This is a genomic window from Micromonospora sp. GCM10011541, assembly GCF_042650725.1.
In the GTDB taxonomy this organism is placed as follows: domain Bacteria; phylum Actinomycetota; class Actinomycetes; order Mycobacteriales; family Micromonosporaceae; genus Micromonospora; species Micromonospora sicca.
On record NZ_JBHSBP010000035.1, the window covers coordinates 1 to 115,343 of the forward strand.

The 115,343-nt window shown below is 73.4% G+C and carries 88 protein-coding genes, 1 pseudogene and 1 riboswitch (1 of these 90 running past the window's edge); of the genes and pseudogenes, 48 read left to right on the forward strand and 41 right to left on the reverse strand.

Annotated features, from left to right (window positions below):
- Positions 1-57: 57 nt before the first annotated feature.
- From ACFOYX_RS14050 to ACFOYX_RS14075, 6 genes are read left to right on the forward strand one after another with little or no spacing between them, the layout of a single operon-like run.
- Positions 58-933 carry a carbohydrate ABC transporter permease gene (locus ACFOYX_RS14050; protein WP_201749484.1) on the forward strand — a complete coding sequence of 292 codons (876 nt, stop codon included), beginning with the start codon at positions 58-60 and terminating at the stop codon, positions 931-933.
- Positions 933-2,069, forward strand: a complete 1,137-nt coding sequence (locus tag ACFOYX_RS14055) for an ABC transporter ATP-binding protein (RefSeq protein ID WP_322438832.1) — start codon at positions 933-935, stop codon at positions 2,067-2,069. Before ACFOYX_RS14050 ends, ACFOYX_RS14055 begins: the two co-directional genes overlap by 1 nt.
- A 2-nt stretch (positions 2,070-2,071) precedes the next feature.
- Entirely contained in the window at positions 2,072-3,280 is a 1,209-nt protein-coding gene (locus ACFOYX_RS14060; protein ID WP_322438833.1) for a CehA/McbA family metallohydrolase, read from the forward strand.
- Entirely contained in the window at positions 3,271-4,182 is a 912-nt protein-coding gene (locus tag ACFOYX_RS14065; RefSeq protein ID WP_322438834.1) for a sugar phosphate isomerase/epimerase, read from the forward strand. The genes ACFOYX_RS14060 and ACFOYX_RS14065 overlap by 10 nt, the downstream gene beginning before the upstream one ends.
- Positions 4,179-5,315 (forward strand): Gfo/Idh/MocA family oxidoreductase, encoded by a 1,137-nt coding sequence (locus tag ACFOYX_RS14070; protein WP_322438835.1) that lies wholly within the window; start codon positions 4,179-4,181, stop codon positions 5,313-5,315. Before ACFOYX_RS14065 ends, ACFOYX_RS14070 begins: the two co-directional genes overlap by 4 nt.
- Positions 5,315-8,152: a glycoside hydrolase family 38 C-terminal domain-containing protein gene (locus ACFOYX_RS14075; RefSeq protein WP_322438836.1), complete on the forward strand. Its 2,838-nt coding sequence runs from the start codon at positions 5,315-5,317 to the stop codon at positions 8,150-8,152. The genes ACFOYX_RS14070 and ACFOYX_RS14075 overlap by 1 nt, the downstream gene beginning before the upstream one ends.
- A gap of 81 nt (positions 8,153-8,233) precedes the next feature.
- Here ACFOYX_RS14075 and ACFOYX_RS14080 read toward each other — a convergent pair whose 3' ends face one another.
- Entirely contained in the window at positions 8,234-8,371 is a 138-nt protein-coding gene (locus ACFOYX_RS14080) for a hypothetical protein (RefSeq protein WP_161557993.1), read from the reverse strand.
- Positions 8,372-8,642: 271 nt separating this feature from the next.
- On the opposite strand from ACFOYX_RS14080, the gene ACFOYX_RS14085 reads away from it, so the two are divergent.
- From ACFOYX_RS14085 to ACFOYX_RS14115, 7 genes are all read left to right on the forward strand, one after another.
- A complete protein-coding gene (locus ACFOYX_RS14085; RefSeq protein WP_322438837.1) occupies positions 8,643-9,764 on the forward strand; it encodes an ATP-binding protein in 1,122 nt (373 codons plus the stop codon).
- Positions 9,761-10,216 carry a roadblock/LC7 domain-containing protein gene (locus tag ACFOYX_RS14090; RefSeq protein ID WP_322438838.1) on the forward strand — a complete coding sequence of 152 codons (456 nt, stop codon included), beginning with the start codon at positions 9,761-9,763 and terminating at the stop codon, positions 10,214-10,216. Before ACFOYX_RS14085 ends, ACFOYX_RS14090 begins: the two co-directional genes overlap by 4 nt.
- A gap of 20 nt (positions 10,217-10,236) precedes the next feature.
- Entirely contained in the window at positions 10,237-10,578 is a 342-nt protein-coding gene (locus ACFOYX_RS14095) for a DUF742 domain-containing protein (protein ID WP_109803010.1), read from the forward strand.
- Positions 10,556-11,161: an ATP/GTP-binding protein gene (locus ACFOYX_RS14100; protein ID WP_201749745.1), complete on the forward strand. Its 606-nt coding sequence runs from the start codon at positions 10,556-10,558 to the stop codon at positions 11,159-11,161. The genes ACFOYX_RS14095 and ACFOYX_RS14100 overlap by 23 nt, the downstream gene beginning before the upstream one ends.
- A 19-nt stretch (positions 11,162-11,180) precedes the next feature.
- Positions 11,181-12,422 carry a styrene monooxygenase/indole monooxygenase family protein gene (locus ACFOYX_RS14105; protein ID WP_322438839.1) on the forward strand — a complete coding sequence of 414 codons (1,242 nt, stop codon included), beginning with the start codon at positions 11,181-11,183 and terminating at the stop codon, positions 12,420-12,422.
- A gap of 231 nt (positions 12,423-12,653) precedes the next feature.
- Positions 12,654-13,868: a cyanophycinase gene (locus ACFOYX_RS14110; protein WP_322438840.1), complete on the forward strand. Its 1,215-nt coding sequence runs from the start codon at positions 12,654-12,656 to the stop codon at positions 13,866-13,868.
- A 53-nt stretch (positions 13,869-13,921) separates the two neighbouring features.
- The gene (locus ACFOYX_RS14115) at positions 13,922-14,956 is read left to right on the forward strand and encodes a nitronate monooxygenase (protein ID WP_322438841.1); all 1,035 of its coding nucleotides are present in this window, start codon (positions 13,922-13,924) and stop codon (positions 14,954-14,956) included.
- 13 nt (positions 14,957-14,969) lie between these two features.
- On the opposite strand, the gene ACFOYX_RS14120 is transcribed toward ACFOYX_RS14115, so the two are convergent.
- Positions 14,970-17,765, reverse strand: a complete 2,796-nt coding sequence (locus ACFOYX_RS14120) for an FAD-binding and (Fe-S)-binding domain-containing protein (RefSeq protein WP_322438842.1) — start codon at positions 17,763-17,765, stop codon at positions 14,970-14,972.
- Between the two features lie 253 nt (positions 17,766-18,018).
- Between ACFOYX_RS14120 and ACFOYX_RS14125 the strand changes: the two genes are divergently transcribed.
- From ACFOYX_RS14125 to ACFOYX_RS14170, 10 genes are all read left to right on the forward strand, one after another.
- A complete protein-coding gene (locus ACFOYX_RS14125) occupies positions 18,019-18,885 on the forward strand; it encodes a S1 family peptidase (protein ID WP_322438843.1) in 867 nt (288 codons plus the stop codon).
- Positions 18,886-19,210: 325 nt separating this feature from the next.
- Entirely contained in the window at positions 19,211-23,578 is a 4,368-nt protein-coding gene (locus ACFOYX_RS14130) for a peptidoglycan-binding domain-containing protein (protein ID WP_322438844.1), read from the forward strand.
- Positions 23,579-23,618: 40 nt separating this feature from the next.
- Positions 23,619-27,200: a DUF6603 domain-containing protein gene (locus tag ACFOYX_RS14135; RefSeq protein ID WP_322438845.1), complete on the forward strand. Its 3,582-nt coding sequence runs from the start codon at positions 23,619-23,621 to the stop codon at positions 27,198-27,200.
- Between the two features lies 1 nt (position 27,201).
- The gene (locus tag ACFOYX_RS14140; protein ID WP_322438846.1) at positions 27,202-32,025 is read left to right on the forward strand and encodes a hypothetical protein; all 4,824 of its coding nucleotides are present in this window, start codon (positions 27,202-27,204) and stop codon (positions 32,023-32,025) included.
- Entirely contained in the window at positions 32,022-36,530 is a 4,509-nt protein-coding gene (locus tag ACFOYX_RS14145; protein ID WP_322438847.1) for a hypothetical protein, read from the forward strand. Before ACFOYX_RS14140 ends, ACFOYX_RS14145 begins: the two co-directional genes overlap by 4 nt.
- Positions 36,527-38,368 (forward strand): hypothetical protein, encoded by a 1,842-nt coding sequence (locus ACFOYX_RS14150; RefSeq protein WP_322438848.1) that lies wholly within the window; start codon positions 36,527-36,529, stop codon positions 38,366-38,368. Before ACFOYX_RS14145 ends, ACFOYX_RS14150 begins: the two co-directional genes overlap by 4 nt.
- Positions 38,369-38,406: 38 nt before the next feature.
- Positions 38,407-40,206, forward strand: coding sequence for a hypothetical protein (locus ACFOYX_RS14155; RefSeq protein WP_322438849.1), 1,800 nt, complete (start codon positions 38,407-38,409; stop codon positions 40,204-40,206).
- A gap of 41 nt (positions 40,207-40,247) precedes the next feature.
- Positions 40,248-41,819, forward strand: coding sequence for a hypothetical protein (locus tag ACFOYX_RS14160; protein ID WP_322438850.1), 1,572 nt, complete (start codon positions 40,248-40,250; stop codon positions 41,817-41,819).
- A gap of 468 nt (positions 41,820-42,287) precedes the next feature.
- Positions 42,288-43,145 (forward strand): peptidoglycan-binding protein, encoded by an 858-nt coding sequence (locus tag ACFOYX_RS14165; protein ID WP_109799902.1) that lies wholly within the window; start codon positions 42,288-42,290, stop codon positions 43,143-43,145.
- 17 nt (positions 43,146-43,162) lie between these two features.
- Positions 43,163-44,674, forward strand: coding sequence for a hypothetical protein (locus tag ACFOYX_RS14170; RefSeq protein WP_322438851.1), 1,512 nt, complete (start codon positions 43,163-43,165; stop codon positions 44,672-44,674).
- A 5-nt stretch (positions 44,675-44,679) separates the two neighbouring features.
- On the opposite strand, the gene ACFOYX_RS14175 is transcribed toward ACFOYX_RS14170, so the two are convergent.
- The 3 genes from ACFOYX_RS14175 to ACFOYX_RS14185 all read right to left on the reverse strand — a co-directional run bounded on the left by ACFOYX_RS14175 (position 44,680) and on the right by ACFOYX_RS14185 (position 47,630).
- A complete protein-coding gene (locus tag ACFOYX_RS14175) occupies positions 44,680-45,780 on the reverse strand; it encodes a hypothetical protein (protein ID WP_322475063.1) in 1,101 nt (366 codons plus the stop codon).
- A 54-nt stretch (positions 45,781-45,834) separates the two neighbouring features.
- A complete protein-coding gene (locus tag ACFOYX_RS14180) occupies positions 45,835-46,608 on the reverse strand; it encodes a nucleotidyltransferase domain-containing protein (protein ID WP_322438853.1) in 774 nt (257 codons plus the stop codon).
- An 83-nt stretch (positions 46,609-46,691) separates the two neighbouring features.
- Entirely contained in the window at positions 46,692-47,630 is a 939-nt protein-coding gene (locus ACFOYX_RS14185) for a diacylglycerol/lipid kinase family protein (RefSeq protein WP_377534039.1), read from the reverse strand.
- A gap of 153 nt (positions 47,631-47,783) precedes the next feature.
- Here ACFOYX_RS14185 and ACFOYX_RS14190 point away from each other — a divergent pair, with 153 nt between their 5' ends.
- Positions 47,784-48,965, forward strand: a complete 1,182-nt coding sequence (locus ACFOYX_RS14190) for a hypothetical protein (protein ID WP_322438855.1) — start codon at positions 47,784-47,786, stop codon at positions 48,963-48,965.
- Positions 48,966-49,123: 158 nt separating this feature from the next.
- Complete coding sequence (locus ACFOYX_RS14195) at positions 49,124-49,810, forward strand: hypothetical protein (RefSeq protein WP_236647241.1); 687 nt, start codon at positions 49,124-49,126, stop codon at positions 49,808-49,810.
- A 125-nt stretch (positions 49,811-49,935) separates the two neighbouring features.
- Here ACFOYX_RS14195 and ACFOYX_RS14200 read toward each other — a convergent pair whose 3' ends face one another.
- On the reverse strand, positions 49,936-50,883 hold the full coding sequence (locus ACFOYX_RS14200; protein WP_322438856.1) for an acetyltransferase: 948 nt from the start codon (positions 50,881-50,883) through the stop codon (positions 49,936-49,938).
- 349 nt (positions 50,884-51,232) lie between these two features.
- On the opposite strand from ACFOYX_RS14200, the gene ACFOYX_RS14205 reads away from it, so the two are divergent.
- Positions 51,233-53,488 carry a transglycosylase domain-containing protein gene (locus tag ACFOYX_RS14205; protein ID WP_236647239.1) on the forward strand — a complete coding sequence of 752 codons (2,256 nt, stop codon included), beginning with the start codon at positions 51,233-51,235 and terminating at the stop codon, positions 53,486-53,488.
- A gap of 37 nt (positions 53,489-53,525) precedes the next feature.
- Here ACFOYX_RS14205 and ACFOYX_RS14210 read toward each other — a convergent pair whose 3' ends face one another.
- Both ACFOYX_RS14210 and ACFOYX_RS14215 read right to left on the reverse strand, forming a co-directional pair.
- Positions 53,526-54,530, reverse strand: a complete 1,005-nt coding sequence (locus ACFOYX_RS14210) for a hypothetical protein (protein WP_322438857.1) — start codon at positions 54,528-54,530, stop codon at positions 53,526-53,528.
- Between the two features lie 58 nt (positions 54,531-54,588).
- Positions 54,589-54,726: a hypothetical protein gene (locus ACFOYX_RS14215; protein WP_322438858.1), complete on the reverse strand. Its 138-nt coding sequence runs from the start codon at positions 54,724-54,726 to the stop codon at positions 54,589-54,591.
- A gap of 27 nt (positions 54,727-54,753) precedes the next feature.
- Here ACFOYX_RS14215 and ACFOYX_RS14220 point away from each other — a divergent pair, with 27 nt between their 5' ends.
- Together ACFOYX_RS14220 and ACFOYX_RS14225 are read left to right on the forward strand one after the other, a co-directional pair.
- Positions 54,754-54,966: a hypothetical protein gene (locus ACFOYX_RS14220; protein WP_322438859.1), complete on the forward strand. Its 213-nt coding sequence runs from the start codon at positions 54,754-54,756 to the stop codon at positions 54,964-54,966.
- A gap of 9 nt (positions 54,967-54,975) precedes the next feature.
- Positions 54,976-55,119 (forward strand): helix-turn-helix domain-containing protein, encoded by a 144-nt coding sequence (locus ACFOYX_RS14225; protein ID WP_322438997.1) that lies wholly within the window; start codon positions 54,976-54,978, stop codon positions 55,117-55,119.
- Between the two features lie 69 nt (positions 55,120-55,188).
- Here ACFOYX_RS14225 and ACFOYX_RS14230 read toward each other — a convergent pair whose 3' ends face one another.
- From ACFOYX_RS14230 to ACFOYX_RS14250, 5 genes are all read right to left on the reverse strand, one after another.
- The gene (locus tag ACFOYX_RS14230) at positions 55,189-57,105 is read right to left on the reverse strand and encodes a Xaa-Pro dipeptidyl-peptidase (protein WP_322438860.1); all 1,917 of its coding nucleotides are present in this window, start codon (positions 57,103-57,105) and stop codon (positions 55,189-55,191) included.
- A 259-nt stretch (positions 57,106-57,364) separates the two neighbouring features.
- The gene (locus ACFOYX_RS14235; RefSeq protein WP_322438861.1) at positions 57,365-61,426 is read right to left on the reverse strand and encodes a ThuA domain-containing protein; all 4,062 of its coding nucleotides are present in this window, start codon (positions 61,424-61,426) and stop codon (positions 57,365-57,367) included.
- Between the two features lie 135 nt (positions 61,427-61,561).
- Positions 61,562-62,770 carry a multicopper oxidase domain-containing protein gene (locus ACFOYX_RS14240; protein WP_109801699.1) on the reverse strand — a complete coding sequence of 403 codons (1,209 nt, stop codon included), beginning with the start codon at positions 62,768-62,770 and terminating at the stop codon, positions 61,562-61,564.
- Complete coding sequence (locus ACFOYX_RS14245) at positions 62,767-63,735, reverse strand: sugar phosphate isomerase/epimerase (RefSeq protein WP_109801705.1); 969 nt, start codon at positions 63,733-63,735, stop codon at positions 62,767-62,769. The genes ACFOYX_RS14240 and ACFOYX_RS14245 overlap by 4 nt, the downstream gene beginning before the upstream one ends.
- A 20-nt stretch (positions 63,736-63,755) precedes the next feature.
- Positions 63,756-66,911, reverse strand: coding sequence for an OmpL47-type beta-barrel domain-containing protein (locus ACFOYX_RS14250; RefSeq protein WP_377534014.1), 3,156 nt, complete (start codon positions 66,909-66,911; stop codon positions 63,756-63,758).
- Between the two features lie 491 nt (positions 66,912-67,402).
- On the opposite strand from ACFOYX_RS14250, the gene ACFOYX_RS14255 reads away from it, so the two are divergent.
- Complete coding sequence (locus tag ACFOYX_RS14255) at positions 67,403-67,609, forward strand: hypothetical protein (RefSeq protein ID WP_109801698.1); 207 nt, start codon at positions 67,403-67,405, stop codon at positions 67,607-67,609.
- A 94-nt stretch (positions 67,610-67,703) separates the two neighbouring features.
- A pseudogene (locus ACFOYX_RS14260) lies at positions 67,704-67,820 on the forward strand (ATP-grasp domain-containing protein); the annotation flags it as partial.
- 76 nt (positions 67,821-67,896) lie between these two features.
- Here the strand turns inward: ACFOYX_RS14260 and ACFOYX_RS14265 are convergent.
- Positions 67,897-68,133 carry a hypothetical protein gene (locus tag ACFOYX_RS14265; protein ID WP_109801697.1) on the reverse strand — a complete coding sequence of 79 codons (237 nt, stop codon included), beginning with the start codon at positions 68,131-68,133 and terminating at the stop codon, positions 67,897-67,899.
- Positions 68,134-68,260: 127 nt separating this feature from the next.
- The gene (locus ACFOYX_RS14270) at positions 68,261-68,779 is read right to left on the reverse strand and encodes a DinB family protein (RefSeq protein WP_322438863.1); all 519 of its coding nucleotides are present in this window, start codon (positions 68,777-68,779) and stop codon (positions 68,261-68,263) included.
- A gap of 523 nt (positions 68,780-69,302) precedes the next feature.
- On the opposite strand from ACFOYX_RS14270, the gene ACFOYX_RS14275 reads away from it, so the two are divergent.
- Positions 69,303-71,336 carry a M4 family metallopeptidase gene (locus ACFOYX_RS14275; protein WP_322438864.1) on the forward strand — a complete coding sequence of 678 codons (2,034 nt, stop codon included), beginning with the start codon at positions 69,303-69,305 and terminating at the stop codon, positions 71,334-71,336.
- Here ACFOYX_RS14275 and ACFOYX_RS14280 read toward each other — a convergent pair.
- The 4 genes from ACFOYX_RS14280 to ACFOYX_RS14295 all read right to left on the reverse strand — a co-directional run bounded on the left by ACFOYX_RS14280 (position 71,323) and on the right by ACFOYX_RS14295 (position 75,131).
- Complete coding sequence (locus ACFOYX_RS14280; RefSeq protein WP_322438865.1) at positions 71,323-71,598, reverse strand: DUF899 family protein; 276 nt, start codon at positions 71,596-71,598, stop codon at positions 71,323-71,325. The genes ACFOYX_RS14275 and ACFOYX_RS14280 overlap by 14 nt on opposite strands.
- Positions 71,599-71,664: 66 nt before the next feature.
- Positions 71,665-72,102, reverse strand: coding sequence for a YbaB/EbfC family nucleoid-associated protein (locus ACFOYX_RS14285; RefSeq protein WP_109801693.1), 438 nt, complete (start codon positions 72,100-72,102; stop codon positions 71,665-71,667).
- A 177-nt stretch (positions 72,103-72,279) separates the two neighbouring features.
- The gene (locus tag ACFOYX_RS14290) at positions 72,280-72,948 is read right to left on the reverse strand and encodes a transglycosylase family protein (RefSeq protein WP_322438866.1); all 669 of its coding nucleotides are present in this window, start codon (positions 72,946-72,948) and stop codon (positions 72,280-72,282) included.
- A riboswitch (cyclic di-AMP (ydaO/yuaA leader) is annotated at positions 72,946-73,119 on the reverse strand. Its footprint overlaps the gene before it by 3 nt.
- Positions 73,120-73,295: 176 nt before the next feature.
- On the reverse strand, positions 73,296-75,131 hold the full coding sequence (locus ACFOYX_RS14295) for a glycoside hydrolase family 3 protein (protein WP_322438867.1): 1,836 nt from the start codon (positions 75,129-75,131) through the stop codon (positions 73,296-73,298).
- Positions 75,132-75,381: 250 nt separating this feature from the next.
- On the opposite strand from ACFOYX_RS14295, the gene ACFOYX_RS14300 reads away from it, so the two are divergent.
- From ACFOYX_RS14300 to ACFOYX_RS14315, 4 genes are all read left to right on the forward strand, one after another.
- Positions 75,382-76,950 (forward strand): LLM class flavin-dependent oxidoreductase, encoded by a 1,569-nt coding sequence (locus tag ACFOYX_RS14300; RefSeq protein ID WP_322438868.1) that lies wholly within the window; start codon positions 75,382-75,384, stop codon positions 76,948-76,950.
- A gap of 105 nt (positions 76,951-77,055) precedes the next feature.
- Positions 77,056-77,532 carry a helix-turn-helix domain-containing protein gene (locus tag ACFOYX_RS14305; protein WP_322438869.1) on the forward strand — a complete coding sequence of 159 codons (477 nt, stop codon included), beginning with the start codon at positions 77,056-77,058 and terminating at the stop codon, positions 77,530-77,532.
- Between the two features lie 46 nt (positions 77,533-77,578).
- Complete coding sequence (locus ACFOYX_RS14310) at positions 77,579-78,277, forward strand: SDR family oxidoreductase (protein WP_322438870.1); 699 nt, start codon at positions 77,579-77,581, stop codon at positions 78,275-78,277.
- 68 nt (positions 78,278-78,345) lie between these two features.
- Positions 78,346-78,705, forward strand: a complete 360-nt coding sequence (locus tag ACFOYX_RS14315; RefSeq protein ID WP_322438871.1) for a hypothetical protein — start codon at positions 78,346-78,348, stop codon at positions 78,703-78,705.
- A 52-nt stretch (positions 78,706-78,757) separates the two neighbouring features.
- Here ACFOYX_RS14315 and htpG read toward each other — a convergent pair whose 3' ends face one another.
- The gene (htpG, locus tag ACFOYX_RS14320) at positions 78,758-80,650 is read right to left on the reverse strand and encodes a molecular chaperone HtpG (RefSeq protein WP_322438872.1); all 1,893 of its coding nucleotides are present in this window, start codon (positions 80,648-80,650) and stop codon (positions 78,758-78,760) included.
- Positions 80,651-80,787: 137 nt separating this feature from the next.
- Between htpG and ACFOYX_RS14325 the strand changes: the two genes are divergently transcribed.
- The 4 genes from ACFOYX_RS14325 to smpB are packed head-to-tail and all read left to right on the forward strand — an operon-like array spanning position 80,788 to position 83,546.
- A complete protein-coding gene (locus tag ACFOYX_RS14325) occupies positions 80,788-81,513 on the forward strand; it encodes a GntR family transcriptional regulator (RefSeq protein WP_322438873.1) in 726 nt (241 codons plus the stop codon).
- Complete coding sequence (locus tag ACFOYX_RS14330; RefSeq protein ID WP_109801684.1) at positions 81,510-82,337, forward strand: sterol desaturase family protein; 828 nt, start codon at positions 81,510-81,512, stop codon at positions 82,335-82,337. Before ACFOYX_RS14325 ends, ACFOYX_RS14330 begins: the two co-directional genes overlap by 4 nt.
- Positions 82,334-82,993 carry a lysoplasmalogenase gene (locus ACFOYX_RS14335; protein ID WP_109801683.1) on the forward strand — a complete coding sequence of 220 codons (660 nt, stop codon included), beginning with the start codon at positions 82,334-82,336 and terminating at the stop codon, positions 82,991-82,993. Before ACFOYX_RS14330 ends, ACFOYX_RS14335 begins: the two co-directional genes overlap by 4 nt.
- A 58-nt stretch (positions 82,994-83,051) precedes the next feature.
- On the forward strand, positions 83,052-83,546 hold the full coding sequence (gene smpB, locus ACFOYX_RS14340; RefSeq protein ID WP_322438874.1) for an SsrA-binding protein SmpB: 495 nt from the start codon (positions 83,052-83,054) through the stop codon (positions 83,544-83,546).
- A 65-nt stretch (positions 83,547-83,611) separates the two neighbouring features.
- On the opposite strand, the gene ACFOYX_RS14345 is transcribed toward smpB, so the two are convergent.
- The 4 genes from ACFOYX_RS14345 to ACFOYX_RS14360 all read right to left on the reverse strand — a co-directional run bounded on the left by ACFOYX_RS14345 (position 83,612) and on the right by ACFOYX_RS14360 (position 94,228).
- The gene (locus tag ACFOYX_RS14345; RefSeq protein ID WP_322438875.1) at positions 83,612-84,469 is read right to left on the reverse strand and encodes a hypothetical protein; all 858 of its coding nucleotides are present in this window, start codon (positions 84,467-84,469) and stop codon (positions 83,612-83,614) included.
- Between the two features lie 57 nt (positions 84,470-84,526).
- A complete protein-coding gene (locus ACFOYX_RS14350) occupies positions 84,527-87,172 on the reverse strand; it encodes a glycoside hydrolase family 3 N-terminal domain-containing protein (RefSeq protein ID WP_322438876.1) in 2,646 nt (881 codons plus the stop codon).
- A 218-nt stretch (positions 87,173-87,390) separates the two neighbouring features.
- On the reverse strand, positions 87,391-88,257 hold the full coding sequence (locus tag ACFOYX_RS14355; RefSeq protein WP_322438877.1) for an alpha/beta hydrolase: 867 nt from the start codon (positions 88,255-88,257) through the stop codon (positions 87,391-87,393).
- Between the two features lie 166 nt (positions 88,258-88,423).
- Positions 88,424-94,228: a TIR domain-containing protein gene (locus ACFOYX_RS14360; protein WP_322438878.1), complete on the reverse strand. Its 5,805-nt coding sequence runs from the start codon at positions 94,226-94,228 to the stop codon at positions 88,424-88,426.
- Between the two features lie 96 nt (positions 94,229-94,324).
- Here ACFOYX_RS14360 and ACFOYX_RS14365 point away from each other — a divergent pair, with 96 nt between their 5' ends.
- On the forward strand, positions 94,325-95,551 hold the full coding sequence (locus tag ACFOYX_RS14365) for an SLC13 family permease (RefSeq protein WP_322438879.1): 1,227 nt from the start codon (positions 94,325-94,327) through the stop codon (positions 95,549-95,551).
- Here the strand turns inward: ACFOYX_RS14365 and ACFOYX_RS14370 are convergent.
- The 6 genes from ACFOYX_RS14370 to ACFOYX_RS14395 all read right to left on the reverse strand — a co-directional run bounded on the left by ACFOYX_RS14370 (position 95,541) and on the right by ACFOYX_RS14395 (position 98,583).
- Entirely contained in the window at positions 95,541-95,945 is a 405-nt protein-coding gene (locus ACFOYX_RS14370; RefSeq protein WP_322438880.1) for a hypothetical protein, read from the reverse strand. The two genes, ACFOYX_RS14365 and ACFOYX_RS14370, sit on opposite strands and share 11 nt — an antisense overlap.
- A 45-nt stretch (positions 95,946-95,990) precedes the next feature.
- Complete coding sequence (locus ACFOYX_RS14375) at positions 95,991-96,176, reverse strand: hypothetical protein (RefSeq protein WP_377534016.1); 186 nt, start codon at positions 96,174-96,176, stop codon at positions 95,991-95,993.
- An 87-nt stretch (positions 96,177-96,263) separates the two neighbouring features.
- Complete coding sequence (locus tag ACFOYX_RS14380) at positions 96,264-96,401, reverse strand: hypothetical protein (RefSeq protein ID WP_322438882.1); 138 nt, start codon at positions 96,399-96,401, stop codon at positions 96,264-96,266.
- A gap of 43 nt (positions 96,402-96,444) precedes the next feature.
- Positions 96,445-96,798 carry a hypothetical protein gene (locus ACFOYX_RS14385; protein ID WP_322438883.1) on the reverse strand — a complete coding sequence of 118 codons (354 nt, stop codon included), beginning with the start codon at positions 96,796-96,798 and terminating at the stop codon, positions 96,445-96,447.
- Between the two features lie 826 nt (positions 96,799-97,624).
- A complete protein-coding gene (locus ACFOYX_RS14390) occupies positions 97,625-97,957 on the reverse strand; it encodes a nuclear transport factor 2 family protein (RefSeq protein WP_322438884.1) in 333 nt (110 codons plus the stop codon).
- 38 nt (positions 97,958-97,995) lie between these two features.
- Entirely contained in the window at positions 97,996-98,583 is a 588-nt protein-coding gene (locus ACFOYX_RS14395; RefSeq protein ID WP_322438885.1) for an SDR family oxidoreductase, read from the reverse strand.
- Positions 98,584-98,660: 77 nt separating this feature from the next.
- Between ACFOYX_RS14395 and ACFOYX_RS14400 the strand changes: the two genes are divergently transcribed.
- The 3 genes from ACFOYX_RS14400 to ACFOYX_RS14410 all read left to right on the forward strand — a co-directional run bounded on the left by ACFOYX_RS14400 (position 98,661) and on the right by ACFOYX_RS14410 (position 101,125).
- On the forward strand, positions 98,661-99,233 hold the full coding sequence (locus ACFOYX_RS14400; protein WP_322438886.1) for a hypothetical protein: 573 nt from the start codon (positions 98,661-98,663) through the stop codon (positions 99,231-99,233).
- Positions 99,234-99,236: 3 nt separating this feature from the next.
- Positions 99,237-99,557: a hypothetical protein gene (locus tag ACFOYX_RS14405; RefSeq protein ID WP_322438887.1), complete on the forward strand. Its 321-nt coding sequence runs from the start codon at positions 99,237-99,239 to the stop codon at positions 99,555-99,557.
- Positions 99,558-100,405: 848 nt separating this feature from the next.
- Positions 100,406-101,125 carry a hypothetical protein gene (locus tag ACFOYX_RS14410; RefSeq protein WP_322438888.1) on the forward strand — a complete coding sequence of 240 codons (720 nt, stop codon included), beginning with the start codon at positions 100,406-100,408 and terminating at the stop codon, positions 101,123-101,125.
- A gap of 239 nt (positions 101,126-101,364) precedes the next feature.
- On the opposite strand, the gene ACFOYX_RS14415 is transcribed toward ACFOYX_RS14410, so the two are convergent.
- Complete coding sequence (locus ACFOYX_RS14415; protein WP_109801669.1) at positions 101,365-101,709, reverse strand: VOC family protein; 345 nt, start codon at positions 101,707-101,709, stop codon at positions 101,365-101,367.
- A gap of 365 nt (positions 101,710-102,074) precedes the next feature.
- Positions 102,075-102,914: a helix-turn-helix transcriptional regulator gene (locus ACFOYX_RS14420; protein WP_322438889.1), complete on the reverse strand. Its 840-nt coding sequence runs from the start codon at positions 102,912-102,914 to the stop codon at positions 102,075-102,077.
- Between the two features lie 133 nt (positions 102,915-103,047).
- On the opposite strand from ACFOYX_RS14420, the gene ACFOYX_RS14425 reads away from it, so the two are divergent.
- Entirely contained in the window at positions 103,048-103,461 is a 414-nt protein-coding gene (locus ACFOYX_RS14425; protein WP_322438890.1) for an NAD(P)H-dependent oxidoreductase, read from the forward strand.
- 352 nt (positions 103,462-103,813) lie between these two features.
- Here the strand turns inward: ACFOYX_RS14425 and ACFOYX_RS14430 are convergent, their stop codons facing one another.
- Positions 103,814-104,320 carry an Rrf2 family transcriptional regulator gene (locus ACFOYX_RS14430; protein WP_109801667.1) on the reverse strand — a complete coding sequence of 169 codons (507 nt, stop codon included), beginning with the start codon at positions 104,318-104,320 and terminating at the stop codon, positions 103,814-103,816.
- Between the two features lie 126 nt (positions 104,321-104,446).
- Here ACFOYX_RS14430 and ACFOYX_RS14435 point away from each other — a divergent pair, with 126 nt between their 5' ends.
- Complete coding sequence (locus ACFOYX_RS14435; protein WP_322438891.1) at positions 104,447-105,187, forward strand: NAD(P)H-binding protein; 741 nt, start codon at positions 104,447-104,449, stop codon at positions 105,185-105,187.
- Positions 105,188-105,441: 254 nt separating this feature from the next.
- Here ACFOYX_RS14435 and ACFOYX_RS14440 read toward each other — a convergent pair whose 3' ends face one another.
- The 3 genes from ACFOYX_RS14440 to ACFOYX_RS14450 are packed head-to-tail and all read right to left on the reverse strand — an operon-like array spanning position 105,442 to position 108,095.
- Complete coding sequence (locus tag ACFOYX_RS14440; RefSeq protein ID WP_322438892.1) at positions 105,442-106,386, reverse strand: hypothetical protein; 945 nt, start codon at positions 106,384-106,386, stop codon at positions 105,442-105,444.
- On the reverse strand, positions 106,383-106,874 hold the full coding sequence (locus ACFOYX_RS14445) for a hypothetical protein (RefSeq protein ID WP_322438893.1): 492 nt from the start codon (positions 106,872-106,874) through the stop codon (positions 106,383-106,385). Before ACFOYX_RS14445 ends, ACFOYX_RS14440 begins: the two co-directional genes overlap by 4 nt.
- Before the next feature lie 3 nt (positions 106,875-106,877).
- Complete coding sequence (locus ACFOYX_RS14450; RefSeq protein ID WP_322438894.1) at positions 106,878-108,095, reverse strand: macrolide family glycosyltransferase; 1,218 nt, start codon at positions 108,093-108,095, stop codon at positions 106,878-106,880.
- A gap of 195 nt (positions 108,096-108,290) precedes the next feature.
- Here ACFOYX_RS14450 and ACFOYX_RS14455 point away from each other — a divergent pair, with 195 nt between their 5' ends.
- A complete protein-coding gene (locus tag ACFOYX_RS14455) occupies positions 108,291-108,461 on the forward strand; it encodes a hypothetical protein (RefSeq protein ID WP_322438895.1) in 171 nt (56 codons plus the stop codon).
- Between the two features lie 699 nt (positions 108,462-109,160).
- On the opposite strand, the gene ACFOYX_RS14460 is transcribed toward ACFOYX_RS14455, so the two are convergent.
- The 5 genes from ACFOYX_RS14460 to ACFOYX_RS14480 all read right to left on the reverse strand — a co-directional run bounded on the left by ACFOYX_RS14460 (position 109,161) and on the right by ACFOYX_RS14480 (position 113,676).
- Positions 109,161-110,063, reverse strand: coding sequence for an inositol monophosphatase family protein (locus ACFOYX_RS14460; protein WP_109800704.1), 903 nt, complete (start codon positions 110,061-110,063; stop codon positions 109,161-109,163).
- Between the two features lie 16 nt (positions 110,064-110,079).
- A complete protein-coding gene (locus ACFOYX_RS14465; RefSeq protein WP_322438896.1) occupies positions 110,080-110,733 on the reverse strand; it encodes a hypothetical protein in 654 nt (217 codons plus the stop codon).
- Positions 110,730-111,731 carry a hypothetical protein gene (locus ACFOYX_RS14470; RefSeq protein WP_109800702.1) on the reverse strand — a complete coding sequence of 334 codons (1,002 nt, stop codon included), beginning with the start codon at positions 111,729-111,731 and terminating at the stop codon, positions 110,730-110,732. Before ACFOYX_RS14470 ends, ACFOYX_RS14465 begins: the two co-directional genes overlap by 4 nt.
- Before the next feature lie 55 nt (positions 111,732-111,786).
- Positions 111,787-112,578, reverse strand: a complete 792-nt coding sequence (locus tag ACFOYX_RS14475) for a class I SAM-dependent methyltransferase (RefSeq protein ID WP_109800701.1) — start codon at positions 112,576-112,578, stop codon at positions 111,787-111,789.
- Between the two features lie 144 nt (positions 112,579-112,722).
- Positions 112,723-113,676, reverse strand: coding sequence for an LpqB family beta-propeller domain-containing protein (locus ACFOYX_RS14480; protein WP_322438897.1), 954 nt, complete (start codon positions 113,674-113,676; stop codon positions 112,723-112,725).
- 201 nt (positions 113,677-113,877) lie between these two features.
- Here ACFOYX_RS14480 and ACFOYX_RS14485 point away from each other — a divergent pair, with 201 nt between their 5' ends.
- On the forward strand, positions 113,878-114,744 hold the full coding sequence (locus ACFOYX_RS14485) for an alpha/beta fold hydrolase (RefSeq protein ID WP_322438898.1): 867 nt from the start codon (positions 113,878-113,880) through the stop codon (positions 114,742-114,744).
- Positions 114,741-115,343, forward strand: partial view of a condensation domain-containing protein gene (locus ACFOYX_RS14490; RefSeq protein ID WP_322438899.1) — the beginning only. The gene runs 6,048 nt beyond the window's last position; 603 of the gene's 6,651 nt are visible here — the first part of the coding sequence; it begins with the start codon at positions 114,741-114,743; the stop codon falls past the right edge of the window. The genes ACFOYX_RS14485 and ACFOYX_RS14490 overlap by 4 nt, the downstream gene beginning before the upstream one ends.

A 115,343-nucleotide genomic window follows, 5' to 3' on the forward strand; every position in this document is an offset into this window, starting at 1 on the left:
GAGCGCGAGGAGTGAGCCGGTCCTGCGAGCCCCGCAGTCGCGAACTCAGGAGGCGCCGTGAGTACCGTGACGACGACGACGGACGGCACCGGAACCGCCGACCGGTCGAGGGCCGCCGTACGGCACATGCTGGCCCGGATCGGCCGGTACGTCTTCCTCTGCCTGGTGCTCGCCTTCTTCGCGCTGCCGCTGCTCTGGCTGGCCACCGCGCCGTTCGACGACACGCCGACGATCGGCACCTCGCTGCCGGACTTCACCCTGGACAACTTCCGCGCCCTGCTGGACAACCCGTACGCGCTGACCTCGCTGGTCAACTCGGTCTGGCTGGCCGGCGGCACCGCCCTGCTGGTGGTGACCTTCGCCGCGCTGGCCGCGTACGCGCTGAGCCGGGTCCGGGTGCCGGGGCGCGACGCGTTGCTCTACGGACTGCTGCTGCTGTCGTCGATCGTCACCGGCACGGCCACCATGGTGCCGCTGTTCGAGCTGGCGTTCCGGCTCCACCTGATCGACTCCCGGCTCGGCGTCATCCTGATCCTCACCGGCGGCCTGCTGCCCGCGGCGATCTTCATCCTCAAGGACTTCATGGACGCCACGCCCACCTCGTACGAGGAGTCGGCGCGGGTGTTCGGCGCCAGCCCGTTGCAGATCATGCGGCACATCGTGGTGCCGGTCGTCCGGCCGGGGCTGGCCACCGTCGGGGTGTGGGCGGTGGCGAACGTGTGGGGCAACTTCCTGGTGCCGTTCCTGCTGCTGCGCGGCCCGGACAAGGCGCCCGCCGCGGTGATCATGTACACGCTCTACACCGAGGGCGGCCAGGCCGACCTGCGACTGCTCTCCACCTTCTCACTGCTCTACTCGCTGCCGGTGGCGCTGATGTTCGTCTTCGTCAGCAGCAGGTACGGATTCCGCTTCCACGGAGGGATCAAGCGCTGATGTCCGCCATCACCCTGCGCGAACTGACCAAGGTCTACCCCAACGGGGTACGCGCCCTGGACGCCCTCGACCTGGAGATCGCCGACGGCGAGTTCTTCGCCCTGCTCGGCCCGTCCGGCTGCGGCAAGACCACCCTGCTGCGCACCATCGCCGGGCTGGAGGTCGCCTCCGGCGGCACCGTGCGGATCGGCGAGCGGGCCGTGACGAACCTGCCGCCCGGTCAGCGGGACGTGGCGATGGTCTTCCAGGACTACGCGCTCTTCCCGCACATGACCGTGCGGGACAACATCGCGTACCCGCTGCGGATCAAGAAGGTCGGCAAGGCCGCCCGGCAGGACAAGGCCGCGGCCACCGCCGACGAGCTGGGGCTGTCGGCGCTGCTGGACCGCCGGCCCGGCCAGCTCTCCGGCGGCCAGCAACAGCGGGTCGCGCTCGCCCGGGCGATGGCCTGCCACCCGCAGGTGTTCCTGCTGGACGAGCCGCTGTCCAACCTGGACGCCCGGCTGCGCCTGGAGGCGCGGACGTTCCTCAAGCGGCTGCAACGCGAGCTGGGCGTCACCACCGTCTTCGTCACCCACGACCAGGCCGAGGCGCTGGCCCTGGCCGACCGGATCGCGGTGATGGAGGGCGGCCGGATCCGGCAGGTCGGCACCCCCACCGAGGTGTTCCGCCGCCCGGCCAACACCTTCGTCGCCGGGTTCATCGGCTCGACGCCGATGAACCTGGTCCCGGCCCGGGTCGACGGCGACGCCCTGGCCGTCGCCGGGGTGCGCCTGCCGGTGCCCGAGGAGGCCCGGGGAGAGGTGACCGACGGGGAGCACCTGGTCTACGGCGTCCGCCCCGAATACCTCGACTACTCCCCCGACCCGGTCACCGACGCGCTGACCGGTCAGGTCGTCGTGGTGGAGAACCTCGGCAGCTTCTCCCTGGTGTCGCTGGACGTGCCCGCCGAGGACGGCACGGCGACCAGCGTGCAGGTCGTGGTGCCGGAGGGACGGGAGCCGGAGCCGGGCGACACCGGCTGGGTGGCGCCGCGACCCGGGCGCTCGCTGGTCTACCGGGACGGGGAGCTGGTCGGGAGCGCGGCGGCGCCACCGGTGCCGGCGCCGCGTACCGGCGTCGGGGCGGACGCCTGACCATGGTCACCCACCGGGGCAGGTGGACGCTGCGGGACCGCGCGGAGGACGTGCTGCGGGCCGTGCCGGTCACCGTCGCGCCGGGCACCGCGGCGCTCACCGTCCGGCTGGACTACCTCCGCGACGCGGGGGTGCTGGACCTCGGCTGCGTCGGGCCGGCCGGCTTCCGCGGCTGGTCCGGCGGCGCCCGCGACGGGTACACGATCACCGCGGACTGGGCCACCCCCGGCTACCTGCCCGGCGAGCTGGAGCCCGGCGAGTGGCAGGTGCTGCTCCGGCTGCACCGCGTCCCGCCGGAAGGCCTCGACTTCGAGGTCACCGCCACCACCAGCAGCACCCCGGCGACGCCACCCCCCGCACCCGACGCGCCGCCGCGGCCGGAACGCCCGCCCCGCCCGGCGGTCCCCGACGTCGACGGCCGCCGGTGGCTCGCGGGCGACCTGCACACGCACACCGTGCACAGCGACGGCGCGCAGACCATCGACGAGCTGGCCGCCCTCGCCGTCTCCCGGGGCCTGGACTTCCTCGCCGTCACCGACCACAACACCGTCAGCCACCACCCCTGGCTGCCCGGGTCGGCCCGCCGGTACGGGATCACGCTGGTGCCCGGCCAGGAGGTGACCACCGACCGGGGACACGCCAACGTGTTCGGCCCGGTGGGCTGGATCGACTTCCGCCGGCCCGCCGACGAGTGGCTCGGCGCGGCCGAGCGCGCGGGCGGGCTGCTGTCGATCAACCACCCGCTGGGCGGGGACTGCGCCTGGCGGCAACCGGTGACCGTCCGCACCCCACTGGTCGAGGTGTGGCACTCCGGCTGGTGGGACCGCTCCTGGGGAGCGCCGCTGGCCTGGGCGCAGGCGTGGCGGCCGGACGTCGTACCCGTCGGGGGCAGCGACTTCCACCGGCCCGGCGCGGACGCGCTGCCCGGAGCGCCGACCACCTGGGTGCTCGTCGACGGCGACCCGACCGACGACGGGGCGGTCCGGCACGGGCTGGCCGCCGGCCGCACCGCCGTCTCCGCCGGCCCGGACGCGCCCCTGCTGCTGCGCCTCGGTGACGAACTGCTCGCCCTCGACGCGGACGGCGCGCTGCTCGGCTACCCCGACGGCCGCCACCGGGTGGTCCGGGGTGACCGGTGCCTGCTGCCCGCCGCCGACGGGCTGCACGTCCTGGAGTCCCACCGCATGGAGGTGATCGCACTGTGCCGCTGACCGCACGGACCAGGGTGGCCGGAGCCCCCTGCAACTACGGCATCTACCAGGCGGACGACCCGTTCGTCGGAGCGGACGAGCTGCTCGCGTCGCTGGCCGCGGACGGTTACACCGGAGTGGACTCCGGGCCGATCGGCTACCTCGGGACCGGGGAGGCGCTGGCCCGGCGGCTGGCCGCAAGCGGTGTCGGGCTCGCCGGCGGCTGGGTGGACCTGCGCTTCGCCGACCCCGACGGGTTCGCCGAGGATCTCGCCCAGCTCGACGCGGCGCTGGACGTGTTCGCCGCCGCGCCGGTCGACGATGCCCGGTTCACGCCCCGGCCCACCCTCGCCTGCGCCGCCAACCCGGCCCGGATGGCCCGCCCGGGCACGCCGCCGGACCTGGCCGCCGCCCTGCCGGCCGCCGCCTGGCCGGGCTTCGCCGACCGGGTGCAGCGGGCCGTCGACCGGTGCCGGGGCCGGGGCCTCGAACCGGTGTTCCACTACCACCTGGGCACCGACGTGGAGACCGAGGCGGAGGCCGACCGGCTGCTGGAACTCACCGACGTGGCGGTCTGCCTGGACACCGGGCACCTGACGCTGGCCGGCGGGGACCCGGCCACCGCGCTGCGCAAGTGGGCCGGCCGGATCGGTCAGGTCCACCTCAAGGACGCCGACCTGGCCGCGCACCGCCGGGTCCGCGAGGCCGGCGGCGGGCTCACCGAGGTGGTCGCCGCGGGCGGCTTCTGCGCCCTGGGCACCGGCGACGTCGACTTCGCCGGGGTGCTGCGCGGTCTCGACGAGATCGGCTACACCGGCTGGCTGGTGATCGAGCAGGACGCGCCGGCGCAGGGACAGGACCTGGACCGGATCCGCGCCGACCAGCGCGGCAACCGGCGGTGGTTGGAGGAGACGCTGCCATGACCGAGGCGGGCAAGCGGATCAGGATCGCGGTGGCCGGACTGGGCGTCATCGCCCGTACCGTGCACCTGCCCCTGCTGCAACGACGGGCCGACCTGTTCGACGTCGTCGCGCTCAGCGACCTGTCCCCGTCGCGGCTGGCCGAACTCGGCGACCGGTACGGCGTCGAACCGGCCCGGCGGTACCCGGACGCGGAGGCGATGCTGGCCGGCGGCGGCTGCGACGCGGTGCTGCTCGCCACGTCCGGATCGCACGGCGAGCTGGCCGGCGCGGCGCTGCGCCGGGGGCTGCCGGTGCTCTGCGAGAAGCCACTCGCCTACACGCTCGCCGAGGCCGACCGGCTGGCCGACGCCGGCGCGGCGCTGATGGTCGGCTACATGAAGCAGTACGACCCGGCGGTTGCCGAGGCCGCCCGGCTGCTCGACGAGATCGGCGGCCCGGCGGCGGTGCACGCGGTCGAGGTGACCGTCCTGCACGCCGCCGGGGAGCAGCAGCTGACGTTCGCCAACCTGCCGCCCGCGCCACGGGACGTGCCGGCCGCGGAACTGGCCCGGCTGCGGAACGCCGACGAGCGGCTGCTCGACGCGGCGGTCGGCGGGGACGCCGGAGCGCGCGCCCTCTACCAGATCCTGATCAACAGCGTCTCGCACGACCTGTCGCTGCTGCGGCTGTTCACCGGGGCGCCGGCCACGGTGGACCACGTCGCGACCTGGCCGCTGGCGCCCGACGGGCCGGCGGAGCCGTCGGTGGAGCTCTCCGGCCGGCTGCCCGCCGGCGGCCGGTACGGCATCCGCTGGCTCAACCTGCCGGACTGCCCCGCCTACCGGGAGACGGTGACGCTGCACCACGCCCGGGGCGCGCTGGAGCTGGTCTTCCCGTCGCCGTACCTGCTCAACGCGCCGACCACGCTGACCGCGGTGGACCGGCACGGCGGCGGCGAGCGGCGGGCGGTGTTCCGGTCGGTGACCGAGGCGTTCGAGCAGGAACTGGTCGCCTTCCACGCGATGGTGACCGCGGGCGCGCGCCCACTGACCGGCATCGTCGAGGGCGCGGCCGACGTACGGACCGGCCAGCAGGTGGTACGCCGCTACGGTGAGCTGACCGGGGCGGCGATCGGCGGAGAGGCGGCGAGCTGATGGACCGACCGACCGAGATCATCGTAGTGCCGCACACCCACTGGGACCGCGAGTGGTACGAGCCGTTCCAGCGGTTCCGGCTGCGACTGGTGGCCCTGCTCGACGAGGTGTTCGACCGGATGGCGCACGACGAGCGCCAGCGGTTCACCCTGGACGGGCAGCTCGCCGCGGTCGACGACTACCTGGAGGTCCGGCCCGAGCGCCGGGACCAGGTGATCGCGCTGGTGCGGGCCGGGCGGCTGGCCGTCGGGCCGTGGCAGATCCTGCTCGACGAGTTCCTGTGCTCCGGGGAGAACATCGTCCGCAACCTGGAGCGCGGGCTGGCCCGCAGCGCGGCGCTGGGCGGGGCGATGCCGGTCGGCTACCTGCCCGACATGTTCGGCCACATCGCGCAGATGCCGCAGCTCCTGGCCGGGGCCGGGCTGGCCCACGCCTGCGTGTTCCGGGGCGTACCGGACCGGGTCCGGTCGCACGCGTTCGCCTGGCAGGCCCCGGACGGCACCACGATCCGCGCCGAGTACCTGCCCGGCGGCTACGGCAACGCCGCCGGCCTGATGGACGACCCGCGCCTGGTCACCCGCCGGGCGACCGACCTGGCCGACCGGCTGCGCGGCTGGCGGCCCGCCGGCGACGACACCCCGATCCTGGCGATGTACGGCACCGACCACGCCGCGCCCGCGCCGGACGCCCCCGACCTGCTGGCCGCCGCCGACGTCGACGGGGTACGCCTGCGGCTCGGCACCCTCGCCGAGTACTTCGCCACCCAACCGACCACGGTGGACGGCCTGCCCGTCGTGGCGGGCGAACTGCGCTCACACGCCCGGGCCAACATCCTGCCCGGCGTGATCTCCGTACGCGCCCACCTGAAGCAGGCGATGGGCCGCGCCGAGCGGCGGGTCGAGCGGTACGCCGAACCCCTCGCCGCGCTCTACCACGACCCGTCCGTGCAGCGCTTCCTCGACATGGCCTGGACCCGGCTGATCGACGCGAGCTGCCACGACTCGGTGACCGGGTGCGGCTGCGACGAGACCGCCGAGCAGGTGGCCGCCCGGCTCGCCGAGGCGGACCAGCTCGGCCGGGCGGTATGCGACCTGGTGGGGGCGCGACTGGCCGGCACGGCGCCGCGCGACGGGCACCTGCTGTTCAACCCCACCCCGGCGGCCCGGACCGCACTGGTCCGCCTGGACGTCCAGGCGCCGGCCGACGGATCCGTCGGCCTGCTCGGCGCGGACGGCGCGGTCGCGCCCGCCCAGATCCTCGACCGGGCCCGGACGCTGCTCGCCGACGACCTGGTGCCGGCGGCCGAGCTGCCGGCGGTGCTCACCCGGGTGCACGGGCGGGAGCTGTACGGACAGGAGATCACGGCCTGGTCGGTGTCGCCCGACGACGCCACCCTCACCTTCGCGGTGGCCCGGCACGGCGACCCGGCCTTCGACGTCGAGGACGTCCGGCTGGCGCTCGCCGCCGCGAGCGGCCCGGACCGGTGGCGGGTGCGGATCGAGGCCGCCCCGCGGCTGACCGTCGCCGCGCTGGTCGAGGTGCCGGCGCTCGGTCTCGCCGCGGTACGCCCGGTGGCCCTGGCCGCGGACGGCCCGGCCACGCGGGCGAACGGCGGCGCGCCGGAGCAGGCCGAGGCGTGGACGAGAGGCGCCGCGCCGAGGCCGGACGGGGCAGGGCCGCCGTCGGCGGGTCCGGCGCCCGTGACGGTGGTCGACCGGGCCGTCGACAACGGCCTGCTCCGCGTCGAGGTGGCCGAGGACGGCACGCTGCGGCTGTCCACGCCGGACGGGCTGAGCGTGGACGGGGTGGCGCGGATCGTCGACGGCGGCGACGTGGGCGACAGCTACAACTACGCCCCGCCGGCCGCGGACGAGCTGGTCGACAAGCCGCGCGCGGTGCGGACCGTGGTGGTGCACGACGGCCCGGTGGTCGCCGTCCTCGACGTGGTCCGCGAGTACCGCTGGCCGGTCGGCGCCGACGTGGACGCGGGCTCGCGCCGGGTCGACCGGGAGCCGGTCACCGTGACCACCCGGGTGGAGGTGCGGGCCGGAGAGCCGTTCGCCCGGCTGCGGCTGAGCTTCGACAACCGCTGCGACGACCACCGGGTCCGGCTGCACCTGCCGCTGCCGGCGCCGGTCCGTTCGTCGTACGCGGAGGGTCAGTTCGCCGTTGTCGAGCGCGGGTTGACCGCCGAGGGCGGCGGCGGTGAGGTGCCGCTGCCGACGTTCCCCGCCTCCGGGTTCGTCGCCGCCGGGGGTGCCGAGGGGTCGCTCGCCGTCCTGCTGACCCAGCCGACCGAGTACGAGCTGACCGACGCCGGCCGGGAACTGGCGATCACCGTGCTGCGCGCGATCGGGATGCTGTCCCGCAACCGGCACGCCCTGCGGGACGAACCCGCCGGCCCGCAGCTGCCCACCCCGTTGGCCGAGTGCCGGGGTGAACGCTGCGTGGAGCTGGCGGTGCTGCCGTTCCGGGGCGACTGGGACTCCGCCGGCGTTCTCGGGGCGGCCGAGGCGTACCGGCACGAGCTGCTGGTCTTCCCGGGCAGCGGCGAGCCCTCCGCCGGGCTGCCGGCGCCGGTCACCGGGCTGACGGTGGACGGGGACGGCGTCGCGCTGACCAGTGTCCGGGATCGGGACGGCCGGGTCGAGCTGCGGGTGGTCGCCGCGCGGGACACCAGCGCCGTCATCGGGGCCGGCCGCGGCGTACGCGGCGCCTGGCGGGCCGACCTGATCGGCCGAGCGGGCGAGCCGCTGCCGGTCGACGGCGACGGGCGGGTCCGGCTGCCGGTGCGGGCGTGGGAGATAGCGACGATCCAGCTCGACCTGGCCGGCTGAGGCTTCTCCTGGTCGGGCGGCCACGGCGACCGCCCGACCCTCAGGTCGCCGGGGTCACGGCCGGTACCCGGGCCGGCGGGATCAGCCCGGCCGTCCGGTCGCCGGGGTGACCGCCCGCAGCCGGGCCTGGGCGATCAGCGCGTGGCCAAACCGCTCGCGTCCACCGTCAGCGATGCTGTCCCCGATGAAGTCCACGCGTACCGGCGGGCCGGCTCCCACCCGGAGGATCAGAAAGTTTCTCCGTCCGGCTGTTGCGTTTCGCCGAGCCGACCCGATGAAGCATTCGTGGCAGCACGGCGAGCTGGGTGTGAAAACCTCCCTAAGTTGACCTTGCCCGTTGCTATCGGCACACAACGGTGGTTGACTGCTGCACCATGCCAGAGCCGATGATCACGGACAGGCCGGTAATTTCGTGAGACGCACCGATATCACCCCAGTGTCGTCGGCGGGTCGACGCAGGGCGACATGGCGGCAGCGGGCGGCGCGCTGGTTGGATCCGACCGTCGCCCAGTGGGCCGTCGCACCACAGGAGACACCCCCGCCACCGCCGCCACCCGCCGAGGAACCCCCGAATCCGTGGCCGGCGATCTGCGAGCAGTTCGCGATGCGGATCATGGCCTCGGCGTACCAGATGGGCTCCCACCTGGAGGCCGTGGAGGCCGACGAGCAGGACCCGGACCGGCTGGAGCGGCTCTACCGCATCGACCACGCGAACACCCGGATCCGGCGGCACGCGGAGAACCTGCAGGTGCTGCTGGGCCGCCGGGTCGAGGACGCCAACCCGCAGACCGTCACCCTGGTCGACGTCGTCCGGGCCGCGACCTCCGCCGTCGAGTACTACCCACGCATCCGGGTCGGGCACGTCGTGGACCTGGCCGTGGTCGAGTTCGCCGCCGACGACGTGATCCGGGTGCTCACCGAGCTGCTGGACAACGCCACCCGGTTCTCGCCGCCCACCGCGCCGGTGATCGTGTCGGCGTTCATCACCGAGGACGGCAGCGTCCTGCTGCGGATCGAGGACGCCGGCGTGGGCCTCCAGCCCGACCGTCTGTCGCAGCTCAACGCCCTGCTCAGCGGCCGGCTGGTCACCCCGGCCACGCTCGACCCCGCCGCCCACCTCGGGCTCGCCGTCGTGGCCCACCTGGCCGTCGCCCACCAGCTGCGGGTCACCCTCACCAACCGGCCCTCCGGCGGCGCCACGGCCACGGTGCTCGTCCCCGGCGCGCTGCTCTGCGAGATTCCCACCGCGGGCGCGCCGGCCGGCGCAGCCGCCCCGCCGGCCTGGCCGTCCCCGTCCGCCGGGATCCCCTCCCCGTCCCCCGGGGGCGGGACCCACCCCTGGAGTACGCCGATGGCCGCGCCCCATGACAGCACCAACTCGCCGACCGTGCCGTTGAGCACGCTCGCCGGGCCGGCCACCGCGCAGCAGCCGTCCGGCAGCCTGCCCCAGCGGGTGCCGACGAGTGTCCGTGACCAGTCCGCGGCGACCACCCGACCCCCGGCCGACCCCGGCGCCGGATCCCCACCCGAGGCGTGGCCGGACGAGACGGCGGCCTTCGCCGCCGGGGTCAGCGACGCCCGGACCACCAGCGACGAAGGACAGCAGCGATGACCCACGCACACGGCAACGGCACGGCGACCACCGGCCAGGGACTGCCGGACTGCGCCTGGCTGATCCGTCAGTTCGCCGAGGACGTACCCGGGGTCACCCACGCGATGCTGGTGTCGTTGGACGGCCTCCAGCTCGCCGCCTCCCGCGGCGTGCACCGCGACCTCGGCGACCAGCTCTCCGCGCTGACCGCCGGCCTGCTCAGCATGGCCGACCGCAGCGCGGCCCTGCTGGACCTCGGCTCGTCCGAGTACCTCACCGTACGGCTGCCGCGGGGGCACCTGCTGTTCATGCGGGTCGGCGAGTCGGCGGGCCTGGCGGTAGCCGCGGCCCCCGGCTGCGACCTGCGGGTCGTCTCCTACCGGATGACCCAGTTCGTCGGCGCGGTGTGGCACGCCCTCACCCCGCAGGTCCGCCACGAGCTGCACCGGATGACCGCCAGTCAGCCCCGCTGACGGGCCGAAGGAGCTAGATCATGCCGATGACGTACTGGAAGGTGCGGCCGTACGTGCTGACCGCCGGACGCACCCGCACCCGACGGCCACTGCTCGTCCACACCCTGGTGTCGGTGCCGTACTACGACGCCGTCTTCGCCTCGGGTCTGCTGCCCGAGACCCGGACGCTGTACGAGCAGGCCCGCGGGTCGGCGCGCTCGGTGGCCGAACTCTCCGCGGTCTGCGGGATGTCGCTGGGTGTCACTCGGGTGGTCGTCGACGACCTGGCCGCCACCGACCGGCTGCTGATCCACACCGACCACGACAATGTCGACTTCCGCCTCCTGGAGAGACTGCGCGATGGCCTCCGCAAGCTTGCCTGACACGCCGCCGCTGACCTCGGCGAAGATCGTCATCGCGGGCGGCTTCGGCGTCGGCAAGACCACCTGCGTCGGGTCCATTTCGGAGATCGCGCCGATCAACACCGAGGCGTGGATGACCGCGGCCAGCGAAACCGTCGACCGGATGGACCCGGGGATCGACAAGAAGACCACGACCGTGGCGATGGACTTCGGCCGGCTGACCATCGGCCCCGACCTCGTGCTGTACCTGTTCGGCACGCCGGGCCAGCCCCGGTTCTGGCCGATGTGGGACGACCTGTGCCGGGGCGCGGTCGGTGCGCTGGTGCTCGCCGACACGCGGAACCTGGCCGCCTCGTTCCCGGCGATCAACTACTTCGAGCAGGACAGCGACCTGCCGTTCGTGGTCTGCGTGAACCTGTTCGACGGGGTGCTGCACCACCCGCTCGAGGAGGTTCGCGAAGCGCTCTCGGTCCCCGCCAGCGTGCCCCTGATCGCCTGCGACGCCCGCGACCCGTCGTCGGTGGCGCGGGCGCTGCTGGTGGTCGTGGAACACACCATGTCCCGCACCGCCCGGCCCACCGCGGGCGCGCTCGCGGCACGGTAGCTCAACCTGGAGGAGACAAATGCGCAAGATCCTTGTCGTCGGGGCCGGACAGTCCGGGCTCCAGCTCGCCCTGAGCCTGCTCGCCGAGGGCTACGACGTGACCGTCATGTCCGCCCGTACGCCGGACGAGATCCGCCGCGGCTGGGTGATGAGCACCCAGGCGATGTTCGGCAACGCGCTGGGAACCGAACGCCGGTACGGGCTGGACCTGTGGCAGGACCGGGCACCCCAGATCGAGGGGCTGCACGTCTCGCTGTCCGCCCCGCCCGGCGAGCGGGCGCTGCGGATCCCGTGCCCGCTGGACGAGCCGGCGCAGAGCGTCGACCAGCGGGTGAAGATGGCGGCCTGGCTGGAACTGTTCGAACAGCGCGGCGGGACCGTGCTCTACCAGACGGTGACCACCGCCGACCTGGACGGGCTGACCCGGCTCGGCCGGTACGACCTGACCGTCGTCGCCGCCGGCAAGGGCGACCTGGTGGGCGTCTTCGACCGGGACCCGCAGCGGTCGGTGTACGACGCGCCGCAGCGGGGGCTGGCCGTGGCGTACGTGCATGGCATGGCCCCGGATCCGCTGTGGCCGGTGCCGCACGTGAGCTTCAACGCCGTGCCGGGGCTGGGTGAGTTGTTCGTCATCCCGGGGCTGACCCACTCCGGCCCCTGCGAGATCCTGTTCTGGGAGGCGGTGCCCGGCGGGCCGCTGGACCTGTGGGCCGAGCGGCGCGACCCGGCCGAGCACCTCAAGCTGACCCTCGACCTGGCCCGCCGGTACACGCCGTGGATCTACGAGCGGTGCGCCGACGTGGAGTTGACCGACGGCCGGGCCACCCTCTCCGGCCGGTACACGCCGACGGTGCGCCGCCCGGTGGCCGAACTGCCCTCGGGCGGGGTCGTGCTGGGCATGGCCGACGTGGTGGTGGCCAACGACCCGATCACCGGTCAGGGCAGCAACACCGCCGCCAAGTGCGCCCACTCCTACCTGGGGTCCATCCTGGAGCGCGGGGATCGGCCGTTCGACCGGGAGTGGATGGGGCAGACCTTCGAGCGGTTCTGGTCCGACGCCGGCCAGGCGGTCACCGGCTGGACCAACGCGATGTTGCAGCCGCTGCCACCGCACGTGCAGCAGATCCTGGGGGCCGCCGCGGGCAACCCGACGATCGCCCGCCGGTTCGCCAACGGCTTCAGCGACCCGAACGACTTCCAGGAGTGGTTCATGACGCCGGACGCCGCCGAGCGCTACCTGGCCGCGACCACCGCCGGCTGAGATCCGCCGGGTCCCGGTGGGCCGACATCCGGTCAGCGACCTGGCCGGATGTCGGCCCATTGCTGAAGGTTTCTTACGCCGTGATACGGCCGATCGGAACCTGTTGACATGACGGTCCGCCGGGGTGCGAGGGTGACCACTGAGCCACCCCCGAACGGAGGTCCCATGCCCCGATCAAGAGCCCATCGACCGTCCTTGACGCCTCGGGAGGGGATGTCTAGCGTCGGGGCCATGACGCGTCCCCGGAGGCTCCTGCGGCTGTTCACCGCGCTCGTCCTCGCCGCCGGCACGGTGGCGGCACCCGCCTCCGCCGCCGCCCGGTCCATCGAGGACGACGCCGGTCCGGGCGCGGTGCTGCTGGTCGGCGGCGCGCTGGCCGAGGACAACAGCGCCGTCTACGGCGAGTTCGTCCGCCGGGCCGGCGGCGCCCAGGCGCGCATCGGCGTGCTGAGCGCCTCCTCGGCGGTGCCCCACTCGAGCGCCAACGCGGTCGCCAAGGTGCTGAAGCGGTACGGCGCCGCCGAGGCCACCTGGATCCCGGTGACCACCAAGCGGGACGGCAGCGGCGACGACCCGTCGTACGCGGCGCTGGCCGAGTCGATGACCGGGTTCTTCTTCACCGGCGGCGACCAGTTCCGCTACGTCCAGTCGATGATCCACTCCGATGGCTCGGACGGCGCGGTCCTGCACGCGATCCGGCAGCGCTTCCTCGCCGGCGCGCCGGTGGCCGGCACGAGCGCGGGGATGCAGATCCTCGCCGGCCCGGACATGATCACCGGCGGGCTGAGCTACTACGGCGTCCGCGACGGCTCCCGGGCGGGCTACTACGACGACGAACAGATCCTCGGCTACTGGCCGGCCGGCGGGTTCGGCTTCGTCGGCTCCGGCCTGGTCGACACCCACTTCGACGCCCGCGGCCGGGCCGGCCGGTCGATCCGGCTCGCCGCCGACACCGGCCACGACCGGGTGTACGGGGTCGGCGAGGACAGCGCTCTGCTGGTCACCGGGGCCGGCACCGCCGGCGAGACCGCCCGGGTCCTCGGCACGAACGGGGTGTCGATCCTCGACCTTCGTGCGGCCGGTGTCGGGCAGGTCGGCGGCCACTGGTCGATCAGCGGCGTGCGCTGGAGCTACCTCACCGACGGCGACACCTACGACCCCGGCCGGTGGCGGGTCGGCAAGAGCCCGGCCAGCACCCCGGTGGTCCCGGCCGACCGTGCCGCGGCGCCGCCCACCGCCGACGTGTTCGGCTCGTACGCCCTGCGCGACGCGGCTTTCGACCTGGCCGGCGCCGCCCGCTCGACCTCGACGACGGGCACCACCGCGGAGACCGCGCCGCGCTTCGTGGTCGGCCTGACCAAGGACGCCGCCTTCACCGCGTACGGCGTCGGCGGTTCGGGCCCGACGTCGTTCACCGGCCTGGCCCTCTCGATCCAGGCCGGGTGAACCGGCCCCGACCCGGCGGGCCCCCAGCGCCGGGGCAGGGCAGACTGGGGTCCGTGGACACGGAGCGGAGCGCACTCCTCGGGGTGGACCTGCCGGTGGTCGCCGCGCCGATGGCGGGCGGACCCACCACCCCCCGGCTGGTGACGGCCGTCGGCTCGTGCGGCGCGTTCGCCTTTTTGGCGGCCGGCTACCGGGCGCCGGAGGCGGTGGCAGAGGAAATCGCCGCGGCGCGGGCCGACGGCCGGCCGTTCGGCGTGAACGTGTTCGTGCCGACCCCGGTTCCGGTCGACGAGGCGGAGTTCCGCCGCTACGCCGCGCGGATCGCCGACGAGGGCCGGCCGTACGGGCTCGACCTGGCGGCGGCCCCGCGGACCGAGGACGACGACCACTGGGCGGACAAGATCGCGCTGCTGGTCGACGACCCCGTGCCGGTGGTCAGCTTCACCTTCGGGCTGCCGCCCGCGGCCGTGGTCCGCGACCTGCGGCGGGCCGGCAGCCGGGTGCTGATGACGGTCACCGACCCGGCGGAGGCCGCGGCCGCGGCGGACCTCGGGGTGGACGGGCTGGTCGCCCAGAGCGGCCACGCCGGAGGCCACTACGGCACCTTCACCCCGCACTCCCCCACGCCCGTCCGGCCGCTCGCCGAACTCGTCGGCCTGGTCGGCGCCCGCACCGGCCTGCCCGTCCTCGCCGCGGGCGGCGTGGGCGGGGCCGAGGATGTCCGGGCGGCGCTCACCGCCGGCGCCACCGCCGTGCTGGTCGGCACGCTCCTGCTGCGCGCCGACGAGAGCGGCGCGAGCCGTAGCCACGGCGAGGCGCTGGCCGACCCGCGCCGCGACCGGACCGTGGTCACCCGGGCGTTCACCGGACGACCGGCGCGCGGGCTGCGCAACGACTTCATCGACCGGTACGAGGCGGACGCACCGCTGGGCTATCCGGCGCTGCACCACCTGACCCGGCCGCTGCGCAAGGCCGCGGCCGAGGCCGGTGACGCCGACCGGCTGCACCTGTGGGCCGGCACCGGCTGGCGGGGCGCCCGGGCCGCCCCGGCGGCGGACATCCTCGCGGAGCTCACCCGGCCGCTCTAGCCGGCGACGCCCGTCAGCGGGTCGCCTCCTCGAGGAGTTCGAGCAGGTGACGGTACGGCTGGCCGGTCGCCCGGGCCATCCCGATCTCGCAGGTGCGGTTGACCGAGGCGTACCCGTCGAAGTGCCGCTCCGACACCGCACGGGTCTCCGCGCGGGTCGCGGCGGCGGTCAGCTCGGGGTGCAGCAGGCCCCGGTCGCCGGCGAAGCCGCAGCACTGCCAGCCGTCGGGCACCACCACCTCGTCGGCGACCGCCCGGGCCACGGCGAGCAGCGCCTCGTCGAGCCCCAGCCGGGTCGACGAGCAGGTCGGGTGCAGGGCGAGGGAGCCGAGCCGGCGCCGGACGGTCAACCGGGGCAGCAGCGCGGTTGCGGCGTACGCGACGGCGTCGACCACGCCCACCGCGTCGCCGCCGTCGGCGACCAGCTTCGCGAAGCCCTCCGTGCAGGACGCGGCGTCGCTGACCACGGGTAGCGTGCCGTCGCGGCTGGCCGCCCGCAGCGCGGGCGACACCCGGTCGCGGACGGCCTGGTAGCCGGCGGTGAGGCCCTTGGAGGACCAGGGCGTGCCGCAGCAGACGGCGGCGATGCCGTCGGGGACGAGCAGGCGGACCCCGGCGCGCTCGGCGAGGGTGAGCAGCGCGGCGGCCACGCCCGGGCCGCCCTCGGCCGGCGCGAACAGGGTGCCCAGGCAGGACGGGACGAACACCGCGTCCGGGTCGTCGACCGGGTTGGGGCGTCGGACCTCGCCGCCCCGGGGCAGGTCCCGCCGCCACTGCGGGACCCGCTCGGCGCCGAGGACGGCCCGGGCGGCCCGGGTGGCCGACTCGGGCAGCGCCGGCGGCAGGCTGCCGGCCAGGTCCAGGCCCCGGGCCATGCCGCGGGTGGCGGCGCCCCAGCGGGTGGCGGCGCCCCGCCAGCCGGCCTGGGCGAGGCCGCCGTTGCGCTCGGCGCGCAGCCGCTTCACCAGGTCACCCGTGTTGATCAGGACCGGGCAGGCGGTGGCGCACATGCCGTCGACCGCACAGGTGTCGACCGCGTCGTAGTCGTAGTCGTCCTGGAGTTCGCGGGCCAGCCGTTCGTCGCCGTCGGCCTGCGCGGCGGCGATCTCCCGGCGCAGCACGATCCGCTGCCGGGGCGTGGTGGTGAGGTCCCGGCTGGGGCAGACCGGCTCGCAGTAGCCGCACTCGACGCAACGGTCCACCTCCGGCTCGACGGTCGGCACGGTCTTCAGGTGCCGCAGGTGGACGTCGGGGTCGTCGCTGAGCAGCACGCCGGGGTTGAGCACGCCGTCGGGGTCGCAGAGCGTCTTCAGCTCGCGCATCACCGCGTAGAGCTCGTCGCCGAACTGCCGGCGGACGTACGGCGCCATCACCCGGCCGGTGCCGTGCTCGGCCTTCAGCGTGCCGCCGTGGGCCAGGACGGCGTCCACCATCTCCTCGGTGAACGCGGCGTAGCGCTCCGGCGCCTCGCCGCCGGAGAACCGCTCGTTGAGCATGAAGTGCAGGTTGCCGTCCTTGGCGTGCCCGAAGATGACGCTCTCCTCGTAGCGGTGCCGGGCGAAGAGGTCGGCGAGTTCGGCGCAGGTCTCGGCGAGGGCGTCCACCGGCACGGCGATGTCCTCCAGCAGGGCGGTGGTGCCGGACGGCCGGGCTCCGGCGACGGCCGCGTACAGGCCCTTGCGGATGTGCCAGAGGGCGGCCCGGGCCGCCGCCTCGCCGCTGAGCCGGGCCGGGGCGGACAGCGGCAGGTCGGCGAGCACCGGCCGGGCCGCGTCAACCCGGTCGGCGAGCGCGTCGGGGTCGGCCTCCTGCCACTCGACCAGCAGCGCGGCGTGCTCCCGGACGGCCAGGCCGCGCAGCGCGGCGTCCGCCTGCGGGTCGAGCTGGGCGACCCGCAGCGCGGCGGCGTCGAGCAGCTCGACCGCCGCCGGGCCGGCGGCGACCAGCGCCGGCATCGCGGCCATCGCCCGGGCCAGGTCGTCGAAGACGAGCAGGCCGGTCGCGGCGTGCCGGTGCACCGGTACGGTGCGGAAGGTCGCCGCCGCGACGAAGGCGAGGGTACCCTCGCTGCCCACCACCAGCCGGGTCAGCAGCTCGCTGGGCGAGTCGTGGTCGAGGAAGGCGTTCACCCCGTAGCCCATGGTGTTCTTCATGGCGTACTGGGCCCGCACCCGGCGGACCGAGTCGGGGTTGCCGCGGACCCGGTCGCGCAACCGCAGCAGGCCGGCGTGCAGCTCCGGCTCGGCGGCCCGCAGCCGCTCGTCGGCGTCCGGGGCGCCGGTGTCCAGGACGGTCCCGCTGGGCAGCACCAGCAGCAGCGACTCCAGCGTCCGGTAGGTGTTGAACTCGGTGCCGCAGGTCATCCCGCTGGAGTTGTTGGCGACGACGCCGCCGATGGTGCAGGCGGACTCGCTGGCCGGGTCGGGGCCGAGCTTGCGGCCGTACGGGGCGAGCCGGTTGTTGACCTGGCGCAGCACGACGCCGGGCTGCACCCGGACCCGCCGGCCGTCGTCGAGGACGGTCAGCTCGCGGAAGTGCCGGCGGGTGTCGACGAGGAGCTGGTCGGTGACGGCCTGCCCGCTGAGGCTGGTCCCGCCGGAACGGAAGGTCAACGGCGTACCGCTGCGACGGCTGTGCCGCAGCAGGGCCGCGACCTGGTCGGCGTCGGCCGGGGTGACCACCGCTCGCGGGTGCAGCAGGTAGTGCGACGCGTCGTGGGCCAGCCGCAGCCGGTCCGCCGCCCGGGTCGCGACGGCGCCGGGAAGCGCCGCGACCAGCGCGGCGAGGTGGGGGTCGGCGGTCCGGCTCACCGGAGGCCCCCGTCGGTGGCGCGGACGGGTGGGCGCGCGGCCCCGGTCATCTGCAACGTCATGGCGTATACCTCCCCGCGGACACCCTAGTCGCGGACCGGCCACCGCCGGTGGGCCCCTTGCGGATGAATCGACGCTGGTAGATACTCGCGGCTACCACGTTCGCCGAGGTCAACACCCCGAGCCGAGACCACCGCGACGCCTCGTGGGCCCCGCCCGCACCGGTCGCCCGCCGCCCTCCGAGGAGGAGACCGTGAGAATCCGACACACCCCCGGCCGGCTCACCCCACTGCTCGCCGCCGCCGTCGGCCTGGTCGCCGTCGGCGCGTTCACCGTGCCGGGCGCCGCCTCGGCCGCCCCGCAGAGCTGGAGCGCCAGCCAGCTCGCCCAGGCCGACACCGCCGTGCAGGCGTCCGGTGTCGAGGGCATCGCCTGGCGCGTCGACGCGGCCTCCGGCCGCGTGGTGGTGACCGCGGACGACTCGGTGTCCGCCGCCGAACTCGCCACCATCAGGAAGAGCGCCGGCGGCAACGCCGGGGCGATCCGGGTCGAGCGGGCCCGTGGCGTCTTCCGCCCGATGCTGTCCGCCGGCAACGCCATCTACGGCGGCGGCTACCGCTGCTCGCTGGGCTTCAACGTGGTCAAGTCCGGCATCTACTACTTCCTGACCGCCGGGCACTGCGGCGACGTCGCCAACACGTGGTACACCGACTCCGGGCAGAGGACGCTGATCGGCCCGACGATCAGCTCCAGCTTCCCGGGCAACGACTACGCCCTCGTCCGCTACGACAACACCTCGCTGACCCACCCCGGCGGCTACACCGCCGCCAACGCGTTCGTCGGCGAGGCGGTCAAGCGCACCGGGTCCACCACCGGCACCCACAGCGGCACGGTGACCGCCCTCAACGTCACGGTCCGCTACGTGGGCAGCGGCACCGTCAAGGGCATGATCCAGACCACCGTCTGCGCCGAGCCCGGTGACTCCGGCGGCCCGCTCTACGACGGCACCAAGGCGCTCGGCATCACCTCCGGCGGCAGCGGCGACTGCCGGTCCGGCGGTACGACGTTCTTCCAGCCGGTCACCGAGGCGGCCGGCGCGTACGGCGTGACCGTCTACTGACCCGTCCCGGCCCGCAGACCGAACCTCCGAAGACCCGCACCGAGCCATCTCGGTGCGGGTCTTCGCGTTGTCGCGCGGTCACCGCTGTCGAAGGGCTCTACCGCGAGGCGGTTGGCCGGGGCAAGTGGCGCGTCGGGTCCCCGTCACCGGAAAAGCCTGAGTAGACGTTCAGCCCGCCCGGTCGGATCGGGCCACTCGTCGTCGATCCGATGGTTGTCACCCGGCAAGGCCGAACGTTCGCGCTGTTGCGCCGGTAGTCGGCGCGCGGCGCAGTGATTTCAATCGAGGTCTACAACGGTCGTCGCCGAGGGCGAAGGGACACCACATGACCGCTCCGACCGGCCTACCGCTCGTCCTCTGCGGTCCGATCGTGCGCCGCGTCGACCCGACCAGCGTCACGGTGTTCGTCGCCCTCCGCGCCGAGTGCACCGTGACGCTGACCGTCTTCGCGCTCGGCCCGGCCCCCGGATTCGCCCGCGCCGCGAGCGTCGGCACCGGCAGCCGGACGACGGTACGGCTCGCCGACCGCCTCCACGTCGTCGCGGTGACCGCCACCGGGATCACCCTCGCCCCCGGCACCCTCTACGGCTACGACCTGGCCTTCTCCGGCGGGGCGAGCGCGGGCAGCCTCTTCGACGCCGACGTGGTGGCCGCCGACGCGGCGGCCGCCCGGGCCGCGCTGACCTACCAGGGGCACCCACAGGCGCCGGCCGCCGTCCCCGCCGTGCCAACCTTCGTCACCCCGCCGACCGACCCCAACCAGCTGCGCATCTTCCACGGGTCGTGCCGCAAGCCGCACGGCGAGGGCCCGGATGCCTTCCCCATCCTCGACCCGATCATCGCCGCCGCCGGCGGGGACCCGGTGCACCGTCCCCACCAGCTCGTCCTCGGCGGCGACCAGATCTACGCCGACGACGTGGCCGACCCGCTGCTCGGCCTGGTCCACGGCCACGACGCCCTGCCCGCCACCGGCAGCGACCCCGCGGTGCCCGCGTACCAGGGGGTGGCCGCCCGGCTCGGCCTCCCACCCGAGGCGATGCCGGTCGGCACCAGCTCGCCGCCGACCGACGCGACGTACCTGCCCGGGAAGCGGGCCACCACGATGGAGCGGGACGCGAAGTTCACCTCCGGCGCGGCCGACAGCCACCTGATGTCCCTGCGCGAGTACCTGTGCGTGTACCTGATGGCCTGGTCGGATGTGCTGTGGCCGCAGAGCTGGCCGACCTTCGAGCACGTCCTCGCCGCCGACACCCGGATCCTCAAGGACCCGCAGGACCGCCGGCCCGGCGAGACGGTGTACGACCTGATGCTGGCCGGGCGGGCCTACACGCCGAGCGCGCAGCAGAAGGAGATCATCGAGCGGTACGAGCGCTGGCAGCAGCAGGCGATCGCGCTGCGCACGTTCCGCCTCGGGCTGGCCGCGGTGCGCCGGCAACTGGCCAACGTGGCGACGTACATGGTGCCCGACGACCACGAGGTCACCGACGACTGGAACATGACCCGGACCTGGGTCGACGACGCGGTGGTCAAGTCCCCGCTCGGCCGACGGATCGTCCGCAACGCGATGGCCGCCTTCGTGGTCTTCCAGGCCTGGGGGAACACCCCGGACCGGTACGCCGAGACCGGCTCGGCAGGGGAGCCCGGGCGGACGGCGCTGGCGGCCCTGCGCGGCTGGTCGGCCGGCGCGAACGACGCGGACGACCTGACGCTGCGCACCCGGCTCGGCCTGCCGACGGCGGTCACCAACGAGGGGCGGCTGACCCGGCCGGCGGGAGCCCTGACCTACCACTACACCGTCACCTGGCCTCGCTACCAGCTGGTCGCGCTGGACACCCGCACCTGGCGGCAGTACCCGGCCGGGCCCGAACACCCCGGCGGCCTGCTCCTGGACGACCCGCCGCTCAACGAGATGCTCACCGGCGGCGGGGTGCTCGGCGACGACGCGGTCACGGTGATCGCCCAACCCGTCGCCCTGTTCGGCGTGCCGGTGCTGGAACAGCTCGCCCAGCCGATCGCCAACGCGACCGCCGGGCGGTGGACCGCCGACGCAGAGGACGCCTGGGTGGCCAGCGACGCCGCCGTACACAAGATCCTGGCCCGGCTCTTCGCCGCGGCGCCCCCGGGGCCCGACGGCGTGCGGCGCCGGCGACTGGTGCTGCTCGGCGGCGACATCCACTTCGGATCCGCCGAACGTATCCGCTACTCGGCCACCCTCCCCTACGCCTGCGGGCCCGACCCGGCGAAACCCTACGAGGGGGTCAACCGCACCGAGGGCGTGCTCGCCGGCTTCGTGGCCAGCGCGTTCCGCAACGAGGACTTCAAGACCCGGCTGCTGCACGACGTCGGCTACGTGCCGCTGCTCGACGTGACCGGCCGGATCGACCTGGTCGGCTGGGCCAACGAGCTGCCCGACAAGGAGGGGCAGCGGATGCAGGCCGGAGTGCAGGTGGCCGTCGCCGCCGACGACGTGACCGGCTGGTGGGTCTCGGGTCGCCCGGCGGTCAGCGACTACGACGCGCTCAAGGTGCTCGGCAGGCAGCCCGAGTGGAACGTGTACGTGCAGTTCCTCCGGCACGACGAGGCCGACCCGACGGTGCGCCGCGACGGGACGCCGGAGTCGGTGCTGGACCCCGCCGGCCTGCCCCGCGACCAGGCCCTCGCCCAGTACCTGGCGGCGGCCCGGAACCTGGACCACTACAAGGGATCGTGGGGCAACGGCAAGGAGATCGTCGGGCGCAACAACCTCGGCGAGATCACCTTCGACTGGCCCGCCGGGGAGTGCAAGTCCGCCACCCAGCGGCTCTGGTGGCAGCTGCCCGGGGAGCAACGCGCCGCCGCGCTGACCACGTACACCGTCGACCTCTCCTTCGGCTGCTCGCTGACCACCGTCGCCCCGTACGGCGGTTTCGTGCTGCGGCCCGACGACCACGACGCCACGGCCACCGCCAAGGCCCGGTACGACGGGGTGGACCGCCCGGCGACCCTGGTCACCGACCGGTGGGTGAGCCGGCTCCAGCACGACCTGGCGACGCTGGGCTTCCTCACCCCCGAGGAGACCGACGGCGAGTACGGCATCCTCACCTACTGGGCGGTGCGCGAGTTCCAGGCGTACGCCCGGCGGGAGCGGACCGCCGTCGAGCCCGCCGGCGCCACCGCCCCCCGGTACTCCGACCGGCTGCAACCGGTCGACGTGCCGGAGTCCGAGCGCTACCTCGGGCCGATCAGCGGGGTGGCGGATCTCGCCACCCAGGTGGCGGTCAAGCACTGGCTGGACAAGCGGTGGCGCTGCCCGGTGGTGGTCGAGTCGTGGCAGGTCGCCGGGGACAGCCCGCAGCGGCTGGACCAACCCAACGTCTGGATCTTCGACCAGGTCACCGCCGCCGACCAGCGGCTCTACTCACGGGTGGTCACCGGCCGGCCGGCCGGCGCGGGAAGCGCCCCCGCCGGGCACCCGGAGCTGATCCGGCTGGGTGCGTACCGGGCGCACGCCGTCGACGCCGAGTGGAGCGGGCCGGTCCTCGACGCCGAGTCGGAACTGCTGCCGGAGGCGGTCCTGCCCCGGGCGCAGGGGCACGTCACCGGCCCCACGCTGACCGACCTGGCCACCGCCATCGCCGGTGGTGGGGACGCCGGCGCCCGGGCCGCCCGGCAGCTCTCCACCTTCAAGGTCCTCCGGGCGGCCGCCGAGAACCACGTGCCCGAGGCCGCGGGAGGCTGGCTGGACGCCGTCGCGGCCGACGATCCGGCGGTGCTCCGGCTCGGCCCCTTCGGCTGGCGGGCGCACGGGCCGCAGGTCGCCCCGACCACCCTGCCACCGCGGCCGGACATCAACGCCGAACCGGGCGAGCTCTGGGCGTACCTGGCCTACCTGCGGGCCACCGACCGGGACGCGTACGACGCGCTCGGCGCGCAGGGCGGGGTGAACGCCGTCCCCGGCTGGGGGCACGACGGGGCGGGCCTGCTCTTCGCCGACCTGCGGGTGCTGCGCGCCCGACCCGCGCAGACCGACTCCACCGGCGCGGCCCGCGACGGCATCGGCACCACCCTGGAACTGCTCGGGCTGCGCTCCTGGCACTGGATGCACCGGTACGCGCTGGCCCTGCGCGCCCACGACGGCGTTCGGCGGGGGATGTGGGCGTTCGCCCGCCAGCGGCTGCACGACCTCCTCGTGACCGACTGGGACTCGCCGGACCCGGCGATCACGCCCGGCGTACCGGACGTGCCGGGCGCCGACGGCAAACCCCGCCGGGCCCGGATCGGGGACGTGTTCACCTCGGAGCGATCGGCGGCGCTGCTCGCCTGCTGGCAGCAGTACCGGGCGCACCAGCTCGTCGCGGTCGGGCCGCCCACCTCCCGCGCGGAGACGGCGGAGTTCCGCAGCCGGCCGCGGGCCGCCACCGAGCTGCACCTGGTGCTGAGCAAGGCGAAGGCGCTCGGCCCGGACTTCGGCGGGCCACCCACCGGCTGGACCGACGCGCACGAGGCCGCCCTGGTCACCGCCATCCGGCAGGTCGTGGCGGCCGACGCCCCGGTGGCCACCGCCCTCGGCTCGACCGTCGGCTGGCCGACCTGGCCGGCCGGGCACCGTTACACGCTGCCCGTGGCGACCCTGCCGGCGGCCGAGCGGACCCTCTCCGCCGCCCGCGGCTCGCTGCGGCTGGACCTGAGCGACCTGCCGCGGGTGACCGCGTGACCGGCGGACGGCCGGGCGGCACGGAAGGACGGGATGTGCGATGACCGACGGCAAGAACGCACTCGCGCTGCTGTGGGACGAGGTCCGGCTGCTCGCCGAGCCAGTGCTGGCCGCGTACGACCCGTGGCGGCGGGCCCGGTTGATGCGCGCCCTCGGCTGGGACCTGGAGGCGGTCAGCGGCTTCGACGCCGCCCGCTTCGAGGAGTGGGCGGCCACCGTCGGGGAGGCGCTGGCCGCGGTGGCGGTGGTCCGCAACGATGCGAAGCTGGACAGCCTCGACGGGCTGCGCACCCTCGGCGAGGCGATCGGGAAGGTGTTCGGGCAGATCGGCGCGCTGCCGAGCGTGCAGAACGGGCTGCCGGACGTGCCCGGCCTGCCCGCGGAACTCGCCGACGACCTGGTCGACCTGCTGGTGCTGACCTACCTGCTGCGCCGGGCACCCTGGTCGATCCCGGTGCTCGACCTGCTCGGCCTGGTCGACCCGGCGGCCGCCAGCCAGCCCAGCGCGCCGATGCCGCCCGGGGACGCGCCGATCCGGCTTCCCCGCCGCCGCGACGAGCTGCACCTGGAACGCGTGGTCGACCTGGTCCGCGACCCCGGCGGCTACTTCCGCGAGCGCTACGCCCCGGCCGGCTGGGAGACGCCGGAGGGCGTCGCCGAGCTGTCCGCGCGGCTGCTGCCCCGGCTGGCCCGGGCGCTGCGGGCCCTGGGCCTCGACGCCGACCAGGGCGTACGCCCCGGCGTCGGCCCGGACCAGGGCGAGGTGGGCCGCCGGCTCGCCGACAGCCTGCTGCGGCTGCGCTTCAGCGGCCTGCGCACCCCGGGCGGGGCGGCGCCGCCCGGCGCCGGCCTGGCACCGTGGACGCCGACCTTCGGCGTCGGCGTCACCCTGGGCCTGGCCAGTTGGGACGGCCGGCTCACGGTGATCCTCGCGCCCACCGGCGAGGCCCACCTGGAGGGCTCGATCGGAGCGTGGAACGTCGCCACCGACCTCAGCGGCGCCGGGCCGGCCATCGCGGTCAACAGCGCGGGCGTGACGTTCAGCGGCGACGCGGCGGTGGTGAAGTGGGCGGCGGAGGTCGCCCGGATCGCCCCGGCCGGTCAGCCCGGCTGGATCTTCGGCTCCCCGAACGGCACCCACCTCGCCATCGGGCAGCTCGTCCTCGGCGGGAAGGCCAGCCTGGGCGCCGGCCGCGACGACGTGGAGCTGACCGTCCAGGCCGGCCGGGCCGAGCTGGTGGTCCGCCCCGGCGACGGCGACGGGCTGCTCGGCAAGCTGCTGCCCGCCGACGGGCTGCGGATCGGCCTCGACCTCGGCCTGGCCTGGTCGATGCGGGGCGGCCTGCACCTGTCGGGCGCGGCGGCGCTGGCCGCCGAGTACCCGGTGCACCTGTCCTGGCACGGCCTCGGCGTGCAGGGGCTGCGGATCGCGCTGACGGCGTCCACCAGCACCCGGGCGCTCAGCCTGGTGATCAGCACCACCGTCCACGCCACGCTGGGTCCGCTGCACGCCGTGGTGGAGAACATCGGCGTCAGCGCCGACCTGACCTTCCCGCCGGCCCTGCCGGCCGGATCCGGCGCGCAGGCCAGCGCCGGCAACCTCGGCGCGGCCGACCTGCGACCGAAGTTCAAGGGCCCGGACGGGGTCGGGCTGCGGATGGACAACGGCATCGTCTCCGGCGGTGGCTACCTCTTCGTCGACGAGCCCCGCGGCATGTACGCCGGCGTGCTCCAGCTCGGCATGACCTCCACCACGCCGCTGGCCCCGATGAAGGGGTTCCGGCTCCAGGCCACCGCCATCCTCAACACCCGCAACCCGGACGGCAGCCGGCTCGCCGAGGCCGACGGCACGCACACCTTCTCCCTGCTGCTGGCCGGCACGTACGAGTGGTTCCCCGGGCTGATGCTCTTCTGGGGCATCTCCATCACCGGGCTCGGACTGGTGGTCGGCTGGAACCGGCGGACCAACCCGGAGGAGGTGCGCAACGCCGCCCGCGCCGGCACCCTGGACGCCCTGCTCTTCCCGCAGGACCCGGTCGGCAACGCGCCCGCCGTGATCGCCACCCTCAGCCGGATCTTCCCGGTGGACACCACCGGCACCGTCCTCGGGGCGATGGTGCGGCTGAACTTCCTCGGCGGGCAGGTCGTCGCCGACCTCGCGGTGCTGGTGGAGTTCCCCGACCCGGTGCGCATCCTGCTGCTGGGCAAGCTGGTCATCGACTTCAAGGAGGCCGGGAAGTTCCGGCTCGACTCGGCGGGGGTCGTGGACTTCGCCCGCCGGGAGATCAGCGTCGACGCCGCGCTGATCGACTCCAAGCTGTTCGGTCGCCCGGTCTCCGGCGAGATGGCGCTGCGCGCCCGGTGGGGCGAGGGCCGCACCTTCGCCGTCTCGATCGGCGGCTTCCACCCCCGTTACCCGGCACCGCCGGGGTTCCCGCCCGTCAAGCGGTTCGCCATCGCGCTGCAGAAGTCCGGCAAGGGCCTCGGCCTCACGGCGTACCTCGCCGTCACCAGCAACACCGCGCAGTTCGGGGCGGAGCTGAAGCTGCACTTCGAGGGCGGCGGGTTCGTCATCGACGGCCGGGCCTGGCTGGACGTGATGTTCCAGTTCAAGCCGTTCTGGTTCACCGCCGAGATCGGCGCGACGGTGTCGCTGAAGTACAAGGACAAGGAGCTGCTGGCGATCAATCTGATCGTCGGGGTGAGCGGGCCCGGGCCCTGGCGGGCCTGGGGCGAGGCCCGGATCAAGTTCCTGTTCTGGGAGGTGTCGGCGAAGTTCTCCTGGACCGACGGGAAGACCGCCGCCGAGGACGAGCCGACGTACGTCGACGCCGGCGAGGCGCTGCGCGCGGCGCTGTCCACCCCGGACGCCTGGGAGGTCCGCCCGGCGCTCACCGCCGGCGAGCCGGTGACGCTGCGGGACCTGGCCGGCTGGACCGGACCGGTGCTGCTGCAGCCCGGGGCGCTGCTGGCGGTCCGGGAGAACGTGCTGCCGCTGGACACCGACCTGTCCCGGATGGGCACCTCCCGGATCAGCGGGCCGAACCGGTTCACGCTGACCACCGTGGACGTCGGGGCGGGCGACGAGAAGCTGGCCGGCCGGCTCGGCGACGTCGTCGAGGACGACTTCGCGCCCGGTCAGTTCCGGGACCTGTCGCCGGAGGAGCAGCTCACCACCCCCGGGTTCGTCCGGCTGGCGGCCGGGCGGACGGTCGCGCTGCCCGCGGACACCACGCTGCCCGCGGCCGACCTGACCACCTTCGCCGGCCTGGCCGACGACTCGGCGTACGACCGGATCGTCATCGACGACCCGGACGCCGCCGGACGACCGCTGCCGGCACAGCGAAGCCTGCTGGCCGGCGGGGGCGACCTGCTCGCCCGGTTCGCGGCCACCTCGCCGGCCGCGTTCGCCGGCAGCCGCCGGGCCGGCCCGGCCCGGTTCACCGGACCCGCGCTGGGCCTCGCCGACGCCGGGCCGGCGAGCGCCGGCTTCGCCACCGTTCCCGCGCCGCGCCGCGGGGCCGACGACACCGCGCGGACGGACGGCCGGCGCAGCGGGACGCTGCGCCGGGTGACCGTCCCGCGCCCCCGGATCACCGCCGTCGACCTGGAGGTCCGCTGACATGGGTGGCCTGCGTTTCCTGCCCTGGGTACGCGACGGCGTGGCCCGGGTCGTCCCCGACACCGACCCCCTCACCGGCGCCCTGCCGCGCGCCCGCGCGGCGGTGAGCCTCACCGTCACCGCGCTGGGCACCGAGACCGCGAACGGCAAGACCCGGCAGATCACCGGGGCCTCCACGGCGCTGCTGCACGGCCCCGGCGACGTGGTCGGCATCGACCCGCAGGAGATCATCCGCAGTTACCCGGCAGCGGGCGCGGAGAACGTCGAGGTGTCGCTGCTCGCCGCCGTCGAGTTCGACCGCCCCGACCTGCCCTGGCTGTACACCCCGGCCCGGCCCGACCCCCGGGGCGCGCTACGCCCGTGGTTGGTGCTGGTCGTGGTGCCCGTCGACGGGGGCGGGGAGCTGCGCACCGAGCCGGGCCAGGCGCTGCCCCGGCTCGCCACCACCGTGCGGCAGCTGCCCGCGCTGGCCGAGTCGTGGGCCTGGGCGCACGCCCAGGTGCTGGTCACCGCCGAGAGCGAGGACGTGGCGACGGTCATCGCGACCGCGCCCGAACGCACCCTGTCCCGGCTGCTCTGCCCACGCCGGCTCGCCCCCGGCACGGACTACCTGGCCGCGGTGGTGCCGGCGTTCGAGGCCGGGGTCCGGGCCGGCCTCGGCGAGCCGGTCGACGACGCCGGGCCGCTCGCCCCGGCCTGGGGGCCGGCGTCGGCGCACCCCGGGCCGGACGACCAGGTGCTGCTGCCCGCCTACCACCACTGGACCTTCCGCACCGGACCGGACGGCGACTTCGAGTCGCTGGCCCGGCGGCTGCGGGCGCGGACCCTCCCCGACGACGTCGGCCGGCAGCCGGTCGACATCGCCGCCCCCGGCGGCGGCCTGCCGCAGCTCGCCGACGAGGGCGTCGAGGGCCGGTCCGTGCTGGGCTTCGAGGGGGCCCTCGCCGCTCCCGGGATGACCCCGACGGTCTGGGCCGACGACGTGCGCCAGGCGTGGCAGACCGCCCTGACCGGGCTGCTGAAGCACGCCCAGGACCGGCTCACCCCGCCGCTGTACGGCGACCTTCACAGCCAGGAGACCCGGCTGCCCGCACCCGGCGTGGAGCCGCGCTGGCTGGCCGGGCTGAACCTCGACCCCCGCTACCGGGCGGCCGCGGCCCTCGGCACCCAGGTGGTGCAGCGCCACCAGGAGGACCTGGCGGCGGCAGCCTGGCAGCGGGCCGCCGAGATCCGGGAGGCCAACGAGCAGCTGCGCCGGGGGCAGGCCGCCCGGGACACCGCCACCGCCCTGTACGCCCGCCGCGTCGACCCCGGCTCCCCCGGCGCCGCGGTCGGCGACGACCGCCTCGTCGCGCTGACCCAGCCGGTGCACGACCTGGTCGAGGTGCCGGACGCCGGCCGTGGACTGCTCGCCGACGGCGGTGACCCGCTGGACCGGCGGCTGGACGCCAACCCGGGAGCGAAGGCGGCCACCTCGGCGCCGGTACGCCGGTTGCTGCGACCCCGCGGGCCGCTGGCCCGCCGGGTCGACGCCGACGCCGCGACGGTGGCGCTGGGCCGGCTCGCCGACGGCGCCAGCCCGGTGCCCGCGGCGCGGGTCCCGGCCGGCGGCGCCGTGCTGGACGCCCTGGTCAGCGACGGGCGCGGGGTGGGCGACCTGACCCGGGCGGTCATCGAGCAGGCGGCCGCGAACCCGTGGTGGAAGACCGGCGCCACGAGCCTGCGGGCCGCCGCCGGACCGACCGCCGCGCCGGCCGCCGACGACCCGGTGACCCGCGTGGTCACCAACGGCGGTGACCTGCTCAACGGGGACCGGTTCTTCGTCGGCGCGGCCGACGGCCGGCTGTTCGAGCGACGCCGCCTCGGCGGCGTCTGGGTCTGGCGGGACCACGGCACCCCGCCGAACACCGCCGTGGCGACCTCCGGCGCCGTCGTGCCACCCGACCGGGTGTACGTCCGCACCCGGGACAGCCGGCTCTTCGAGCGGCGCTGGGACGGCGACCGGTGGGTGTGGAACGACTGCGGCGCACCACCGACCGGCGTGCACAGCCGGCCGGTGGTCGGGAACGGCCTGATCCACCTGCTCGGCGGCGACGGCGCGCTGTGGCGCTTCGACCCGGGCACCCGGGGCTGGACGTCGCTGGGCGCGCCGGCGCTCGGCGCCTCGGAACGGCTGTGGGGATCGCCGCGGCCGTCCCTGCTCGGCGTCCTGGTCGCCACCACCGGCAACCGCCTGTTCGGCCACGACGGGCAGTGGCGGCAGATCGGCAGCGGGTCGCCCCCGGTCTGGGGTTCCCCCGCCGCCCAGCACCCGTACCAGGATCCGGCGGGCCGGGTCGGCATCTCGTACGTCACGCCCGACGGGCGGCTGGTGTCGCTGTTCGGCGACGGCTCGACGTACCTGCACGACCCGGCGCCGGACGGCCGACGGGTGGTCTCGCTGGCGCAGCACGCCGCGCCGCTGGGCAACGAGGAGGAGCTGGCGATCGTCACCCTCGCCGCGTCCACCACCAACCCCGCCGACGTCCGGCTGATGCGGCGCTTCCAGTGGTACCACGACGTGCACGAGCGCTACTACTGGGCGTGGGACTCGGTGACCACCGCCGTCCCGGCCGGCGGGCTCGGCCAGCACCGCCCCGGCCCACTGCTCGGCGACTCCCGCGACGGGGAACTCTTCGCCGTCACCGCCGACGGGCGGCTCACCTCGTTCCGCTGGGCATACCCGGCGATCGGCTGGATCGACCACGGCACCCCCCTCGACCCGCGCGGCGGAGGCCCGGTCGACGCGCCCGCGCCGGCGCACGTACGGTTCGCGCCGAAGGTCGGGCTGCTCGCCTCGCTGGTCTTCACCCACACCGTCACCCAGGGCACCGGCAGCCGGGCCCGGATGCAGGTCGGGCACCACATCGGCGACGACGGGGCGGTGCGGGAGGCCGCGCTGACCCCGACCGCGGACGGGCCCGCGATCCCGGTCGTCGCCCGGGCCACCGCCACCACCCTGGGCACCGTCCTCCCCACCGGCCGCCCCACCCTGGTCACCGCCGCCCTGCTGCCGGGGACCACGGCGGGCACCTGCCGGATCGCCTACTGGGTCGGGCGGGACGCGGACGCGAACAGCGCGGCGGCCGGCGGCTGGAGCGGACCGTACGAGCTGCCCGAACCGGTCAGCGGGGACGCCACCGGGCTGGACGTGGCCCTGGCCGACCTGGACGGTGACGGCCGCCCCGAGCTGGTCGTCGCGTACGCGGTGAGCCGGACCGGCGGCACCGACAACCGGCTCCACTACCGGATCGGCTGGCGGCTGGACGACAGCGGCCGGGTCAACGACGGGTGGACCGACTCGCTGCCCACCCCGATGCAGCTGGACCGGATCGGCGCGGTGGGCGTCGAGGTGGTCGACATGACCGGCGACCAGGTGCCCGACCTGTTGGTGTTCGCCACCGGCACGCTCGGCGGGACGCCGGTGGCCCGGTACCTCACCGGGCGTGCCCTCAACCGGCGCGGCCGGGTGGTCGGCGGCTGGACCGCACCCCGGGCGGTGCCGGACGAGGCGGCGACCGCCGGCGCGGACGGGGCCGGCGTGGCGGTGGCCGACGTGACCGGCACCCGCCGTCCCGACCTGGTGGTGGCCCGCCGCAACGGCGGCACCGTCACCTACCGGACCGGCTTCGACCTCGACCCGAACGGCGTCCCGGTGAGCTGGAGCGAGGCGGTGACCGCGACCGGCGGCGCCGACGCGGGCGCCGCCCGCGGCTGCTCCGTCGCGGTGGCCGACCTGCGCGCCGACCTGGTCGCCGACCGGGCGAAGATGGGCGACGACTTCATGGCCGCCGCCGCCCGCCACCAGGACCGGCTGGCCCCCGCGCAGGGCCTGGCCCGCGACCACCGCCCGGCCCCGGTCGACCTGGCCACCGCCGCGGCGGCGGTCCGCGAGACGGTACGCCCCGAGACCGCCGTCGCCGGTGAGGTGCTGGCCGGGATCACCCTCGGCGGCGGCGACCTGGTCGACGCCCTGCCAGACAGCGGCGACCCGCTGCGCCGGCTGCTCGCCGGCGTCACCTTCGACGTGCCCGCCTACGAGCTGCTGCGCGGGCTGTCCCAGGAACACGTGGTGCCGAACCTGCCGGCGGTCGCCCCGGAGACGATGACCGCGCTGGCCGCCAACCCGCGCTTCATCGAGGCGTTCCTGGTCGGGCTCAACCACGAGATGAGCCGGGAGATGCTCTGGCGGGAGTTCCCCGCCGACCCGCGGCAGACCTGGTTCCGGCAGTTCTGGGACGTCCGCGGCGCCGTGTCCGCCGGGGCCCCGCTCACCGACATCCCGCCACTGACCGACCCGGCCTGGCGCAACGGGCCGCTGGGCAGCCACCTGACCGCCGTCGGCGCTCCCGGCGAGCAGTCGCTGGTGCTGGTCATCCGCGGCGAGCTGCTGCGCCGGTACCCGTCCACGATCGTCACCATGCGGGCCGCCACCTGGACCGGACCGGAGGAACGGACCCCGACCGGGCCGGACGTCCTGCCGATCTTCAACGCCTGGCTCTCCCCCGACCTGCTGCTGTTCGGCTTCCCGTGCACCGCCGAAACGGCCCGCGGCGCCGCCCGGCAGGCCGACGGGCCCCCCGGCTGGTTCTTCCTGCTCCGGGAGCAGCCCGCCGCGCCCCGCTTCGGCGTGGACCTCACCGGCGACCCGCCGGCGCCGGACGCGGTGGTCTTCGCCGCCCGCCAGGGCCGCAACGCCGCCGACACCGCGTCGGCCGTCCTGCAACGCCCCGTCCTCCTGGCCCGCCACGCCAGCGACCTGCTACCGACGCCGGAGAGCCGATGAGCACCTCGTCGTACGCCGCCGACCGGCCGCCGCTGTCCGGCGCGCTGACCCAGACCCCGTGGACGCTGACCGCCGCCGCCCCGGCGGTCATGCTGCCGGTACGCCTGGAGACCCGGTTCGCCGGCGCGGCCCTGAAGATCCGGGTCTACCCCGACCAGCTCCACGTCGACGACCACGAACCGGGGCTGACCGCCGAGGAGATCGCCGCCGGGCGCGCGTACTGGGGTGAGGGGCAACCGGGCGGACCGGGCGGCACGCCCGACGAGGCCGCCTGGAGCGACCTGGTCCGCCGCTTCGGCGCGCCCCGCGCCGCCTGGATCGCCCGGGTGCTGGAGCCGGTCGCCGGCGTCTTCCCCGACCCGCTGACCCGCCCCGGCCCGTGGTGCGAACCGGCCCGGGCCCGGCTGCTGCCCACCCAGTGGTACGCGGTCGGCCGCACCGCCAGCGGCAAGCTCTTCACCGGCGGGTCGGGCACCGTCACCCCGGACCTGCCGGTCGGGCCGACCCCGCTGGCCGCCGACGCCGCCGGGACCTTCGGCGGGGACGAGGCACCCCCGGTCGACGCGGGGATGCGGTGGACCGTCGACTTCGCCACCGCAGTGGCCGCCGGCATGGCGTTCACCGTCACCGTTCCCGTCGACGCCAAGGGCCAGCCGGAGCCGGTGGAACGGCTGCTCGTCTTCGGACTCGACACCAGAACCGGACCGGCCGGGACCGCCCGGGCGCTGAGCCGCCTGCTGGAGGCGCACGCCGCCACCGACGGGCTCGCCTTCCTCGCCCCCGACGAACCGACCAACAACACCGGGAGCGCCACCCCGGCGGCCACCCCCACGGCGTCCCCGGTGACGACCGGTGACAGCGCCACGGCCGCCGCCGCGCCGGAAGCCGCCGCCGCCCTGGTCGCCGCCGCGCTGGGCGTGCCGCTGACCAGCGGGCCCGACGACGCGGTCTCGGCCGCCCGGCGGCAACCCGCCCGGGCCGGGGCGCCGACCGCGCTGGCCCGGGGCACCGGCGCCACCGGCATCGACCGGCCCACCGGACGGTTGGTCCGCCGCCTGCTCTGGCCGGCCAGCTTCGGCAGCCTGCTGCCTCACCTGCTCCCGGTGGCCACCCCGGCCGAGCGGGCCGCGGTGCGGGACCACTTCGTCGCCCACGTGCACGCGGAGGGGCCGCTGCCGACGCTGCGGGTGGGCCGCCAGCCGTACGGGCTGCTGCCGGTGGCCAGCCTGCGCGACTGGCACCCCGCCGGGCCGGGCGAGGCGAAGGCGGTCACGCTGCTGCACAACCTGTGGCGGGGGGTCTGGCTCCCGTCGCCCGTGCCGCGGATCGTCCCCGGGCTGGCCGACCCGGAGGGCACCCTGCTGGAGATCCTGGCCACCGACGCCCGGGTGCTGGAGGTACGGGCCCGGAGCATGCTCGGCAACGAGTACGTGAGCTGGCTGTGGCGCTTCGCCCGGCTGGGCCTCGGGCCGGACTGGCGGGAGCAGGTGGTCGAGCCGGCCCGGGACCTGCTCACCGCGCTCGGCCTGGGCGGCCCGACCGATCCCCGGCTGTCCCTGGCGGTCTTCGCCAAGCAGGCGTACGCGCTGGGCACGCCGCTGCTGGACGGGCCGGGCGAGCCCCGGGCCGACCGGGTGCGGGCGTACCTGGACGCCCTGGCCGCCGTCGGACTGCGCGGCGACGCGGTGCCGGTCAGCCCCGGCGACGGGCCGGTGCCGCTGTTCCACCGGCTGCTGCGGGCCGCCCTGATCGCCGAGCACTCGGCCGCCGCGGACGCGTTCGCCGCCGAGGCGGCCCTGCCGGCGGCGGCGGAGATCCCCGAGCCGGAACTGGTCGACATCCGGCCGCACGAGGTCACCCGGGTGCTGCGCCGGCGGCTCGCCGTACCCGTCCCGGGCACCACCGAGACGGTCGGCGGCTGGCTCACCGGCGCCCGCGACGACCCCCGGCAGGTCCGGGCCACCGCAGACCTGCGGGCGTTCCGGGCCGCGCTGGCCGGTCTGCGCGACGCCCTGGACGCCGGACTGTCCACCGCGGACCTGCACCGGCACGTGGCCGGCACGCTCGGGCTGGCCGCGCACCGGCTGGACGCCTGGATCACCTCGCTGGCGACCCGGCGGCTGGCCCAGCTCACCGCCGGTCCGCCGGCCGGTGTGCACCTGGGCGGGTACGGCTGGCTGGTCGACCTCAAGCCCGCGACGCCTCCCCAGCTGGTGGACCGGCCCGCCGACGTGCCGCCGGAGGTGGCCCCGCCCAAGCTCCCGGTCGCCCCGGCCGGGGCGGGCCACGTGCACGCGCCCTCACCGGCCCAGGCGGTCACCGCGGCGGTGCTGCGCAGCGCCTGGCGTTCGCACGGCGGCGACGACGCCCTCGCCGTCGAGCTCTCCTCCCGCCGGGTCCGCCTCGCCGAGCAACTGCTCGACGGGGTCCGGGCCGGGCAGAGCCTCGGCGCGCTGCTCGGTTACCGCTTCGAGCGCGGCCTGCACGACCACCCGGCCGGCCCGTGGGATCAGTACCTGCCGCTGTTCCGTGGGCTGGCCCCGGTCCGCGCGCACCGGGTCGACCCGCGCGAGGACGGCACCGCCACGGTCACCGCCACCGTCGAGTCGACGGCCGGGGTGGACGGCCTGGAGCTGCACCGGCTGCATCGGGCCGGTGCGCTCGACGCCCGGCTCGCCGCCCTGCCGGCGACCGCCCGCGCCGCCGTCGGGCAGGTGCTCGCCGACCTGGCCGAGGCCACCGACGCGGTGGCCGACACGCTGCTCGCCGAGAGCGTGCACCAGCTGGCGCTGGGCGACCTGAACCGGGCGGCGGCGGCCGTCGACGCCGCCTCCGGCGCGGCCACCAACCCGCCGGAGCTGCACGTCACCCGCACCCCGGTCACCGGAGCGACGGTCACCCACCGGGTGCTGCTGCTGGTGAACGTCGACGACCGGTTCGCCCGGCTGCGCCAGGACTGGCCGGCCGCCCGCGGCCACCACCCGCGCATCGTCGGGGCCGCCGCGGACGCCCTCACCGCGGTGCTGCTGCCGCCGTCCTGGCGGGTGTTCTGGCGGCTGCGCTGGCACGCCCCGGACGGGGTCACCGCCACGCCGTGGCAGCCGGCGAGCCTGGACCGGATGCAGAGCGCGGCGATCGACCTGCTGGCCGCGCCGCCGCACCCCGGCCGCCCGGACGACGCCGAGTTGGACCGGCGGATCGCCCTGGACGCCTGGGGACCGCTGTGCCCGGCCGGTGTCGGTCCGGACTGGACGCTGCAGCTGGACTACGACCGGGACCCGGGCTGGCCGGCCGAGCGGATCAGCCTCGCCGAGTTCCTGCACGCGGTGAACGTGCTGCGCGACCTGTACGGCCGGTCCCGCCCGGTGGTCGCCGCCGACCTCGGCCCCGACCCGGACGTACCGCCGCAGGTCGACGAGAGCGCCAAGGCGCAGGCCGACGAGACGTGGCAGACGACCCGGCAAACGCGCACCGCGCTGGCCGCGCTGCCCGAGCCCGACGCCGCCGGCTGGGACGAGGACGTCGCCCGGCAACTCCTCGACGCCGCCGCCGGCCTGGGCGTCGTCGGGGCCGTCCCGCCACCCCCACGTCCCGACGGCCCGCGGGCGGTCACCGACACCGCCGCCATCGCGCGGGGCGAACTGGACCGCCGGCTCGTCGCGCACTGCCGGGTGATCGCCGAGCTCCAGGACCGGACGCCGTGCCCGCCCGGGGCGTGCCGGTGCGACCCGGCCACCGATTTCGACCGGCCCGCGGCGCCGCCCGCGCGGCGGCGGGAGGCACAGATCGCCCGGATCCGGGCGCTGCTCGGCCCGGACATGCCGGTGTTCCCGCGGGCCACCGCGCCGCAGCCGGCGCAGCTGGCCACCGCGCTGGCCGCCAGCGACGCGCTGCAGGGCGGCTCACCCCATCCGGTACGCCGGTGGCTGTCCCGCTACGGCCGGGTCCGCCCCGCCGTCGGCCGGTTGCAGGAGGTGCTGACCAGCGCCGACGCGCTGGGGGCCGGGGGTGTGGTGCAGCTGCCCGCCACCGTCCGGGTGGCACAGCTGCCGTACGCCCCGGGCGACCGCTGGGTCGGCGAGGCGCCGCCGAGCGCCGGCACCCAGCCGCTGTCGCTGGTGGTCGTCGCACCCGGCGGGATCGACCCGACCCGCCCGGTGCAGGGCGTGGTGGTGGACGAGTGGACCGAGGTGGTGCCCGCCGGGCGGGCGCAGACCGGTCTCACCTTCGAGTACGACGCCCCGGGCGCCGCCGCGCCGCAGGCGGTGCTGCTGGGTCTCGCGCCGGAGGGGGCGGCGAGCTGGCAACCCGGCACCCTCGCCCAGGTGCTGGAGGAGGCGCTGGACCTGGCCGTGGCCCGGGCCGTCGACGTCGACTCCGTCGGCGCCGCCGGGCAGTTCCTGCCCGCCCTCTACTTCCCGACCAACGTCAACGAGAGCACCACCACCACGGACTTCGTGCCGGACGCGACGCTGACGCCGCAGGGCGGCAAGGAGGGGCTGTGACCACCGTCGAAGAGAAACTGACCGCCACCGACACCCCGTCGGTCACCACCTGGACCCGGCTGGAGCCGCGGACCCGCCGGGCCGACCTCGCGCCGGCGGTGGACGCCCGGGTCGCCGACCCGCTGTGGCTGCTGGCCCGGCAGTGGCAGCTCGGCGAGTTCACCGGGGAGGACGCCGGCTCGCCGGTGAGCGCCCGGGTGCATGCGCGGGCGGCCCGGTTCACCCGCTACCAGCCCGGCCCGTACGCCGGGGCGGTGCGGCTGCCCACCGGCGTGCCGTGGGAGGCGGTGGTGGAACGCGAACCGGCGGCCACGGCTGGTGACCTGCGCTTCGCCGTGGAGAGCGGCCAGCAGCTGCTGCGGCTGCTCGCCGCGGCCGGGGCCGGTGAGCTGGCCCCGCGGCTGTGCGACCGGTACCCGGTGCCGGCCACCCCGCCGGACGCCGCCTCGGCGGCCGACCCGGAGACCGTCGGCTACCTGCGCATCGCCGCCGGCCGGGTGCCGCACGGGGACCTGGCGCTGCGCGCCTGCGCGGAGGGCCGGTTCGTCACCGAGGCGCAGGTGCCCGCGGCCCTGCTGACCGCGGTCAACGGGGCGATCACCGAGTGGCTGACCTGGCTGGGCGTCCCGCCCCGGCCGGCCGGCCCACCGCCGGGCTACCTCCTGCAACTGCCGGCGGTGCTGGCGCCCGGCGCGTCCCGGCCCGCCGCGCCGCCGTGGCCGCCGGCCGACTTCACCCCGCTGTTCAGCACCCCCGGCCTGGAGGGGTCGGCGTGGCGGCGGGAGCGGATGGAGCATGACTTCGCCGTCGGCGCGCACGACGGCGAGGACGAGCTGGTGCTCACCGCCCACGAGTACGACGGTGACCGGCTGGACTGGTACCACTTCGACCACGAGCCGGGCAGCACGCTGGAGGCCCGGGCGGGGTTCGAGGACGTGGTGAAGGTGCTGCTGCCCACCCCGGTCGCGTACGCCGGCATGCCGTCCACCCGGTTCTGGGAGCTGGAGGACGCCCGGGTCAACCTGGCGGGCATCGGGGCCGGTGTCGGCGACCTGGCCCGGATGTTCCTGGTCGAGTACGGCCTGGTCTACGCCAACGATCACTTCCTGGTGCCGTTGGAGCTGCCGGTCGGCTCGGCCACCCGGATCCGCTCGCTGATCGTCACCGACACCTTCGGCGTACAGACGGTGGTGCCGGCCGCGGCGGAGAGCACCGCCCTGTTCCGGCCCGCCGGCGCGGTCGTCGGCGGCCGGGCCGACGTGCTGGTGCTGCCGGCCACCGCCGCCGTCACCCTGGACTCGGCCCCGGTGGAGGAGGTCCGCCTCGGCCGCGACGAGACGGCCAACCTGGCCTGGGCGGTGGAGCGCACCGTGACCGGCGCGACCGGCCGCCCCATCGACCGGAACGCCCAGGTCGGCCGGGCGGCGGTGCCGGACCGCCCGCCGGTCCCCACCGACGCCGACGTACCCGACCTGTCGTACGCGTTCGCCACCACGGTCCCGGAGAACTGGGTGCCGCTGCTGCCCGGGCCGACGGAGGACCGGCCGGACGTGGTGCGGCTGCGCCGGGTGCCGTTGCAGCAGCCGTCCCGCGACGGGGAGCCGGTCGCGGTGACCGGGCACAGCCGGCTGCTCGACTGGCGGGAACGGGACGGGCGGCTGGTGGAGCTGGCCTTCCCCGAGGAGGAGGTGCCGCGGGCCGGGAGCCGGGTGCTGCGCCGGTGGCAGCTCGCCCGCTGGGCCGACGGCTCGGTGCACCTCTGGCTCGGCCGCAGCCGGCAGGTCGGCGCGGGCGAGCTCTCCAGCGGCCTGCGCTACGACACCGTCCAACCGCGCTGACCATCCACCCGCGCCCGACACGATCAGCGGAGACCCTGATGACGATCACCTGGAAGAGGAACCTGCCGTTGCCGATGGCGCGGCCCCGGTACTACGACTACGAGTACCTGCGCGCCGACGACCTGACCCAGGCGCTGGACTATCTGCTGGCCCGGCAGAACCTGGCCGCCCGGCTGCTGCGCCCGACGGGTGTGGTGAGCGGCCTGGAGCTGACCCCGACCGGCAGCGACGTGACGGTCGGGCAGGGCGTGGCGATCGACGGCGACGGCCTGGTCGTCGTGCTGCCGGAGAACCGGCGGACCACGCTGCCCGGGGACGGCACGTTCGTCGTCTGGGTGGAGTACCACGAGTACCTGTCCGACCCGCGCGACGAGGGCGGGCTGGCCGCGGAGACCCGGTGGACCGAGGAGGGCCTGGTCAAGGTCAGCGCCACCCCGCCCACCGACCCCGCGCACGCGGTGGTGCTGGGCAAGGTGACCCGGGCCGGCGGCACGGTGACGGTGCAGCCCACCGGGCGGCAGGTCGCCGGGCTGCGGGTGCCGGTCGGCGCGATCGTGCCGGCCGTCGGCGCCGGTCCGCAGGCCGGCATCACCTTCCCCACCGACCCGGGCGGCGGCTCCGGCGACGAGGCGTACATCCGGTACTGGCCGTACGGCGGGGAGAACACGATCCTGCGGATCGCCAACAACAACGACCCCGACGACCTCATCGCGTTCACCCAGTACGGCGCGGACCGGCTGCGCATCGGCGGCGGCATGCTGCACCTGGGCAGCATGGAGGGCGCGGCGGTGACCGCCGGGCAGGTGGTCACCGCGCTCGGCTTCTGGGGACCGGGCGTGCAGCACGCGCAGCTGTCCTTCCGCGCCGGCCGGGGTTTCGAGCTGATCGACCGCAGCGCCGACGGCCCGGCGCTGGGCTACACCGAGGGCAGCAAGCCGTACGCCGACCTGGCGGTGAAGGAGCTGCGGGCGGCGAGCCTGCGCGGACGCGGCGGGCTGTCGCTGACCGCGGAGGGCGCCTACTCCGTCCGGGCCACCGGCGGGGTGACGGTGGTCAAGGACGCCACCGGCAACGGCGACCTGAGCGTGCAGGGCAACATGTCGGTGGCCGGGCACCTGACGCTGCCGAACTGGAGCTGGATCAACGGCGGCACCCGGCTGCACATCGGCGGCCCGGAGCGGCTGCACCTGCTCAACGCCGCCGGCGTGTACGTCGGCTTCGGCGGCGTCGCCGGCGCGGACAGCGGCAGCCTCTTCGTGGAGAACCGAAGCTCGTTCGGTGGCGACATGAGGGTGACCGGCAAGATGGTGGTCGGCCCGGCGACGCCCCCCCTGGCCTCCTGGAGCGGCGGCGGCATCAGCACCTTCGACCTGTTCGCCTCGGGCGCCATCTACCTCGGCGCCAGCGAGTCCAGTGGCTACACCATCAGCCTGAACGCCGGCAGCGGCGTGATCAAGGGCAAGTCGAAGCAGTTCGCCATCGACCACCCGCTGGACGCCCCGGACGCCACCGAGCGCCGGCAGCTCATCCACGCCGCGCTGGAGGGACCGGAGAACGGCGTCTACTACCGGGGCGAGGGGCGCCTCGAGGGCGGCGCCGCGACGGTCGAGCTGCCCGCGTACTTCGAGGCGCTGACCCGGCAGGACGGGCGCACCGTCCAGCTCACCCCGGTCTTCGACGACGACGAGCCGGTGTCCGCGCTGGCCGCGGGCCGGGTCCGGGACGGGGCGTTCCGGGTCCGCACGGTGGACGGTTCCCCGGCCTCGCACGCCTTCTACTGGGAGGTCAAGGCCGTCCGCGCCGACCTGGAACCGCTGGCCGTGGAGGTTCCGGCATGATGCCCACCGGTTGGTGCCCGGGTACCCGATCGGTGCCCGGCATGCTCGCCACGTACCCGCGGACGAGCTGCGTACGGATCTTCTTCGGACCGGGCGACGGGCTGCCCCCGACCGCCTGGAGCGACCAGCGGCAGCGGCTGGCGCAGGTGCCGACGGACGCCGACGTGATCGTCTCCCACAAGGACCCGGAGGTGGACGCCGCCGCGTTCGTGGCCGCCTGGCAGGCGACCGGGCGGACCGGGCGGCTCATCCTGGTCCCGCACCACGAGCCGGAGCAGCAGGCCGGCGGCGACCCCACCCCGGCGGCCTTCCGCCGGTCCTGGACCCGCACCCGGAGCCAGGTCGGCGACCACCCCGCCCGGCACGACGGCCGGTTGCGGCTCGCGGTCTGCTGGACCCTGCAGTGGGTACGCCGGGTCGACGCCGCCGGGCGGCGGGTCAACGACTGGCGTACCTGGTGGCCGGAGCACGAGTCGGACGCGGTCGACCTGGTCCTCGCCGACTGGTACCCCTACGACCCGAAGGCCCGCAATCCGTTCCGCCCGGCCGGCTACGAGGACCCGGCCGCCGCCCTGGCGATCATGGTGGAGCTCTCCGCCGCCACGGGCAGGCCGTGGGGCATCGCCGAGATCAACCATCCACGGATCACCCGGGCCGGCGACTTTCCGGCGGACCTGGATCCCGACGGCAGCCGCTGCGCGGACTGGTACCGGCGGATGCACGCCTGGGCGAAGGCGAACGGGTGCCAGGTGTGGTCGCACTACCACCGCGACGAGGGCGACCTCACCGACCGGACGGTGGAGCAGCACGCGCTGCGGGAGCTGATCGCGCAGGAGGCCACCGCGCCCCGCCGGCTCGCCCCGGCGCTGGAGACGCTGCGCGGCGAGATCGCCCGGCGCTGGCCGGGCGCCGACCGGACGGTCGTCGACGCCACCCACCACGTCGACCACCGGCCCAACACCCGCGGCAGCGTCGACGCGATCGACGTGAACGTCACCGGAGTCGACACGGACGTGCTCCTCACCGCGTTCCAACGCCACCCCGCCGCCGCGCTGTGGATCCACGCGGGCACGGCCGCCCGGGCCGACGACGGCTGGACCCGGCGGGCGTACGCCGGCACCGATCCCGGGGCGGGACGGCTGCACCTGGGCATCCGGCCGGCCGAGGCGGCGGAGCGGGACCCGCGGCCCTGGGGACTGACGGAGGAGAACGGGATGGACGCGAAACAGCTTCTCGCACTGCTGAACGACCCGGCGGTGGCCAGGCAGCTGCGGGCCCTGCCGTGGCAGTACATCGGCGGCGGCATCCCGCGCGGCATGTCCACCCTCGGGGTGCTCAACGAACTGGTGGTCACGGTCCGCGCGATCGGCGAGGTCGTCGCCAAGCAGAGCGCCGACCCGGCGGCCGTACGGGCGCTGCTGCCGGCGCAGCGCGCGGACGCCGAGGTCATGGCCGCGCCGACGAACGGGTCCGGCGGGGCGGTCGACCTGGACGCCCTCGCCGACGCGGTCGCGGCGCGGGTGATCGCGGCGCTGCCCCCGGACCCCGCCGGGCTGTCCCGGGCGGACCTGACGGCGGCCCTGCGGGACGCGCTGACCGGCCTGCCGGGCTGACCGGCCTGCCGGGCTGACCGGCCTGCCGGGCTGACCGGCCGACCCGAACCGGTGGGCTGATCGTCCGATCAGCCGGGCGGATCGCCGGCCGGTGGAACGCCCGAGGTCCACCGATCCGCCGGGCGATCCCGCCGGTCGGCGAACGGGCTTCTCGATCGGCGGCGCGCGGCGGCCGGCCGGGTCGCCGCGCCGCCGATAGCCGACTCATCCCTTGCCGCCGTGAGCTGCGGTTTCGACAGTGGACGCAGGTACCCCGCCGCGTACCGCCGCCAGGCGCGAGGACGCGGCACGCCGGCGCGGACGCCGCCGCGAGGCGCCGGCCCGAGCAGAGACCGGAGGCGACGGTGATGGACACCGCCAGCGTCGACAGTGACTACCAGGTGACCGTCTTCGAGGAGGACGACGACCCGGAGGCCCTCATCGGAGACGCGGTCGAGTACGACCTTTCCACGGACGAGGAGCAGTGACGTGAGCGTGCACCTGGCACCCACCCTGCGGGTGCTGCGCGAGGAGATCAACACCCGGTGGCCGCACCGGGACCGCAGCTCGGACGGCTGGATCGGCGACGCCGACCACCAGGCCCGCCGGTCGGACCACAACCCGGACGGCGACGACCGCTCGGTCAACGCGATCGACGTGGACGTCGACGGCATCGACCCGCTGCTCGTGGTCCGGCACTGCATCGGCCACCCGTCCTGCCAGTACGTCATCTACAACCGGGTGATCTGGAGCCGCACCCGCGGCTTCACGGCCGCCCGCTACAGCGGCGCCAACCCGCACAACAAGCACCTGCACGTCAGCGTCAGCCACCAGCGTTCGCTGGAGGACAGCCAGCGGCCGTGGGGCATCGCCGCGTCACCGGCCACCCGGCTGGGCGACCGGGTGCTGCGGGACCGCTGCCGGGGCAGCGACGTGCGGGAGCTGCAGACCCTGGCCAACCGGCTCGGCGCGCGCCTCACCGTCGACGGGGACTTCGGCCCCCGCACCGCCGCCTGGGTACGGGCGTTCCAGAAGTCCCGGGCGCTGGCGGCCGACGCGGTCGTCGGCCCGGCCACCCTCGCCGCGCTGCGGCAGGCCACCAAGCCTCCGGCGCCGCCCACCGGCCAGGTGCCGGGCTGCCGGACCGTCCGGCGGGGCAGCAGCGGCGCGGACGTGGCGTTCGTCAAGCGGTTCGTCGGCGCGCGCCGCTGCGGCCCGCCGGGCACCGAGTTCGACGAGCTCACCGAGGCGGGCGTCCGCTGGTACCAGCGGATGCGCGGCCTCACCGACGACGGCGTCGTCGGCCGGCTCACCTGGACGCAGATGGGCGTCCGGGTCACCTACTGAGGTACGGGAGAGTTCTCATGAGGGTGTCCTTTCGGCCGTCCCGGGACGGCTTCGCCTTCCGCAACGCCTTCGTCAACCACATCAAGATCGCCGGCTTGCCGATCACCGACACCAGGGGCCGCTGCGGCGGGATGGCCTTCGCGGCGCTGGACCACTGGCACCACCGGCTGCCGGTCCCCGGCGCCAGCGCCCTGCCGCCGGACGGCAACCCCGTCGCCGACTACGTCTACGACCGGCTGATCACCAGCATCGTCGACAACTGGCCGATGTACTTCCAGTTCATGCGGACGCCGGACCACCCGACCACGCTCAACGGGATCGGCGTGGCCCGGATGACCCGGGAGGAGCAGCTCCCGCAGCTCAAGCAGCTCCTCGACCAGGGGTTGCCGCAGCCGCTCGGCCTGGTGCAGTCCCGCGACCCGGGCGCGTTCGGCAACGACCACCAGGTGGTGGCGTACGGCTACGAGCAGGACGACGCGCGGACCCGGGTGTTCATCTGGGACAACCGGTACCCGGGCCGGGAGCACACGCTGGAGTTCAAGACCGCGTACGACCCGGCGGACCGGGCGGTGCGGGAGAGCAACGGCGACGAGTGGCGTGGCTTCTTCGTGGAGCGGTACGCGCCGCGGCTGCCCTGGTATCTCGCCGACGGGAAGCTGCTCAGCGACCGCTCCGACGCCCGCATCTACGTGGTGCACGGCGGGGCGAAGTTCTGGGTGACCAGCCCGCCGGAGTTCGACCGGCTCGGGCTGCGCTGGAACGAGGTGGTGGAGCTGCCGGACGGGTCGACGGGGTACGTCGCCGACGTGCCCGGGGACCACGTCCTGCTCCGGGAGATCGACCGCCCGGAGGTGTACGTCACCTACGGCGGGCACGGCTTCCACATCCCCGATCCGGACACCCTGGTCCGCCTCGGGTTCAGCTGGTCCGACGTCCGGGTGCTGCCGCGCGACTCGCTGCGGGCGCTGCGCCCGGTGCCGGTGGACGGCACGGTGCTGCGCGAGGAGCACCGGGATCCGGTCTACCTGGTGGTCGACGGGGTGCTGCGGCACGTGCCCGATCCGGTCACCTTCACCGCGCTCGGGCTGCGCTGGGACCGGGTCGGGGTGGTGCCGGACGACGCGCTGGCCGCCCTGCCGAAGGGTGCCCCGATGCCCGCCTCCCACCTGCCGACCTGGTCGGAGCGGTCGGCGGGGCAGCTGATCACCCGCGACCACGACGCGGTCGACTACCGGATCGAGGCCGGGGCGAAGCCGGCGGACGAGGTGGAGTTCGTGCTGAACCTGGGCACCGGCCTGACCTGGCGCAAGGAGCTGGGCCTGCACGCGAAGGACGGTGACTGGACCATCGCGGTGCAGGACGCCAAGCGCAGCGACGCCAACGGGCTGTACCGTTACCAGCTTCCCGACGGGCAGCTCCGGCTGCGCAAGGCGAAGCTGTTCGGCGCGGTCACCGGCGTGCTGGAGCTGAACGACCTGGACCGGCTGCCGGCCGGCGCCCGGGTCACCTTCACCTGGATACGGGACTGACCCGGTCAGCTCTGGCGCAGGGCGGGCATCGGCACCGGGACGGACAGCGCGCTCGCCCCGGCGCCGGTCCCGCCCTCGCAGGTGTTCGGCGGCACCGTGCCGATGCCCCGCGTCGAGGGGCGTTCGGCCGCCCAGAACATGAACCCCAGCATGCCGGCGGTGGCGCCCGCGCCGTGCGGGGCGACGGTCTGCACGTACGGCGCGGCGGCACGCTGCACCGAGGTGGCGTAGTCGACGCACTCCGGCAGCGGCTTGCCGCCGTAGGCGATGTAGACGCCGCCGGTGAACTTGGCCGGGGCCAGCGGGGGCACGGGCGGGCTGTACTGCGGCTTGCCGTCGACGTGCTCCTGCCAGCTCGCCTGGGAGGTGCTGGCCGAAGCGGGCCGGGCGGACACCATGGCGTTGGCGTAGTCGAGGACCGGAACGTCGGTACGCAGCCAGTCCCCGGTCGCCTTCCGGTTGAGGTCGATCAGCCACCGGTCACCGGCGGCCACGTCGATCGTGAGCCGCGCCTCGGGCCGCGCGCCGCTGGCGTCGTACGGGTGGACGGCCCGGTAGGCGTCGATGAAGGACTGCAGGCCGGCGAGGTTCGGGCCGGTGTTCTGCTCGTAGTCGATCTCGATGCCGACGCCGAGCCGGCTGGCGACCGCGGCGGCCCGCTGACCGAGCAGGGTGGCGTTCTCGGCGAGCGCGGCGTCCCAGTCGTCGGTGTAGGTGATGCCGCCGACGGAGAGCATCACCCGCACGCCGCGGGCGGTGAAGTAGTTGACGATCTCCGGGGTCATGCCGCGCGGCACGCCGTCGAGGGTGGTGGCGTCGGTGGTCTGGCGCAGCAGCGCGAGCGGGTTGACGAAGCTGAGCACCACCAGGTTGACCGAGGGCCGGCCGTCGCCGCGGTCGACCAGCCAGTGGTTCTGGCTGTCGAACTCGGTGACGGCGCGGACGGTTCCCCAGGTGCAGTAGTCGTTGCCGCAGTGCCAGGCGCCGTAGACCTGGACCGGCGTGGCGGCGAGCGCCGCCGGGGCCGGGTGGGGCGGCGCGGCGGCGGCCGGCGCGGTCGTGGCGAGCGTGAGCAGGAGCGTCGACAGCAGTACCGAACGTCGCATGGGCCCTCCCCGATCGATCAGTACGCCTTGTTTACAGTGCGATGCTGATCCGCGTCAATGCGTCGGGGCAACCTCGGCCAGCACGCGTCGCTGGAAGGCCCGCGCCTCGGGCCCGCTGGGCGGCGGACCGCCCCGGCGGGCGGCGATCGACCGTCCGATCAGGTCGGCGTCCTCCCCCCGGTCCAGCAGCCGGCGTCCGGCGTCCGCCTTGGACAGCCAGACGCCCTCGCGGGCCTTCACCAACGAACGGCACGCACCCAGCACCGCGTCCTCCGCGCCGGGTGCCGGGCCGTCGCCGGGCGGGGTCGGCAGCGCCAACCACCAGGCCAGCGCCTCGGCCAGCAGCCGCCGCAGGTCGCCCGGGGCGAGGTCGCCGAACACCTCGGCGGCGGGCGGGCCGAGCAGGGTCAGCCCGGACTGGTGCAGGATGCTGCGGTCCAGGGCGTACCAGAAGCGCCCGTCGGCGGTGGGCCGGTCGGACGGGGCGTAGGTGGCCCGGAACGGCATCCCCGCGCCGGTGTTCAGCTCCACCTCGAAGCCGGGGTCGGCGGTGCCGGAGCCGGCCACCTCGCGGCGGTAGACGACCAGCTCCAGGCCACGGGCCGGGCAGGGCAGGGCCTCGTGCCGCAGCCGGTCCACCAGCGTGCGCTTCGTCGGCCCGCCGAGCGGTCGCGCCACCACCAGCGCCACGTCCACGTCGCTACGCCCCGGCTGGTACGCGTCCAGGCCCACCGAGCCGGCCGCGTACGCGCCGACCAGATCGTCGCCGAGGACGCCCCGCGCCCGGTCGACCAGCTCGGCCAGATAGCCGCGTACCTCGTCGTCCATGCCGGCCATCCTGCCCACCCGCCGACGCGGGACGCGGTCGGGGCCCGGCGGCCCGGCCGACAGCGCCGACCGGACGCGGCGGCTCAGGCCGGGCGGTCCGGGCAGCAGACCGTCAGGGCGCCCGGCACGACCTTCACCTTCAGCCGCTTCGCCGTGGTCCGGGCCCCGCCGTCGAGCTCGTACGTCTTCGGGGCGGCGAAGCGGACGGTGACCTTGCGGCCGCGGGTGATCCGCACGAACGGCGAGTCCTCGGCGCGCCCGGCGGCCATCCGGCCCAGGGTGCGGGCCCAGTCGACGGCGCCGCTGGCGGTGGAGACCCCGATCTCCAGCGCGCCGTCGTCGGGGCGGGCGTCGTCGAAGGCCGGGACGCCACCGGTGATCGTGCCGACGTTGCCGAAGAGCACGCAGCTCGCGTCGCCGTCGAACCAGTCGGCGCCGTCGACCCGGATACGGGTGCGCACCAACTCGCCGCGGACGTGCCGCCGCCCGGTCCAGACGTACGCGGCCCGGCCGAGCCGGCCCTTGAGCTTGCGGTCGGCCTCCCGGATCAGCTCCCCGTCGAAGCCGGCGCCCGCCATCACCGCGAAGTGCTCGCCGTTGAGCCGGCCGAGGTCCAGCGTGCGGCGCCGGCCGTGCAGCGCGATCCGGACCGCTTCCGGCAGGTCGGCCGGGATGCCGAGGTTGGTGGCGAAGAGGTTGGCCGTGCCGGCGGGCAGGATGCCCATCGGCACGTCCGTGTCGGCCAGGGCGTCGGCACAGCGCTGCACCATGCCGTCGCCGCCCCAGACGAGGAGCAGGTCGGCGCCCTGCTTCAGCGCCTTGCGCACCCGCTTCGGCGCCTTCCGGCTCTTCGGCACCTCGTACCACAGCAGCCGCCCGACGCCGGCCGCGACCAGGCTGGCGCGCAGCTCGTCCAGGCCACCGCCGAGGGTCTTCTTCCGGTGGGCGACGACCGCGACGGTGCCCAGCGACCGGGCGTCGGCCGGGTCGGTGGCGGGGCTGTCGACCGCGCTCGTGCTCATGGCCGCCGAGGTACCCAGGGCGGCCCGATTCCACTCCTGGTCGAGCGCGACGCGCCCGATCCTGATCAGCCGCACACTGTGATCGGACGAATGCCTTCGGTAGAGTACGGGCGTTGACCCCGATGCTGACCGGGGCTCAGAGAGGTGCCGGGGATGACTCGACGCGGCGAGCGGCTGACGCGGGTCGCGCTGCGGTTGGGCCTGCTGGTCGCCGGGGTGACCGGCGCCTGGTGTGCCTCCGACGCGGTCGCCGGCGACGCCGCGTACGCCGCCGACCCGGCACCCGCCGGCACGGTCACCGGCGCGGTCGACGATCTCCTCCGGGATCTCCTGTCCCCCGTCCTGGCGACGCCCCCGGCGGACCCGTCCGGTGCCGCCGTGCCGTCGACCGGGACCGGCGGGGCGGCCCCGGGCCCGCCACCACCGGCCGCCTCGACCCGGCCCGCTCCGGCCCAACCGGAACGCACCGCGCGCGGTGCGCCGCCGCGGCGCCGCCCGGCGGCCACGCCGGCCCGCCCCGCCCCGCCACGCGACCACGCGACGAGGCCCTCGTCCCCGAAGGGCGAGCCGATCCGGAGCAGGCCCGCGGACCCGGTGGCCGCCGCCGGCGTGGTCCAGCCCGTGGCCGCCGCGCTGCGTCCGATCACCGCGCCGGTCACCGCGGGCGTGGTCGAGCCGGTGGCCGCCGCGCTCCGCCCGATCACCGCGCCGGTCACCGCGGGCGTGGTCGAGCCGGTGGCCGCTGGCCTCGGTCCGATCACCGCGCCGGTCGTCGGTCCGCTGAGCCCCGTCCTCGACCCGGTGCTGCGGGGCCTGCGACCCGTGGTCCGGCCGCTGGACCCGGTGCTCGAGCCCCTCGATCCGGTGCTGGGCCTCCTGGACCCGCCGGCCGGACCGCCGGATCCGCCTGGAACGCCGGGGGCGCCGGGCGACGAACCACCGGACCAGGCCGGCGCCCCGGCCGACGACCCGACAGGTCCACCGCCCGGTCGGGTGACGCCGGCCGGCCCGAAGCCGAAAGACGCCGACCGCGTGCCGAGCACCGACGTCGGCACGCCCCGGGCGAACAGCGCCGTGGGCCAGGGGTCACCGCCGGCAGCGGGCGGCAGCCTCCGCCGCCCCGCGCCGCCGCTCCCGCCGGACGTCGACCACCTGCCCGCCGGGTCGGCTCCAGGCTCGAGCAGCGCCGGTTCGTCCGGGGCCTCGCACGGCGCCGCCGCCGACGCGTCGGCGGCGGCTTGGACGCCGCCCGCCGTACTGGGACAGCGGGTCCGCCCGGCCCGCCCGGGCGACCTCTTCTCACGATCGCCCCGGCCCGGGAACAGACCCGCCTGAGCAGCGGCCGCCGGAGTGCGCCTGGTGGCCGCTCCGGCCGGTCGTGCGGATCAGCGCCCCGAGGCCTCAGCGGCCCCCCCGTGGCCGACCCGTGGACCGCCGCGCCGGGTGCGCGGCACCGGGTCGGCAACACCTCCGATCGTGAGCAGGAGCTTTACATGACCGTACGAACATCCGTCGTACGCGCCCGATGGCGCGACATCGACCGGGTCGTCGATCTCATCACCGACACCCTCGCCCCGACCGCCCTGGGCGCCTGGCTCGTCCCGGACCCGCCGTGCCGAGCCGGTGTGCTGGCCGCCGTGGCCCGCATCTGGACCGAGCACGCGCTGCTCTTCGGCGACGCGTTCCTCCTCCAGGACGGCACCGCCGCCACCGTCTGGTTCCACCGCTACCGGCCGATCCCGCCGCCGGTGCGGTACGAAGGCCGCCTGGCAGCGGCGTGCGGCGCCCACCGCGACCGCTTTCTCCTCCTCGGCCGTGCCCTCAGCGCACGCCGTCCGGCCGAAGCCCACAACCATCTGGCGTTCCTAGCGGCGCCCGGCCCCCACGGAGCGAACCGGGCCGCCGCCGTCCTCGCCGGCAGTCAACGGTGGATGGACACCCTGAGCCTGCCGACCTACACGGAGGTCCTCACCCCGGCCGAGCGGGACCTCCACCTGCGGCACGGGTACACCAGCAGCGACGACTTCCCGCTGCCGTGCGGGGGGACCGCCCACCCGATGTGGCGGTTCTCCCCGTTCTGGGCCGGCCGGATGAGCGCCAACACCGTCACGCGGTGGCCCGCCCGCCACCCGTCCGTCCGGGTGCGCAACGACCGCGTGAGCGGGTACGTCCACCGGTGACGGTGGACCGCCGACCCGGCTGAGGGACCCGGCCGGGGACGGACCGGGGCGGCCCCCCCCACGAGGGACCGCCCCGGTCGAGCGCCGCCCAGGACCGACCGGGCGCCTGGGCGCACCTGGACGAACTAGCCCTGACCGGCCCGGTCGGCCCCGTGCGCGGCAGCCACCGCGGAGCCGGACGGCGGACCGGCGGCGGGTTCGAAGACAACCCGGGACCGCAACTGCCGGAACCCGGTCCGTTCCAGTTCCGCCACCACCGCCACCCGGTGGGCGTCCACGTCGGCGACCACCTCCCGGGCGCCGCCGGCGGTCAGCACCCCGACCGCCTCGGCCAGCAGCTCACCCCGGACGGCCTGGTCGAGCAGGCCGAGGTAGGCGATCAGGGGGTAGCAGGCCTGCCCGGCCGTGCCGACCAGGCCGACCGGCCTCCCGGCGTCCAGCGCGATACGCCAGTCCCCAGCCGGGCCGGTCAGCCAGGCCAGCGGGTCGGTGGCCAGGTCCACCCCACCGACCGCCCGCGCCACCTCCACGCCGGTCAGCACGTCCGGCTCGGCGATCCGGGCGACCATCGCGTTGATCTCCGCCACGTCGGCGGCCGGGCGGAACGTGTACCGCCCGGAGGCCGCGGGCAGCGGGGTGCCGGTCCAGGAGCACCTCAGCCGCTCCCCCCGCTCGACCAACCCGGCGAGCCGGGCCGCCGCCATCGGCGCCCGCACCACGGCCAGCACCTCCGGGCGGCGCCGCCAGTGCGCCGGCATCGCGGCGTAGTACCGGGTGGGACCGCCCAACGCCTGGTGGGCGGCGCGCAGCAGCGCGGCGCCCACCTCCGGCTCGGCGGCCAGGTCGAACCGCTCCAGCCAGGGGGCGCCGACGGCACCCGGCGGCAGGACCCAGGCGGCCCGGCCGACCACCCGGCCGGCGCGGAGGGCGATCCAGGTGTTCTCGGGTCGGTAACCACCGCCGGCGAGCCCGTCGGCGTACCCGACCTGGCGCAGTTGCGGCAGCGGGTCGGGCATGGACTCGAACAGATTCTCCTCGCCCGCGACGAGCGGACGGATGACCAGATCGGTCATGGGCTGATCCTCCGGAAAGCGAGCGCCCCGGATCAGATCCGCGCGGACGCCGGAGCGCGGAGGGAGCGCAGAACATCGGACATTGTTCTGACCTCCTCCCAGCTCGACGGCGTGCGTGGAAAACTACTCGACGGGCTCGCCCGCCGCAACACGTGGGCCGGCAGGAGAACCGCGCAGCTCGGATAGCCTGGCACCCCGAGCAAGCTCACGATTCGGCCGACCAGTCGGAGGGTATCGGGTGCGGGTGCTTCCAACCGGTGACAACGACAACGCCGCTGACGGTTCCGGAGCGCGGGTCGCCCCCGCGGGACGGACGCGTCGGCGCCATCGCATTCTGATCTTCCTGGCCGTGTTCGCCCTGCTCGCCGGCTCCGGCCTGGTGGCCGGCGGCTACTACTTCGACAGCGTGCCCACCCCCACCGACCTCAAACTGCCCGAGTCGACCACGGTCTACTACGCCGACGGCCGGACCAAGATGGCGACCCTGGGCGCGGAGAACCGGACCATCGTGCCGTACGACCAGATGAACGACTCCGCCAAGCAGGCGATCGTGGCGGCCGAGGACCGCAGCTTCTGGACCAACCGGGGCATCGACTTCTCCGGTGTGCTCCGCGCCGCCTGGTCGAACGTGACCGGCGGCCAGCGGCAGGGCGCGTCGACCATCACCCAGCAGTACGCGCGGGTGGCCGCCGACCTCAACGGCGTCACCTATTCCCGCAAGCTCCGCGAGGCGGTCATCGCCTGGAAGCTCGACGACAAGTACTCCAAGGAGGAGATCCTCGGCTTCTACCTGAACACGGTGCCGTTCGGCCGCGGCGCGTACGGCATCGAGGCGGCCGCGCAGACGTACTTCGGCAAGACGGTGCGCCGGGACGCGCCGGCGGCCAACCAGCTGACCCCGGCGGAGGCGATGGTGCTCTGCGCGATGGTGAAGCAACCGGAGGCCGACCCGAACGACCCCGAGGGCTCGCCCGGCTACGACCCGCGGCGCAACGCGCAGGCGAGGCAGAACTCGATCGACCGGTGGAACTACATCCGGGACGGCATGGTGAAGCTCGGGTACCTGTCGGCGGAGGACGCGGCGAACCTGGCGTATCCCGACGACGTGAAGCCGATCGACCCGAACGCGGGACGGTCCGGCCTGGACCGGCCGACCGGTCTGGTGGTCAACCACGTGCTCAGCGAGCTGCGGCAGACCGACGAGTTCAAGGGCAAGCCGGCCGACTTCATCCGCAACGGCGGCTTCCGGATCGTCACCACCATCGACAAGCGGGTCCAGGACGCGGCCGAGGCGGCCGCCGACATCCGGCGCGACAGCGCGCCGGAGGCGGTCCGCGGGCAGCCGAAGAACTGGCAAGCCGCGCTGGTGGCGGTGGAACCGGGCACCGGCCGGGTGCTGGGCTACTACGGCGGCAACGACGGCGCCGGCGCCGACTACGCCGGCTGGTACTACGACGAGAACGGACAGGCCCGCGGCTTCGGCCAGCACCCCCCGGGCTCGTCGTTCAAGGTGTACGACCTGGCCGCCGCCGTCCGGGACAAGATCTCGGTGAAGCAGCGCTTCGACTCGCCGGAGACCAAGGAGTTCCCGGAGTCGGGCCGGACCAAGGGCAGCCCCGCCGGGCCGATCCGCAACGCCGAGCACGCGGCATGCCAGCCGGACTGCGCGTTGTGGGAGGCCACCGTGGCCTCGCTCAACGTCACCTACTTCGAGCTGACCGAGAAGCTCGGCACGGCGAAGGTGATCGACATGGCCACCCGGGCCGGCGTGGACTCGATGTGGGCGACCGAGAAGGGCAACCCGCGGCCGCAGCGGGTCGAGCTGCGCGGCCAGCCGGCCGAGGAGGTGGCGGGACGCTTCTCCACCGAGGTCGGCATCGGCCAGTACGGCATCGCCGTGCAGGACCACGCCAACGGGATGGCGACCTTCGCCGCCGGCGGGAAGCGGGCCGAGGAACACTTCGTCCGGTCGGTCACCAAGGGTGACGAGCGCCTGTTCTCCGAGCGGCTGGTGCAGAATGACGTCGGGCTCGACAAGGAGGCGGTGAACCAGCTCGACTGGACGTTGAGCCGGGTCAAGGCCGCCAAGCTGGACAACGGGTGGGACTCGGCCGGCAAGACCGGGACCTGGCAGGCCGGCCAGAGCACCACGCAGAACGTGCACACCTGGATGGTCGGCTACACCGGGGCGCTGGCCGCCGCGGTCTGGCTCGGCACCACCGACGGCAAGCCGCTGAAGACGAAGGACGGCAGCTACGAGGTGTACGGGTCCAGCGGTCCCGGGCCGATCTGGCGGCAGTTCATGGAGCAGGCCACCGCCGCGCTGAAGCTCGACCCGGAGAAGTACCGGTTCGGCACCCCGGAGTTCCCGGACGACGCCCCGGATTCCACCGCCGCTCCGGCCAGCCCCAAGCCGACCACCGCCTCCCCGACGCCGACGGTCCGACCCACGCCGAGCGCGGTCCGGCCGACCTGCGACCCGGCGGTCTGCGGCAGCGCCAGCCCGCGCCCGAGCCTGAGCCTGCCGACCGTGCTGCCCTCGCGGTCGCCGTCGACGGGCCCCTCGCCGAGCGTGTCGCCGTCGCGCAGCAGGAAGCCGCAGTGACGGCGACCGCCGGGGCGCCGGGCGCCGGGCGTCGGTGTCAGCGGACCCGGTTGGCCCACCGCCAGTTCGACAGGAAGCCGTGCTTGCGGCCTCCGAAGAAGTAGGACCAGGCGGGGCTCGCGACGTACGGGCCGATCTCGTCGAAGACCGCCTTCGCCTCCGCCCGGCGGTCGGAGAGGGCGTAGGCGACGGCGATCCAGTTGCGGCACACCATCGCGTCGGCGTGGGTGGGCGACCCGGCCGCCCGCCACTTCGCGACGCACGCGTCGAGTTCCCGCTGCACCTCAGGGCGCTGGAAGTACCGGCGGCAGGCGAGCAGCCCCTTCGGGGTCGGCGTGCCCCAGTTGAACTCGCGCATCGCGTACTCGAAGTGGGCGAAGACCGGGAGCAGGGTCACGCCGGCGCCGGGCGGCGCGGCGGCGGCGGTCGCCCGCGCCAGCCCGAACATGGCGTCGTGCGAGCCGAACCACTTCTCGCAGTGGAAGCTCACCGCCGCCAAGTGGGCGGCGAAGTTGAACCGGTCGCGGCGCCGGACCTCGGCGAGCGCGTCGGCGAACTCCTGCTGTCGGCCGCGGCCGCCGGCGAACATGGCCCACAACACGTCCACCCGGGGCACCGGGTCGTGCGGCGCCAGCGCGATCGCCTGCCGTCCCGCGGCGGCCGCCTGGGCCGACAGCTCGGTGAAGCCGACGAACTGTTCCCGGGAGGTGTCGGCCGCCGGCGCCGCGCCGCGCGCGCGGCCGGCCCGTTCCGCGAGGGTCGACGCCCAGATCGCCGCCGCCGCCGGGTCGTCCGGGATTTCCGCGCGCCAGGCGTCGAGCCAGGCTCCGTCGTCCGCGGCCGCCACGCCCAGCGCCGACACCCGGCGCCCGCGTCGTTCCCAGTCGGAGCCGGCGGCCTCGACGACGTCGCGGGCGGCCTGCCAGTCGCCGGTGAGCGCCTTGTCGCGGGCGGCCCGCAGGTCGTGGTCGTCGAGGGCCGGGTCGAGGTCGGCGGCCGGCTCGACGGGCTCCGGACCACGGTTGAAGAGATTTCGGAACACGGCGGGAGCATAACGACCGCGGCGGACGTGCACGGCCCGGAACGGGCTGGACGTCGCGTCAGAGCGCCAGCACCAGTTCGCGCAGCTTGCCGTCGAGGGTCGGCGCGTCGACACCGCCCGGCCAGCCCCGCAGCAGCAGGCCAACCGGCCGGCGCTGATCGAAGACCGACGTCAGCGTGTCGTCGATCCTCGGCAAGCGTGCACACCCTTCCAGGCGGCCCGGGTGGGCACCCACCTGCCCGCTCTCGGTCCAGTCGTCTACTGGCCCGAGCTGGGAATCTACCGCCTGTTGTCCGGCGTGGACGCCCGGCACCTGGACGTCGCGCGGGTGCACCCGGGACTGGGCCGGCTGCTGGGCGACGAAGCCCACCAGGTGCTGTTGGAGACGTTGGAGACCTACCTCGACCTGGCTGGCAACCGCTCATGCCACGGCTGAACGGCTGCGCTGCACCGCACCACACTGTACTACCGGCTGCAACGGGTGGAGTCGCTCGCCGACACGGATCTGAAGGATGGCAACGAACGGCTCTGCCTGCACCTGGCCTTGAAGCTCGGCCGCCTGACCGGCCGGTACCAGCTCGGTCCCTGATCGTCGGCGGGCCGGCGCGGCGGGCCCGGGAGCGGGGCGTGCGGTGCGCGACGCCCCGCTCCCGGATACCTACAGACCGGCCGCCACGGCCGCCGTCCGGCCACCCACGACGGGCAACTGGATCCGGCTGCGGTCGAAGTGGATGGTGATGTCGGCCCGGTTCTGCTTCGCCCGGCTGCTGTAACCGGAGTATGAACCCAGCAGGACCACGCCGATCTGGTGGCCGGCGTCGAAGACGTAGTCCTCGGGCAGCAGGGACAGGTCGACGGCGTTCTTCTGACCGGGCACGAGCGGGGTGGACTCGGTACGCGAATCGATGTTGAGGCCGTCGATGATGCCCTTGGTCACGAGTTCCTGCGGGTTCGCGGCGACGGTCTTCTCCACCTTGCGATAGCAGGCGTCCTCGGCGAAGCCGCCCCAGTCGGCCTCCGCACCCCAGCAGTCCTCCTCGGTCAGGGTCCGGATGCCATCGCCCGCGGTACTGAAGCGCTGACGGGTCCCGTAGTCGACCAGCAGTCCGGCGAAGCTGGTGTCCTCGCCGTCGACCGAAGCGTTGATCTTGACGATCGGTGTGCCCGAGATGTGCAGGGAGCCCGTCAACGGTGGGGACAGGAACACCAGCCGGTTCTGGGTGTTCGCCAGCGGGTCGGACGGATGCCGGATGGCATTGGTCTGGCTCATCGTGGGCGTGTCCTGGAAGGTAGCCGACCTGTTCCCGGGGCCCGGACGGACCGACAGTCCGCCCGCGCCATCGCCGACCGGCGCCTGCAGGAACACCTGGGTCGGCTGGGTGTCGGGCAGCGGCCAGGTGCGCGCCGTCTCCCAGACGTCCGGCAGCCGCTCGATGTCGACGGTCGGTTCCCGCATGATCCCGTTGTCGATGCCCTGCAACCAGAAGTCGAACCAGCGGTGCAGGGTGTCGACCCATTCGGCTCGGCGGAAGTCGAACGGGTCGACGTGCCCGGTGCCGGTCAGCCAGAGCTTGCGGGGCACGTCCCGCTCGCCCAGGGCGGCCCACCACCTGCTGAAGTGGTCCGGGCGGACGTTGTCGTCGTTGATGCCGTGCACCACGAAGACGCTCGCCCTGACCCGGTCGGCGTGCGGCACGTAGTCCCGCTCCGCCCAGAAGTCGTTGTAGTCCCCGGTGACGTCGTCACCCCCCTGCCCGAGCGTGGCACGCACCGGCGCGCAGTACGCCCGGCGGGCCGGGTTGGTGACGGTGTTGGCGAGGCTGCCCGAATAGTTGTTGGCCCGGGTGACCAGACCGTTGCTGCGCGAGTAGTCGTACCAGCTGGAGATGGCCGAGATCGGCACGATCGTGGTCAGGCCGTCCACCCCGCTCGCCGCGGCGGCGTTGGCGAGCGTGCCGTCGTACGACTTGCCGATCATGCCCGTCCGGCCGTTGTGCCAGTCGGCGACGACCTCTCTGCCGGCGGCGTCGAACCCGCGTCGCCGCCCGTTGAGCCAGTCGATCGCCGTCGGCGCGCTGAAGTTGTCGGCCCGGCCGCCCGTGACCGGGCATCCCGTCGAATTGTTGGTACCGATCATGTCGAGGAGGATCAACGCGTAACCGCGCGGCACGAAGTAGTTGTCGTAGAAGAGCGGCCATCTGTCGTTCAGCCCGTCGCCGTCGACGTCGCCCTTGCACTCACTCTCGTTGCCCCGGCACACCGTCGAGTAGTACGGGCTGGCGTCCATCACCACCGGGACCCGGAGCCCGTTCTCACTGGCCCTGGGCCGCATGACGTCCATGGCCACCACGTCGAGCGCGCCGTCCCCGTCGGTGTCGACGTCGGAGGTGACGAAGATTCTCTCCCGGACCGCGTCGCTGTAGGCGAACGCCGGTTGGGTGACGCCGTTCTCGACGACCAGCCCGGGCCGCTCGTCGGCCCCCGGCTGCGCCATCGCGCTCGTCGCCGGCAGGGCGGCCGCCGCGGTGACCGCGGCCACCACCAGCGCCCGCCAGGCAATCCTCGGACTCTGCATTCGCGTGCTCCCCCTCCCCGCGCCGACCGTCGACGGCCCGCGCCCGTCCCCGACCGGCCGGGCGCGGGTGACACCGCAACGATCGAAATGAAACTAGAAATTCGGCCGTGATCGGTCTTCGGACACGTGTGGAAGATGCGCGGCATCCGCTCCTACGCCTGTCGTACGGTCGACGGCAACGGCGGCCGGCGGCGGCGCCCACCTGGGACGGACGAGGTGCCGGGTACGGAGGCACATCCCCGTACCCGGCACCGGATCGCTACAGCTCGCGTACCCGCACGTCGCGGAACTCGATCAGGTCGTTCGTGCCGTGGTTCTGCAACCCGACGAAGCCGCTGAGGAACTGGCGCAGGTCGGTCGGCGGGTCGCCCTGGCGGGACGACGCCTTGCCCGGCGTGTTGTCGAACTCGTTGATCACCGCGCCGTTGCGGATGATCGTGTAGTGCTGCCCGACCACCCGGATCTCGTAGTCGTTCCACTGGCCCTTCGGGGTCACCCCGGCCTGGTCCAGGCCGACCGGGTCGAAGTTGTAAATCGAGCCGGTCTTCTGCGGCTCACCCGTGGTCCCGTCGTAGATCTGGATCTCCTGGCCGCAGTAGATCGCCACCCAGGCCTGGGAGGTCCGGGCCGACCCGACGGTGCCGCAACTGCCGGCGGGACGCTGGTCCAGCGGGATCCGCGGGTCCGGGAACCGGGTGAAGGCGCCGCTGTTGGCGTTGACGCCGTCGGCGGAGACGTCCCGGAACTTCATCCGCAGGGAGAAGTCGGCGAACTCGTCCTTGGCGTACCAGAGCATGCCGAGCCCACCGGAGCTGCGGATCGACCCGTCCGGCCGCAGCGCGAACGACCCGCCGGGCGCCTGCCGCCAGTCGGCCAGCGACTCCGCGGTGCCGTCGAACAGCGCCCGGTACCCGGCGACCTTGCCGATCTCGGACTGGGCCGCCGCGGTGTTGATCTTCGTCGCCTCCCGGTTGTCCAGCACGCCGTCGGCGCGCAGGTCGTTGACCACACCGGCGACGTGGCTGACGAACTGGCCGTGGTTCGTCCAGTTGCGCTCGTCGTCGATCAGGTCGTTGACCGTGCAGTTGCCGCCGGCCTGGCGGTTGGCCACGCCGGTGTCCTTGTCGAGCAGCTGCACCGTCTTACGGGCGTCCGGCGCGGTGCAGCCCGCGACGGCCTCGATCTTGGCGGTGGCCACCTCGCCGTCGGCGTAGGTCACCTTGAGCGTGGCCTGGTAGGTGCCGTAGTCGGCGTAGGTGTGCGTCGGGTTGGCCTGGTGCGAGGGCGCGCTGCCGTCGCCGAAGTTCCACTCCCAGGCGACGCCGCCGGCCCGGGCGCTGGAGAACGCGATCGTCTTCGGGCTGCTCTGCGCCACGGCCCGGGCGATGGCGTCGCTCGGTCGCGGCGTCGCCGGGCCGCCCTGGTAGGCGACGCGGATCAGCTTCTGGTTCGGGTGCAGGCTGAAGAAGCCGCCCGCGTAGTCCAGCATGTAGAGCGCCCCGTCCGGGCCGAACTTGGCGTCCATCCAGGACTGCAGCTGGTTGGCGCCGTTGCCGGACCGGATGATCTGGCGCAGGTCCTCGGCGAATGCCGGCGGGCCGTGGTCGGGCACCTTGTCCGGGTCCACCGTGACGGCGACCCGGTTGTTGGCGTTGGACTGGTCACCGATGAACCACTTGTCGTCCCAGTACGCCGGCCAGGCGACCCCGCTGTCGGTGTCGACCTTCTCCCGCTGGTAGGTCGGGCCGTCCATGATGGCCTGCCCGCCGCCCTTGAGGTACGGCTGGGTGAACTTCTCCTCGCCCGCCACGTACGTCGGCAGCCCGCTGCCGTCGGCGCGCTTCGGGTAGACCGGCCCGCCGCCCTGCGGCGAGTACCAGATCATGTTGTCCCGGGCCGGCGGGATGTTGACCAGACCGGTGTTGCGCGGCGACTCGTTCTTCAGGTTGTCGCAGTCGTACCAGCCGGTCAGCACGTTCGCGTCGGTGGTGCTGCGGTCCCGGTAGGGCTGCCGGTTGCCCATGCAGTACGGCCAGCCCTGGTTGCCCGCCGAGGTGATGATCGTGGCGGTCTCGTACTTCGCCGGTCCGAGGTCCGGGCTGGGGCCGCCGGCGTCCGGGCCGACCCAGGCGGCGGTCAGCCAGTGGTTGACCGGGTCCCAGGCGATCCGGGCGATGTTGCGTACGCCCATCACGTAGATCTCCGGGCGGGTCTTGCCGCCGCCCTCCTCCTTGCCGGTGAACAGGTTGCCCTGCGGGATCGTGTAGGTGCCGTCGGCCTCGGGGTGGATGCGCAGGATCTTGCCGTTGAGGTCGTTGGTGTTGCCGGCGGTACGCCGGGCGTCCTGGAACGAGGTGCCCTTGTAGTCCTGGGTCCAGTTGTTGCCGGCGTAGCCGTTGGACCCGCCGGAGGAGTTGCTGTCGCCGGAGCCGATGTAGAGGTTGCCGCTCTCGTCGAAGGTCATCCCGCCGCCGGCGTGGCAGCAGCTGTGGATCTGCGTGTCCCAGTGCAGCAGATCCTTGCGGGTGCCCTGGTCGATGGTCTGCTTCGCGGCGTCGTAGGTGAACCGGGACACGGTCCGCTGGCCGATCCGCCGGTCCCGGTCGATGGACTCGTGCGGCATCCAGTAGACGTAGACCCAGCCGTTCTGCGCGAACTTCGGGTCGAGGGTGATGCCGACCAGGCCCTCCTCGTTCTTGACCAGTTCGCTGCCGCTGCCCCGGTTGCCCATCACGGGCAGCGTGGTGAGCAGCTTGACCTGCTTGGTCTTCGGGTCCCAGCGGTGGATCGTGCCGCAGCCGAGGCCGACCTTCGGGTCGTCCCAGCTGGCGACCGGCCCGGTCGGGCAGGCCGCCTTGCCGATGTAGTAGACCGCGCCGTCGGGCGCGATGGTCAGGCCGTGCGGCTCACCGATCTGGTCGAGCTGGCCGGCCTGGTTGGCGGCGGTGAGCCGCTCGATCCGGTAGTTCGCGGCGATGGTCGCCTGGCAGTCGCCGCGCACCATGCCGGTCGTCCACTTGATGGCCCCGGCCAGGTGGCCCTGGAACTGCTTGTCCCCGGTCCAACTGTCTGCGGTGCGCCCCATGCCGGTATAGAACGACCGGCCGCCGTCGTAGTCCTGGCACCAGGAGATCGGGTGGAACGCCCCGTTGCCGCTCAGCCCCGCGTTGTAGGTGCCCTCCTCGACCTGGGCGATCGTGTGGACCTTGCCGACCGGGCTCGGGTCCCAGTTGATCCACTGGTCGGAGCGGGTCCAGGTCAGCGGCAGGCCCTTGTTGGCCGGGTGCTGCCGGTCGGTGACGTCGACGACCGCCCGCTGCACCGTGCTGTCCGGGGCGGGGCCGGCGTCGGGTCCGATCAGCCACAGCTCGGCCAGCTGGATCAGCGGCTCCCCGCTGTTCGCGGTGATGTTCAGCCGGTAGTGCTGGTACGCCGTGCTGTTGTCGAAGCTGAACTGCCGGGTCTGGAACCGCTGCGGGAAGGTCTCCCCGGTCCGGGTGTCCAGGTCGGTCCAGGTGGCGCCGTCCTGGGAGCCCTGCAGGGTCCAGTTCTTCGGGTCCCGGCCGGGGAAGTCGTTGGCCGAGGTCAGCGCGTAGCGGGACACCACGACCGGCTTGGCCAGCTTGGCGGCGAGCCACCCGGTCGGGGAGAACGTCAGCCACTTGGTGCCCGTCGACCCGTCGATCGCCTTCGCCGCGGTCTCGTTCGGCGGGTTCTCGGCGCTCGCCGTGGCCGAGACCGGCTTCTCCGCGTTGGGCAGGCCGGCGGCCGGGCGGGTGCCGATCAGACCGGTGAACCAGGAGGATTCCGGCTGGGCGCGCGCGGCGTCGTGGACGCCGACGAAACCGCCGCCGGCCTTGACGTACGCCTGGAAGGCCGCTTCCTGGGCGTCGTTGAGCGTCACCCCGTTGGCGGACAGGAACACCACCGAGCGGTACCGGGCCAGGTTGCCGAAGGTGAACACCGCCGGGTCGGCGGAGTCGTCGACGGTGAAGCCGTGTTGCTCGCCCAGCTGCCGGATGGTGGCGGTGGCCTTGGCGACCGGGTCGTCCTGCTTGTCCGTCGGCCCGTGGAAGACCAGCACCTTCACCGCCGCCGCGGCCTCGGCGGCGGCGGCCGGGGTGGGGCTGACGGCCTGGGCGGGCAGGGCCAACACGCCGAGCGCCAGCGCGGCGCTCGACGCCAGGGCGCCGACGCGGCGCGGCGCGGGGACGCGACGCGGAGTGGTGAGGGTGGGCGTGGTGGGTGTGATGGGACCCGTCGAGTCGGCGCGAAGGCGTCCGACCCAGCGGGAGAACCGGAAATGGCGTCTGTGAGCCATCTCGACTCCTCCTGATTGAGGGACAGGATCTTCCGGGTCGTTCCGCTGCCGGTGGGGTGTGGCGCTCACCGGAGCAGGTTGGGACCAGCAGCCACCCGGTCCGCGGGCGTCGGTGACCGCGGACCGGACCGCTGGTCAGTTGTGCTGGTGTGCGGTGCCGGCGGTGGCCGGCGCGGAGGTGATGCCGGCGGTGGCCGGCGCGGAGGTGGTGCCGGCGGTGGCCGGCGCGGCTGCCGGGTGCTGGTGGTCCATCCCCGGGGGCATCTGCCCGTTCTCGTCGAGGACGTGCAGCATCGTCGACATGCCGGCGTCGGAGTGGAACTGCATGTGGCAGTGCAGCATCCAGTGCCCCGGTCCGACCGAGTCACCGGCCACCACCTGGACGCCGAAGGAGTCGCCGGGGCCGAGCGTCTTGTTGTCGATGATCGGTACGGAGTCGGCGAACGGCTGCCCGTTGCTCACCACCCCCGTCCGGGTGTCCGCCCAGGAGTGGCCGTGCAGGTGGAAGGTGTGCATGTCGTTGCCGATGCCGATGACGACGAACTCGACCCGCTCCCCCTTCCTGGCGACCAGGCAGGTCGGGCCGGGCTGCGGATTCACCGTGTCGCAGGTGTCGGTGGCCTCGCCGCGACGCAGGTTGATGCTCTGCCGGTCACCGAAGGCCGTCACGTACGTCCGGTCCGGCTTCGGGTCGCTCGGCCGGCGGACGACCAGCCCGCCGAAGAGCCCAGCGGAGAGGCCCTGGGTGCCGTGCGGCCCGCCCACCACGTGGTCGTGGTACCACCAGTAGCCGGCGGTGCCCTGCGCGCCGGTCCGGTTGTTGCGGGGCTGGGCGTACCAGGTGTAGGTGCGCGACTCACCCGGCGGGACATACGACGCGCTCTGCACCGTGCCGTCGGACTGCTGGGTGTACTTCACCCCGTGCACGTGCAGCGAGACGCCGAGCGGGTGGGCCGGGTTGGTGCGCAGCGCCGCCAGCGTCTCGGCGGAGACCTGGTTGTGCAGGGTGATGGCGAGGCACTCCCCCTCCATCATCTCCATGGTCGGGCCCGGGTAGGAGGCCGTCTCCGGGGTGAGGCCGTAGCCGAGCCGGATCTGCGTGCCGTCCTTCGGCAGTTCCACCGCGTACAACTGGAGGCTGCGGTCCGGCTTGGCGCAGCCCTCGGGCCGTTCGGCGGAGAACACCCCGGTGCCGGCGGCCGCGAAGCTGCCGGCGCCGACCAGGGTCAGCAGCACCACCGCCGCGACGACCAGCAGTCGCCGCGCCCCGGAGCGGGAACGGTCGGGCCGGGCCGCGTCCGGCTCCGGAAGCGGACCGGTCTCCGTCAGTCGCCAGGCGCTCACCGGGCACCCCGCAGTTCCACCATGCGCTGGTAGCTCCGCTCGGCGGCGCCCAAGGACCCGGGCGGGTTGGGCTGGGCGTTCGGACCGGAGTCCTGCTCCCACAGGTACTCGAAGCGGCCCCCACCCGTCAGCTCGCCGAAGAAGTCGGCGAACGGGATGACCCCGGCGCCGAACTCGACGTCCAGGTAGGAGTTGCCCTGCTGGGGGTCGGGCAGCGGGACGCCGTCCTTGACGTGGAACAGCGGGTAGCGGTGCGGCTGGGCGTTGACGTAGTCGACCGGGCGGAAGCCGGGGTACTTGCGGGCCCCGCCGTACGCCCAGAGGATGTCCATCTCCAGGTACACGTACCGCGGGTCGGTGAGTTCGAGGAACAGGTCGTACAGCCGTACGTCGGGGCGGTCGACCGCGAAGCTGAACTCGATGGTGTGGTTGTGCTGGTAGAGCTTGATGCCCCGGGCAGCGGCGGCGGCGCCCCACGCGTTGAACTCCGCGGCGGCCGCCTGGTAGCCGGCGATCGTGCGGTCGCCGGTGGGTGCCTGGGCGGTGCCGACGGCCGGCATGCCCAGCGTCTCGGCGACGTCGAGCTCCCACTCCAGGTTGGTCCGGAAGTCGTTCAGCCCGCGGTGGCTGCCCGCCGCCTTCAGCCCGTTGTCGTCCAGCAGTTGCCGGATCTGGGCCGGGGTGATCGCGCCGACGGCGCCCTGGGTGTAGCCGGCGAACTCCACCTCGCGGTAGCCGATGCGGCCGAGTTCCTCGAAGACCGCCGCGAAGCCGACCTGTGCGATCTTGTCCCGAACGCTGTAGAGCTGGATGCCCAGGTGGCCGCGCGGGATCAGCCGACCGTTCGAGTCGCCGCTCGACGCGCAGGCCGGCGCGGCCCCGGCGAGGCCGGCCGCGCTGACCGCCACCGTGGACCCGGCGAGCCCGCGTAACAGCGTACGGCGATCGATCCTGTTCTTTGCCATGGTTGGTTCCCTTCGCTCGATCAGCAGCAGGTGGTCGAGTTGGCGGCGGAGGAGGCCGACCCGTTGGGGCAGCACGGGTTCAGCGGCGCGATCCGCACGTCGCGGAAGCTGATGAGGTCGGCGGTGCCGTGGTTCTGCAGGCCGAGGTATCCGCGCGCGCTCTGCCGTCCGGCCCCACCGGGGTCGTCGGACCGAGGCGGGCTGAAGACAGCGTCCGGGCTGTTCACGTAGTCGTTGATCAGCTCCCCGTTGCGGAAGACGGAGTAGTGCTGGCCGACCACCCGGATCTCGTAGTCGTTCCAGGTGCCCTTCGGGGCGGCGTGGGCGCCGGCCAGGTCGACCCGGTCGAAGCCGTACACCGATCCGCTCTTGTACTGGTCACCGTCGGGCCGGTCGAAGATCTGGAGTTCGTGGCCGTACTTGATGGCCACCCACTCCGGGCGGGACTCGGCGGGGTGCTGGCGCACGTCCGGGAAGCGGACGAAGACTCCGCTGTTGGCCCGGCCGTCCCCTGGGGCGTCGTCCCGCCACTGCAGCTTCAGCGAGAAGTCGCCGTACGCGCTCACCGGGAACCAGAGCATGCCGAGCCCCGGCTCGGGCCGGCTGCTGATCGACCCGTCGGCGTTGCGGGTGAAGCCACCCGCGCCGACGTGCTGCCAGCGGGCGAACGACGACGCGGAGCCGTCGAGCAGCGGCTGGTAGCCGTTCTTGTCGTCCGGCCTGCCGACGCCGGAGCGGCCGGCGGCGCTCACCAGGCGTCCGTGCTCCTGATGGGTGATGACGCCCAGGTGGTGCAGGTGCTCGGCGATCACCGTGACATGGCTGACGAACTGGCCGTGGTTGGGCCATGCCCGCTCGTCGGCGATGACGTTGTTGATCGTGCAGTCACCCTCGACGACCCGGTTGGGTACGCCGCTGTCCACGGTGCCGAGCCACACGGTCGGGCGGGTGTCCTTGACCGGGCAGTCGGGCCCGGGGCCGCTCGCCACCACGGTGAAGGTGACCGACGCGGTCCCCGAGGTGTTGCCGGCCTTGTCGGTGGCCCGGTAGCTGAGGGTGTGCTGACCCGGCTGGTTGACGGTGACCGGCGCCGCGTACCGGCTGTAGGGCTGGCCGTCGAGGGAGTACTCGATCCGGTCCACCCCGGAGCCGGCGTCGGCGGCCGACAGGGTCACCGTGGCGCTGCCCAGGTAGGCGCCGTTGTCGTCGAGCTGGCCGGAGACGGCGGCGGTCGCGGTGGGCGGGGTGGTGTCGGCGGGCGGCGTCTGCACGACGGTGAACGACACCGACTGCGCCGACGACGTGTTGCCCGCCTTGTCCGTCGCCCGGTAGCTGACCGTGTGCTGACCCGGCTGGTTCACCGTCACCGGCGCCGAGTAGCCGGCGTAGGGCTGCCCGTCCAGGGAGAACTCGATCCGGTCCACGCCGGAGCCGCTGTCCGTCGCCGACACGGTGACCGTGGCGCTGCCCACGTACGCGCCGTTGGCGTCCTTCTGCCCGGCCACCACAGCGGACGCGGTGGGCGGCGTGGTGTCGGCGGGCGGCGTCTGCACCACCGTGAACGACACCGACTGCGCCGACGAGGTGTTGCCCGCCTTGTCGGTGGCGCGGTAGCTGACCGTGTGCTGACCCGGCTGGTTCACCGTCACCGGCGCCGAGTAGGCGGCGTAGGCGCCCCCGTCCAGGGAGTACTCGATCCGGTCGACACCCGAGCCGGTGTCCGTCGCCGAGAGGGTCACGGTGGCGCTGCCCACGTACGCGCCGTTGGCGTCCTTCTGGCCGGTCACCGCGGCGGTCACCGTCGGGGGCGTGGTGTCGGCCGGCGGCGTCTGCACCACCGTGAACGACACCGACTGCGCCGACGAGGTGTTACCCGCCTTGTCCGTCGCCCGGTACGACACCGTGTGCTGACCCGGCTGGTTCACCGTCACCGGCGCCGAGTAGCCGGCGTAGGGCTGCCCGTCCAGGGAGAACTCGATCCGGTCCACGCCGGAGCCGCTGTCCGTCGCCGACAGGGTCACCGTCGCGCTGCCCACGTACGCGCCGGTCGCATCCTTCTCCCCGGTCACCGCGGCCATCACGGTCGGGGGCGTGGTGTCGGCCGGCGGCGTCTGCACCACCGTGAACGACACCGACTGCGCCGACGACGTGTTACCCGCCTTGTCCGTCGCCCGGTACGACACCGTGTGCTGACCCGGCTGGTTCACCGTCACCGGCGCCGAGTAGGCGGCGTAGGCGCCCCCGTCCAGGGAGTACTCGATCCGGTCGACACCCGAGCCGGTGTCCGTCGCCGACACGGTCACCGTCGCGCTGCCCACGTACGCGCCGTTGGCGTCCTTCTGGCCGGTCACCGCGGCCGTCACCGTCGGCGGCGTGGTGTCGGCCGGCGGCGTCTGCACCACGGTGAACGACACCGACTGCGCCGAGGACGTGTTACCCGCCTTGTCCGTCGCCCGGTACGACACCGTGTGCTGACCCGGTTGGTTCACCGTCACCGGCGCCGCATAGGTGCCGTACGTGCCCCCGTCCAGGGAGTACTCGACGCGGGACACCCCGGACCCGGTGTCCGTCGCGGACAGGGTCACCGTCGCGCTGCCCACGTACGCGCCGGTCGCGTCCTTCTCCCCGGTCACCGCGGCCGTCACGGTCGGCGGTGTGGTGTCCGACCCGCCGTCGCTGACCACCAGGAGCCCGGTCATGCCGCCGTGGCCGGGGATCGAGCAGAAGTAGCGGTAGGTGCCGGGCGTGAGCACCACGTCGACCGTCCACCGGCCCCCGTTGGCATCCGATGGGTCGGCCAGGATGTTCACGTCGACATCGCTGTTGTACGACGGGTTCCCGGTCTCGAAGGTGAGGGTGTGCTGCATGCCGGTGGTGTTGCCGGTGGCCGCGCTGTTCTCGAAGACGAGGGTGGCCGGTCCGGCCGTGGCGGTCGTCGGCGCGGACCGGTACGACAGGAAGTTGTCGCCGGCGGTCCAGGTGAGGACCTGGGCCTGCAGTTGCCGCGACGGCGCGGTCGCGCCCGCCGTGGCCGGCCGTTCCAGATCGGTCGGACGCGCACTCGCCGGGGACGCAGCCACGGCGGCGGTCAGCAGGAGGACCATCGTGGCGATGGTCGCCATCGGTCTCCTGAGCCGGCTCAGGGCGAGCCGGCCGCGCGGTGGATGTGAGTTCATGGATGCCTCTTTCACGGTCCGGGGGGAACACCGGGCGGAGCGTGCGTCGGCCCGTCGATGTCAGGAATTGGCAGAGCTGCCCGGCGGCCCCTCCCTGGCCGCACGGGATCCGCGGCCGTGGCGGTTTGCCACGGTCGTCCTGTATGGAGTGATGGTCCGAGGTCGGCGGCGAGCCGGATCGCACGCGGCATCGGACGCGGTTCCGCGTCGGAGCTGACTGGGGTGTCGTCGGGTACGGACGGACATCGGTCGACCCGCGGCGCGTGCCCGCGCCGGGTCGCCGTGGTGCGGCGTTGACCCGGGGACGGCCATCCCTGGCCGGTCGTGGCCTCCGGACGTGTTGCGCCGCCTGAGGGCCACAGTGGAGAGCTACCGTGCCGGTAGTTCATCTCGACGAAACATATTGACAGTGACCGACCCTACTAACTTCCTCTCAGGCTGTCCATAGCTTTCGTTCGTGTGGCAGATACTTTTCTCTTGCGGAGACGAAAGTGCCGGACAGTCACGCCACAAGGGACGGACAATCCGCTGCTCCCCGCGCCGCCTGGACGACCAACTTCGCCGCGGAGGCCGAGGCCGCCCTGCTGCCGGCGTCCCCGGTCGCCCTGGTCGATCACCACCTGCTCGCTTCCGGTCAGGATCGGGCCCGCGCGATGGCGGCCGTACGGACCTGCCGGGTCGCGGTCGACCAGGGCTGAATGCTGGCCGGCGGGCGCTCGGCGGTGGGCCGGCGGTCATGCGGGACCGGTCGAAATCGGCCAAGCGCGACCGGCATGAGCCGGCGCTCACGCCGACGGACGGTGGCGGGTGGTCGAGCTCGGCGACGGCCAGGTCAGCGACCGCTCGGCCGCCGTCGATCCGGCTGCGCTGGTCACCGCGCTGAGCCGGGCCCGCCCGGACGTGGCCTGACCGGACGTCGGCGGGGCCCGGTCAGGCCGGCGCGGCGAGCACCGCGTCGATCGACCGACCCGGGGCCGATCTGCCGCTACGCACGCCGTCCATCGAGCCGGATCGTCCACGGCTCCACCCTGTCGACCCGCAGATGCGTCCCGCTCCATGGATCGCGGGCGAGGGTGGTGCGGACGAGGTCCTCAGACTCGGCGTCGACGGCGAGTACCACCCGGTGCTCGTCCGCCAGCGGCCCGCCCAGGACGACGAACCCCGCACTCACCAGGTCGTCCATGAACGCCGCGTGCGCGGGCCAGTCGGACTGCTCCTGCATGGGCCGTGCCGGGTCCCACCGAGGGCCGGATCGACGAAGCAGGACGAGGAACATGGCCACGAACGGACATTACTGCATCGTGCGACCTCGCCGGGCCGGTGGAAGTCAGCCCCCGGCACCCGGGGCGTCAGACGCCCTTCGCCCCGTCGATGGCTTGTCGCAGCAGGTCGGCGTGCCCGTTGTGGCGGGCGTACTCACCGATCATCTGTAGATACACGTAGCGCAGCGACGCCACGTCCTCGTCCGGGAAGGTGAAGGTGTCGTCCATCGAGGCCGCAGCCACGGCCTCACGGGCAAAGCCTGTCTCCTCGACCAGAAGCGCGTAGTCGGCTGGGGCGCTCGCCGGATCGGCGCCCTCGAAGTCGGCGTCGCGCCATTCCGGCGTGGAGTAGAGCGTTTCCAGCGTTTCGCCGCGGAAGAGCGTGCGAAACCAGCTGCGCTCCACTTTGGCCATGTGCCGCAGCAGGCCGAGGAGTGACAGGTTCGAGGAGGCCAGTGGCGCCCGCTCCAGCTGGTCGGCGTTGAGACCGGCGCATTTGTGCAGCAGCGTGGCGCGATGCCAGTCGAGAAGGTTCCGAAGCTGGTCGGCCTCCGGTGCGACGAGAAGGTCACTGGGACGGCGCACATCGGGGGCGGTCCACGTCATCCCGCCATGATGGCACGCGCCGGGACGCCAGCGGCATGCTCACTCGCCCGCAATCCCGTCGCCCGAACGGCGGGCCCGTGGCGGCGGTACGGCGGATGATCACGGTCCGTTCGGCAGGGTTCGGGCGACCCGTGCGGCCCGGAGCGGTGGGGACCTCGGAGGAGTGCGAAGAGGCGCCATCAGCGTACAGCGGCATTAGCCCTGATTCGGACACGCCCTCGTTCGTGGCCGGAAACGTAAGGGCTGATCAGGGGCTATTGAAGATCATGGCTTCCTCAATCAACGAGGTCGGCGAGGCGACCGGAAGGAGACGGTTGCCCCTGTCACCCATTGATCTGCACCGCTGCCCGTGTGATCGTGCTGCCACGAGTCACCGACCCCCGGTGGCTCGGGATGGCCGGTCCGTCGATCCGGGGCAACGCCGGCAGCCCCGGGAGACCCACCATCGCCCGCCTTGCAGCTTGACCGCGGCGCGCGCCCCCACCGGGCTCCGCGCGCCGCCTAGGAACAGGAGCACACCCCCTTGAAGCTCTCATCCCGCCTCGTCGCGCTCTCCGGCGCGGCCGCGGCCGGTCTGGTCGCCGCCGGCGCCGCAGCGGCCGTACAGGCCGCGCCCCCCAGTCCCGCCCCCGACGCGGCCGAGGCCCGCACGCTCGCCGCCAACTCGGCCAGCGCGCTCGTCGCCGCCCGCCCGCAGTACCTGCACGCGAGCTCCGACGACGCCTTCGTCCAGAAGCCCGTCATCACCTCCGAGGGCACCCAGTACGTGCCCTACGAGCGCACCTACAAGGGCCTGCCGGTGACCGGTGGCGACTTCGTCCTGGCGACCGACTCCGCCGGCAACCTGAAGTACGCCTCCGTCGCCCAGCAGCAGAGCATCGGCAGCCTCGCCACGACGCCGAAGCTCAAGGCCGCGGCCGCGGAGAAGACCGCCCGCGCCCAGCTGAAGAGCGTCGCCGGCGTCGAGGGCACCACGCTCGTCGTCTACACCCTCGACAGCAAGCCGACCCTGGCCTGGGAGACCACCGTCCGGGGCACCTCCGCGGACGGCCCGAGCCGACTCACCGTGGACGTCGACGCCCTGACCGGCGAGGTGCTGCGCAAGCAGGAGCACGTCGTGCACGGCAGCGGCACCGGCGCGTGGAACGGGCCGAGCCCGCTGACCCTCAACACCACGCTGTCGGGCAGCACGTACTCGATGAAGGACCCGGGCGTCACCAACCAGAGCTGCCAGGACGCCGCGACCAACACGACGTTCTCCGGCTCGGACGACGTCTGGGGCAACGGCACGGCCACCAACAAGGAGACCGGCTGCGTCGACGCGCTGTTCGGCGCCCAGACGGAGCACAAGATGCTCGCCCAGTGGCTCGGCCGCAACGGCGCGGACGGCAGCGGTGGCGCCTGGCCGATCCGGGTGGGCCTGATCGACCAGAACGCCTACTACGACGGCACCCAGGTCCAGATCGGCAAGAACACCTCCGGTCAGTGGATCGGTTCGATCGACGTGATCGCCCACGAGATCGGCCACGGCATCGACGACCACACCCCGGGTGGCATCTCCGGCAACGGCACCCAGGAGTTCGTCGCCGACACCTTCGGCGCGGCGACCGAGTGGTTCGCCAACGAGCCCGCCAGCTACGACGCTCCGGACTTCCTGGTCGGCGAGAAGATCAACCTGGTCGGCAGCGGCCCGATCCGCAACATGTACAACCCGTCGGCGCTGGGTGACCCCAACTGCTACTCCAGCAGCATCCCCAGCACCGAGGTGCACGCGGCGGCCGGACCCGGCAACCACTGGTTCTACCTGCTGGCCAACGGCAGCAGCCCGACCAACGGTCAGCCGGCCAGCTCGACCTGCAACGGCAGCAGCGTGACCGGCCTGGGCATCCAGCAGGCCATGAAGATCATGTACAACGCGATGCTGCTGAAGACGACGTCCTCGTCGTACCTGAAGTACCGCACCTGGACGCTGCAGGCGGCGAAGAACCTCTACCCGACCGGCTGCACCGAGTTCAACACGGTCAAGGCCGCGTGGGACGCGGTCAGCGTGCCCGCGCAGGCCGGTGACCCGACCTGCAGCGGCAGCACCACCCCGCCGCCCACTGGCGGCTGCTCCGGTCAGAAGCTGGCCAACCCCGGCTTCGAGTCCGGTGCGGTGGGCTGGAGCGCCACCTCGGGGGTCATCACCAACTCGACCGGGCAGGCCGCGCGCAGCGGTTCGTACAAGGCGTGGCTCGACGGGTACGGCTCGACCCACACCGACACCCTGTCGCAGTCGGTGAGCATCCCGGCCGGATGCCGGGCCACGCTCTCCTTCTACCTGCACATCGACACGGCCGAGTCGGGCAGCACCGTCTACGACAGGCTGACCGTCAAGGCCGGCAGCACCACCCTGGCGACGTACTCCAACGTGAACGCCGCCGCCGGCTACGTCCTGAAGTCCTTCGACGTCTCGTCGCTGGCCGGCACCACCGCGACCATCTCGTTCAGCGGTGTGGAGGACAGCTCGCTGCAGACGTCCTTCGTGATCGACGACACCGCGCTCAACCTGAGCTGATCATCAAGGGAAGCGGTCGGTCGTCGTCCTCCCGGCGACCGACCGCTTCGCCGAGCTGTCGCCGCCCCTCGAAGAGGTCGAGCAGCCTCTTCCTGCCGGTCGGCGACTCGAACGCGTACCCGTGGTCGAACTTGACCATCGGGAGGCGACGACGCCGCGCGGCCAGCGCGTCCAGCGCCCGGGTGGCTTCCTTCTCGGCCTTGAGCAGCTCGTCGCGCTCCCGCTGGCACTCCTCGGCCGTCACGATCCGCGGTTTCTCCATGCCGGGATCCTGAACCGGGCACCGACATTCTGCCGGCCCGGGCGCGCCTCGGTCGGCCGGCGCGGGTCAGTCCGGCCGGCCGCCGCCCAGCCGGGCCGCGGCGTGTTCCATCGCCTGGCTGAACATCTCCATCTGCCGCCTGGACTGCTCTCGCAGGCCGCCGAGCCGCGCGGCCAGGGCGTCCGCGTCGGCCCGTGCCGAGGCGCTGACCTGGGCTTCGAGGTCGGCGAGGGCGGCGTTGACGGCCACCACGATGTGCCCGCAGACGGCCTCGACGCCCGCCGCCGACAGCCGCGGGTCGACGGTGACGGACTCCAGCCGTCCACCCTGGACGACCACGGCTCGCACCAGCCCGTCGGCCGCCGTGCCGTCGGCGCGCAGCAGTTCCTCCGCATCGCCGTCGGGGTGCTCGACGGGCCGGGAGCGCATCGCCGACAACGCCTGCTGGGTCCGGGTCAGCAGTTCATCCAGGCTCGCGGCCGCGGAGAACGGTTCGTTGGTCATACCCGCGCTTTCTTCACGTCCTTTCCGAGCACCGTGACGATAGCAATCCGCCACCCGGCCCGCCCGCCACCTCGGCGTCCCCTCCACCATTCCGGACGGCGAACGCCCGGCCGGTGCTCCGGCCGGGCGTTCGTCCGCTGCGCCGGCTCCGGCCCGTGGGCCGGAGCCGGTGGTACGTCAGCGCAGGCGCAGCCGCTGACCCGGGAAGATCAGGCCCGGATCGTCGCCGACCACGCGCTTGTTGCGCTCGTACAGCGCGTGCCAGCCGCCGGCCAGGTCCCGCGCGTCGGCGATCATCGACAGCGTGTCGCCCGGCTTGACCACGTAGGTGCCCGAGCCGCCCGAGGCCGGCGCGGTACGCCGGTGGCTGCGGGTGGCCGGCCGCTCGCTCCGCGAGGAGCGCTTCTTCGCCTTGGACTTGCTGCCGGAGTCCGAACGGGACGCCGACCCGGAGTCCCTGGTGGAGTAGCGCTTGGTCGAGCCGCCCTTTTTGCCGCAGACCGGCCAGGCACCGATGCCCTGCCCGTCGAGGACCTTCTCGGCGATCGCGATCTGCTCGCCGCGGCTGGCCAGATCGGCCCGGCTGGCGTACTTCTGGCCGCCGTAGCCGTTCCAGGTGCCCTTGGAGAACTGCAGGCCACCGTAGTAGCCGTTGCCGGTGTTGATGTGCCAGTTGCCGCCGGACTCGCACTGGGCGATGGCGTCCCAGTTCACGCTGGCCGCGCTGGCCGGCGCGGCCGGGCCGAGGATCGCGGCGGCACCGGTGGCCGCGCCGACGACGAGCGCCCCGACGGCGACCCGACGGCGGCCGGTCCGGCGGTGACGTGCGCTGTGTTCAGTTGCCATGGATTTCCTCCACGCCGACGAGGTGAGCTGTCGGGTTCGGGCCGAGGAGCCCGGCCGCCGGTCGGCGGCTTCACCCCGAGGTGTCGAGCACCGAGGAACGTGTGGGTCCCCCGCTCCCGCCTGAGGTCCAGGTACCACGGGGCCGGCGGCGGAATTAGGCGTTACCGGTCCGTGGTGTCCGCGATCGCGAACGGATACGACGTTAGGAATGATTTCGGACGATCGCCCACTTCTTGTGAAGTTCTTCACCCGGCCGAGCGAAGGCGGGGATTTCCGAGTTGCGACGCTCCCGAACATGCAATAGGGAGGCCGCCGGGTCGACTGCCCGACGGCCTCCGCGGACCCGTTCAGTACGTCAGGCCGTAGCCTTGGGCGAAGAGCGGAACCTGCCCGTCACCGGCGTTTATGGGCTGCTGGCTGACCGAGTTCATCCAGGTCATCGGCAGTTTCCCGGTGGGCGCGGCGCCGAAGAGGACGTCGGCCACGCCGGCACCCTCGGTGCCCGGCAGCCAGGACGCCAGCAGCGCGTCCCATCTGGGCAGCTCGGTGGCGATGTCCATCGGCCGGCCGGACACCAGCACCACGATCACCGGCACGCCGGCGTTGCGCAGGGTGGCGATGGTGCGCAGGTCCTCCCGGTCCAGGCTCATGCTGCCGGTCCGGTCGCCCTGGCCCTCGGCGTACGGCGTCTCGCCGACGACGGCGATCGCGGCCCGGTAGCTGCCGTCGATACCGGTGCCGCGCTGGTTGTAGGTGACCGTCGTGGTCGGACCGACCGCGGCCCGGATGCCCTGCAGGATCGTGGTGCCCGGCGTGATGTTGCCGGAGGAACCCTGCCAGGAGATGGTCCAGCCACCACTCTGGTTGCCGATGTTGTCCGCGTTCCGGCCAGCCACGAAGATCTTGTTGTCGGCCCGGGCCAGCGGCAGCACGCTGCCGGTGTTCTTCAGCAGCACCTGCGACTCGCGGACGGCCTGCCGGGCGAGCGCGCGGTGGCTGACGCTGCCGACCGTGGGGGTCCAGCTCCGATCCGTGTACGGCCGCTCGAAGAGGCCCAGCTCGAACTTCTTGGTCAGGATCCGCCGGTTCGCGTCGTCGATCCGGCTCAGCGGCACGTGGCCGTTCTGCACCTCGGCACGCAGGGTGCTGATGAAGGTCTTCCAGGCGGCGGGCACCATCACCATGTCGATGCCGGCGTTGACCGCGGCGGTGACCTCGGCGGCGGTGAAGCCGGCGGCGCCGTCGATCTGGTCGATGCCGTTCCAGTCGGAGACGACGAAGCCGGTGAAGCCGAGCTCACCCTTGAGGACGGTGGTGATCAGGTACCGGTTGCCGTGCATCTTCACGCCGTTCCAGCTGCTGTAGGAGATCATCACCGACCCGACGCCGCGCTGCACCGCGGCCTGGAACGGTGGTAGGTGGACGGTCCGCAACTCGGCCTCGGTCAGCCGGGTGTCGCCCTGGTCGTCGCCGCCCGCGGTGCCCCCGTCGCCGAGGTAGTGCTTGGCGGTGGCCAGCACTGACGTGGGCCCGCCGAGTGACGGGCCCTGGAGCCCGGTGATCAGCGTGGTCATGTCGGAGGGGAGGTCCGGCGTCTCGCCGAACGATTCGTAGGTGCGGCCCCAGCGGTCGTCGCGGGCCACGCAGAGGCACGGCGCGAAGTCCCAGTCGACACCGGTGCCGGAGACCTCCTCGGCCACCGCCTGGCCGATCTGCTGGACCAGGGCCGGGTCGCGGGTCGCCCCGAGGCCGATGTTGTGCGGGAAGATGGTCGCGCCGACCACGTTGTTGTGCCCGTGCACCGCGTCCACCCCGTAGATCATCGGAATGGCGAGCGGAGTAGCGAGGGCGCCCCGCTGGAAGCCGTCGTACATGTCGGCCCAGCTGGTGGCGGTGTTGGGCGAGGGCGCGGAGCCGCCACCGGAAAGGATCGAGCCCAGCCGGTAGGTGGTCAGGTCGGCGGCGGTCACCGAGCCCCGCTCGGCCTGGGTCATCTGGCCGATCTTCTCGTCCAGGGTCATCCGGGCGAGCAGGTCGGCGACGCGGGTGGCGACGGGCAGGGTCGGGTCCTGGTACGGGTAGGTGGCGGCGTTGGCCGGGCGCGCGGGCACGGCCAGGGCGGTCACGGCGACGAGGAGCAGGGCGAGGCTGAACGGACGGCGGACACGGTGGTGGCGGGTCACAGGTCACTCCTCCCGGAGGAACGGTCATGCCGTTGTCCGGCACCATATGCCACCCGGACATCGACGGACACCGCTGAACGACCCGAGCTGTGAACAATCCTGCCGATTCCTCCGGTCCCGTGAGCACCGGCTGCCGGCCAGGGCTCGTGAGCACCGGCTGCCGGCCAGGGCTACGGTGGCGGGGTCCGCCGGCACGACGCAGCCGACGACCCACCGGCGGCGCGGATCGGGGCGAGGTGGCGGAGCGGACATGACCGACTACGGGCACGAGCTGATCTTCGGCGGCTTCCTCACGCCCGCCGCCGCCGACCCGGCGCGGGTGGTCGCCCTCGCCAAGCTCTGTGAGCAGGTCGGCCTGGACCTCGCCACCTTCCAGGACCACCCGTACCAGCCGAATCTCCTCGACACCTGGACGCTGATGTCGTACCTGGCGGCGGCGACCAGCCGGATCCGCCTCGCCGGCAACGTGCTGAACCTGCCGCTGCGCCAGCCGGTGGTGCTGGCCCGCAGCGTGGCCAGTCTGGACCTGCTCACCGGCGGCCGGGTCGAGCTGGGCCTCGGCGCGGGCGCCTTCTGGGAGGCGATCGAGGCCGCCGGGGGACGTCGCCGCACGCCCGGCCAGGCGGTGGACGCGCTGGACGAGGCGATCCGGGTCGTCCGGGAGGTCTGGGCCACCGACCGGCGGGGCATGGTCCGGGTCGACGGGGAGCACTACCGGGTGGTCGGCGCGAAACGCGGGCCCGCGCCGGCGCACGAGGTGGGGATCTGGGTCGGCGCGTACAAGCCGCGGATGCTGCGGCTGGTCGGCCGGGCGGCGGACGGCTGGCTGCCGTCGCTGGCGTACCTGCCCAAGGGGCCGGCCGAGCTGGCCGAGCTCAACGCGCTGGTCGATGACGGCGCCGAGGCGGCGGGGCGGGATCCCCGGTCGGTACGGCGGCTGCTCAACGTCTCCGGGCGGTTCACCCCGTCCCGCTCCGGCTTCCTCGTCGGGCCGCCGGAGCAGTGGGTGGAGGAGCTGGCCGGCCTCGCCCTCGACCACGGCACGTCCGGGTTCGTCCTCGCCGCCGACGACCCCACCGCCATCCAGCTCTTCGCGCAGGAGGTGGCGCCCGCCGTACGCGAGCTGGTCGCCGCCGAGCGCGCCGAGCCCGGCAGCCGCGCCGAGGCCGTCGAGGAGCAGCGCGAGGCGGTCCAGGCCGGCGGCCCCACCACGCTCGCCGTCACCGCCACCCCGGATCCGGGGGTACGGCTGACCGACCATCAACTGTGGGACGAGTCCACCCGCCCGGCCGCCCCGCCGCCGCCGGCCGGGCACGTCTACACCCCGCACGCCCAGGCCGTCGGCGCACACCTGGTCGACGTGCACGACCACCTGCGCCAGGAACTCGGGCAGGTGCGTGACCTGCTCGAGCAGGTCCGGCGCGGGGTGGTCTCCGCCGGTGCGGCACGGGCCGTGCTCAACGAGATGACCATGCGGCAGAACAACTGGACGCTGGGGGCGTACTGCGCCGCGTACTGCACGGCGGTGACCCAGCACCACGGGCTGGAGGACAACATGATCTTCCCGCACCTGCGCCGTTCGGACCCAGGGCTGGGCCCCGTGCTCGACCGCCTGGCGGCGGAGCATGTGGTGATCCACGACGTGGTGGAGGGCGTGGACCGGGCCCTGGTGGACCTGATCCAAAACCCGGGCGACTTCACCGAGCTCCAGAAGGCGGTGGACGTCCTCACCGACACCCTGCGGTCGCACCTGTCGTACGAAGAGCAGAACATGGTCGAGCCGCTGGCCCGTTACGGCTTCTACGCCGGTCAGGTGTGACGGCCGGGCACACCCGGCTCGTCGCCGTATTCCCGATGGCGCCGGCCATCGGCGTGATCCAGGCTGACTTTGGTTTTCCTAAGCCAGCGGCGTACCGTCGTCCGCATGACGGACTTCCTCGAGCAGCGCGACGCCTGGTTGACCAGCAACTGCTCGATCGCCCGCGCGCTCGAGGTGGTGGGGAACCGGTCCACGCTCCTGCTGCTGCGGGAGGCGTCGTTCGGCACCCGCCGCTTCGACGACTTCGCCCGGCGGGTCGGCGTCAGCGAGCCGGTCGCCGCCGCGCGGCTGAAGCAGCTCGTCGCCGACGGCCTGCTCGAACGGCGCCCCTACCGCGAGCCCGGACAGCGCACCCGGGACGAGTACCTGCTGACCCCCAAGGGGCAGGAGCTGCTGCCGGTGCTCACCGCGCTGCGGCAGTGGGGGGACGCGTGGGCCGCCGACGGGGCCGGCCCCTCGGTCCGCGTCGAACACCACGACTGCGGCGCCGACGTCCACGCCCGGCTGCGCTGCGAGGCCGGGCACGACGTGCCGCCCGACGAGATCGACGTCCGCCCAGGCCCGGGACTGCGACGGGCCTGACCGGTCAACCGGTCGCCATCCAACCCTCGACAATCAGGAGCAGCACATGAAGATCGCTGGACGCAGCGCCCTCGTCACCGGGGCCAACCGCGGCTTCGGCCGCCACCTCGCCGCCGAACTGGCGGCCCGCGGCGCCACCGTCTACGCCGGGGCCCGCAACCCGGACAGCGTCGACCTGCCGGGCGTCACCCCGGTCCGGCTGGACATCACCGACCCGGACTCGGTGGCCGCGGCCGCCGCGCTGGCCGGCGACGTCACGCTGCTGGTCAACAACGCCGGCATCAGCACCGGGGCCGACCTGCTCGACGCCGACCTGGCCACGATCCGGCTGGAGCTGGAGACCCACTTCTTCGGCACGCTGTCGATGGCGCGGGCGTTCGCGCCGCGCATCGCCGCCAACGGCGGCGGGACCATCCTGAACATCCTCTCCGCGCTGTCCTGGGTGACCTTCCCCGGCGTGGGGGCGTACGGCGCGGCCAAGGCCGCCGAGTGGTCGCTGACCAACGCGCTGCGGGCGCAGCTCGCCGACCGGGGCGTCCGCGTCGCCGGCCTGCACGTCGGCTACATGGACACCGACATGACGGCCACGGTGACCGCGCCGAAGTCGGACCCGGTCGAGATCGCCCGGATCGCCGTCGACGGCATCGAGGCGGACCGGTACGAGATCATCGCCGACGAGACCTCCCGGCAGGTCCTCGCGGGCCTGTCCGGCGGAGTGGCCGCGCTCTACCCCGAGCTGCCCTGACCAACCTGCGCGCGGCGGTCCCCGGTGATCCGCCGCGCGCCCGGGGCGGGTGGGCCCACAATGGCGGCATGCGACAGGGCTTCACTCATATGGCGGTCCTCGCGATGGCCCCCGACGACGACCCGGCCGCCCCCGGGGCCGCCGTCACGACCGTCCTCTGTGGCCACTGGGAGCACGAGGGGCCCTGCCCGGTCGTCCCGCACCACACCGGGGCGGAGCGGCACGGCGACGAGCTGCGCCTCCGCATCCTCTTCGCCGCCGAACCGCACCTGGAGGAACGCGTGCGGCGCGACATCGACCGGGCCCTCACCGGCGGCGAACTGACCGGCCCCGACGGGCGGACGTCGCGGTGGCGGCTGCTGAGCAGCGGGCCGGGCGAGCCGTCCGCCCAGGAGGCGACGCACCTGGCGCGACTGGCACGCGGGTAGCGCCCGTCCGTCGGCCGCAGCACGGGCGCCGCGGCCGACGGACGGCCGCGCCCTACAGCGTGCGGGCGAGCCGATCGGCGAGGATCCGGGTGAACCGGGACGGGTCGGCCAGCTCCCCACCCTCGGCGAGCAGCGCCATGCCGTACAGCAGCTCGGCGGTCTCGGTCAGGGCCTCGGTGTCGGCGCCCTGCTCGTGGGCCTTGCGCAGCCCGGTGACGAGCGGGTGACCCGGGTTGAGCTCGAGGATCCGCTTGACCCGTGGCACCTCCTGCCCCATCGCCCGGTACATCTTCTCCAGGGTCGGGGTCATGTCGTGCGCGTCGCCCACCACGCAGGCCGGCGAGGTGGTCAGCCGGGAGGAGAGCCGGACCTCCTTGACGCTGTCGGCGAGCGCGCCGCTCAGCCAGGTCAGCAGCTCGGCGTAGTCCTTCCGCTCCCCCTCGGCCTGCGCCTTCTCCTCGTCGGTCTCCAGGTCGACCTGGCCCTTGGCCACCGAGCGCAGGGTCTTCCCGTCGTACTGGCCGACCCGCTCGACCCAGACCTCGTCGACGGGGTCGGTGAGGATCAGCACCTCGTAGCCCTTGGCGCGGAACGCCTCCAGGTGCGGCGAGTTCTCGATGGTGCTGCGGGACTCGCCGGTGGCGAGGTAGATCTCCGACTGGCCGTCCTTCATCCGCGCGACGTAGTCGCGCAGCGTGGTCAGCTCGGCCGGGTCGTGGGTGGAGGCGACCCGCACCAGGTCCAGCAGCGCCTCGGTGTTGTCCGGGTCCTCGAGCAGCCCTTCCTTGACCACCGCGCCGAACTCCGCCCAGAAGGTGCGGTAGGACTCGGCCGACATCTCCTTGAGGGTGGCGAGGACCTTCTTGACCAGGCGCCGGCGCACGGCGCGGATCTGCCGGTCCTGCTGGAGGATCTCCCGGGAGATGTTCAGCGACAGGTCGTGGGCGTCCACGACGCCCTTGACGAAGCGCAGGTAGTTGGGCATGAGCGCGTCGCACTCGTCCATGATGAACACGCGCTTGACGTAGAGCTGCACGCCGCGGCGGCCCTGCGGGGAGAACAGGTCCAGTGGCGCGTGCGACGGCAGGAAGAGCAGCGCCTCGTACTCGAAGGTGCCCTCGCCACGCATGTGGATGGTCTCGAGCGGGTCGGCCCAGTCGTGGCTGACGTGCTTGTAGAACTCCTGGTACTCGGCCTCGTCGACCTCGTCGCGGGACCGGGCCCACAGGGCTTTCATCGAGTTGAGGGTCTGCGTCTCGTGGCTGGTCGCGCCGTCCTCGCCGGGGCGCTCGACGGTCATCCGGATCGGCCAGGCGATGAAGTCGGAGTACCGCTTGACGATCTCCCGGATCGTCCACTCGGCGGTGTAGTCGTGCAGGTTGTCCTCGGTGTCGATCGGCTTGAGGTGCAGGGTGACGGAGGTGCCCTGCGGGGCCTCGTCGACCGCCTCGACCGAGTAGGTGCCCTCGCCGGTGGATTCCCACCGGGTGCCGCCGCTCTGCCCGGCCCGTCGGGTCAGCAGGGTGACCTGGTCGGCGACCATGAAGGTGGCGTAGAAGCCCACCCCGAACTGGCCGATCAGTTCCTGCGAGGTGCCGGCGTCCTTCGACTCGCGCAGCTTGCGCAGCAGCTCTGCCGTGCCGGACTTGGCGATCGTGCCGATCAGCCCGACCACCTCGTCGCGGGACATGCCGATGCCGTTGTCCCGCACGGTGAGCGTACGGGCGTCCTTGTCGACCTCGATCTCGATGTGCAGGTCGGCGGTGTCGACGGCGAGATCCTTGTCGACCATCGACTCCAGCCGGAGCTTGTCCAGCGCGTCCGACGCGTTCGAGATGAGTTCGCGCAGGAAGACGTCCTTGTTCGAGTAGATCGAGTGGACCATCAGCTGGAGCAGCTGACGGGCCTCGGCCTGGAACTCCAACGTCTCGACCCGGTCGCTCACACCGACTCCCTTCCCTCGTGCGGCCCTTCCGGCGAACAGGATACGAGCCGTGCCGGCGTGGGCGGCGGAGGGTGGCCGGAGTCGGGTCTGGTCCAACCAGTTGACGGGTTGATGTGTCCGGGGCCACACTGCTGCCCATGGCCTTCGCCCCCGTCCCCCGCGCCTCCGTCTCCGACCACGTCTTCGGTCAGCTCCGCGACGCCATCGTCAGCGGTCGCTACCGGCCGGAGGAGACGCTGCCCGGCGAGCGGGAGCTGGCCGCCGCGTTCGCGGTCAACCGGCACGCCGTGCGGGAGGCGCTGCGCCGGCTCCAACAGCTCGGGCTGGTCCGGGTCAGCCAGGGCGGCGCGACCCGGGTGCTGGACTGGCGGGTGCACGCCGGGCTGGACCTGGCGCTGTCGCTGACCCAGTCGGGCGACGTACTCCCGGTGGCGACGCTGGTCCGCGACATGCTGGAGATGCGGGCGTGCGTCGGGACCGACGCGGCCCGGCTCTGCGCCGAGCGCGGCGACCCGGCGGCCACGGCCGCGGTGGTCCGGGCCGTCGAGGAGTACGCCGCGCTCGCGCCCGACCTGCCGCGGATGGCCGAGGCCAACATCGCCATGTGGCGGCTGATCGTCCGCGGCTCCGGCAACACCGCCTACCTGCTGGCCTTCAACAGCCTGGTGGCCGGCACGCTCGCCGTGGGCGACGTCCCGCCCGACGGCCGGGCCGCCGAACTGCTCGACATCGCCGCCCACCGCCGGCTCGCCGCGGCCATCGCCGCCGGGCAGGGCGCGGCTGCCGCCCGGCACGCCCGGGCCCTGCTGACCGCCCCGGTCACCACCCCCACCACCCCGTCCGGAAGGGAAGCCCGAGCATGATCCCCGCCGTGCTCTACGCCGTCCCGGCGTTCCTGCTGCTCATCATCGTCGAGGCCCTCTCCTACCGGTTCGCGCCGGACGACGACGAACGCGGCTACGAGCTGCGCGACACCACCACCAGCCTCTCCATGGGGCTGGGCAGCCAGGTGATCGGCTTCCCGTGGAAGCTGGCCACCGTCGGCCTCTACGCCGGGCTCTGGACCCTCGCCCCGATCCACCTCTCCCCCGGCAACTGGTGGACCTGGGTGCTGCTCTTCTTCGCCGACGACCTGGCCTACTACTGGTTCCACCGGCTGCACCACGAGGTACGGGTGCTCTGGGCCAGTCACGTCGTGCACCACTCCAGCGTCTTCTTCAACCTCTCCACCGCGCTGCGGCAGAGCTGGACGCCGATGACCTCGCTGCCGTTCTGGCTGCCCCTCGCCCTGCTCGGCATCCCGCCGTGGATGATCTTCCTCCAGCAGTCGATCAGCCTGCTCTACCAGTTCTTCCTGCACACCGAGCGGGTCAACGTGCTGCCCCGGCCGATCGAGTGGATCTTCAACACCCCGTCGCACCACCGGGTCCACCACGGCGCCAACACCGAGTACCTGGACCGCAACTACGCCGGCATCCTGATCGTCTGGGACCGGCTCTTCGGCACCTTCGAGCCGGAACGCGCCACCGTCCGGTACGGGCTGACCAAGAACATCACCACCTACAACCCGTTGCGGGTGGCCACCCACGAGTACGCCGCGATCTGGGCGGACGCCCGGCGGGCCACGTCCTGGCGGCACCGGCTCGGCTACGTGCTCGGCCGGCCCGGCTGGCAGCCCGCCCGGTGAGGCGGCGCTGGCTCGGGGCGTTCGGAGGCGTCGCCGCCGCCGAACTGGTCGGCGTCGCGTTCGGCCTGACCGCGGTGCAGTGGCTGGCCAAGCCGCTGCTGGCGCCGCTGCTGCTGGGATACCTGTACAGCGCCCGGCGGCGGGTCGATCCGGTGGCGGTCGGGCTGGTCTTCGCCACCGCCGGGGACGTGGCGCTGCTGGTGCCGGGACGGCGGGCGTTCCTGGTCGGGATGGGTTGCTTTCTGGTCACCCAGCTCGCCTTCCTGACCGCGTTCGTCCGGCACCGCCGGCCGCCGGTCCCGGCCGTGGTGGCGTACCTGGCGCTCTGGGCGGTGGCCAACGCGCTGCTCTGGGGCGCGCTGGGGCCGCTGCGGGTGCCGGTGCTCGGCTACAGCCTGGCGCTGTCCCTGATGGCGGCCGCCGCTGCCGGGGTGTCCCGGCGGGCGGCCCTCGGCGGCGCGCTCTTCCTCGGCTCCGACCTGCTGATCGGGCTGGGCGCGGCCGGCGTCGCGGTGCCCGGCCAAGGGCTGCTGGTGATGGCGACCTACAGCGCGGCGCTGCTGCTGATCACCACCGCCTGGGCGCACCGGCCGACGGACGGCCCGTCGTCGACGGCGGCGGCGCCGGCCGTCCCGATCGTCCACCCGTCGCGCTGAGCGCCCCCGACCAGCCCCGACCGGTATCCTGCTCCGGGTCGACGAAGGGGAGGTGGGCGTGTCCAGGGACACCGGGCGCAAGCTCGTCGCCTCCAACAAGAAGGCGCGGCACGACTACACGATCCTCAAGACCTACGAGGCGGGGATCGTGCTGGCCGGCACCGAGGTCAAGTCGCTGCGCGAGGGGCGGGTGTCGCTGCTCGACGCGTTCGCCCAGGAGCGCGACGGCGAGATCATGCTGTACGGCCTGCACATCGCCGAGTACGGCTACGGCACCTGGACGAACCACCAGCCCCGGCGCACCCGCAAGCTGCTGCTGCACCGGGTGGAAATCGCCCGGATCCTGGAGAAGCTGCGCGAGGGCGGCGGCGGGTTGACCCTGGTGCCGCTGTCGATGTACTTCGCGGGCGGCTGGGCCAAGGTCGAGCTGGGCCTGGCCCGGGGCCGCAGGTCGTACGACAAGCGGCAGGCCCTCGCCGAGCGGGATGCCAACCGGGAGATCGCCCGGGAGCTGGGCCGACGCCTCAAGGGGGCGCGCCGCCCCGCCCGGTGAGGGACGGTACGGACCGAGGCCCGGCCCGCACCACGGGGAGCCGGGCCTTGGTTCGGGTGGCGGTGTCAGTCGGTGCAGGAGGGCTCGTCGAAGTGCAGCCTGGTGAGGAAGTCCTGCATCGCCGGGCTGTGCTGGCGGATGTCGTTGAATCCGCCGTACGCGGCGTTGCAGTGGGTGTACAGGTTGTACGCGCCGTTCCAGTCGAAGAGCCGGTCACCGTTGTTCGGGCCGTTCGCCGTGACGTCGCCCTGGAGCACGTCCCGGTCCCAGCCGCCGTAGATCCAGTCGGTGCCGTGGTGGTGCTGGTTGTCGGCCAGGACGTCGTTGTCCAGGTTCGTCATCTCGAACCAGCGGCACGGGTCGACGGTCCCCGCGGCGGTGGTCTGCGGCCAGGCCCCGGCGGCGCAGTCGTCCGGGTACGAGCCGCGCGGCCGGAAGTCCAGCAGGTCGGAGCCGAGCACCGCGTCCGCCGCCGGTCCGCTGGTCGTTCCGGCCCCGCCGAACAGGTGATCCACGTACTGGTCGCGGTCCACCCGGGCGGCGGCGCTGAAGACGCCGTCGACCTGGCACTGCGGCTCGGCCGCGTCGAGCACCGGGTCGCAGCCCTTGCCGCCCCACAGCACGTCGGCGCCCTCCGAGCCGAACAGTTCGTCGCCGCCGCTGTCGCCGTTGGCGACGTCGTCGCCGAAGCCGCCGTGGATGTTGTCCGCCCCGGCGCCGCCGCGGATGAAGTCACCCGCGCCGGCGGTCAGCCCGGCGTACGGCATGGGCGCCGAGGTGGGGTCGCCGATCCAGGCGTCGCCGTCGGTGTCGTGCAGCAGGTCCACCCGCCGGTCGTAGCCGCCGGCCCGGAACCCGGTGTACGTCTCCTGCGGCACCGACGACAGGGTGGCGGTGAAGCCCAGCGCCCCGGCCGGACGCACGAGGGGCGGCGGTCGACCGTCCAGGGTCGACCGCCGCCCCTCGCCTCCGTTCCGAAATCAGGCGGCGACGCGGACGAGCAGAGTGAACGCCCGCACCGGGTCCCCGCTGAGCTGCGCGTGCTCGGCGTCGGCGATCAGCGCCGCCCAGTCGGCCGGCGCCCGGCCCCCGACGACCGCGGCCTGGGCGGCGTCCCGGGCCACCGCGAGAATCGCGTCGGTCAGCGCCGCGTCGCCGGGCCCGGATCCCAGCGGCCGGCCGAGCAGCCGGAGCACCTCGGTGGCGTTGCGCAGCGAGCCGTCGGGGTTCCAGTTGCCGACGGCCAGCGCCGCGCGCAGGTCCGCCCGGTCGGCGGCGACGGCCGCCAGCAGCGTCCGGGTGGAGCCGGTACGCAGCCCCCAGCCGAACGGGTACAGCGGCCGGTAGTCCGCGTCGCCGACGTTGATCGGCACCTGCGCCGCGCTGCCGGGCCAGGTGACCGGCAGCCGGCCGGTGAAGGGACGCCGGCCGAAGAGCACGTCCGCCACGCCCGCGCCCTCGCTGCCCGGCAGCCAGGATGCCACCAGCGCGTCGATCTCGCCGAGCTGGTCGGTGAACAGCTGCGGCCGGCCGGAGACCACCAGGACGACACAGGTGGGGACCTCGGCGCAGACCTTGTCGACCACCGCCCGGTCGCCCGGCTGCAGGCTCAGCGACTTCTCCTCCTGCTGCGGCGTAGAACACCAGCCGCACTCCGGACCGCCGACGTCGCCGTACCCCTCGGCGTACGGCGTCTCACCGACCACGACGACGCCCACCTGGGCGCCGGCCGTGGGCGCCGAGGCGTCCGCGCTGTAGGTGACCTGCGCCTGCGGCGCGACCTCCCGGATGCCCTCGAGGATGGTGGTGCCGGGGATCGCGTCGCCGGACACCCCCTGCCAGGCGATCGTCCAGCCGCCCGCCTGGTTGCCGATGTCGTCGGCGTTGCGGCCGGCGACGTACACCCGGGCGTCCTTCCGCAGCGGCAGCGCGCCGCCGCTGTTCTTCAACAGCACCTGGGACTTCGCCACCGCCTCGCGGCCGATCGCCCGGTGCTGCGCGCCGCCCACCTGGTCGACGTTCCCGGCCGAGGCGTACGGGTGCTCGAAGAGGCCCAGCTCGAACTTCTTGACCAGGATCCGCCGCACGGCGTCGTCGATCCGCGCCTGGCTGACCCGCCCGGCGGTGACCTCCGCCAGCAGCAACTGCTCGAACTGCTCGGCGCTGTACGGCTCCATGAACATGTCGGTGCCCGCGTTGACCCCGACCCGGACCTTGTAGGCGGTCAGCCCGGTGTTGGCCGGCTCGGCCGGGTCCGGGATCTGGTGGATGCCCTCCCAGTCGGAGATGAGGAAGCCGCGGAAGCCCATCCGGCCCTTGAGCACGTCGGTGATCAGCTCACGGTTGGCGTGCATCTTGGTCGGGTTGCCCAGCCCGTCCTCGGTCCAGTCCACACTGGAGAACGAGGGCATCACGCTGCCGACGTGGTGGGAGCCCACCGCCGGGACGTACGGGGCGAGGTCCACCCGGGCGAAGTGGGCCCGGTCGGTGACCGTGACGCCCTGGTCGATCGGATACTTCTGCTCCCACCACGGCCGGCCCTCGTTGGCGGCGGCGGTGGCCTCGTCGTAGTCGGTGTCGCCGTCGCCGGCGTAGTGCTTGGCGGTGGCCAGCACCCGGTCGCCGTCGTCGAGCTGGCCGGGCCGGCGGCCCTGGAGCCCGTCGATGACGGTCTCCATCCGCACCACCAGCGCCGGGTCCTCGCCGAAGCTCTCGTAGCTGCGGCCCCACCGCTCGTCCCGGGAGACGCAGAGACACGGCGCGAAGTCCCACGGGATGCCGGTGGCGCGCACCTCCGTCGCGGTGGCGTGGCCGACCCGCTCCACCAGGGCCGGGTCGCGGGTGGCACCGAGGCCGACGTTGTGCGGGAAGATCGTGGCGCCGTACACGTTGCCGTGGCCGTGCACGGCGTCGATGCCGTAGATCATCGGGATCTGGAGCCGGGTGCTCAGCGCCTGGGCCTGGAAGCCGTTGACCATCTCCACCCAGGCGGCCGGCGTGTTGCTGGCGGGCGTCGAGCCGCCGCCGGAGAGGACCGAGCCGAGCTGCCAGCGGGCGACCGCCGTGGGGTCGTCGGCCACGGCGGCCCGTTCCGCCTGGGTCATCTGGCCGATCTTTTCCGGCAGCGTCATCCGGCCGAGCAGGTCGGCGACGCGCTGCTCCACCGGCAACCTGCGGTCGAGGTACGGCAAACCGTGCGCGTCGACCACAACGGTCGGCTGAGCCGCGACGGTGACCCCGGCGGAGGTGAGGGTGAGCGGGACGGCCTCGGCGGTCTCCGCCGACCGGTCCCGGTGCAGGGTGACGGTGAACCGGCGGATGGCGCCCGACGGGCTGCCGGCCGGGAAGGTGAGCACGCCGGACGCGGCGGCGTAGTCGACGCCGGGCGTCGCGGTGCCGGCGCCCGTGGCGTACCGGACGGTGGTCGCCGTGGCCAACGGCCGCCCGTCGGAGGTGGTCACGGCCACGTCCACCGGCACCCGGCTGCCCTCGCCCGCCTGGTAGACCGGCCGGTCGGTGCTGACGGTGACGGTCTGGGTGTCCGCGGCCGCCGCGGGCGGGCCCGGTAGCAGGGACACGGCCAGGGCGCCAGCCCCGACGAGTACGGCGTACCTGCGCGATCTCATGTCGTGCCTCCCCACGGGGGCCGGTCACCCGTACCCCGCCGGTCCGGGGCCGCCCTCGTCTCGGTAAGGAATCCTTCCGACTAGGATCGCGTTAGGTCAATGTTTCGCGCCGGTTCCGGAACCTCGACGTGACCGGCTGACCGCTTCCGGGTGCGGCTACAGTCGGCGAGCAGGGCCGAAACGGCCGGCAGCGGCGGGAGCCATTGGCCGACGCGGGCTCAGGTGGACAGGAATGACCGTAGGGCCCCGGCCGTTTCCTGTGGCCGTTCCTCGGCGAGGAAGTGCCCACAGTCGAGGGCCCGGCCGGTGAAGTGCGGTGCGCGCTCGCGCCAGATGCCGGTCACGTCGTAGGCGCCGCCGATCCCGGGCTTGCTCCACAGCGCCAGCGTCGGGCAGGCGAGCTTGCGGGAAGCGTCGGCGCGGTCGTGTGTGAGGTCGATCGTCGCGCCGGCCCGGTAGTCCTCGCAGCTGGCGTGGATGGTGGCTCGATCGAAGCAGCGCTCGTACTCGGCGACCGCCTGTTCGTCGAGTGCCCCCGGCGTTCCGCACCACTCGTTGAGTGTCCAGTGCAGGTACCCGGGTGGGTCCCCGGCGATGAGGCGTTCGGGCAGATCCTGAGGTTGAATCAGGAAGAAGTAGCGCCACACGGTGGTGGCCTGCTGTTGGTCGATCGTTTCGTAAATCGTCTTGGTTGGGACGATATCCAGGACCGCCAGGTGCGAGACCGCGTCCGGATGGTCGAGCGCGAGTCGTAGCGCCACGCGGGCGCCACGGTCGTGACCGGCGACGGCGAACCGCTCGAAGCCGAGGTAGCGCATCACCTCGACCTGGTCGAGGGCCATGGTGCGTTTGGAGTAGGCGCTGTGGTCGTCACCGCCTGGTGGCTTGTCACTGTCGCCGTAGCCGCGCAGGTCGGGGCAGATGACCGTGAAGCGCTTCGCGAGTGTTGGCGCGATCCGGTGCCACGTCACGTGCGTTTGCGGGTATCCATGCAACAGCAGCAGCGGCGGCCCGTCGCCGCCGTGGCAGACATTGATCGTCAATTCGCCGGCGGCGATCCGTTCGTTCGAGAAGCCTGGGAACATCTTCTCGTGTTACCACATGTGCCGCACGGCGTTCTCGTGCCCGGCTTTCTGTGCCGCTGTCGGTGCTGGTGGGAGCCTGCGCCAGAGGCCTCGTCACTGTATGGTCCGCCCACCCGACCGGCGCATGCCGGCTATCCGGTGCGGATCGATTCAGCCGGGCCGGCGGTCAGAACGGGGCGTCCACGGACAGCCGGCGCACCTGCGTCAGGTACGGGTCCAGCTCCCCCACCTCGAACCGGCAGGTCCCGATGACGTGCCAGAACTGACCGCCCGGGTCGCCGTCCAGCTTGTACCGCCCGTCGGGGCTGACCGCCGCCCAGCCGTCCGGCAGCCCGATCAGGGTGGCCCGCAGCTGGGCGTGCTCCGGGTCGGCCACGTCCCACAGCCGGACCGTGCCGTCGTCCCCGGCGCTGGCCAGCAGGCTGCTGTCGGGGCTGAACGCCACCGACCAGACCCGCCGGGTGTGCGCGGCCAGGGTGCCGTGCAGCCGACCCGTGACCGGGTCCCACAGCCGGATGGCCAGGTCGTCCCCCGCCGTGGCCAGCAGGTTGCCGTTCGGGCTGAACGCGCAGGACCAGAGCCGGCCGGCGTGCTCGGTGAGCATCGTGCGCCGCTCACCGGTGAGCGCGTCCCAGACCACCGCCGTGCCGTCGTTGCTGGCGCTGGCGAGCAACGTCCCGTCGGCGTTGAAGGCCACCGCGTACACCCGTTCGGTGTGCTGCTCCAGCGTGGCGCGGCAGGTCGCGGTGGCGGCGTCCCAGAGCCGGACCAGGTGGTCGTCGCAGCCGGTGGCGATGGTCTCGCCGTCCGGGCTGAACGCCACCGCCCGGACCCGGCCGCGGTGCGGGGTGAGGGTGGCGAAGTGCCGGCCGGTCCGCCGGTACCACAGCCGGACGGTGTCGTCGTCGTTCGCGGTGGCCAGCGCGTCGCCGTCCGGGCTGAACGCGGCCGCCCAGACGTGGTCGGTGTCCACGTTGAGCTCCCGTTCGTCCACGCCGGTGTCGGTGTTCCACAGGTGCACCCCGCCGTCCCCGCTCGGCGCGGCGAGCAGCGGCTCGCCCGGGCAGAAGACGGCCGAGAGCAGCCGGTCCGCCGGGCTGCTGAGCTGCCGGACCAACCGGCCGGTACGCGGCTCCCACAGCCGCACCACCCCGTCGTTGCCGCAGGTGGCCAGCACCTCGCCGTCGTCGGAGAAGGAGAGCGCGGTGACCCGCCGGCCGTGCCCGCGCAGGGTGTGCTGCAACTGGCCGGTGCGGACGTCCCAGAGCCGGGTGGTGCCGTCGTTGCTGCTGCTCGCCACCTGCTGCTGATCCGGCCGCCAGACCACCGGCCAGACCGAGCCGCGGTGCCGGGTCAGCTCGTGTCGCGGCTGGCCGTCGGCGGTGTCCCAGAGCTGGATGGCGCCGTCGCTGGCGGACGAGGCCAGCAGGGAGCCGTCGCCGTTGAACCGGACGCTGTAGATCGCGCCGCGCTGCCGGCCCAGCACCCGTACCGGGCGGCCGGTGTCCACCTCCCACAGCCGCAGCGCGCCGTGGGTGTCCCCGGTGGCCATCAGCCGGCCGTCGGGGTGCACGTCCAGGGCGTACACGTCGGCCTCGTGGCCGCGCGGCTGGCGCAGCAGCTCCCCGTCGACGGCCCGGCGCACCCACACCCGGCCGTGCTGCCCGACGGCGACCAGGGACCGACCGTCCGGGGTGTGCACCACCCGGTAGACCACCTCCGGCTCGCGGACCTGGAACGCCAGCGCCCCCGAGGCGACGTCCCAGCCGCGGATCACGCCGGCGCTGTCCACCACCACGATCCGCCGGCCGTCCGGGCTGAACGAGGTGCCCCAGATCGGTGCGGCGTGGCCGGGCCACTCGTGCCGCAGCTGGGCACTGCGGGTGTCGTAGAGCCGGACCACGCCGGCCGCGTCGCCGACCACCAACCGGCCCCGCGCCCCGTCGGTGAGCAGCGGCCAGACCCAGCCGGCGAAGACGTCCTCGATGACGTGCCGCACGTCGCCGTGGTCCGCGTCCCACAGCCGTACGGTCAGGTCGGCCGCACCGGTGACCAGCTGGTGCGAGGCGGCGTCGAAACGGACGGCGTAGACCCGCCCCCGGTGGCCCTGCAGGGTGCGCACCGGCAGGCCGGTGAGTGTGTCGCAGATCAGCACGCCCCCGTCGTCGCTGCCGACGGCGAGCACCGCCCCGTCCGGGCTGTATGCCACCGGCACCGGCAGCCGGCCCACCTCGAAGCCGTAGGAGACGCCCACCGCCGGCGGGGCCAGACCGGGCACCACCGGCCGGCCGGGCGCCACCACCGCGCCGCGCAGCTCCGGCGCGCGCAGCAGGGCCGCGTCGGCGGCCACGTCGATCAGCGCGGCCCGCCGCCAGCGGCTGCCGGTGACCCGGGCGCCCCGCAGGTCGGTGCGGAACAGCCGGGCCCCGGCCAGGTCGGCCTCGCGCAGGTCGGCGCGGACGAGCCGGGCCTGGTCCAGGCGCGCCCCGCGCAGCCGGGCGTGTTCCAGCCGGGCGTCGCTGAGGTTGGTCGCGACGAGTCGGGTGGCGGTCAGGTCGGCGGCGGTCAGGTCGGCCCGCGCCAGCTCCCGGTGGGACAGGTCCTCCCCGCGCAGCGAGGCGCCCCGCAGGTCGGCGCGGTCGGGCAGCCGCAGCCGGGCGCTGAGCCGCAGCGCGTTGGCCCGGACCGTCTCCCCGGCGTCCTCGTCGCCGAGCACCCTGGCCGTCCAGGCCGTGCACCGGCGCGGGTCGGCCAGGTCGCCGAGGAACTCCACGGTCAGCGCCGACAGCGGGCGCACCGCCAGCGCGGACGGGTCCTCCCCCCGGTTGAACTGCGCGGCGATCCCCTCGGCGACCAGCCATTCCAGCACCGAGGTGTGGATGAACCCGAACAGCCCGTCGTCGGTCCGCACCAGCAGGCTGCCGGCGCCCACCGCGTGCATCGCCTGCGGCCCGGACAGCCGCGACTCCGCCAGCCCGGTGAGCCGGCCGGCGGCATCGGCCAGCTCGGCCAGCCGCAGGTACGACTCGCCGCTCTCCCAGAGCTGGAACGCCAGCCGGCTCACCGCCGCCCACAGCTCGGGGCGGCGCAGCGTCACCGGCGCGCCCGGCACCCCCTGGGTACGCCGCTCCTCGAAGTCCAACCAGGACTCGAGGATCTCCCGGTAGAGCGCCGCGGCGCTGAACGTGCCGCCGGCCCCGGCCACCGCGGCCAGCCGGCCCTCGTCGAGGTTGGCGATGAACCCCAGCATCCGCGGGTTGCGGGACAGGCCGAGCAGGTCCTTCACCCCGGCCAGGAGGTCCATCCGGTCGCGGGCGGCCTGCTCGTCCCCGCCGTACCGGTTGCGCAGGAAGGCCTCGATCTGGCCGGGGGTGAAGTCCTCGATGGCCAGCACCCGGCGGTGCGGCAGCAGCCCGACCCGCTCGCCGAGCGCGGTCAGCACCTGCGAGTTGGTCTTGAAGTGCTGGGTCCGGCTGCTCACCACGATCTTGGCGTTGCCCTCGGCCGCCTGGAGCAGCGTCTCCAGGTGGTCCGCCGCCCGGTCGTACGTCACCCGGGCCACCAGCTCGTCGAACCCGTCGAAGAGCAGCACGATCCGGCCCTGCCGGAGCATGTAGCGGAACGCCTTGAGGTCGATCACCTGCTCGCCGTGGTTGGCCAGGTGCGCGGCGACCAGCCCGTCCACCGAGTGCGCCTTGTCCAGCGCGCGCAGCTCCACCAGGATCGGGATCAGGTCGGGCGCGGCGGTCGGCAGCCGGCGGGCCACCTCCCGCAGCGCGAACGTCTTGCCCCGCCCGAAGTCGCCGAGCACCAGCACGAACCGGCCGTCCGGGGCGGAGATCAGCTCCAGCAGCTCGTCCACCACGTCCTCGCGGACCCGCTGGTCGGCGCCGACCAGGTGCCGGTAGCGCTGCGGCACGTACTGCCCCGGCGGGTAGAGCCGGTCGGCCTGCAACCGGGCGGTCTGCGCCGCGACGTACTCGCGCAGGTCCAGCAGGCCCTGGAACTCGGTCAGGTGCAGCACGCGCACCCCGCGCCGCTGCGCCGCCTCGGCCAGCCCCCGGCCGATCCGGTCGCCGTCGTAGACCAGCTCGGACGCGATGTCCGGATCGGTGGCGTGCACCCGCCGGGCGAAGTCGTCGACGTCGGCGGCGCTCGGCGTGCCGACGTACGCGCCGACCCGCTGCTGCCGGACCACCCCGTCGGCGCGGTAGGTGACGAACAGGTGTGGCGGGTCGGCGGGCACCCGGCGGACCAGCACCCGGTCGTAGCGCGCCTCGCACACCTCGGCCAGCCGGTCCAGCAGCCGCTCGAGCGGCGCCGGCGCGACCACGGCCGGCGCGGCGGCCGGCACGCCGGGCGCCGCCGTGCCCTGGGTCGGCCCCTCCGCGGCGGTAGGCAGCCGCGGATCGGGCACCTGGGCCGGGCCGGCCGCCCCGAAGGTGGCCTCCGACCGGGGCCAGCGCATCGCCGTCGGCTCGCCCACGTCGTGCCGGTCGTCGCGGCCGAGCACCCAGCGGGTCATCCCGTCGGCGGCCAGCCGCAGCACCTGCGCCCGGCCGTCGCGGGACGCGGTGGACAGCGGCACCACCGGGTCGACCGGCGCGCGGGTCGGCGCGGCGTCGGAGAGCAGCAGGTTGAGCATCGGCCCGACCAGCCGGTTGAACGGCCCGCGGTCGCGCAGGGTCGTCCCGTCCGCGACGGCGACCTCGTCGGCGTACGGGGTGCGCGGGCCGGGTGCGTGCGCCATGGCGCCCAGCCGCAGCCAGCCGGACTGCTGGTAGTGCCGCAGGCGCTGGGCGAACCAGGTGGACTGGGCCTCGCCGAGGAAGCCGTACCGGTCCTCCTCGCGGTGGGTGACCGCGACGGTGGAGTTCAGCCCCGCCACCACGACCCGCAGGTCCGGCACCGCGAACAGCGTCCACGGCTGCTCGCTGTCGAAGATCCGGTCCTCCAGGCCCTGGTACAGCTCGTCGAAGAGCCGGGCGTAGTGCCGCCACTTCGGCCAGTACGGCGGCTGCGGGTCGACGTCGTCGGCCTCGCAGGTGGCGAAGTACGCGCGGCTGGCGGCCATGGTGACGTCCCGGGGGCCGGGCACCACGACGAGCCGGTGCGGCTCCAACCCGAGCAGCACCCGCAGCCCGGTGAGGAAGCTCAGCGCGTCGGAGAACTCGCGCGGGCTGCCCGACTCGGTCAGGTTGCCGGCCACCACCAGCAGGTCCGGCCGGGGGACGCCGTCGTTCATCAGCAGCGTCAGGTCGCCCATCAGGTGTTCCTGCAGCTCGCCCGGGGTGACCGGGGCGCCGGGGGAGATCATGCCCCGGCCGAAGCGCGGCCCGGCCACCTGGAACACGGTCACGGTGGACCGGGCGTCGGGCAGCGCCAGCGCCGCGGGCGGGAACGGCGGCGGGTTGATCGGCGTACGGCGGGAGCGGCGGGGCGCGGGCACGCCCGCGGCCGGCTCGGCGAGCACCCCGGCCGGCCCGGCGGGGTGGTGCGGGAAGGCCGGTTGCAGGACGGGCTTGGCCCGGCCGTCGAGCGCCTCCCGGATCCGGTCCAGCACCCGCCCCCGGGCCTGCGCCGCGTCGGTGACCCCGACCAGGTCGACGTAGGTGATGGTGGCCAGCAGGCCGTCGATCGGGCAGTCCTCCACCCGGACGGTGACCAGCTTGTTGCCGGTGCCGTCCGGGTCGGCGCGCAGCGCGGCCTGCCACTCCAGTTTCCCGTACGTCGAGTGCAGGTAGCGCTCGGAGAGGACGGCCACCACGACGGCGGCCTCGCGGACGCCCCGATCCATGAAGTCGATGAAGTTGGTGCCGGCGACGAAGTCCCACGCCTGGAGCAGGGTGCGGTACCCGGCGGACTCGAACTCCCACGCCAGCCAGGTCGCCCAGCGCTCGTCGGCGGGCGAGTAGCTGATGAAGAAGTCGATCGGGCGGTCGGACCGGGTGGGGTGCGCGCCTACAGCCACAGGATCATTATGGCCACCCATCGTCAATCCGTGGACACCCTCGGCAGCCGCGTCGGCCGCGCCCCGGCGGCCCGCCATATGCGAGGATCATGCTTCGTGGAGACTGTCGGCGAGCCGCCGTCCGCCGCGCCGGACCGATCCCGCTGGGGTCGGCTGCACGTCCTGGACTGGATCGCGATCGGGCTCGCCGTCGTCGGGGCGCTCTGCGTCCTCACTGGACTGTTGCCGCAGCGGGACGCCGAGGCCACCGTACGCCGGATCATCCCGATTTTGGTCTTTCTCGGCACCGTGGTGGTGCTGGCCGAGCTGACCGCGGTGGCCGGGGTGTTCGACGCCCTCGCCGCGCGGGTGGCGATCACCGCGCGGGGCAGTTACCGGATGCTGTTCTGGCTGTGTGTCGCCTTCGCGTCGGTCACCACCATCGCGCTCAACCTGGACACCACCGCGGTGCTGCTCACCCCGGTGATGATCGCGCTGGCCCGCAAGCTCGGCGTGCCGCCGACGCCGCTGGCGATGACCACGGTATGGCTGGCCAACACGGCGAGCCTGCTGCTGCCGGTGTCCAACCTGACCAACATCCTGGCCAGCGACCGGATCGGGCTGGAGCCGCTGCCCTGGGCGGCCCGGATGTGGTGGCCGCAGCTGGTCGCGATCGTCATCACCATGCTGCTGCTCTCGTGGTGGTACTGGCGGCCGGCCCGGGCCGGGGCCGACCCGTTCGTCCCGCCGCCGCCGCACGTGCCGCCCGACCCGGTGCTCTACCGCACCGCGCTACTTGCCTGCCTGCTCTTCGTCGCCGGCATCCTGGCCGGCGTCCAGATCGGACTCGCCTCCGGGGTGGCCGCCGCGATCCTGGTGGCCGGCTTCGCCGTCCGGGCCCGGCGCAGCCTCCGCCCGGCGCTGGTCCCGTGGCGGCTGCTGGTCTTCGTCACCGGGCTGTTCCTGGTGGTGCAGACCATCGGCCGGCACGGCCTCGACGAGGTGATGGGCGCGCTGATCGGCGGCGACCCGGGCGCCGAGGGGTCGCTGCGGGCCGGCGCGGTCGGCGCGCTCTTCGCCAACGTGGTCAACAACCTGCCCGCGTACGTGGCCGGTGAGGCGGTCATCGCCCCGGCCAACCACACCCAACTCCTGGCCCTGCTGATCGGCACCAACGTCGGCCCCCTCGCGACGCCGTGGGCCTCGCTGGCCACCCTGATCTGGTACGAGCGCTGCCGCGCCGCCGGGGTGGCGGTGCCGCTCGGCCGCTTCGTCGTCACCAGCGCGGTCCTCGCCGCGCTGGCCACCACCGCTACCGTCGCGGCGCTGCTGCTCACCCCGTAGTCCGCGGCCTGAGTCGCCGCCACACCACGGTCCCGCCGAGAAACCCCACCGGCACCAGGCTGAGGACCGCCAGCAGGACCGGCACGAATCCGGGTACGACGTAGGCACGCGTCTGGTGCGCCAGAGCGACCTGCCGACGCGCGGACCGCGGCACGTCCACCTCCCACTCAAAGTTCGCGTCCGGGTCCACCGTGAGGACCTGCCATCGCGGGCTGACCTGCACGCCGTGGACCGGTCCGGAAGCGACGCGGCCAACCCGGGTCCAGTGCCCCACGCACCGGCTGTGCTGCTGCTCCTGCCGGTCGTACGTGACGTGGCAGTGGTCCACCGTCGCCCGAGCCGAGTCGCCCGGCACCAGGCCCGCGAGGTAGCCCGCCGCAGCCACAACTGCCACGAGAGCACCCGCGACGACCGTCCACCCGCGTGACATCGCTCCCCCTCACGTACCGGCGGTGGTGCCCACCTGTCCCGGGGCGCGGGCGCCGGCGACGGCATCGCCGGGCGCTGACGGAACCACACCAACAGTAGGTGCCCGGCGGGCAGCTGTGGGGGCGGCTCGGCGCACGATCGCGGCCAGCTCCTCGACCTGCGCCGGATCGTCGACGTACCAATACAGCACCAGCACTCCGAGGATGCGCTGCTCCTGGCCATCGCTCGCTGCGCCCTCTCCCCGACCAGGTACGGCGACAGCATTGCCGGGTACGTTGCCCTGCTAGAGGGCGGCGATGGACGTGGGAGCCCGCTCTGCCCGGCTGAGGGCACGCAGCACGTCGGTCGCGCCGTGGCGGCGCAACGCGATGCGCGAGAGCAGATCGACGACCGTCTCGGCCGGGAAGTCGGGGGTCGCCACCCCGACGCTGTAGGCGATCCCCCGGGGTATCTCCCGACGCCGGCTATTCCTCGGGGGTCTCCCAGACCGTCACGTCGGCCAAGTACGTGCCGCTCGCCCTGTCGAACCTCTTGATGACGAGGTAGGCGACCCGGTCAGCCGCAGTCTTGACGCAGAAGCGGCTGTCGTCGGCGACCGGGATGGTTTCCGTCCCTTGTGTGGAAATCAAATCGGCGCACTGCTGCCGGGTGGGGGGCGGAGCGTCTTTCCAGGCGGCGATGCTGGGCTTCGTCGTGAAGAAACCGCCACTGAGCCCGTAGAGCACCTTCCTCGAGGTGCCGTAATTGACCCAGGCGCTCGCCTCGTTGTTGCTGCTCAGCACTTCAACAGGGACCGAGTCGAGGTTGACGTAGGTCAACCGCACCCCCCGGTCCGCCGATCGAACCTTGTCTGCCGGCGGGAAAGCTGTCCCGCCCGGAGGGGAGGGAGGGGGGCTCTCGCTCAAGGTCCCCACTCCGGGCATGGTCGGTACACCTCTCGCCGGGTTCGGCGTGTCCGCCCTGGACGCCGGGGCGCCATCCGAGGAGGAGAGGAGGGTGAACACGCCGGGGACGACGGCGGCCACGACAGCGGCGACACCGGCGATGACGGACGACAGCACCGCCGCCCGGATCGCCGTGCGGTGTTCGCGTCGCTCCGACGCAGACGGCGCTGGCGGGACGGGCGTCGCCCCTCCCGGGACTTCTCCCATGGACCCTCCAATATGGTGCGAGCGGCGGGAGCCAGTGTATCGACCACCTGCCCCTCAACCCCTGGTTGAGGAGGTACCCGAAGAACGCGGCCGCCTACGGCGGATAGGTGGCATCGTCAGAAAACCTCCCAGACGTCCACCTGATCATTTACTCCCCGACGGAAGATCGCTTCAGTCACCGCAAGGATTGAGCCAGTGACCCGGAGTGCCGAGCGGCTCGTCAGACCTGCACCCATCTTGCGCCGAATAGGAGCGTCCTCAAACGTTGAAGCGGAACTGAGACTGGCGGCCTCCGGGCCTGCGGCAACACCCACCTGAGCAGCCGCCAGGCCCCTTCTCAGCGCACGTCGCTGCCGAGACGTTGACGACGTTTCACGCTGCCGTGTGCCCCCTGGGTGCCCCAGGCCCCTCGCCCCCGATGAATACACCAGCCCGTCTACGACGCCCGGCGGTCGGGATGGCCATGTGGCAGTTCGCAGGCGGCCACCGCTGGTCAGGGTGCGATGCGGAGCTTGCGGATCCGGGTGTCGTCGTAGTCGTCGAAGTGGAACCTGAGCCCGGCGAACGGGCTGCCCGGGAAGTCGCCGCTGATCGTGGCGGTCACGACGGTGCCGGTGGGGGTGTCCTCGACATCGGTGATCTCGTACGACACCAGCGGCACGTCGCTGCGCCAGCGGCGGATGGCGTCGATGGCGCAGTACTCGGTCGACTCGTCCTCGACCACGGCGTCGTCGGTGAACAGGGCGAAGAAGTCCTCCTTGTCCGCCTGGCTGGCGAGCTGGAAGTAGCGGCGGATGATGGCCGGCGCCGTGTTTGTGGTGGTCATGGTCGGGGTCCTTTCCGGATGGGAGGGTCGGTGTCGGATCAGACCGTCGGGATGGTGCCGCCGTCGATGACGTGTTCCGCGCCGACGATCGCGGAGGCGCGGTCGGAGACCAGGAAGGCCACCAGGTCGGCCACCTCGGCCGGTTGCGCCGGGCGGCCCAGCGGAATCCCGCCCAGGGAGGCCATCAGCTGCCCGAGGGCGCCGTCCCGGTCGATGCCCTGCCCGGCGGCGATGCGGTCGATCAGCGCTTCCGCGGCGGTGGTCTGGATGAAGCCGGGCGCCACGCTGTTGACCCGGACGCCCTGCGGCGCGACCTCGTTGGCCAGGCCCTTGCTGTACGCGGTCAGCGCCGCCTTCGCGGCCGCATACCCCAGGGTCGCCTCGTACATCGGCTTGAGGCGTTGGATCGAAGACACGTGCACGATTGCACCCGATCGCCTTTCGATCATGGACGGGAGGAGTCGTCGCCCGCCTTCACCCACGGCCCCGAAATCACGAACCGCGCCCGCGAACAGGTCCGGACCTTCCTGTCCCGTCTGCGCTGACCCGCCCCCCCCACGCAGCCGCGCCGCGCTCGTCCTGTCAACGCCCTCATCTTTGAGGCCGGCGTCCGCAAACGGGGGCATGCACCAAGTCGAGGTCCTCTAGGCTTGGCCGGAGCCGATCCAGATGCGACCGATGAGTTGATCGGGCCTGCGTTGTCTTGGTAGTCGACGGCAACGTTCAGCCACTGAGTTGGAGAAGCATCACGAGGAAGATCACCGCGGGACTGTTCATCTCGCTCGACGGCATCGTGGAGGCGCCCGACCAGTGGCATTTCCCGTACTTCAACGAGGAGATGGGCGCTGCCGTGGACGCCACCCTCGGCGCGGCCGACACCATGTTGTTCGATCGCAAGACCTACGACAGCTTCGCCGGGGCCTGGCCCGACCGGGAAGCCGCCGGTGGCGAGGACGCCGCCTTCGCGAAGAAGCTCGGCGACGCCCGCAAGATCGTCGCGTCGAACCGGCCGCTCGAGTTCACCTGGCGAAACTCCGAACAGCTCCAGGGCGACCTCGTCGAGGCCGTCACCGCGTTGAAGAACCAATCCGCTACCGGCACCATCGGCATGAGTGGGTCGGTCTCCGTCGTCCGCCAGTTGCTGACCGTTCACCATGCAGTGGATCTGACCGCAAAGTTCGAGAAGTGGCCAGGCAATCTCATCTCCACACTTGGCGGACCACCCGCGCCACTGCCGCAGCAAAGGTCGCTGTTGGACAGGCTTCGTCGCCGTTGACAGATGGTGGCGCGCCAGTCCGATCCGCAGCACAGCGACCAGGAACGCCTTCTCCTGCTCCTGCCCGCGATGGCCGACGCCAACGCTTCATCAGACGCCGCTGAAGTCGTCGCGGCCGCCGTTACCGCCATCGGTGGGAGCGACCTTCAGGACCAGGTGGCGGTCGAGCTGCTGAGCGCCAACGGTCGGTACTGGGGCGTCTGCGCTTGGACCGACTCGCAAGGGTTCCGGACATGCCTCGGGCCGCACAGCAACCGCCATACGGGCGGCGGTCTATCAGTACCCGAGCACCGCCCGGTCGCCGACTCCTTCCACCGTCGCTAGCCACCAGGCTCGGCTTCGGTGGCCGTGACCCCCGTCGGGGGGAGCCGGGTACGGCTTACCAACGGGTGCGGCCGAGTGCTAGCAAGCGTCGACCCGTGCAGCTCATCGGCCGTCCGTTGTCCTCCGATCCCAGGCGCTAACAGGGCTTTCGCTGCTTCCTCGCTGCATCGCTCGGAGGCTGGCGCCTCGCTTACAAGAACCATCCGCCACGCCTGAGGCCGTCTGACGAGCGCCGTTCGCTCTGGTCGTCGTCTCGTCGCATTCCGGCTCGCGCTCCGTCGTGCGTGGCGGTTGCTGTCACCGATGCTGTCAGTCGTGGTGGGCCGGTGCCGGCCGGAGGTCGCCAGAAGGCCGAATGAACGACAGTGACGGCAATGGATGCCTCGTCGGGCATCCACCGTTCGGGCGAGCGAAAGAGAGCCGAACGGCCTGTCGTCCGGCTGGTAGCAAGGCCGCGTCTTGGAGGGCGCACAGGACATGCACGACGCCCGGCCGGCGACCTACCCTCCTTTTCCTCAGAACGGGGCTTGTCATGAACGCGCTTTCCTCGCGGAGCATCGCGCCGGACTTTCCTAGCCACCGCCGCCTTCGCGGCCGGCTCCGCAGCCCTGCTGCCCGCCGCCTGCGGCACTGGCCAGGCCGTCGCCGGAAGCCAACCGCCGTCCTCGGTACCGGCGGTCTCATCGCCGCCGCCCCTGGCGGCCGCATCGCCGTCGCCTGCGGTGCCGGTTGCGGGTTCGATCGCGGGGTTGCCGGGTTGGTTGTACTACGCCGATTCTGATCGGCTGCTTCGGTTGACCAGGTCTGGCGTGGAGACGGTATCGAGTGCGGGTGCGTACGGGGCGAACGTGTCCCCGGATGGCGTCAGCATCGCCTTCGTTGACCAGAGCGGCAATGTGGTGGTCGCCGACCGCGACGGGCAGCACCGCCGCACGGTGCTACGCGGCAGCATCGACGTCGGGTACGAACCGGCCTGGTCGCCCGACTCCCAGCGCCTGCTCGTCGCGAAGGGCGTCGCTGGCGGCAACGTCGCCATGGGGATTGTCACCATCGCGTCGGGCAACTTCACCCCGTTGGCGCACCAGCCCCAGGATGCGATCCATCTCCTGTGGTCCGCCGATGGAGAACACCTCGGATACGCCACGGGTACCTGCAAGATCGCCACGGCTGACGCCGATGGCGGCAACGCCCGCACCGTGCCGGTCTTCGGCGACCCGAACAGTGCCGCGAACCCGCAACGGCGGCGTAGCTGTGACCCTTACAGCATCTCCCCGGACGGCAGCCTGATCGCGGTCAACCAGCGCACCGGTGACCAGCCCGACGGCGACATCGGCCGGGACCTGTTCGCCAACACCATCATCGACACCCGCACCGGCCACAACGCCACCCTGCCCGTCACCGGTTCGATCACCGCCATCCTCTTCCAACCCAACGGCGACATCCTCGTCCGGACCAAGAACGGCACCAACCAACTCACCCTGCTCAACCCCGACCGCACCATCAAGGCCCAGGTCACCGAACCCGCCACCGTCAAGAACTCCCGCCTCCTCGGCTACACCCCCAACTGAATGCTCATTCCCGACCGGAGCCCCGCCCGAGGACGGGACGCCCGCCGAACGGCCTGCGGCCACTGCACGATCGAGTAAGAGGCGTCAAGGAGTCCTTAACACTCCGGTCGGGTGAGTCGCCCCTGGCACCAGAGCACGCCGTGCGTCGCGTGCCCTGAGCCTGCGCCGACGGCGGCCCTCAGACCGGGGTGGCGCCCTCACCGGTGCCAGACGCCTGGGCGAGGCGCCAGGCCGGCGCGTCAGATTGCAACCGGGTGGCGGGGTTCGTAGAGACCGAGTTCGCCGCCGCCGGGCAGCCGCAGCGCGGTGCGCAGCCCCCACCGCTCCTCGGTGACCGGGATCGTGAACTCGACGCCCTTCGCGGCCAGGTCGGCCATGGTCGCCGCGACGTCGTCGCACATGAGGAAGAGTTCGTGGGCCGGCTCGCCCTCGGTCGGGTGCATGGCGAGCTCGGCCGGCGGGAGCTTGAAGATGAGCCAGCCATGGCCGGCGTCGACGTGGTGGTAGCCGAGCGTGTCCCGGAAGAAGGCGCGGTCCGCCTCTGGGTCGCGGCTGTAGATGATCACATGAGCACCATTGATCATTCACCGACCATAATGCTGAGGTCCGACGTGGCAACGCCAATCTCGCCAGAAAATGCCGCCGCCGTTCGCGCCGCCCCATCTGTCGGTACCGGGGGCCAGGTGCCCGATGATCTCTTCGCGGCGTTTGTCGCAGCTCAGCGGCGGTGAAGAGTGGGCCGCCAGGGACTCGAACCCTGAACCCCCTTGCGGAGCCCGACGTCGATAATGGGCGTTGCTGTCCTTCTCTGCTGTGCTGCTGGCATCGGCCGAGGCTCGCTCCCGTCAGCAGCTCGGGATCGCTGGCCTGACGGGCCGTGCCTGCCCCTCACGATTGCGGCACGGGCCAGTCGGTAGCGGATTGTGGGCGGTAGGGCCGATGCCATGAGCTAAGTGACCGCGCGAAGGATGCGGTCGGGTTGGCGGCGCAGCCGCTCCATGGCCCGCGCCGTCGTGTCGTCGGCGGGCAGGAGAACGACCAACTCCTGCGCGTCGGTTCTCGGCAACTCGAGCTTCTCCCGCTGCCACCGAAGCTCGTGCGCGATGGGGTGGTTGAGCCGCAGCGGGACGTGCGGTGGGGGCAGGTGGCGGTTGAGTCGTCGGGTGAACTCCTTTCCGGCCAGGGGGGCGCGCTCGGCCCTGAACCATTCGGAGGTCTCCGCAGACGGCCCGAGCCACAGGTCGAAGGCTCGTTCGTCGGCCACCTGCTCCCAGTCTGGAAAGAACGTCCGGGCGCGCGGATCGGTGAACACGTAGCGCGTCAGGTTCGGCATCCCGCTCTCGAGCAGCCCGATCCCACGCATCAGCAGCTCGAACTCACTCGTGTATGCGAGCACGTCTCCCAGGCGGTTGGTGACGAATGCGATGCCGGGCTCAAGAAGTTGGAGGGTCGCCAACACGGTCGGCCGGACATGGCGGTTGGGTGGCACCGGCCGCCCGCGCCCTGCGCACGCTCCGCCGGTGATTTTGGCGAGGTGGCGCAGGTGATTGCGCTCGGCGGCATCGAGGCTCAAGGCGTCCGCAAGTGCATTGACCACCGCAGGGGACGGGTTGCGGTCACGTCCTTGCTCGATGCGGGTGAGGTATTCGACGCTGATCCCAGCACGCGTGGCGAGGTCTGAGCGCCGTAGTCCAAGGGACCGGCGGCGGCCACGATCAGGCAGCCCGAACGAGTCTGGCTGGATGCTGTCGCGCTTGGCACGGATGAAGTCGCCCAGCGGCGTGCTCATGTTCCGAGTCTACGGCGATCTCCCCAGCGCCTCGAGCCCCGCAGGGTGGCCCCACGGGGGCCAGCCTACGTTCGGTCTGGTTGCCATCGTCCGAACGGTGGACCGTGGAGCGCATGAGTGAGAGAAGCACAAGTTGGTCATCATCGTCGGGAGCGTCCGAGAGGGCCGGTTCGCGCCTGTCGTCGCCTCCTGGGTCGCCGACCAAGCGCGCGAGCACGGCGGGTTCGACATCGACGTCGTCGATCTCGCCGACGCCGAGATCCCGCTGTCGTTGCCGGCAGTTTCACCGAAGTTCGTCGCTTTCGTCAGCTACGGCGGCCCAGCTGGCGGCCGCCACGCTGTCCTCCACCTGGAGAACGTGCTCACCGAACTGCACGCCGTGACAATCCGCGATGGTCTGGCCTTCCCGAACTACTTCACAGCGTGGGAAGACGGTCGGCCGCTGGACCCCGAGGCGCCCGGATATGCCAAAACCCTGCTGGACCAGCTCGCTTGGTGGGCCGCCGCCCTGTCTGCGGCACGCAACTCGGTCCCGTACCCGGCATGAAGGGATCACTCAAGGAGTAGGCCGGACTGGGAACCTCAGGGCTGAGAGTGAGCGGCATCGCGCTCGGCGGGCTTCGGTGAACATCACATCGTCGTGCAAACCGGACGGGTCGCGCCACTCTGCTGGTCGGGTGCTTCGCCATCTGGTGGCGGTCTACCCGCCACCAGATGCAAAGACGGCCCCTGAGCAGCAGGAATTGCGGTCAGGGGCCGTTCTTTCAGTCCCGCTGAATCCGACTGTTGCCCACCGTCGCTGAGAGCCGGGGGCGTATCGGGGGGAGTTGCCCGCGGCCGGGCGAGCCGAGGTTGGTGAGTTCCGTCGCCGATGAGATCTGCGGCATCGTCCTCCGTGACTACCCGCGCTCGACAATCGCGGTATCGCCATCGTTCGGGCTGAGCCAGGTGCGGATGCCAGCGAGGGCGGTAGGGCCGTAGTCCTCATCGACACTGCGGGCGAGGTCCGCGATGGATATCGCTTGCAGGGCGGCGCGCCAGGCGGCGTCGGCGCCGGCCATAGCGCGGGCAATCGGGCACGGCCGGGTGCAGGCCTCCTGTGGTGCCGCCAGGGGGCCGCGCTGGCGGATCTCGGTGCACACGAACGCGGGCTGAGCGCCGTCGACGGCTGCGACGACGTCGAGGATGGTGATCAGTTCGGGTGCCCTGGTCAGGACATATCCGCCCGCCTTGCCCTGGACGGAGGTCACGAGGCCGGCGCGGGAGAGTGCCTGCAGCTGTTTGGCCAGGTAGCTGCCGGAGACGTCATGCAGTTCCGCGAGCCGGGCGGCCGGCACGGGCTCCGTCGCCGTGGTCAGCACCACGCAGCAGTGCAGTGCCCACTCGACCCCACCTGACAGCTTCATCCGACCCCCCGATTGACTCGGACAAAGACTATCCGACTATTGTCTCGGACAGAAAGTATCCGAGTTGGGGGTTACGCCCCGACGAAACCGGCGTGCCTTGTGGCACGCCGTGGAGGGGTGAGAGCCATGAAGCTCACAGTCATCGGCGGTACCGGACTTATCGGCTCGCAGGTGGTCCAAAAGCTGACCGCGGCCGGACACCAGGCCGTTCCCGCGGCGCTGTCGACCGGCGTCGACCTGATCACGGGAGAGGGCCTGGACCAGGCGCTGGAGGGCGCGGAGGTCGTGGTCAACGTCGCGAACTCGCCGACCTTCGACGAGGCCTCCCTGGGCTTCTTCCGTACCTCCATGACCAACCTGCTGGCCGCCGGGGAGCGTGCCGGCGTCCGTCACCAGGTGATCCTCTCGATCGTCGGTGTGGACCAGGTGCCCCAGCTCGACTACTACCGCGCCAAGACCCTGCAGGAAGAACTGCTCCGGCAGGGGCCCACGCCGTACTCCATCGTGCGTGCCACCCAGTTCTTCGAATTCATGAACGCGGTCTTGTCCTGGACCTCCGACGACACCACCGTTCGCCTGCCCGCTACCCGTATTCAGCCGATGGCCGCTGCGGACGTCGTCGACGCGGTCGTTGACGTCTCCACCGGCACGCCGCTGCAAGGCATTCGGAACGTCGCCGGCCCGGACGTCTTCGCCCTCGACGACCTCGGCAGGGTCACCCTGGCCGCACAGCAGGACAATCGGACCGTCGTCACCGACGACGGGGCCGGCATGTTCGCGGTCGTCGCCGGCGACGTGCTCATCGCGGGCCCGGACGCACACCTGGCACCCACGCACTACCAGGACTGGATCCAAGCGGCCCGCTAACCCGGGCACTCGGCCCTTCAGCGGATGAAGTCGATCGGACGGCGGCCGGAACGCCGAGTTGCTGCGACCGGCCCTGGCCGAGGCCCTGTCGTGCGTCGGACGCCCATGCGGGGTGCGTGCAGCGAACGAGTCGGTCGACTACCAGGCATGATCGCGACGGTCACTTGCTCGGTCCGCCTGATCCCCCAGCATCCATCCTCCCGGCGCACAGCACGGCGATGACCGGTCCGTGCTGTGCGCCATGGTCAAGCCGCTCATGGCCGCGGGCCGTCGGTTTCCGCAGTCGCGCTGAGGCGATCCCGGATCAGCGCGATCACGGTGTCGGCGGTCCGGTCGAGGTGACTACGGCCATCGGGTAGCCGGGCCTCCGGGCCGATGTAGCTACGCGGACCGACGTGGGTGGCCGGGTCGAGCCGGTGCACCGTGATCTTCCCGTCGCGGTCAGCCCGGTTCCATCCGCTCCAGCGGAACAGCCGCCACCGCTGCGGGAACATCCAGGTGCCTACTCGCTCAATCCGATCGCCGGCACTGGTGAGCCGGTCGAGGTGCTGGGCGTGGCTGATGTCGTTGGCGCCATTGTGGAATCCGCCGAGAGTGATCAGCCAGAGCGGGGAGCGCAGCTGGGACCACAGTTCGTCCACCGCGCCGGTGGCGACCTGGGCGCCGCCGCTGTAACTGAGCATTACCACGGGGACACCGCTGTCGCGCCGGTAACCGGCGAGCCGGAGCTGATAGGCGATCTGCGAGCCGACGGCGCGGTTGTACAGGGGACGGTACCGGCGGTCGGCGGCGACGAAGATCTGCATCACGTTGTGCAGGAACAGCACCAGCCCGATGTGGCGGCGCAGCCACGTCCATACCGGCCGGTCGGCGAGCGGATCGGCCAGCGGCGAGTAGGGCTGCACCTGACCCAGCACCCTGAGCTCCGGCGCTCCGGTGATCAGGGACTTGACCAGTCGGCCGCCGTCGCGGGTGTCGTGGAAGCGGCGTTTCCCGATGCCGTCCAGATAGACCAGGTAGGCGTCCGGAGGGCGGTCCGGGTCGGCGCCACGGGCGTAGGGCATGCCCGTGGGGAGTGCGGTGGTGGGAGTCCGCCAGCCTGCGGCATAGGCCAGCACCTCGTAGCGGGCGAGCAGAGCTTCGGCGAGCAGGACCGGTCCGATCCCGCCGATCAGCAGCAGGAGCGCAAACTCGATCATGTGAGTGGCTCCGGTGCTCTTGTGGTACTGAGCCTTACGACCAGGCGGCGGACGCCCTCGACGGCGAGGCCAAGCCCGATTCCCGTGATGGCTACGCAGCCGGCGGCATCCCACCAGCCGAGCCCGGCCACCGTGGCGAGCGCACCGGCGAGGCCGGCCCCCACTCCCACCATGAGCACCAGGTGCAGCAGCGGCCCGAGCAGCGGGAACGCGAGGACTGCGGCAAGCAGCAGCGGGGCGGCCAGGCCTGGTGTCCAAACCAGCGCGGCCTCGTCGGACGGTGAGGTGGGCAGCACCAGCTCGGCAAGGGTCCACGCGGACAGCGGCCAGAGCGCGAATACCGCGCCCTCGACCATGGCGCCGAGCAGCATCAACCCGACCACCCTGGGGTGCGACGCGCTGGACAGGCGTGCCACCACGGGCAGGAGACGCCCGGCGGCCTCGGACAGCCCGGCGAACAGCAGCAGGATGGCGACGACCGGGGACATCCGTCAGGCCTGCGGTGGCAGATCGGCAGAGCCCGGCTGAGTGACCGGGCCGGTCTGCTGCAGATAGCGCTCGAGTTCGTCGGCGGCGCGCGGATAGCCGCCTGCCTGACGCTGGGCGACCTGCAGGGTGCTCGCGGCGGCCCGGAATCGGGGCTCGTCGAGCAGGCGCTGGGCGAGGGCGCGCACGACCTCCACGTTGACGTCCTCGGTGCGGATCGAGAGGCCGGCACCGAGCTCGACGACGTGGGAAGCCACCAACGGCTGGTCAGCGCCCTGCGGGACCACCAGCATCGGGACACCGGCGTACAGTGCCTCGTTGACGCTGTTCACCCCGCCGTGGGTGACAAACAGCGCTGCGCGGGCCAGCACCTCCGGCTGCGGTACGGAGCGGTGGGCGATCACGTTGGGCGGCAGCGGACCGAGCGCGGCGGGGTCGGTGTGTCCGGTGGAGACGATCACGGTGCCACCCAGCGGGGCGAGCGCGCCGGCGAAGCTGCGCAGCAGCCCCGGGCCGACGTCGAACAACGTGCCCATTGAGGCGTACAGCACCGGGTCCCGCAGCCGATCGACCGGGAACGACGAGTCGGCTGGGCGGGCACCGACGCTCGGTCCGACGAACCGGTAGGACTGGTCGAAACTGTCAGCCTGGGGGTGAACCGCCCGCGAGGTGTAGACCAGGTTGAGCGGCTGACGGATGTTCGCCAGGTCGATCAGGGGCACCGCACGCGTGTCGTACCGGCGGCGCAGCTCCCAGCGCGACCTCAGGTATCGCCCGGCGTGGCGCGGCAGGGCCGCCGCCGCGGCGAGCAGCTCCCAGGAGCCGCGGGTGGGGCTGGGCAGGTGCCGGTTGAACGCGAACGTGGTGAACGACGACGCTGCCGGCACGTCGAGTTCCCGGGCGGCCACCGGCCCCCACGGGCAGAGGGAGTCGTGCACGATCAGATCGGGCCGGGTACCGCGCAGATCGGTGAGGACGGCGGGCAGCACGCGTACGGCGGTGCGCGCAAGCTGGTCCATCAGCGTGAGCGGCGTGCCGGCGAGCGGTTGGTCATCCCCGGAGTAGAGGAGCACTCGTGCGCCGGTGGCCGCGATCTCCTCGGCGTAGGCGGGCGTCGTGTGGTAGGTGACCGAGTGGCCACGACGAACAAGCTCGGCCGCGACCGGCAGCGTCGGGTTGATGTGCCCGTGCATGGCGATGTTGAGGAATGCGACTGCGCTCATCGGCCGACCGCGGACAGGAAACGAGTCAGTGCCCGGCAACATGTAGCGATCATGATCCGCCCTTCTCGCCCCGACGCAGAATCGCGTTCGCTTGCACCTAGTACGGCAGCCGCCCGTTCGGGATCTTGGTCGGGCCGATAAGCGCAGCGCAGCCACCGCATGGGCTGGCTGGTTGGACAACAGTCGCATGTTGCGGTGGCCGCTGGTCCCAGCGTAGACGTTGCCGGATGGCAGCAGGTCGGGGACCAGGCACTCATCTCGTTCGCGGGCAGGTTCGGGCGGGTCGAGCCGCGCCGCACCCCGACCGGGCTCGTGACCGGCCTGCTCGCCGAGCTTGAGGTCAAGGCGTGCTGGCAGCTCGCATAGGCCGGACATGCCGTCCGGACGCGATACAACGTCTGCCGTATCCGGCGGTTGGGACGCCGACGCGGTCCGCGACGACCTGCGAGCCCTGGTGGCCGAGCGGCTCGGCAACCCGCTTCCTGCTGGTTCTCTGCCGTCCCCGCCGGTTGGTGGGGACGGTGGCGTCCCACCAGACGCTTGACATGATCGGCCTATTTGGGCTTCCACGCCGGCCCGTATCGTGCGTTTCCGCAGGCAAACAGGGGTGCGTGTGGCGGCGCGCATAGCGGGAAGGTCGGTTGGATGACTGACCCAGGGGAGCTGGCACGAAGCGCGCTCCAGCGGATCCACATGGCTGCCGTGAGACATCGGGACCTCGAGCTACACCACGCGGCCGACGAGATCGTCCGAGCGGCCCAGGCGAAGGACCTCGATCCGGGGCCCGTCGAGTCGTACCGCCCCTGCCCTGTGTGCGGTGCTGAGCCGGGACAGTTGTGCATCAACGTCCCTGGTCGCCCCCCAGTGACCCCGGGCGACATGCACCCTGAGCGCACGAAAAAGGAGCGCCGTTCCGTTCCCGACAGCCCTTACGGCGGACGTAGCCAAGCTCCGCGTAGCGGGAGTATGGCTTCCCGTCCGTCCCGCACGAAGGACTAGACACGCGACAGCCGGCCGGATCGAACGTGTGTTCGAGTAGGCTGCTCGGGGTGGAGGTACGTGGCATCACCAGCCGACGGTGGTGAGGCTGATCGGGGTGAGGTGGCGGACCTGCGGCTCGATCCACTGGGCCGCGGTGACCAGCTTGACGAGCCGGTCGATGCTCTCCGGCGGCCCGGCGACGAAGCTGCGCCGCTCGGCCGGGCAGCCGTACCGGTCGTCGAAGCAGCCGCCGTCGAGGGCCCGGACGACCATCCCGGCCTCGGCGGCGAGCAGCATCCCGGCGGGCAGGTCGACGGCCTCCGGCCGGTAGCCGACGATGCCGTCGATGTCACCCCGCGCCAGCATCACCCAGGACAGCAGCGGCGCCCACAGTTGCAGCACCCGCCGGGCGGTGGAGTCCAGCACCACCTTCAACGCCCGGGCGGTGCTGTCGTCCCGGCGTACCTCGTGACCCTGGGTCCAGGCCAGCACCGGCGCGGACGGCACCGGCCGGTGCGGCGCCCGCAGCGGCCGGCCGGACGGCCCGGCCGCGTGCACGAACGCGCCCTGCCCGCGCACCGCCGACCAGGTGCGGCCGGCGACCGGGTCGTGGACCACGCCGAGCACCGGCGAGCCGCGTTCGCAGAGCGCGATGCCGACCACGTACGCGGGCAGCCCGATCGCCACGTTGTTGGTGCCGTCGAGGGGGTCGACCAGCCACGCCCAGGCGTCGTCGGCGGCGTACTCGCCGCCCTCCTCGGCGATCACGCCGTGTTCCGGCCAGCGGGCCCGGATCCGGTCGACGATCAACCGCTCGGCGGCCAGGTCCAGGTCGGTGACCAGGTCGCCGGAGGCGCTCTTGGCGCGGGCGTGCAGCTCGCCTCTCATGCCGGCGCGCAGCACCTTTCCGGCGGCGCGTGCGGCGTCGACCGCGAACCGGTGCGCCTCGCGCAGGTCCGGCCCGGTTCCGAGCGGCTTCACGTCCATGGCTCCTCCAGCCGTGTCAGCCCCGTGCCACCAGTCGCGCGATCTCCCGCGCCATCCGTGCGGTCTCCGCCGCTTCGCATCGGTCCCGGCGCACCCGGTGGCTGCGCCCGTCCACCGCGCCGAGGCTCAGGTCGCAGCCGCCCGGCGTGGTACGCCCCAGCGCCACCGTCACGGCCGGCTGCCCGGGGTCCACCTCGGAGGTGTGGAACCCGCCGGCGCGCAGCGCGTACGAGTCGCCGGCCTCGTGCGTCTCCACCGTGGCGGTCACCGCGGTGACGAGGCGATCGGTCGCGGCCATCTCGTCGACGTCCGCGCGGCTGCGCACCTCGTACACCCGCCAGACCGGTTCGGCGGGCGCGTCGGTCACCTCGATCAGCTCGTTGCGCACCCGGCCGTGCAGCACGTGGCTGAGCAGATCCCAACTGTGCGAGTGCATGGCGGAGGTGGTCGGCTCGACCGGCGGCGGGCCGGCCGGCCAGGCGTGCACGCAGATCCCGTCGGAGCCGGTGCGGTCCACCGGCAGGCAGGTGAAGCCGAGCGGGTGGCGGACCGCGCGGAGCGGCCGGCGGCCGTCCGCGACGTCGTCGAGCACGTCGAGCACCCAGCGGCGCAGCAGCTCCGGCCGGGTGCCCCGGTCGATCTCCCGTTCCAGCTCGGCGTAGGTCATCATGCGTACGGGTCCCTCGCCTGGATGGCCTTGCCCACGATGTCGGCGACCTCGCGGTCACCGAAGGAGCGCGGCAGCGGCAGGCCGAGCGCGGTGAACAACCGGCGGACCTGTTCCACGGACGGCTCGTCGTCGAGCTTGACCTGCCCGGCGGCCTCGATCGGCACCCGCCGGCTCTGCTCGCGGCTGTACTGCAGCTCGATGTTGTACCGGTTGTAGTACAGCTCCTTGCGGTCGATGCGCAGCGCCGGGGTCTGCGGATTCTCCTGGGTGATGATGACGCAGCTCGACGAGAGGTCGTAGCGGAAGGTGCTCATCCGTGGGGAGAGCCGCACGTCGATGGTGAGCAGCCCGGACCGCTGCAGGTGCCAGCAGGCGGCCAGCACGGTCGCGAAGGACTCCTTGCGGGTGCGGTCGACGGTCCACCGCTCCCCCGGCGCGTTCGGCGCCAGGCTGCGCCGGAACCGCGCGTACCGCTCGCAGACGCCCTCGTCGGTCGGGTCGATGATCTCGATGGAGAAGTGCAGGGTGGCGTTGCGCCGGCGGGCGTGGTCGAGGCACTCCGGCAGGGTGACCGCCCGGGTGTAGGTGCCGGTGCCGCCCTTGAAGTCCCAGCGGTCGGTGTGCCGGCGGGCCTCGGCGAGCGCCTGCCCGACCTCGGTGCCGTTGAGCACCCGGACCATCGAGACGCTGTCGATGGCCTCCCGGGCCCGGTTCAGCGCGCCCTCCGGGCCGGTGATCTCCCGCATCTGCGGCACCAGCTCGGTGAGCCGGTCCCGGGTGTCGTTGAGCACGTGCCGCACCTGGTGCTCGGCGGTCTCCCGGCGCAGCCGGTCCCGCAGCATCGCCTGGGCGAGCAGGGCGAGGATCAGCAGGATGGCGCTGTTGACCACCTCCTGGCTGACGGTGCTGGTCAGCCCGAGGACGGCGACGGTCAAGGCCAGGAGCAGCCCGATGAAGGCGTCGAGATTGTTGACGACCCAGGTCAAGAGGCGGGCCATGACATCCCCCGGTCGATGACGATTTCCCCATGATAGCCCTTTGTCAATATCACGATCACACGCTGTTCGGCTGCCCCGAGACGGTCGGTGACGGCGGCCCGGCGGCCCGGCGGGCCGCGCAGATCAGCGAACCGCCGAGGCCCGGCGCCACGCGGGCGAGCAGCCGGGAGGTGACCCACCGGCCGCTGGGCAGCCGCCAGCCGACCTGATTGGAGCGGATCGCCAGCGGCACGAACCCGGCCCGCCGGAGCACCCGGCGCAGCAGCGACGCGGTGAACGGCCGGATGTGCAGCCAGAGGTAGGGGTGCAGCGGGTCGACCTGGCGCGGAGCGCGGCCGAGCAGAAAGGACACCCGGTCCTGCACGGTGGCCAGGTTGGGGGTGGTGAGCACCAGCAGCCCGCCCGGCGCCAGCACCCGGTGGCACTCGCGAAGCAGCGCCACCGGGTCGTACACGTGCTCGATCAGCTCACCGGTGACCAGCCCGCCGAAACTGCCCGCCCGGAACGGCAGGCCGCGGGTGGCGTCCAGGCAGGCCGGCAGCGCACCCGGCCCGGCGGCCCGCCGGGCGTCGCGCAACGCCGTCTCCGCCAGGTCCGCCAGGACCAGCGGCACCGGCAGGTCCGCCGGGTCGAGCATGCCGCGCGGGCCGCAACCCAGCTCCAGCACCGGCAGCCGCCCGGTCACGCCCTCGGCCACCATCCGGGCCGCGACCGCGCGGCGGATCCGGTGGTACGGGTCGTCGACGTACCCGTTGACCCTGGCGCCGTCATGGTAGCTGCGCCGGTTGGCCCGGCGGCCGTGCGCCTGCGCGCCACGCCACGTCCCTCCGGCCGGTGGCTCCGGCATCGCACCCTCCCCAACGTCCCCGGCGACCGTCCTGGCGTCCAGCCTCGCATCGCACGACGTCCAAGGTCGCGATCGGCGCGACGGTGTCCGGAGACGCCGACGCGGCGGCCGGAAGCCGGCCGCCGCGTCGGAGGGTGGATCAGGTCAGAGGGCGCGCGCCCAGTCCAGCCGGCTGCTGTCGTCGTACTCGTCGCCGGGGATCCACCACGGCTCACCGAAGCCGCTGGTGGAGACGATGATGTTGCCGCCGTCCGGGTACTCGTTGGTCGGCGGCACGGACAGCGCCGCGCAGTAGCGGCCGTCCGGAGAGAACACCGGCGACAGGTAGAGCCGCGGGGTGTCGGTGAGCCGCTTCAGCCCGGTCCCGTCGATCCGGACCGAGGCCAGCGCCGCGCCGCTGGGCACGTCGGTGTCCCGGGTCCAGCGGTTGGTGCAGAACACCACCCGCTCCGAGTTCGGCATGAAGACCGGCCAGTCGAAGTTCTCACCGGCCGCCTCCGGCAGGTAGATCCGCCGCAGCTTCCCGGTGGCCAGGGTCAGCGTCTTCAGCTGCGGACCCTCCGAGCGGCTGTGCCATCGGGTGACGATCATTGAGCCGTCCCGGGACCAGTTCGGCCGCACCATGTAGTGCCCCTGCACGAGCACCCGGATGGCGCCGGTGGCCACGTCGACCGTCACCAGGGTGTCGTGGTTGCGGACCAGGGCGAGCTCGGTGCCGTCCGGCGACCAGGTCGGGCTCTCCCAGTAGACGCCCTCCTCCCCCGCCACCAGCGGCAGGGTCTCCCCGGTGACCCGGTCCCAGAGCGCCACGGCGGCCGGGCGCGGCTGGCCGGGGATGTAGGAGTTGTTGCGGAAGGCCACGTACCGGCCGTCGGGCGAGGCGGTGGCGTCGTCGCCCTGGGAGAACAGCAGCTTCGGCGTGGTGTGGCCCGGCTCGATCTGGAACACGCCCGCGGCGCTGACCAGCCACGGCCCGTTGACCACCTCGGTGGTGTCGGCCGCGCTCGCCGGCGCCGTCCCGGCCAGCCCGCCGGCCAGGCCGGTCACCGCCGCGGCCCCGGCCAGGGCGGCCCCGCGCAGCATCGTGCGTCGATTCATTTCCATGTTGTGAACCCCCGTGGGAAAAGACTTCGTCCCACCCTCTAGAAGGGATAGAGCCGCCTCCATCGGGCGTCCGGCCCGAGCCGGGTGGGCCGGTCGGTCAAGGCGCGACCCGAACCCGGGCCGAAGCGGACACCGCAGCAAACCCTCATCCGGCACTAAGACCGCCGTCACGGGCCGTTCCTAGCGTGTGCGGGCATGGCGACCCCACGCCTCGTCGCCGTGCTGAGCAGAAACGGGGTACCCATGCCACCGCCACCGACGACCGCCGACCGACCGACCGGGGCCGCCGCCTGGCTGAGCTGCGCCGTGCCCCGCCCGGCCGCCCGGCTCCGGCTGGTGTGCCTGCCGTACGCGGGTGCGGGGGCCGGCGCGTACCGGCCGTGGTCCGCGCTGCTCGGCGACGAGGTGGAGGTGTGGACCGCGCAGCTGCCCGGCCGGGAGCGGCGACTCGCCGAGCCGCCGCTGACCACGATGGACGGGCTGGCACCGCCGCTGGTGGAGGCGATCGCCGAGCGGGTGCCGGCGCCGTATGCGCTCTTCGGGCACAGCATGGGCGGCCTGATCGGGTACGAGGTGGCCCGCCGGCTGGTCGCCCGGGGCGGCCCGGCGCCGCAGCGCCTGGTGGTCTCCGCGGCCCGCCCGCCGCACCGCACCGCGTCCGTCGGCGCGGCGCACGCCCTCGACGACGGCACCCTGACCGCCTGGCTGCGCGACCTCGGCGGGATACCCGACGAACTGCTCGCCGACCCCGCCCTGCTGGGGCTGATCCTGCCCACCGTGCGGGCCGACCTGTCGGTGGTGGCGTCGTACCGGCCCGGGACACCCGAGCCGCTGCCGCTGCCCGTGGACGCGGTGGCGGCGGCCGACGACCCGCTCGTCGACCCGGACGAGGTGGCCGGCTGGGCCGCCTGCACCGGGGTCTCGTTCTCGCTGACCGTCGTCCCCGGCGGCCACCTGTACCTGCACGACTCGCCTCCCCCGTTGACCCGCCTGCTGACCGGTGGACCGGCGACCCGACCCGGCACCGCCGCCCGCGCGTACGCCGAAGGGGCCACCCCATGACCCAGGACCTGCACCCCGACCTCGCCGACCTCACCCCGGAGCAGCGGGAGCTGCTGGCCCTGCGGCTGCGCCGGGCGCGGGCCGACCGCCCGGACCCCGCCGCGCCCCGTCCGCTCTCGTTCACCCAGGAGCAGCTCTGGTTCCTCGACCGGCTGGAGCCCGGCACCCCGGTCTACAACGTCCCCTTCGCCGAGCGGATCACCGGCCCGCTGGACGTGCCGGCCCTGCACCGGGCGGTCGGCGCGGTGGTCGCCCGGCACGACGCGCTGCGGATCGTCTTCGCCGAGGCCGACGGGATGGTCACCCAGCGGGTCCGGGACGCCCCGGAGGTGCCGCTGCCGGTGGTCGACCTGCGCGCGCTGCCGGCGGCGGAGCGGCGGGCGGCGGCCGACCGGGAGATCGCCGCGCACGCGGCCGTCCGGTTCGACCTCACCGCCGGCCCGCTGCTCGCGGTCCGCCTGCTGGCGCTCGCCGACGACGAGCACCTGCTGCTGGTGACCGTGCACCACATCATCTTCGACGCCTGGTCGGCCGGGCTGTTCCGGGACGAACTGGTCCGCTGGTACGGCGAGTTCGCCGCCGGCGTGCCGGCGGAGGTG

What these genes read in the sequence shown, in the direction of transcription:
- ACFOYX_RS14055 (WP_322438832.1), top strand. Translation starts at nt 933, where the DNA reads ATGTCCGCCATCACCCTGCGCGAACTGACCAAGGTCTACCCCAACGGG.
- ACFOYX_RS14060 (WP_322438833.1), top strand. Translation starts at nt 2,072, where the DNA reads ATGGTCACCCACCGGGGCAGGTGGACGCTGCGGGACCGCGCGGAGGAC.
- ACFOYX_RS14070 (WP_322438835.1), top strand. Translation starts at nt 4,179, where the DNA reads ATGACCGAGGCGGGCAAGCGGATCAGGATCGCGGTGGCCGGACTGGGC.
- ACFOYX_RS14075 (WP_322438836.1), top strand. Translation starts at nt 5,315, where the DNA reads ATGGACCGACCGACCGAGATCATCGTAGTGCCGCACACCCACTGGGAC.
- ACFOYX_RS14090 (WP_322438838.1), top strand. Translation starts at nt 9,761, where the DNA reads ATGACCCACGCACACGGCAACGGCACGGCGACCACCGGCCAGGGACTG.
- ACFOYX_RS14095 (WP_109803010.1), top strand. Translation starts at nt 10,237, where the DNA reads ATGCCGATGACGTACTGGAAGGTGCGGCCGTACGTGCTGACCGCCGGA.
- ACFOYX_RS14100 (WP_201749745.1), top strand. Translation starts at nt 10,556, where the DNA reads ATGGCCTCCGCAAGCTTGCCTGACACGCCGCCGCTGACCTCGGCGAAG.
- ACFOYX_RS14105 (WP_322438839.1), top strand. Translation starts at nt 11,181, where the DNA reads ATGCGCAAGATCCTTGTCGTCGGGGCCGGACAGTCCGGGCTCCAGCTC.
- ACFOYX_RS14110 (WP_322438840.1), top strand. Translation starts at nt 12,654, where the DNA reads ATGACGCGTCCCCGGAGGCTCCTGCGGCTGTTCACCGCGCTCGTCCTC.
- ACFOYX_RS14130 (WP_322438844.1), top strand. Translation starts at nt 19,211, where the DNA reads ATGACCGCTCCGACCGGCCTACCGCTCGTCCTCTGCGGTCCGATCGTG.
- ACFOYX_RS14135 (WP_322438845.1), top strand. Translation starts at nt 23,619, where the DNA reads ATGACCGACGGCAAGAACGCACTCGCGCTGCTGTGGGACGAGGTCCGG.
- ACFOYX_RS14140 (WP_322438846.1), top strand. Translation starts at nt 27,202, where the DNA reads ATGGGTGGCCTGCGTTTCCTGCCCTGGGTACGCGACGGCGTGGCCCGG.
- ACFOYX_RS14145 (WP_322438847.1), top strand. Translation starts at nt 32,022, where the DNA reads ATGAGCACCTCGTCGTACGCCGCCGACCGGCCGCCGCTGTCCGGCGCG.
- ACFOYX_RS14155 (WP_322438849.1), top strand. Translation starts at nt 38,407, where the DNA reads ATGACGATCACCTGGAAGAGGAACCTGCCGTTGCCGATGGCGCGGCCC.
- ACFOYX_RS14160 (WP_322438850.1), top strand. Translation starts at nt 40,248, where the DNA reads ATGCTCGCCACGTACCCGCGGACGAGCTGCGTACGGATCTTCTTCGGA.
- ACFOYX_RS14170 (WP_322438851.1), top strand. Translation starts at nt 43,163, where the DNA reads ATGAGGGTGTCCTTTCGGCCGTCCCGGGACGGCTTCGCCTTCCGCAAC.
- ACFOYX_RS14175 (WP_322475063.1), bottom strand. Translation starts at nt 45,780, where the DNA reads ATGCGACGTTCGGTACTGCTGTCGACGCTCCTGCTCACGCTCGCCACG.
- ACFOYX_RS14180 (WP_322438853.1), bottom strand. Translation starts at nt 46,608, where the DNA reads ATGGACGACGAGGTACGCGGCTATCTGGCCGAGCTGGTCGACCGGGCG.
- ACFOYX_RS14185 (WP_377534039.1), bottom strand. Translation starts at nt 47,630, where the DNA reads ATGAGCACGAGCGCGGTCGACAGCCCCGCCACCGACCCGGCCGACGCC.
- ACFOYX_RS14190 (WP_322438855.1), top strand. Translation starts at nt 47,784, where the DNA reads ATGACTCGACGCGGCGAGCGGCTGACGCGGGTCGCGCTGCGGTTGGGC.
- ACFOYX_RS14195 (WP_236647241.1), top strand. Translation starts at nt 49,124, where the DNA reads ATGACCGTACGAACATCCGTCGTACGCGCCCGATGGCGCGACATCGAC.
- ACFOYX_RS14200 (WP_322438856.1), bottom strand. Translation starts at nt 50,883, where the DNA reads ATGACCGATCTGGTCATCCGTCCGCTCGTCGCGGGCGAGGAGAATCTG.
- ACFOYX_RS14230 (WP_322438860.1), bottom strand. Translation starts at nt 57,105, where the DNA reads ATGCAGAGTCCGAGGATTGCCTGGCGGGCGCTGGTGGTGGCCGCGGTC.
- ACFOYX_RS14235 (WP_322438861.1), bottom strand. Translation starts at nt 61,426, where the DNA reads ATGGCTCACAGACGCCATTTCCGGTTCTCCCGCTGGGTCGGACGCCTT.
- ACFOYX_RS14245 (WP_109801705.1), bottom strand. Translation starts at nt 63,735, where the DNA reads ATGGCAAAGAACAGGATCGATCGCCGTACGCTGTTACGCGGGCTCGCC.
- ACFOYX_RS14250 (WP_377534014.1), bottom strand. Translation starts at nt 66,911, where the DNA reads ATGAACTCACATCCACCGCGCGGCCGGCTCGCCCTGAGCCGGCTCAGG.
- ACFOYX_RS14265 (WP_109801697.1), bottom strand. Translation starts at nt 68,133, where the DNA reads ATGCAGGAGCAGTCCGACTGGCCCGCGCACGCGGCGTTCATGGACGAC.
- ACFOYX_RS14270 (WP_322438863.1), bottom strand. Translation starts at nt 68,779, where the DNA reads ATGACGTGGACCGCCCCCGATGTGCGCCGTCCCAGTGACCTTCTCGTC.
- ACFOYX_RS14280 (WP_322438865.1), bottom strand. Translation starts at nt 71,598, where the DNA reads ATGGAGAAACCGCGGATCGTGACGGCCGAGGAGTGCCAGCGGGAGCGC.
- ACFOYX_RS14285 (WP_109801693.1), bottom strand. Translation starts at nt 72,102, where the DNA reads ATGACCAACGAACCGTTCTCCGCGGCCGCGAGCCTGGATGAACTGCTG.
- ACFOYX_RS14290 (WP_322438866.1), bottom strand. Translation starts at nt 72,948, where the DNA reads ATGGCAACTGAACACAGCGCACGTCACCGCCGGACCGGCCGCCGTCGG.
- ACFOYX_RS14300 (WP_322438868.1), top strand. Translation starts at nt 75,382, where the DNA reads ATGACCGACTACGGGCACGAGCTGATCTTCGGCGGCTTCCTCACGCCC.
- ACFOYX_RS14305 (WP_322438869.1), top strand. Translation starts at nt 77,056, where the DNA reads ATGACGGACTTCCTCGAGCAGCGCGACGCCTGGTTGACCAGCAACTGC.
- ACFOYX_RS14310 (WP_322438870.1), top strand. Translation starts at nt 77,579, where the DNA reads ATGAAGATCGCTGGACGCAGCGCCCTCGTCACCGGGGCCAACCGCGGC.
- ACFOYX_RS14315 (WP_322438871.1), top strand. Translation starts at nt 78,346, where the DNA reads ATGCGACAGGGCTTCACTCATATGGCGGTCCTCGCGATGGCCCCCGAC.
- ACFOYX_RS14325 (WP_322438873.1), top strand. Translation starts at nt 80,788, where the DNA reads ATGGCCTTCGCCCCCGTCCCCCGCGCCTCCGTCTCCGACCACGTCTTC.
- ACFOYX_RS14330 (WP_109801684.1), top strand. Translation starts at nt 81,510, where the DNA reads ATGATCCCCGCCGTGCTCTACGCCGTCCCGGCGTTCCTGCTGCTCATC.
- ACFOYX_RS14350 (WP_322438876.1), bottom strand. Translation starts at nt 87,172, where the DNA reads ATGAGATCGCGCAGGTACGCCGTACTCGTCGGGGCTGGCGCCCTGGCC.
- ACFOYX_RS14355 (WP_322438877.1), bottom strand. Translation starts at nt 88,257, where the DNA reads ATGTTCCCAGGCTTCTCGAACGAACGGATCGCCGCCGGCGAATTGACG.
- ACFOYX_RS14390 (WP_322438884.1), bottom strand. Translation starts at nt 97,957, where the DNA reads ATGACCACCACAAACACGGCGCCGGCCATCATCCGCCGCTACTTCCAG.
- ACFOYX_RS14395 (WP_322438885.1), bottom strand. Translation starts at nt 98,583, where the DNA reads ATGCCCCCGTTTGCGGACGCCGGCCTCAAAGATGAGGGCGTTGACAGG.
- ACFOYX_RS14405 (WP_322438887.1), top strand. Translation starts at nt 99,237, where the DNA reads ATGGTGGCGCGCCAGTCCGATCCGCAGCACAGCGACCAGGAACGCCTT.
- ACFOYX_RS14415 (WP_109801669.1), bottom strand. Translation starts at nt 101,709, where the DNA reads ATGATCAATGGTGCTCATGTGATCATCTACAGCCGCGACCCAGAGGCG.
- ACFOYX_RS14420 (WP_322438889.1), bottom strand. Translation starts at nt 102,914, where the DNA reads ATGAGCACGCCGCTGGGCGACTTCATCCGTGCCAAGCGCGACAGCATC.
- ACFOYX_RS14430 (WP_109801667.1), bottom strand. Translation starts at nt 104,320, where the DNA reads ATGAAGCTGTCAGGTGGGGTCGAGTGGGCACTGCACTGCTGCGTGGTG.
- ACFOYX_RS14435 (WP_322438891.1), top strand. Translation starts at nt 104,447, where the DNA reads ATGAAGCTCACAGTCATCGGCGGTACCGGACTTATCGGCTCGCAGGTG.
- ACFOYX_RS14440 (WP_322438892.1), bottom strand. Translation starts at nt 106,386, where the DNA reads ATGATCGAGTTTGCGCTCCTGCTGCTGATCGGCGGGATCGGACCGGTC.
- ACFOYX_RS14445 (WP_322438893.1), bottom strand. Translation starts at nt 106,874, where the DNA reads ATGTCCCCGGTCGTCGCCATCCTGCTGCTGTTCGCCGGGCTGTCCGAG.
- ACFOYX_RS14450 (WP_322438894.1), bottom strand. Translation starts at nt 108,095, where the DNA reads ATGAGCGCAGTCGCATTCCTCAACATCGCCATGCACGGGCACATCAAC.
- ACFOYX_RS14460 (WP_109800704.1), bottom strand. Translation starts at nt 110,063, where the DNA reads ATGGACGTGAAGCCGCTCGGAACCGGGCCGGACCTGCGCGAGGCGCAC.
- ACFOYX_RS14465 (WP_322438896.1), bottom strand. Translation starts at nt 110,733, where the DNA reads ATGATGACCTACGCCGAGCTGGAACGGGAGATCGACCGGGGCACCCGG.
- ACFOYX_RS14470 (WP_109800702.1), bottom strand. Translation starts at nt 111,731, where the DNA reads ATGGCCCGCCTCTTGACCTGGGTCGTCAACAATCTCGACGCCTTCATC.
- ACFOYX_RS14475 (WP_109800701.1), bottom strand. Translation starts at nt 112,578, where the DNA reads ATGCCGGAGCCACCGGCCGGAGGGACGTGGCGTGGCGCGCAGGCGCAC.
- ACFOYX_RS14480 (WP_322438897.1), bottom strand. Translation starts at nt 113,676, where the DNA reads ATGAATCGACGCACGATGCTGCGCGGGGCCGCCCTGGCCGGGGCCGCG.
- ACFOYX_RS14485 (WP_322438898.1), top strand. Translation starts at nt 113,878, where the DNA reads ATGGCGACCCCACGCCTCGTCGCCGTGCTGAGCAGAAACGGGGTACCC.